This window comes from Neorhizobium sp. 2083, assembly GCF_031455615.1.
Classification (GTDB): Bacteria; Pseudomonadota; Alphaproteobacteria; order Rhizobiales; family Rhizobiaceae; genus Neorhizobium.
This window is the reverse complement of record NZ_JAVDTC010000010.1, coordinates 115,344-202,144: the sequence shown is the minus strand read 5'-3', so window position 1 is coordinate 202,144 and position 86,801 is coordinate 115,344. Positions and strand designations below refer to the sequence as shown.

80 protein-coding genes, 1 tRNA gene, 1 pseudogene and 3 riboswitches (1 of these 85 only partly in view) are annotated in these 86,801 nt (G+C 63.7%); of the genes and pseudogenes, 60 read left to right on the top strand and 22 right to left on the bottom strand.

What is annotated here, in order from left to right; translation table 11 throughout:
- The first annotated feature begins 316 nt into the window (after positions 1-316).
- The 5 genes from J2X76_RS28780 (at position 317) to J2X76_RS28760 (ending at position 7,976) form a co-directional block, all read left to right on the top strand.
- Positions 317-1,267, top strand: a complete 951-nt coding sequence (locus J2X76_RS28780; RefSeq protein ID WP_310220945.1) for a phosphoribosylaminoimidazolesuccinocarboxamide synthase — start codon at positions 317-319, stop codon at positions 1,265-1,267.
- Between the two features lie 43 nt (positions 1,268-1,310).
- Positions 1,311-1,913 (top strand): TetR family transcriptional regulator, encoded by a 603-nt coding sequence (locus J2X76_RS28775; RefSeq protein ID WP_310220943.1) that lies wholly within the window; start codon positions 1,311-1,313, stop codon positions 1,911-1,913.
- 161 nt (positions 1,914-2,074) lie between these two features.
- On the top strand, positions 2,075-3,271 hold the full coding sequence (locus J2X76_RS28770; RefSeq protein ID WP_310220940.1) for an efflux RND transporter periplasmic adaptor subunit: 1,197 nt from the start codon (positions 2,075-2,077) through the stop codon (positions 3,269-3,271).
- A 49-nt stretch (positions 3,272-3,320) separates the two neighbouring features.
- Positions 3,321-6,419, top strand: coding sequence for an efflux RND transporter permease subunit (locus tag J2X76_RS28765; protein WP_113125240.1), 3,099 nt, complete (start codon positions 3,321-3,323; stop codon positions 6,417-6,419).
- Between the two features lie 132 nt (positions 6,420-6,551).
- Positions 6,552-7,976 carry an efflux transporter outer membrane subunit gene (locus J2X76_RS28760; protein ID WP_113125241.1) on the top strand — a complete coding sequence of 475 codons (1,425 nt, stop codon included), beginning with the start codon at positions 6,552-6,554 and terminating at the stop codon, positions 7,974-7,976.
- 103 nt (positions 7,977-8,079) lie between these two features.
- Here J2X76_RS28760 and efp read toward each other — a convergent pair whose 3' ends face one another.
- Positions 8,080-8,649 (bottom strand): elongation factor P, encoded by a 570-nt coding sequence (gene efp, locus J2X76_RS28755; protein WP_113125242.1) that lies wholly within the window; start codon positions 8,647-8,649, stop codon positions 8,080-8,082.
- Between the two features lie 165 nt (positions 8,650-8,814).
- Between efp and epmA the strand changes: the two genes are divergently transcribed.
- Positions 8,815-9,885 carry an EF-P lysine aminoacylase EpmA gene (gene epmA, locus J2X76_RS28750; RefSeq protein ID WP_310220937.1) on the top strand — a complete coding sequence of 357 codons (1,071 nt, stop codon included), beginning with the start codon at positions 8,815-8,817 and terminating at the stop codon, positions 9,883-9,885.
- Positions 9,882-10,928 carry a lysine-2,3-aminomutase-like protein gene (locus J2X76_RS28745; protein WP_310220935.1) on the top strand — a complete coding sequence of 349 codons (1,047 nt, stop codon included), beginning with the start codon at positions 9,882-9,884 and terminating at the stop codon, positions 10,926-10,928. Before epmA ends, J2X76_RS28745 begins: the two co-directional genes overlap by 4 nt.
- A gap of 786 nt (positions 10,929-11,714) precedes the next feature.
- Here J2X76_RS28745 and thiC read toward each other — a convergent pair.
- On the bottom strand, positions 11,715-13,523 hold the full coding sequence (gene thiC / locus J2X76_RS28740) for a phosphomethylpyrimidine synthase ThiC (protein ID WP_310220933.1): 1,809 nt from the start codon (positions 13,521-13,523) through the stop codon (positions 11,715-11,717).
- 99 nt (positions 13,524-13,622) lie between these two features.
- A riboswitch (TPP riboswitch) is annotated at positions 13,623-13,755 on the bottom strand.
- Positions 13,756-13,933: 178 nt separating this feature from the next.
- Between thiC and J2X76_RS28735 the strand changes: the two genes are divergently transcribed.
- The 5 genes from J2X76_RS28735 to J2X76_RS28715 are packed head-to-tail and all read left to right on the top strand — an operon-like array spanning position 13,934 to position 19,796.
- On the top strand, positions 13,934-14,185 hold the full coding sequence (locus J2X76_RS28735; protein ID WP_310220931.1) for an acyl carrier protein: 252 nt from the start codon (positions 13,934-13,936) through the stop codon (positions 14,183-14,185).
- 1 nt (position 14,186) lies between these two features.
- Positions 14,187-15,368: an acyl-CoA dehydrogenase family protein gene (locus tag J2X76_RS28730; protein WP_113286700.1), complete on the top strand. Its 1,182-nt coding sequence runs from the start codon at positions 14,187-14,189 to the stop codon at positions 15,366-15,368.
- A gap of 48 nt (positions 15,369-15,416) precedes the next feature.
- Entirely contained in the window at positions 15,417-16,328 is a 912-nt protein-coding gene (locus J2X76_RS28725; protein WP_113286701.1) for an amino acid--[acyl-carrier-protein] ligase, read from the top strand.
- A gap of 4 nt (positions 16,329-16,332) precedes the next feature.
- Positions 16,333-17,316: a DUF1839 family protein gene (locus J2X76_RS28720; protein ID WP_310220927.1), complete on the top strand. Its 984-nt coding sequence runs from the start codon at positions 16,333-16,335 to the stop codon at positions 17,314-17,316.
- A gap of 14 nt (positions 17,317-17,330) precedes the next feature.
- Complete coding sequence (locus J2X76_RS28715) at positions 17,331-19,796, top strand: glycosyl hydrolase 2 galactose-binding domain-containing protein (protein ID WP_310220965.1); 2,466 nt, start codon at positions 17,331-17,333, stop codon at positions 19,794-19,796.
- Here the strand turns inward: J2X76_RS28715 and J2X76_RS28710 are convergent.
- Complete coding sequence (locus J2X76_RS28710; protein ID WP_310220925.1) at positions 19,764-21,596, bottom strand: alpha/beta fold hydrolase; 1,833 nt, start codon at positions 21,594-21,596, stop codon at positions 19,764-19,766. The genes J2X76_RS28715 and J2X76_RS28710 overlap by 33 nt on opposite strands.
- A gap of 81 nt (positions 21,597-21,677) precedes the next feature.
- Entirely contained in the window at positions 21,678-22,727 is a 1,050-nt protein-coding gene (locus J2X76_RS28705; protein ID WP_310220923.1) for a glycoside hydrolase family 5 protein, read from the bottom strand.
- Between the two features lie 310 nt (positions 22,728-23,037).
- On the opposite strand from J2X76_RS28705, the gene purU reads away from it, so the two are divergent.
- From purU to J2X76_RS28690, 3 genes are all read left to right on the top strand, one after another.
- Positions 23,038-23,922, top strand: coding sequence for a formyltetrahydrofolate deformylase (gene purU, locus J2X76_RS28700; protein WP_310220921.1), 885 nt, complete (start codon positions 23,038-23,040; stop codon positions 23,920-23,922).
- Positions 23,923-24,007: 85 nt separating this feature from the next.
- A complete protein-coding gene (locus J2X76_RS28695) occupies positions 24,008-26,653 on the top strand; it encodes an aminotransferase class III-fold pyridoxal phosphate-dependent enzyme (protein ID WP_310220919.1) in 2,646 nt (881 codons plus the stop codon).
- Positions 26,654-27,084: 431 nt separating this feature from the next.
- The gene (locus tag J2X76_RS28690; RefSeq protein WP_113125254.1) at positions 27,085-27,282 is read left to right on the top strand and encodes a hypothetical protein; all 198 of its coding nucleotides are present in this window, start codon (positions 27,085-27,087) and stop codon (positions 27,280-27,282) included.
- A 57-nt stretch (positions 27,283-27,339) separates the two neighbouring features.
- Here the strand turns inward: J2X76_RS28690 and J2X76_RS28685 are convergent, their stop codons facing one another.
- Together J2X76_RS28685 and J2X76_RS28680 are read right to left on the bottom strand one after the other, a co-directional pair.
- The gene (locus J2X76_RS28685) at positions 27,340-27,576 is read right to left on the bottom strand and encodes an Lrp/AsnC ligand binding domain-containing protein (RefSeq protein WP_007765628.1); all 237 of its coding nucleotides are present in this window, start codon (positions 27,574-27,576) and stop codon (positions 27,340-27,342) included.
- A gap of 53 nt (positions 27,577-27,629) precedes the next feature.
- Positions 27,630-28,568, bottom strand: coding sequence for a LysR family transcriptional regulator (locus J2X76_RS28680; protein WP_310220913.1), 939 nt, complete (start codon positions 28,566-28,568; stop codon positions 27,630-27,632).
- A gap of 98 nt (positions 28,569-28,666) precedes the next feature.
- On the opposite strand from J2X76_RS28680, the gene J2X76_RS28675 reads away from it, so the two are divergent.
- Genes J2X76_RS28675 through J2X76_RS28665 form a run of 3 tightly spaced genes read left to right on the top strand, consistent with a single transcriptional unit; the run spans position 28,667 to position 32,550 of the window.
- A complete protein-coding gene (locus J2X76_RS28675) occupies positions 28,667-29,950 on the top strand; it encodes an FAD-binding oxidoreductase (protein WP_310220912.1) in 1,284 nt (427 codons plus the stop codon).
- Between the two features lie 56 nt (positions 29,951-30,006).
- Positions 30,007-31,548 (top strand): aldehyde dehydrogenase family protein, encoded by a 1,542-nt coding sequence (locus J2X76_RS28670; RefSeq protein ID WP_310220911.1) that lies wholly within the window; start codon positions 30,007-30,009, stop codon positions 31,546-31,548.
- 3 nt (positions 31,549-31,551) lie between these two features.
- Positions 31,552-32,550, top strand: a complete 999-nt coding sequence (locus tag J2X76_RS28665; protein WP_113125258.1) for a P1 family peptidase — start codon at positions 31,552-31,554, stop codon at positions 32,548-32,550.
- Here the strand turns inward: J2X76_RS28665 and cobD are convergent.
- Positions 32,531-33,571, bottom strand: coding sequence for a threonine-phosphate decarboxylase CobD (gene cobD, locus J2X76_RS28660; RefSeq protein WP_310220910.1), 1,041 nt, complete (start codon positions 33,569-33,571; stop codon positions 32,531-32,533). The two genes, J2X76_RS28665 and cobD, sit on opposite strands and share 20 nt — an antisense overlap.
- Between cobD and cbiB the strand changes: the two genes are divergently transcribed.
- Entirely contained in the window at positions 33,570-34,535 is a 966-nt protein-coding gene (cbiB, locus tag J2X76_RS28655; protein ID WP_310220908.1) for an adenosylcobinamide-phosphate synthase CbiB, read from the top strand. The genes cobD and cbiB overlap by 2 nt on opposite strands.
- On the opposite strand, the gene J2X76_RS28650 is transcribed toward cbiB, so the two are convergent.
- Genes J2X76_RS28650 through J2X76_RS28635 form a run of 4 tightly spaced genes read right to left on the bottom strand, consistent with a single transcriptional unit; the run spans position 34,519 to position 37,557 of the window.
- The gene (locus tag J2X76_RS28650) at positions 34,519-35,988 is read right to left on the bottom strand and encodes a cobyric acid synthase (RefSeq protein ID WP_310220906.1); all 1,470 of its coding nucleotides are present in this window, start codon (positions 35,986-35,988) and stop codon (positions 34,519-34,521) included. The two genes, cbiB and J2X76_RS28650, sit on opposite strands and share 17 nt — an antisense overlap.
- Positions 35,989-35,991: 3 nt before the next feature.
- Positions 35,992-36,606 (bottom strand): cob(I)yrinic acid a,c-diamide adenosyltransferase, encoded by a 615-nt coding sequence (cobO, locus tag J2X76_RS28645; protein ID WP_310220904.1) that lies wholly within the window; start codon positions 36,604-36,606, stop codon positions 35,992-35,994.
- The gene (locus J2X76_RS28640; RefSeq protein ID WP_310220902.1) at positions 36,603-37,367 is read right to left on the bottom strand and encodes a CbtA family protein; all 765 of its coding nucleotides are present in this window, start codon (positions 37,365-37,367) and stop codon (positions 36,603-36,605) included. Before J2X76_RS28640 ends, cobO begins: the two co-directional genes overlap by 4 nt.
- 13 nt (positions 37,368-37,380) lie before the next feature.
- Complete coding sequence (locus tag J2X76_RS28635) at positions 37,381-37,557, bottom strand: CbtB-domain containing protein (RefSeq protein WP_046668186.1); 177 nt, start codon at positions 37,555-37,557, stop codon at positions 37,381-37,383.
- A 36-nt stretch (positions 37,558-37,593) separates the two neighbouring features.
- A riboswitch (cobalamin riboswitch) is annotated at positions 37,594-37,806 on the bottom strand.
- A 59-nt stretch (positions 37,807-37,865) separates the two neighbouring features.
- A riboswitch (cobalamin riboswitch) is annotated at positions 37,866-38,087 on the top strand.
- Positions 38,088-38,190: 103 nt separating this feature from the next.
- On the opposite strand from J2X76_RS28635, the gene J2X76_RS28630 reads away from it, so the two are divergent.
- Genes J2X76_RS28630 through J2X76_RS28600 form a run of 7 tightly spaced genes read left to right on the top strand, consistent with a single transcriptional unit; the run spans position 38,191 to position 46,438 of the window.
- Positions 38,191-38,601, top strand: coding sequence for a DUF1636 domain-containing protein (locus J2X76_RS28630; RefSeq protein ID WP_310220900.1), 411 nt, complete (start codon positions 38,191-38,193; stop codon positions 38,599-38,601).
- Positions 38,598-39,635 carry a cobalamin biosynthesis protein CobW gene (cobW, locus tag J2X76_RS28625; protein WP_113125265.1) on the top strand — a complete coding sequence of 346 codons (1,038 nt, stop codon included), beginning with the start codon at positions 38,598-38,600 and terminating at the stop codon, positions 39,633-39,635. Before J2X76_RS28630 ends, cobW begins: the two co-directional genes overlap by 4 nt.
- A 30-nt stretch (positions 39,636-39,665) precedes the next feature.
- Positions 39,666-43,001: a cobaltochelatase subunit CobN gene (gene cobN, locus J2X76_RS28620; protein WP_310220899.1), complete on the top strand. Its 3,336-nt coding sequence runs from the start codon at positions 39,666-39,668 to the stop codon at positions 42,999-43,001.
- Entirely contained in the window at positions 42,998-44,311 is a 1,314-nt protein-coding gene (gene cobG, locus J2X76_RS28615; protein ID WP_310220898.1) for a precorrin-3B synthase, read from the top strand. The genes cobN and cobG overlap by 4 nt, the downstream gene beginning before the upstream one ends.
- The gene (locus J2X76_RS28610; RefSeq protein WP_310220897.1) at positions 44,308-44,937 is read left to right on the top strand and encodes a precorrin-8X methylmutase; all 630 of its coding nucleotides are present in this window, start codon (positions 44,308-44,310) and stop codon (positions 44,935-44,937) included. The genes cobG and J2X76_RS28610 overlap by 4 nt, the downstream gene beginning before the upstream one ends.
- A complete protein-coding gene (locus tag J2X76_RS28605) occupies positions 44,934-45,674 on the top strand; it encodes a precorrin-2 C(20)-methyltransferase (protein ID WP_310220896.1) in 741 nt (246 codons plus the stop codon). Before J2X76_RS28610 ends, J2X76_RS28605 begins: the two co-directional genes overlap by 4 nt.
- Complete coding sequence (locus J2X76_RS28600) at positions 45,671-46,438, top strand: precorrin-3B C(17)-methyltransferase (protein WP_310220895.1); 768 nt, start codon at positions 45,671-45,673, stop codon at positions 46,436-46,438. Before J2X76_RS28605 ends, J2X76_RS28600 begins: the two co-directional genes overlap by 4 nt.
- On the opposite strand, the gene J2X76_RS28595 is transcribed toward J2X76_RS28600, so the two are convergent.
- Entirely contained in the window at positions 46,414-47,169 is a 756-nt protein-coding gene (locus tag J2X76_RS28595) for a cobalt-precorrin-6A reductase (protein WP_310220894.1), read from the bottom strand. The genes J2X76_RS28600 and J2X76_RS28595 overlap by 25 nt on opposite strands.
- Before the next feature lies 1 nt (position 47,170).
- Here J2X76_RS28595 and cbiE point away from each other — a divergent pair, with 1 nt between their 5' ends.
- The 3 genes from cbiE to cobM are packed head-to-tail and all read left to right on the top strand — an operon-like array spanning position 47,171 to position 49,604.
- Positions 47,171-48,439 carry a precorrin-6y C5,15-methyltransferase (decarboxylating) subunit CbiE gene (gene cbiE, locus J2X76_RS28590; protein WP_310220893.1) on the top strand — a complete coding sequence of 423 codons (1,269 nt, stop codon included), beginning with the start codon at positions 47,171-47,173 and terminating at the stop codon, positions 48,437-48,439.
- Positions 48,436-48,822, top strand: coding sequence for a cobalamin biosynthesis protein (locus J2X76_RS28585; protein WP_310220892.1), 387 nt, complete (start codon positions 48,436-48,438; stop codon positions 48,820-48,822). Before cbiE ends, J2X76_RS28585 begins: the two co-directional genes overlap by 4 nt.
- Positions 48,819-49,604: a precorrin-4 C(11)-methyltransferase gene (cobM, locus tag J2X76_RS28580; protein ID WP_310220891.1), complete on the top strand. Its 786-nt coding sequence runs from the start codon at positions 48,819-48,821 to the stop codon at positions 49,602-49,604. The genes J2X76_RS28585 and cobM overlap by 4 nt, the downstream gene beginning before the upstream one ends.
- On the opposite strand, the gene J2X76_RS28575 is transcribed toward cobM, so the two are convergent.
- On the bottom strand, positions 49,577-50,689 hold the full coding sequence (locus J2X76_RS28575) for a cobalt-precorrin-5B (C(1))-methyltransferase (RefSeq protein WP_310220890.1): 1,113 nt from the start codon (positions 50,687-50,689) through the stop codon (positions 49,577-49,579). The two genes, cobM and J2X76_RS28575, sit on opposite strands and share 28 nt — an antisense overlap.
- Before the next feature lie 53 nt (positions 50,690-50,742).
- Here J2X76_RS28575 and cobA point away from each other — a divergent pair, with 53 nt between their 5' ends.
- Together cobA and J2X76_RS28565 are read left to right on the top strand one after the other, a co-directional pair.
- Complete coding sequence (cobA, locus tag J2X76_RS28570) at positions 50,743-51,522, top strand: uroporphyrinogen-III C-methyltransferase (RefSeq protein ID WP_310220889.1); 780 nt, start codon at positions 50,743-50,745, stop codon at positions 51,520-51,522.
- A complete protein-coding gene (locus J2X76_RS28565; protein ID WP_310220888.1) occupies positions 51,519-52,832 on the top strand; it encodes a cobyrinate a,c-diamide synthase in 1,314 nt (437 codons plus the stop codon). Before cobA ends, J2X76_RS28565 begins: the two co-directional genes overlap by 4 nt.
- On the opposite strand, the gene J2X76_RS28560 is transcribed toward J2X76_RS28565, so the two are convergent.
- Entirely contained in the window at positions 52,829-53,236 is a 408-nt protein-coding gene (locus J2X76_RS28560; RefSeq protein WP_310220887.1) for an ACT domain-containing protein, read from the bottom strand. The two genes, J2X76_RS28565 and J2X76_RS28560, sit on opposite strands and share 4 nt — an antisense overlap.
- Before the next feature lie 198 nt (positions 53,237-53,434).
- Here J2X76_RS28560 and kynU point away from each other — a divergent pair, with 198 nt between their 5' ends.
- The 6 genes from kynU to J2X76_RS28530 all read left to right on the top strand — a co-directional run bounded on the left by kynU (position 53,435) and on the right by J2X76_RS28530 (position 60,032).
- Positions 53,435-54,628 carry a kynureninase gene (kynU, locus tag J2X76_RS28555; protein WP_310220886.1) on the top strand — a complete coding sequence of 398 codons (1,194 nt, stop codon included), beginning with the start codon at positions 53,435-53,437 and terminating at the stop codon, positions 54,626-54,628.
- A gap of 4 nt (positions 54,629-54,632) precedes the next feature.
- A complete protein-coding gene (locus tag J2X76_RS28550) occupies positions 54,633-55,148 on the top strand; it encodes a MarR family winged helix-turn-helix transcriptional regulator (protein WP_310220885.1) in 516 nt (171 codons plus the stop codon).
- A gap of 142 nt (positions 55,149-55,290) precedes the next feature.
- The gene (locus J2X76_RS28545; protein WP_113125281.1) at positions 55,291-56,439 is read left to right on the top strand and encodes an ABC transporter substrate-binding protein; all 1,149 of its coding nucleotides are present in this window, start codon (positions 55,291-55,293) and stop codon (positions 56,437-56,439) included.
- A 75-nt stretch (positions 56,440-56,514) separates the two neighbouring features.
- A complete protein-coding gene (locus J2X76_RS28540; RefSeq protein ID WP_405030111.1) occupies positions 56,515-57,549 on the top strand; it encodes a branched-chain amino acid ABC transporter permease in 1,035 nt (344 codons plus the stop codon).
- Positions 57,550-57,552: 3 nt separating this feature from the next.
- Positions 57,553-59,322 carry a branched-chain amino acid ABC transporter ATP-binding protein/permease gene (locus J2X76_RS28535; RefSeq protein WP_310220884.1) on the top strand — a complete coding sequence of 590 codons (1,770 nt, stop codon included), beginning with the start codon at positions 57,553-57,555 and terminating at the stop codon, positions 59,320-59,322.
- Entirely contained in the window at positions 59,319-60,032 is a 714-nt protein-coding gene (locus J2X76_RS28530; protein ID WP_113125284.1) for an ABC transporter ATP-binding protein, read from the top strand. Before J2X76_RS28535 ends, J2X76_RS28530 begins: the two co-directional genes overlap by 4 nt.
- Positions 60,033-60,059: 27 nt before the next feature.
- Here J2X76_RS28530 and J2X76_RS28525 read toward each other — a convergent pair whose 3' ends face one another.
- Positions 60,060-61,469 (bottom strand): sulfatase-like hydrolase/transferase, encoded by a 1,410-nt coding sequence (locus J2X76_RS28525; RefSeq protein WP_310220883.1) that lies wholly within the window; start codon positions 61,467-61,469, stop codon positions 60,060-60,062.
- 1 nt (position 61,470) lies between these two features.
- Here J2X76_RS28525 and J2X76_RS28520 point away from each other — a divergent pair, with 1 nt between their 5' ends.
- Together J2X76_RS28520 and J2X76_RS28515 are read left to right on the top strand one after the other, a co-directional pair.
- Positions 61,471-61,758 (top strand): hypothetical protein, encoded by a 288-nt coding sequence (locus tag J2X76_RS28520; protein WP_310220882.1) that lies wholly within the window; start codon positions 61,471-61,473, stop codon positions 61,756-61,758.
- A complete protein-coding gene (locus J2X76_RS28515; RefSeq protein ID WP_310220881.1) occupies positions 61,746-62,672 on the top strand; it encodes a lysylphosphatidylglycerol synthase transmembrane domain-containing protein in 927 nt (308 codons plus the stop codon). The genes J2X76_RS28520 and J2X76_RS28515 overlap by 13 nt, the downstream gene beginning before the upstream one ends.
- A 3-nt stretch (positions 62,673-62,675) precedes the next feature.
- Here the strand turns inward: J2X76_RS28515 and J2X76_RS28510 are convergent, their stop codons facing one another.
- Together J2X76_RS28510 and J2X76_RS28505 are read right to left on the bottom strand one after the other, a co-directional pair.
- On the bottom strand, positions 62,676-63,425 hold the full coding sequence (locus J2X76_RS28510; protein WP_113283826.1) for an FkbM family methyltransferase: 750 nt from the start codon (positions 63,423-63,425) through the stop codon (positions 62,676-62,678).
- A complete protein-coding gene (locus tag J2X76_RS28505) occupies positions 63,412-64,203 on the bottom strand; it encodes a CDP-alcohol phosphatidyltransferase family protein (RefSeq protein ID WP_310220880.1) in 792 nt (263 codons plus the stop codon). Before J2X76_RS28505 ends, J2X76_RS28510 begins: the two co-directional genes overlap by 14 nt.
- Positions 64,204-64,423: 220 nt before the next feature.
- Between J2X76_RS28505 and J2X76_RS28500 the strand changes: the two genes are divergently transcribed.
- Genes J2X76_RS28500 through J2X76_RS28485 form a run of 4 tightly spaced genes read left to right on the top strand, consistent with a single transcriptional unit; the run spans position 64,424 to position 67,664 of the window.
- On the top strand, positions 64,424-65,425 hold the full coding sequence (locus J2X76_RS28500) for a zinc-binding alcohol dehydrogenase (RefSeq protein ID WP_310220879.1): 1,002 nt from the start codon (positions 64,424-64,426) through the stop codon (positions 65,423-65,425).
- A 12-nt stretch (positions 65,426-65,437) separates the two neighbouring features.
- Entirely contained in the window at positions 65,438-65,836 is a 399-nt protein-coding gene (locus J2X76_RS28495) for a 6-carboxytetrahydropterin synthase (protein WP_113283829.1), read from the top strand.
- Positions 65,833-66,876, top strand: coding sequence for a glycosyltransferase family 4 protein (locus J2X76_RS28490; RefSeq protein ID WP_310220878.1), 1,044 nt, complete (start codon positions 65,833-65,835; stop codon positions 66,874-66,876). Before J2X76_RS28495 ends, J2X76_RS28490 begins: the two co-directional genes overlap by 4 nt.
- Positions 66,873-67,664, top strand: coding sequence for a class I SAM-dependent methyltransferase (locus tag J2X76_RS28485; protein ID WP_310220877.1), 792 nt, complete (start codon positions 66,873-66,875; stop codon positions 67,662-67,664). The genes J2X76_RS28490 and J2X76_RS28485 overlap by 4 nt, the downstream gene beginning before the upstream one ends.
- Here the strand turns inward: J2X76_RS28485 and J2X76_RS28480 are convergent.
- Entirely contained in the window at positions 67,617-68,444 is an 828-nt protein-coding gene (locus J2X76_RS28480; RefSeq protein WP_310220876.1) for a RibD family protein, read from the bottom strand. The two genes, J2X76_RS28485 and J2X76_RS28480, sit on opposite strands and share 48 nt — an antisense overlap.
- Positions 68,445-68,752: 308 nt before the next feature.
- Between J2X76_RS28480 and J2X76_RS28475 the strand changes: the two genes are divergently transcribed.
- From J2X76_RS28475 to J2X76_RS28465, 3 genes are read left to right on the top strand one after another with little or no spacing between them, the layout of a single operon-like run.
- On the top strand, positions 68,753-69,886 hold the full coding sequence (locus J2X76_RS28475; protein ID WP_310220875.1) for a PspA/IM30 family protein: 1,134 nt from the start codon (positions 68,753-68,755) through the stop codon (positions 69,884-69,886).
- 4 nt (positions 69,887-69,890) lie between these two features.
- Positions 69,891-70,538 (top strand): OB-fold-containig protein, encoded by a 648-nt coding sequence (locus J2X76_RS28470; protein WP_113125294.1) that lies wholly within the window; start codon positions 69,891-69,893, stop codon positions 70,536-70,538.
- Complete coding sequence (locus tag J2X76_RS28465; RefSeq protein WP_113125295.1) at positions 70,535-72,196, top strand: flotillin domain-containing protein; 1,662 nt, start codon at positions 70,535-70,537, stop codon at positions 72,194-72,196. The genes J2X76_RS28470 and J2X76_RS28465 overlap by 4 nt, the downstream gene beginning before the upstream one ends.
- 365 nt (positions 72,197-72,561) lie before the next feature.
- On the opposite strand, the gene J2X76_RS28460 is transcribed toward J2X76_RS28465, so the two are convergent.
- A tRNA-Ser gene (locus tag J2X76_RS28460) sits at positions 72,562-72,651 on the bottom strand.
- 317 nt (positions 72,652-72,968) lie between these two features.
- Here J2X76_RS28460 and rplU point away from each other — a divergent pair.
- The 4 genes from rplU to J2X76_RS28440 all read left to right on the top strand — a co-directional run bounded on the left by rplU (position 72,969) and on the right by J2X76_RS28440 (position 74,932).
- Positions 72,969-73,280, top strand: coding sequence for a 50S ribosomal protein L21 (rplU, locus tag J2X76_RS28455; protein ID WP_113125297.1), 312 nt, complete (start codon positions 72,969-72,971; stop codon positions 73,278-73,280).
- A gap of 32 nt (positions 73,281-73,312) precedes the next feature.
- Complete coding sequence (gene rpmA / locus J2X76_RS28450) at positions 73,313-73,582, top strand: 50S ribosomal protein L27 (protein WP_113125298.1); 270 nt, start codon at positions 73,313-73,315, stop codon at positions 73,580-73,582.
- 130 nt (positions 73,583-73,712) lie between these two features.
- Complete coding sequence (locus J2X76_RS28445; protein WP_310220874.1) at positions 73,713-74,348, top strand: GNAT family protein; 636 nt, start codon at positions 73,713-73,715, stop codon at positions 74,346-74,348.
- The gene (locus J2X76_RS28440; RefSeq protein WP_310220873.1) at positions 74,345-74,932 is read left to right on the top strand and encodes a GNAT family N-acetyltransferase; all 588 of its coding nucleotides are present in this window, start codon (positions 74,345-74,347) and stop codon (positions 74,930-74,932) included. The genes J2X76_RS28445 and J2X76_RS28440 overlap by 4 nt, the downstream gene beginning before the upstream one ends.
- Before the next feature lie 44 nt (positions 74,933-74,976).
- On the opposite strand, the gene J2X76_RS28435 is transcribed toward J2X76_RS28440, so the two are convergent.
- Positions 74,977-75,840, bottom strand: a complete 864-nt coding sequence (locus tag J2X76_RS28435) for an endonuclease/exonuclease/phosphatase family protein (protein WP_310220872.1) — start codon at positions 75,838-75,840, stop codon at positions 74,977-74,979.
- 113 nt (positions 75,841-75,953) lie between these two features.
- Between J2X76_RS28435 and obgE the strand changes: the two genes are divergently transcribed.
- The 10 genes from obgE (at position 75,954) to J2X76_RS28385 (ending at position 85,945) form a co-directional block, all read left to right on the top strand.
- Positions 75,954-77,015 carry a GTPase ObgE gene (gene obgE, locus J2X76_RS28430; RefSeq protein ID WP_310220871.1) on the top strand — a complete coding sequence of 354 codons (1,062 nt, stop codon included), beginning with the start codon at positions 75,954-75,956 and terminating at the stop codon, positions 77,013-77,015.
- A complete protein-coding gene (gene proB, locus J2X76_RS28425; RefSeq protein WP_310220870.1) occupies positions 77,012-78,190 on the top strand; it encodes a glutamate 5-kinase in 1,179 nt (392 codons plus the stop codon). Before obgE ends, proB begins: the two co-directional genes overlap by 4 nt.
- Positions 78,183-79,466, top strand: a complete 1,284-nt coding sequence (locus J2X76_RS28420) for a glutamate-5-semialdehyde dehydrogenase (RefSeq protein ID WP_310220869.1) — start codon at positions 78,183-78,185, stop codon at positions 79,464-79,466. Before proB ends, J2X76_RS28420 begins: the two co-directional genes overlap by 8 nt.
- A gap of 42 nt (positions 79,467-79,508) precedes the next feature.
- Positions 79,509-80,105 carry a nicotinate-nucleotide adenylyltransferase gene (locus tag J2X76_RS28415; RefSeq protein WP_310220961.1) on the top strand — a complete coding sequence of 199 codons (597 nt, stop codon included), beginning with the start codon at positions 79,509-79,511 and terminating at the stop codon, positions 80,103-80,105.
- A gap of 148 nt (positions 80,106-80,253) precedes the next feature.
- Positions 80,254-80,685 (top strand): ribosome silencing factor, encoded by a 432-nt coding sequence (rsfS, locus tag J2X76_RS28410; RefSeq protein WP_310220868.1) that lies wholly within the window; start codon positions 80,254-80,256, stop codon positions 80,683-80,685.
- Between the two features lie 108 nt (positions 80,686-80,793).
- Positions 80,794-81,276 (top strand): 23S rRNA (pseudouridine(1915)-N(3))-methyltransferase RlmH, encoded by a 483-nt coding sequence (gene rlmH, locus J2X76_RS28405; RefSeq protein WP_113125306.1) that lies wholly within the window; start codon positions 80,794-80,796, stop codon positions 81,274-81,276.
- Positions 81,277-81,367: 91 nt separating this feature from the next.
- The gene (locus tag J2X76_RS28400) at positions 81,368-82,774 is read left to right on the top strand and encodes a murein hydrolase activator EnvC (RefSeq protein ID WP_310220867.1); all 1,407 of its coding nucleotides are present in this window, start codon (positions 81,368-81,370) and stop codon (positions 82,772-82,774) included.
- Complete coding sequence (locus tag J2X76_RS28395; protein ID WP_310220866.1) at positions 82,764-84,098, top strand: S41 family peptidase; 1,335 nt, start codon at positions 82,764-82,766, stop codon at positions 84,096-84,098. Before J2X76_RS28400 ends, J2X76_RS28395 begins: the two co-directional genes overlap by 11 nt.
- Positions 84,099-84,186: 88 nt before the next feature.
- Positions 84,187-85,383 (top strand): divergent polysaccharide deacetylase family protein, encoded by a 1,197-nt coding sequence (locus J2X76_RS28390; protein WP_310220865.1) that lies wholly within the window; start codon positions 84,187-84,189, stop codon positions 85,381-85,383.
- A 16-nt stretch (positions 85,384-85,399) separates the two neighbouring features.
- A complete protein-coding gene (locus tag J2X76_RS28385; RefSeq protein ID WP_310220864.1) occupies positions 85,400-85,945 on the top strand; it encodes an RNA pyrophosphohydrolase in 546 nt (181 codons plus the stop codon).
- Positions 85,946-86,069: 124 nt separating this feature from the next.
- Here J2X76_RS28385 and bfr read toward each other — a convergent pair whose 3' ends face one another.
- Positions 86,070-86,555: a bacterioferritin gene (bfr, locus tag J2X76_RS28380; protein WP_113283845.1), complete on the bottom strand. Its 486-nt coding sequence runs from the start codon at positions 86,553-86,555 to the stop codon at positions 86,070-86,072.
- Positions 86,521-86,801, bottom strand: a pseudogene (locus J2X76_RS28375) ((2Fe-2S)-binding protein); it runs 114 nt beyond the window's last position. Before J2X76_RS28375 ends, bfr begins: the two are co-directional and overlap by 35 nt.

The window sequence follows — 86,801 nt, the reverse complement described above, 5'->3', positions numbered from 1 at the left end:
CAGAACGAAGGAGTTCGTCGCCAGCAGCGCCGCCGCCCTCGTCAGTGATCGGGGTTATAGTGCCCTCCCCAGTTTCAAGTCAACTGCCTTTTTCAGAATTCTTGAGAAATCGTACAAGCCATTGTTTATAATTGGTAATCTGCAATTTCTGAGAATCCCGGGCCGTTAATGTTCGTTAACCATTCTCTATATAGGGCTCGCAGCCGACCCAGGGAGTGATACAGGCACGCCGACTACAATTCCTTCCATTCTTGTGCGGCCGCTGCAAAACATGCGATAGCGGAATGCCTCCGAAACTCTCTGGAAAGTGGTCCCCGTGCGCGTTCTCTCCGATGCCTTCATTCCCGAACTGCCGAACCCCTATCGCGGCAAGGTGCGCGAGAATTACGACCTGGCCGATGGCAGCCGCATCATCATCGCCACCGATCGGCTGAGCGCCTTCGACCGCATCCTGACGGCCATCCCCGACAAGGGCCATGTTCTGACGCAGACCGCCCGCTATTGGTTCGAGGCGACGAAGGACATCTGCCCCAATCACGTGATCGCCTATCCCGACCCGAATGTGGTGATCGGCAAGCGGCTCGACATCCTTCCCGTCGAGATCGTCGTACGCGGTTATCTCGCCGGCACGACGGGGACGTCGCTGCTCACTCTCTATAAGAAGGGAGAGCGGACCATGTACGGGCTCGATCTCCCCGACGGCCTCAGGGACAACGAAATCCTGCCCCAGCCGGTGATCACTCCGACCAGCAAGGCCTTCGACGGCGGCCACGACGAACCGCTGACGCCGGGAGAGATTATCGAAAAGGGCCTTCTGACGGCCGAACAGTGGGAGACCCTTTCCCGCTATGCACTGGCGCTTTTCGCGCGGGGCCAGGAACTGGCCGCGCGGCGCGGCCTGATCCTCGTCGACACGAAATACGAATTCGGCACCGATGCCGCCGGCAACATCATCCTTGCCGACGAGATCCACACACCCGACAGCAGCCGCTATTGGATCGCCGACAGTTATGGCGAGGCTTTCCGAAACGGTACCCGGCCGAAAAGCTTCGACAAGGATTTCATCCGCGCCTGGGTGGTCGAGCGTTGCGACCCCTATAAGGATGAGATCCCGGAAATCCCCGCCGAGCTCGTCGAGGAGACCGCCAGGGTCTACCGCACGGCCTATGAAACGATCACCGGCGAGACTTTCGTGCAGGATACAAGCGGCGCGACGGTGCTCGACCGTATCCGCAGCAACCTGGCGCCCTATTTCACTCCGCGTTGAACAAACGGCCGGAAAATCGATCCGGCATTATCAAGAGGCCAGAGTGCGCAGACCGAGACGCAAGGCGCAGGAAACACGGGAAGACATCCTCAACACGGCGGAAGTCCTCTTCCGTGAACGGGGGATCGCCAAATCTTCAATCGCCGACGTCGCTCATGCGCTGCATATGTCGCCGGCCAACATCTTCAAGCATTTCCATTCCAAGGCATCGCTGGCGGACGCCATCTGCGACCGGCATATCAGCCGGATGATCGGCCGGTTCGAGACGCTCGACGAGCCGGCCCCGGCGCCCGAGCGGCTGGCAATCGTCGTTCGCAAGCTGATGGAGGCGCATCTCCAGGACCTGCGTGACAATCCCTTTCTGTTCGAGATGATCTTCCTGATGTCGGAAGCCGATCTGCCGAGCGGCCAGCATTACAAACGGCTGATCGAGAACCTGTTCACCGATCTCATCCGGCAGGGCATTGAAAGCGGCGCCTACAAATGCACCGATCCTCAGGCGATCAGCCAGCATGTGGCCGCGGCCTTCGCCAGCGTTCTCCATCCGGTTCTTCTGGCCAAGACAGACGAGGCGGAATTGCATGACCGTTGCGAGGGGCTTTCCAAACTTGTGAATGCTGCATTGCAAAATCCGCTTGCAAAGTGACGATTTTATACTTACGTCACTTTCCCGGCTGCCGAACAGTGGTTGAATCTCTCTTTTTGCCCGCCCTGTTCCGACTGCCCGAGACGAGTTAATCTCTCAAAATTGCGCCTCGGCACATCCCGTCTGCCGTGGCGATTACCCACGCTTGCTTGGATGACGCCATGACCGGACGCAAACTGATACTTTCCCTGCTTCTTACCGTAGCGCTCGCGGCCTGCAGCGACTCGAGCCAGAAGCCGGCCGGCAACGGCGCGGCAGGCGGTGGCCCGCAGCGTCCGCCGCAGCCTGTCAGCGTGGTGATCATGAAGAAATCCGAGCAGCCGATCACGGCAATCCTGCCGGGCCGGGCCGCGCCCTTCCAGATCGCCGACATCCGTCCGCGCGTCACCGGCGAGATCAAGCAGATCGCCTTCAAGCAGGGCAGCGAGGTCAAGGCCGGAGACCTTCTCTACAAGATCGAGGACAGCACCTACGCGGCCGAAGTCGCCCAGGCGAAGGCAACCGTCTCGAAGGCGGAAGCCAGCATTCCGAGCGCCCAGGCGAACCTCTCCCGCTACGAGCGGCTGGTCAACAGCGGTGCGACGCAGATCGAATACGAAAACGCCCGCGTGACCCTGCTGCAGGCGCAGGCGGATGTCGCCCAGGCCAATGCGGCACTCAATGCCGCCCAGATCAATCTGGATCTTACCGAGATCCGCGCGCCCTTCGACGGCGTCACGTCGATCTCCAATGTCAGCATCGGCAATATCGTCACCGCCAACCAGACGACGGCGCTGACGACGCTGCGCCGCCTCGACCCGATTTACATCGATCTCATCGATTCCAGCACCAACCTGCTCGAACTGCGCTCGGCCATGGCCTCCGGCCGCCTCAGCGGCGATCCGCGCAAGGCGGATATCCGGCTCGCCCTGGAAGACGGGACGGATTATCCGATGACCGGCAAGCTCGACATGGCCGACATGGCCGTCAGCGAAACCACCGGCACCTACCAGATCCGCGCGCTCTTCGACAATCCGAGGGATATGATCCTGCCCGGCACCTATGTGCGCGCCACCGTCACGCTCGGCAACGAGAGTGGCTACCTGATCCCGCAGCGCGCCGCGACGCGCAATGCCCGCGGCGAACTCTCCGCCAAGTTCGTCACGACGGACGGCAAGGTAGAGACCCGCATCTTCCCGACCAGCGGCGTCTCCGGCAACAGCTGGCTCGTCACGCAAGGTGTTGCCGATGGCGATCGCCTGATCGTCGACGGCTTCCAGTGGATCGCCGACGGCGCCGCCGTGCAACCGGTCGAGGCGACGATCGACGACAAGGGTTTCGTTGTCGAGGCCCCGAAGCCGGCGGCGGCAAAGCCGTGACGGCCCGAACGGAAACGATCATGACGAAACGCGGCAAGGAATAATCTGAATGGCCAAGTTCTTTATCCGGCGACCGGTCTTCGCCTGGGTCATCGCGATCGTCATCATGCTCGGCGGCGCGCTCGCCATCGCGACGCTGTCGATTTCGCAATATCCCGACATCGCGCCGACCACGGTCAGGATCACCGCAAGCTACAACGGCGCAAGCGCCGAGACCGTCGAGAAATCGGTGACGACGATCATCGAGGACGGCATGACCGGCCTCGACGACCTCACCTATATGACGTCGTCCTCCTCGACCGGCCGCGCCACCGTCACGCTGACCTTCGGCAGCAGCGTCCTCCCGGACATTGCCCAGGTGCAGGTGCAGAACAAGCTGCAGCTGGTGCAGTCTCAGTTGCCCGACGTCGTGCAGCAGGCCGGTATCGAGGTGGCCCGTTCGACCTCGAGCATCCTGATGGTCGGCGCCCTGGTTTCCACCGACAAGAAGCGCAGTTCCGTCGATCTCGGCGATCTGTTTTCCACGCAGATCGAGGACCAGGTCAAGCGCCTGGAAGGCGTTGGCAGCATCGACATCTTCGGGTCCGGCTACGCGATGCGCGTCTGGCTCGATCCCTACAAGCTGCAGAAATACCAGCTGACGCCGGCCGACGTGACGTCCGCGATCCAGTCGCAGAACACGCAGGTGTCCGTCGGCGCCCTCGGCGGCCTTCCGGCCAGGGCGGAACAGCAGCTGACGGTCACCATGACCGCGCAAAGCCAGCTGACCACGGTCGACGATTTCGAACGGATCATCCTGAAGGTCGAACAGGACGGCGCGACGGTGCGTCTGAGCGATGTCGCCCGCGTCGAGATCGGCGAGGAGAGTTATGGCGGCGGCTCACGACAGAACGGCCTTCCATCGACTGGTTTCGCCGTGAACCTCGCGACCGGCGCCAATGCCCTCGATACCGCCGCGCGCGTCAGGGAGGCGCTGACCGCTATCGGACCCAATCTTCCCGATGGCGTGGAGATCACCTATCCCTACGACACGACGCCCTTCGTGAAGCTGTCGATCGAAAAGGTCGTCCACACGCTGATCGAAGCGATCATCCTGGTCTTCGTTGTCCTGCTCATCTTCCTGCAAAATCTGCGCGCAACCCTGATCCCGATGATCGCGGTGCCCGTCGTCCTGCTCGGCACGTTCGGGGTATTGGCGATAACCGGTTATTCCATCAATACACTGACGATGTTCGCCATGGTTCTTGCCATCGGCCTTCTCGTCGACGACGCCATCGTCGTTGTCGAGAACGTCGAACGTATCATGGACGAGGAGGGCCTGAGCCCGCTCGAAGCGACCGAAAAATCCATGGGCGAGATCACCGGCGCCATCATCGGCATCGCGCTCGTCCTGACGGCCGTGTTCATTCCGATGGCCTTCTTCGGCGGCTCGACCGGCATCATCTACCGGCAGTTCTCGATCACCATCGTGTCGGCCATGCTGCTTTCGGCGCTGGTCGCCATCGTGCTGACGCCGGCGCTCTGCGCCACGATGCTGAAGCCGATCGACCACCACAAGAAGCGGCGCGGCATCGGCGCCATGTTCAATCGCGGTTTCGATCGCTCGACCCGGGGTTATGTCGGCACCATCGGATATCTTCTGAAGCGTCCGTTTCGGGTCATGCTCGCGTTCCTGCTGGTGATCGGCGGCTGCGCCTGGCTTTTCACCAAGCTGCCGAACTCCTTCCTTCCGCAGGAAGACCAGGGCGTTCTGCTGACCATCATCCAGACGCCGGTCGGCGCCACCACGCCGCGCACCGACGAAGCGGTGAAGAAGGTCGAGGCCTATTTCCTCGAGAAGGAAAAGGACAATGTGGACGCGGTGTTCGGCGTCCTCGGCTTCAGCTTCAGCGGAAGCGGCCAGAACAATGCGATCGTCTTCACCAAGCTCAAGGATTTCGCCGACCGCGCCAGGCCCGAGCAATCGGCGGCAGCCATCGTCCAGCGGGCGAGCGGATATTTCTTCAGCATCCGCGATGCGCAGGTCTTTGCTCTTCTGCCGCCGGCCATCCAGGGGCTGGGCACGTCGAGTGGCTTCTCCATGTATCTGGTCGACAGCGGCAACAACGGCAATGCGGCGTTGACCGCGGCATCGCAGCAGCTCATGCAGGCCGGTACGGGCAATCCGAACATCAGCTCGCTGCGCAGCAGCACCCAGCGGTCCGAAACCCAGCTCAAGATCCTGCTCGACCAGGAGAAGCTGGGCGCGATGGGCGTTGATCTCGCTTCGGTCAACTCGATGCTGGCGACCATCTTCGCCGGGCGCGACGTCAACGACTTCACGCTCAACAACGAGCTGAAGCCGGTCTACGTGCAGGGCGACGCGCCCTACCGCATGCAGCCGGACGACCTGAAGCACTGGTTCGCCCGCAACAACAAGGGCGAGATGGTGCCCTTCTCCGCCTTCAGCACGGTGCAGTGGATCAGCGGTACGCCGCAGCTCGCCCGCTTCAACGGCACCAGCGCCATTCCGCTCGACGGCGCCGCCGGACCGGGCGTCAGCACCGGCCAGGCGATGGACGAGATGCAGAGGCTGACGTCCGCGCTACCGGGCGGCTACTCGGTGGCCTGGCAGGGCATTTCCTACCAGGAGCGGCTGTCCGGCTCGCAGGCGCCGATGCTTTACGGGCTCTCGGTCCTGATCGTCTTCCTCTGCCTTGCGGCGCTCTATGAAAGCTGGTCGATCCCGTTCTCGGTCATTCTCGCCGTGCCGATCGGCGTGCTCGGCGCGCTGACCGCGGCGCATTTCTTCGGCCAGGCGAACGACGTCTACTTCAAGGTCGGGCTTCTGACGACGATCGGGCTTGCCGCCAAGAACGCCATCCTGATCGTCGAATTCGCCAAGGACCGTCAGGTGGGCGGGATGAGCCTGATCGACGCGACCCTCGAGGCCGCGCGGTTGCGCCTGAGGCCCATCATCATGACATCGCTTGCGTTTATCCTTGGCGTCGTGCCGCTGGCGATCGCCACCGGCGCGGGTTCGGCAGCCCAGAACGCCATCGGCATCGGGGTCCTGGGTGGTATGCTTTCTGCAACACTTCTCGGAATTTTCTTCGTTCCGTCCTTCTTTGTTGTCGTTAGACGGTTATCAAAGCGTGAAAAAGAGTAGGATGAACATTACGTTCGTTAACGTATTCGTCTTTTAATGCCGTCAGAAGCTGCTCGAATCGCTGCTGGCGGGACAATCGGAAGCGGCCTGAATGCCGATCTTTCAAGCGTTGTAGGGCACTGGGACAGAAAAATGTTATCCATTCGAGTTGTTGCTCCTCTCACCATGCTGCTGCTTTCGGGCTGCGTCGTCGGTCCAGATCACAAGGCGCCGGAAATTGCTCTTCCGGGAAAATTTGCCGAAGCCGGCAAGACCAGCAATGGCGACGTTTCGCAGGTCGCCTGGTGGACCGCGTTTAACGACAGCCGGCTGAACGGCTATGTCAATCAAGGCATCGGCCAGAACCTCGACATCCTCCAGGCGATGGAACGGATCAACTCCGCGCAGGCCAGCGTCACCGTCGCCGGCGCGGGCGCTCTTCCGTCGCTCGATATTTCGGCCGCCAATACGACCACCGGCACGCGTAGCGATCCGGGCTCGTTCTCGCGGTCGACCGTGACGGCCGGCACCGCCGACGCCTCCTGGTTCCTCGATCTTTTCGGCCTCTACAGGCGCTCCAAGGAAGGCGCGCTCGCAAGCCTCGACGCCGCTTATGCCAGCGAAGACGTCGCGCGTCTGTCGTTCCTGTCGCAGGTCGTGGCGGCCTATATCGACGTCCGCTACTATCAGGAACGTATCGCGATCGCTCGCCGGAACCTCGATTCGCGGCGTGAAACGCTGAACCTCACCAAGCTCCAGCTGGATGCCGGCGCGGCTTCGCGTCTCGATGTCGTCCAGTCGGAAGGTCTGGTGAATTCGACGATTGCAGAAATTCCGGGCCTGGAAACGAGCTTCCGGGGTGCAGCGCACCGCGTGGCCACGCTTCTCGCCATGCCCGCGTCGAGCCTCGTTCCCGAACTGCTGAAGGGAGCCCGCCAGCCGGTCGCCCGCTTCAACACCAAGGCCGGCATCCCGGCGGACCTGATCCGCAACCGTCCGGACATCCGTGCCGCGGAACGCCAGCTCGCATCGGCAGTCGCCGAAATCGGCGTTGCCGAGGCCCAGCTCTATCCGGCGATTACCCTCGGGGGTTCCATCTCTCCGAGATACTCCGCCGTCACCGGCCTCGATGTCCGGTCGCTGACCTGGTCCTTCGGTCCGCAGCTGAGCCTGCCGATCTTCGACGGCGGCCGCCTGCGCGGCAACGTCAAGATTGCCGAATCCAGCGCACGAGGCCGTTATCTCGCCTGGAAGCAGACGGTTCTGAACGCGGTCGAGGAAGTGGAAAATGCGCTGGCTGCGGTTTCTCGCGACAGCCGCACCGTCTCCTCGCTGCAGGCAACCGTGAAATCCTATGAGGAAGCCCTGCAGCTCGGCACCGCCAGCTATCGCGACGGCGCGTCCTCGCTGCTCGACGTTCTCGACGCCCAGCGTCAGGTCTCGACCGCTCAGTCGAACCTCGCTGCCGCCGTCCGTCAGATGGCGCAGGACTATGTCTCGCTCAACGTGGCGGTCGGCGGTGGTTACGCCTTCGGCAAGACCGATGCCAAGGTCGCATCGGTGGTCGTCAAGAAGTAAGCACCACCCACATATAACCGACAATAAAAAACCTCCGGAGCCAGCGCTTCGGAGGTTATTTTATATGCCCCGGAAAGACCGGGGACATCCGCCCTTGAACCGATCAGTTCTTGGCGCGTTCGACGTAGGAATTGTCTTCCGTCGCGATGACGACGCGGGTGCCGGCATCGATATGCGGCGGAACCGCGGTGCGGATACCGTTCGACAGCATGGCGGGCTTGTAGGAGGACGAAGCCGTCTGGCCCTTCACGACCGGTTCGGTCTCGACGATCTCGAGCGTCACGTGGCGTGGCAGCTGCAGGGCCAGCGCGACACCGTCATGCATCGACAGGATGCAGGTCATGCCTTCCTGGAGATAGGCCTTCTGGTCGCCCATCGTGTCCACGTCGACCACGACCTGGTCGTAGGTTTCCGGGTTCATGAAGTGGAAGCCTTCGCCGTCCTCGTAGAGGAACTGGTGGTTCACGTCTTCCACGAAGGCGCGCTCGACCTGTTCGGTCGTCCGCCAGCGTTCCGAAACCTTCACGCCATCGACGATACGGCGCATGTTGACCTGCGTGACGGGCGTTCCCTTGCCAGGATGGAAGTTTTCGGCGGTAAGAACGACATAGAGCTTGCCCTCGACTTCGAGGACATTGCCCTTGCGGACGGAAGAGGCGATGATCTTGACCATGGTATTCCTTGTGGTGCGAACCGGCTTGTAACTGCCGAAAATGCGTCGTAGAGGACCGGGCGATAACCGGCCCGAAGGACGGATCGTCTGTTTTCCGGCCGGAACTACTCTAAAACCGCGCAAAGTGGAAGCCTTGCCGGGGAGAACCGGCGAAGAAAGCCGCAAATGAGCTCGTCCCGACCTGCCATACCTCGCTCGCCCTGGTGGACGCCGGCAAACCATGCGGACCGCCGGCCCTTCCTCAAGGGCCGCAACGCGGTCCAGGCGGCGCTGCGCGATTTCTTCGGCGCGCGCGATTTCATCGAGGTGGACACGGCGACCCTCCAGGTCTCGCCGGGCAACGAGACGCATCTGCATGCCTTCGCGACCGAGGCGATCGCCATCGACGGCGGCAGGGCGCCGCTCTACCTGCACACCTCTCCGGAATTTGCCGCCAAGAAGCTGCTGGCCGCCGGCGAGGAGCGTATCTTCACCTTCGCGCATGTCTATCGCAACCGCGAGCGCGGGCCGCTGCACCATCCGGAATTCACCATGCTCGAATGGTATCGGGTCGGCGAAAGCTACGAGCAGCTGATGGCCGATTGCGCCGACATGCTGGCACTGGCCGCCGAGACAGCCGGGACCCGGCGCTTTGCCTTCCGCGAGATGGAGGTCGATCCTTTCGCCGAACCGGAGCGCCTGACGCTTGCCGAAGCCTTCGACCGGTTCGCCGGTATCGACCTGCTCGCCTCCGTCGCGACGAATGGCGAAACCGACCGGAACCTGCTGGCGGCCGGCCTGCAAAATGCCGCTATCCGCTTTGCCGAAGACGACACCTGGGCCGACCTCTTCAGCAAGGTGCTGGTCGAGAAGGTCGAGCCGCATCTCGGGCAGGGGCGCGCAACGATCCTGCACGAATACCCGGTTTGCGAGGCGGCGCTTGCGAGGCCCTCCGCTCGTGATCCGCGCGTCGCCGAGCGTTTCGAGCTTTATGCCTGCGGCGTCGAGCTTGCCAATGCCTTCGGGGAACTGACCGATGCCGGCGAACAGCGCCGCCGTTTCGAGCATGAAATGGCGGAAAAGACCCGGATCTATGGCGAACGTTATCCGCTCGACGAAGACTTTCTCGCAGCGCTTTCGATCATGCCGGAGGCAAGCGGGGCAGCGCTCGGCTTCGACCGGCTTGCCATGCTGGCAACCGGTGCCAGCCGCATCGACCAGGTAATGTGGGCGCCGGTCGCGGAGGTGTTTTCGTGACCGCAGTGCGCTCATTGAAGACCCCCGAAGAGCTGGCGGCCGCCGGCCTGATCGAGCCCCGGAAGCTCGACGGCATCCGCGCCGTCGCGGATCGCTACGCGATCGCGCTGACGCCGACGGTGGTGTCGCTGATCGACAAAGCCGATCCGGCCGATCCCATCGCCCGGCAGTTCGTGCCCGATCCCAACGAATTGCTGACGACCCCGGAAGAACGCGCCGACCCGATCGGCGATCAGGCGCACAGTCCGGTCAAGGGCATCGTCCATCGTTATCCGGACCGGGTGCTCTTGAAAGCCGTGCATATCTGCCCGGTCTATTGCCGCTTCTGCTTTCGCCGCGAAATGGTCGGCCCGCAGGGCGACGGCACGCTTTCGCCCGAGAAGCTGGCGGCGGCGCTCGCCTATATCCGCGAGCACGGGGAAATCTGGGAGGTGATCCTGACCGGCGGCGATCCGCTGGTTCTCTCCCCGCGCCGGCTGGCCGCGATCATGCGCGGGCTTGCCGAAATCCCGCATGTGAAGATTGTCCGCTTTCATACCCGCGTGCCGGTGGTCGAACCGGAGCTTGTCGACGAGGCGATGATTGCCGCGCTGAAGGAAAGCCGCAAGACCGTTTATGTGGCGCTGCACGCCAATCATCCGCGGGAGATGACCGATGCCGCCCGCGCCGCCTGCGCCCGGCTGATCGATGCCGGTTTCCCGATGGTGAGCCAGACCGTGCTGCTCGCCGGCGTCAACGACGATCCGACCGTGCTCGGCGAACTGATGAAGGCCTTCGTCGAAACCCGCGTGAAACCCTATTATCTGCACCACCCCGACCTTGCCCCCGGCACCGCCCATTTCCGCCTCGACATCGCCGAGGGGCAGAAGATCACTTCCGCGCTGCGCGGCACGATTTCCGGCCTCTGCCAGCCGACCTACGTGCTCGATATTCCCGGCGGCCACGGCAAGGCGGTGATCGGCGAAAGCGCGGTGCGGAGCGAAGGCGGCTGTTATTCGGTGAGCGATTTTCGCGGTGGGGAGCACGAGTATCCGCCGAAGTGACACGGGTTCTTGTTCACGCGGCGTAAAACGCCCGTGTTTGGAGAGCCCACACGAATGCGGAACCTCGAATAGATTTTAATAGGTGGCTCCGCATTCGCGTGGCCTTCGGCGTCTTGTCGAGGCTTCCGGCCTCTACAGGTGATCACCTCGCCTCGCTGCGTGGTCCTGTTCACGCCCGTCCTTTCGAGCAGGCTCACCACTTGGACGGCTCAACCGAACCCGGCCCGGCGGCCAGGGGGAGGCTTGATAGGAATGTTCGCCTTTCGACGGGCACTCCATGGCTTTCACCTCTTCCACCATCCCCGCACGTTACGGTTAAGGTAGAAGCGCCGGCCTCCGCCTGCCCGCGAACGTCTCGCGAAACACTCCGGCGACGGAAGCGGGAGGATTGTAGGCGGAAAGCCGGAGGGCGTGGATGATGATTGGGTCAAGTCATTGAAGATGCTGAAAGGCAGCGGTGAATCGTCCACGGGACAAGCATGGAAAGACAGCATTGGAAGGCATGCCCCGCCATACCCCCCTCTGTCCTGCCGGACATCTCCCCCTCAAGGGGGGAGATCGGCTGGGGGCAAGGTCCTGCCCTGCCAAAAGCCTTGAGATTGCCGAACTCCACTCCCTGCCGGCTTCCTACCCTTCCATAACTTACAGAGGGACTGCAGAGCATGCCTCCTTCGATCTCCCCCCTTGAGGGGGAGATGTCCGGCAGGACAGAGGGGGGTGAGCTGGGCTCGACCTGAACTGTCCTCAACCTGAACCGGCCTCGATGTCAAAGGGCATGGGATCAGCTCACTCCCCCACCGGCATATAAAGATCGCCGCCATCGCGATATCGGGCGGCCATCGCCTCCAGGCCCTCCTTCTGCGCCTCGGCGCGAATATCGTGCGAGATCCGCATCGAGCAGAATTTCGGGCCGCACATGGAGCAGAAATGCGCCACCTTGTGCGCCTCCTTCGGCAAGGTTTCGTCATGCATCGATCGCGCCGTTTCCGGATCGAGCGACAGGTTGAACTGGTCCTCCCAGCGGAATTCGAAACGGGCGCGCGACAGCGCGTCGTCGCGCACCTGCGCCGCCGGATGGCCCTTGGCGAGATCGGCGGCATGCGCCGCGATCTTGTAGGTGATGACGCCGACTTTCACGTCGTTGCGGTCGGGCAGGCCGAGATGTTCCTTCGGCGTCACGTAACAAAGCATGGCGGTGCCTAACCAGCCGATCATCGCGGCCCCGATGCCGGACGTGATGTGATCGTAACCCGGCGCGATGTCGGTGGTCAGCGGCCCGAGCGTATAAAACGGCGCCTCGCCGCAGACCGCGAGCTGCTTGTCCATGTTTTCCTTGATCTTGTGCATCGGCACATGGCCGGGGCCTTCGATCATCACCTGGCAATCCTTCGCCCAGGCGATCTTCGTCAGTTCGCCGAGCGTTTCCAGTTCCGCAAACTGCGCCGCATCGTTGGCGTCGGCGATCGATCCCGGACGCAGGCCGTCGCCCAGCGAGAACGACACGTCGTAGGCGCGGCAGATGTCACAGATCTCCTCGAAATGCTCGTAGAGGAAACTCTCCCGGTGGTGATGCAGACACCACTTGGCCATGATCGAACCGCCCCGGGACACGATGCCGGTAACACGGTCGACGGTGAGCGGAATATAGGCGAGCCGGACGCCCGCATGGATGGTGAAATAGTCGACGCCCTGCTCGGCCTGTTCGATCAGCGTGTCGCGATAGACCTCCCAGGTCAGGTCCTCGGCAATGCCGTTCACCTTCTCCAGCGCCTGGTAGAGCGGCACGGTGCCGATCGGCACCGGCGAATTGCGGATGATCCATTCGCGGATATTGTGGATGTTGCGGCCGGTCGACAGGTCCATGACCGTATCGGCGCCCCAGCGGATCGCCCAGACCATCTTCTCGACTTCCTCCGCCATCGACGAGGTGACGGCGGAATTGCCGATATTGGCGTTGATCTTCACCAGGAAATTACGGCCGATGATCATCGGTTCGGATTCCGGATGGTTGATATTGGCGGGAATGATCGCCCGGCCTTCGGCGATTTCCCGGCGGACGAATTCCGGCGTCACGAATTCCGGAATATGGGCGCCAAAACTCTCGCCGTCGCGGACGCGAGCTTGTCTCTCCGCCTGCCGGCCGAGATTTTCGCGGATGGACACGAACTCCATCTCCGGCGTGACGATGCCGGCCCGCGCATAGGCGAGCTGGGTAACGGCCCTGCCCGGCTTCGCCTTGAAGGGAAGATTGCGGACGGGGAATTCCGGCGTCAGCCGGTCGCCGGAAACAAAGCCGTTGTCCTCCGGCCTGACGATGCGGCCCTCATAGGCCTCCACGTCGCCGCGCGCGAGAATCCAGCTTTCGCGCAGGCGTGGCAGGCCGGCATCGATGCTGATCGCAGCACCTTCGGCCGTATAGGGACCGGAGGAATCGTAGACGGTGACCGGCGGCTCGCCGGAAGTCGGATGCAATGCGATCTGCCGCATCGGCACGCGGATATCCGGATGGATGACGCCTGCTTTCAGGACTTTCGTCGAGGCGGGAAGCGGGCCGGTGGTGACGACCGGGGTGAGTTTGGCGGTTGCAATATTCATGGTTCGAGGCTCCAAGGTTTGACGTTTGGAGACCCAGTTCCAGTGTTGGAATGATGAAAAAACGCGGTGGAAATCGAAAGACGGTTCCCCGCCCTCGCTGCCGCAGCGCCCGCACCGTCCCTACGCCAGTATGAACTGGATCAGGTTCAACGGGTCACTGCGCCTCGGGCGGCCAAAGCCGATCCGACCAGCAGTATCTCAGCCCCTTGGCGGGACCCCCCTGGTGAATGCCGGCATCAGAAACCTGCAGGCGGCCCATGTCAAGCCGGCCGAAGCGTGGTTGATAGATCGAATTTTACCGAATCCCGCAGCTCCAAATTGATGAAGTTTATTACCGAAATCTTATGCTATCCTGCGTAATAACCGTCCTGGCGATGAACGCAGATTTCCAATTATCGGGAGATGTCGAGATGAACGAGACCATTCGCGAATTGCTGACGCGGGTAGGCGGCCTTCCGGTCGCGGTGACGGAGCTGGCAGACGGCGCCGATCTTTATGCGGCGGGCCTTTCCTCCTTCGCATCGGTGCAGCTGATGCTGGGCCTGGAGGAGGCGTTCGACATCGAATTCCCGGACAACCTTCTGAACCGCAAGTCCTTCGCCAGCATCGCAGCGATCGAGCAGACGGTCTCCCACATCCTGAAAGCCCGCGAGGCCGCTTGAGATGAGCCTCCCCGCCTTTGCCGCAGACATGGCCTTGAGCGCACGCGCTCATCGCGTGGCAACCGTAGCGGCTGAATTCGCCGATCCCGTCGATCGGGACGGCCGCTTCCCGCGCGAGGCGGTCGACGCCATGAAAGCCGAGCGCCTTCTCGGCATCCAGATCCCGACCGGGTTCGGCGGCGAGGGCGCTTCCATCACCGAGATCGCCGAGGTCTGCTCCATCCTGGGACAGGCCTGCGCCTCGAGCGCCATGGTTTTCGCCATGCACCAGATCAAGGTTTCGAGCCTCGTGGTGCACGGCGCCGACAGTCCCTGGCACATGGATTTCATGCGCGAACTCGCCGGCCGCCAGCTTCTCGTCGCCTCCGCGACGACCGAGGCCGGCATCGGCGGCAACATGCGCAACTCGATCTGCGCGATCGAGGTCGATGGCGACACCTGCCGCCTGACGAAGGATGCGACCGTGATTTCCTACGGCGCCCATGCCGATGCGGTCATGGTCACCTCGCGGTCGAACGAAGGCGCCGCCCCGACCGACCAGGTCATGACGGTCTTCCGGCACGGCCAGTACACCCTGCAGAAGACGGTCGACTGGGATACGCTCGGCATGCGCGGCACCTGCTCCGACGGTTTTCTCTTCCAGGGCGAAGCGCCATCGGCGCAGATCTTCCCGAAACCGTTCGCCGAGATCGCGGCCCAGTCGATGCTTGCCACCTCGCATCTTCTCTGGAGCGCCGTCTGGTACGGTATCGCCGCCGATGCGGTCCTGCGGGCGCAGGCTTTCGTGCGCGCTGCAGCCCGCAAGGCCGGCGGCACCCAGCCGCCCGGCGCGCTCAGGCTCGCCGAAGCCTCCAACCAGCTTCAGCTCCTCAAGGGCAATATTCTCTCGGGCCTCAAGCTCTATGAGGATGCCAAGCTTGATTCCGACCGCTTGTCGTCCATGGGCTTTTCGATCGCCATGAACAACGTCAAGCTCGCCTCGTCCGAAATGATCCTGACCATCATCAACCAGGCGATGATCATTTGCGGTATCATGGGCTACAAGAACGGCACGCCCTACAGCCTCGGCCGGCACCTGCGCGATGCCCATTCCGCCCAGCTGATGATCTCCAACGACCGCATTCTCGGCAATACGTCGACCATGCTGCTCGTCCAGAAACCGGACACCAGCCTCGTCGGCTGACGCCCCATCACTTCAAATGTAATGCATTGAAAATAATGAGGTGAAGCCATGGATTTGCAAGTTTCATTTCTCGACCGCCTGTTCGACGCGGGCCTGCTGATCGAGACCGGCGTGGACGGGCTTTATGGCCGCAGCGGCCAGTTCGAAGACGTGATCGCCGCCTTCGAACGGCTGATCGACAGGGTCGGCGGCGCCGACGGCGCGGAAGCCATGCGCTTCCCGCCGGGCATGAACCGCGCCTTCTTCGAGACCAGCGGCTACATGAAGAGCTTTCCGCAGCTTGCCGGCACCATCCACTCGTTCTGCGGCAACGAGCTCGACCACATGAACCTGCTGAAATGCATGGAGGTCGGCGAGGAGGACTGGACCAAGGGCCAGGAAGCCACCGACATCGTCCTGACCCCGGCCGCCTGCTATCCGCTCTATCCGACCGTTGCGCGCCGCGGCAAGCTGCCCGCCGGCGGCAGCCTCTTCGACCTGCAGAGCTACTGCTTCCGCCACGAACCCTCCAAGGATCCGGCCCGCCAGCAGCTATTCCGCATGCGCGAATATGTCTGCATGGGCACCGAACGGCATGTCACCGATTTCCGCCAGAGCTGGATGGACCGCGGCGTCGAGATGATGAAGTCGGTCGGCCTCGAGGTGACGATCGACATTGCCAACGACCCCTTCTTCGGCCGCGCCGGCAAGATGCTGGTCAACAATCAGCGCGACCAGAACCTGAAGTTCGAGCTGCTGATCCCGATCACCTCGGTCGCAAAGCCGACCGCCTGCATGAGCTTCAACTACCATCAGGATTCGTTCGGCCTGAAATGGGGCCTGAACCTGGAAGACGGCAGCGTCGCCCACACCGCCTGCGTCGGTTTCGGCCTGGAACGCATCGCGCTTGCACTGTTCCACACCCATGGTCTGGACGTTAAGGAGTGGCCGGAAAACGTCCGCGCCACGCTCTGGGGCTGATCCGATGACGACGGTTTTTCCCGGTCTCGATCCGGCGAACTACGCGACACATGCGCTCCATTCCGCCGAGCGCATGTGGCCGGAAACCAATTGTTACGTCGATCTGTGGATCGAGGTGCTGTCGGCACAGGGCCTGCCGCCCGAGGCCATGCTCGGCTTCACCCTGACCCAGGATTTCGAGGGCGACCAGTTCACCTTCTTCAAGGTGCCGCTGGAGGATCTCGAAACCCTGTTCGGCATCCGCGTCACCGAGCTTGCGATCTTCGACCGGCCGGAATGGCACGTCATGGAACAGGTCCGCCGCGGCCGGCTGACGCTGCTCGAGCTCGACAGCTTTTACCTGCCCGATACCCGCGGCGTTGCCTATCGCCAGGAACATGGCAAGACGACGGTGGCCGTCAACCGCCTCGACCTCGAAAAGCGGGAGCTCGATTATTTCCACAATGGCGGCTTCTTCTCGCTGTCGGCCGGGGATTTCGACGGACTGTTCCAGCTCGACGCGGCGCCGGACGCGCTGCCCTTCCTGCCCTATACCGAATTCGCAAAATTCCCCGCAGCCTATCCGGACGCCGGCGAAATTCGCGAAACGGCTTGGAAGCTTCTGCGGCATCATTTTGCCCGGCGGCCGCAGGACAATCCCCTCCGTGCCTTCGCAAAGGTCTTCCCGGCGCAGGTGGAACGCATAGCCGACCGGGATTTCGGCTTCTTCCACAAATATGCCTTCAACACGCTCCGGCAGGTCGGCGCCAATTTCGAGCTTCTGGCGAGCCATCTGGCCTGGCTGAACCGCAAGACCTTCGCGCAAGCGGAGCAACAGGCGCTGAAGATTTCGGAGGTTGCGAAATCCACCCAGTTCCAGCTGGCCCGCGCCGTCACCCGCAAGAAATTCGAACCGCTGGCAACGGCACTCGATCCGGCCGCCGATGCCTGGGATCTGCTGATGGGTGATCTGGCGCTGACGCTGACCCAAGCCCGCGAGGCCGCGTGAGCCTTCTTTCCGTCATGGGATCAAAGACCAGCCTTCTCGCCGAAGGCTGGTCTTTGACGATGACCGAACCGGGTGCCTGCGCGCGGCCGGGCGACCTTCCCTCCGGATCGGACACCATCCCGGCCATCGTCCCCGGCACGGTCGCCGCCGCCCTGGAAGCTGCCGGTCGCTTCGACCGCGACAATCCCGAACCGCTGATCGATAGGGATGCCTGGTATCGCCGCCCGCTTGCGGGCGAAACGCCGGGACCGGCAGTCTTGAGGTTCGCCGGGCTTGCGACCGTGGCCGAAGCGTTCCTCGACGAGACGCTGATCCTGTCGTCGGCAAGCATGTTCGAAAGCCACGACGTGCCGGTCGAGCTGAGCGGCACGCAAACCCTGTCGATCTGCTTTCGAGCGCTGAAACCGCATCTGGAAAAGACCGGCCCCCGCGCCCGCTGGCGGCCGCGGCTGATGACCAGCCAGGGCCTGCGCCTGATCCGCACCACCGCGCTCGGTTTCATGCCGGGATGGAGCCCGCAGGTTCATGCGGTGGGGCCTTGGCGGCCGGTTTCGGTGATCAGAGCGGCCGATAATCGCCTGGCCTCGCCTCTCCCATCCGGCCCCGCAGCCGACCTTCTTTCCGTCGGGGAGAAAGGGAAACTTGCCATATCCGCCGAGCTTGATGAAAGCGGGGCAGGCATTCTGAAAGTCAGCTTTGCGTTTGACGGGCCGCACCGCGATCTCCGGCTCCTCTGCAACGGCACCGAGACGCATTTCGCGAATGACGGCGAGCGATATTCGGCCGTGCTTCGCCTGCCGGATATAAAACCCTGGTGGCCGCATACCCATGGCGAACCGGCACTCTATGACGTCGTACTTGAAGCCGATGGCGAGGAATTCCCGCTGGTGCGCACGGGCTTCCGAAGCCTGAGTGTCGAACGCGGCCCGCACGGCAACGATTTCGCCGTCATCGTCAATGGTGAGAAGATATTCTGCCGCGGTGCCGTCTGGACGTCCGCCGACATCGTCAAGCTGCCCGGCGACCGCGCGAGCTACGAACCCTGGCTTCGGCTCGCAAGAGACGCGGGCATGAACATGATCCGCATTCCGGGCATCGCGACCTATGAAAGCCCGCAGTTTTTCGCCCTATGCGACGAACTGGGCCTCCTGGTCTGGCAGGACCTGATGTTCGCCAATTTCGACTATCCCGTCGCCGACCCGGATTTCTTGATTCACGTGAAATCGGAGGTGGAGCAGTTCCTTGCGGCGACTGGAGCCTCGCCGTCGCTTGCCGTCCTTTGCGGCGGCAGCGAGATCTACCAGCAGGGCGCCATGCTGGGCATGCCCGAACGGATCTGGAAAGGTCCCCTCTGCGAAGACGTGCTTCCTGCTTTGGCCGCGGGATACCGGCCGGACCTGCCCTATGTCGCGAATTCCCCCTGTGGCGGCGCGCAGCCTTTTTACCCGAATGCCGGCGTGGCGCATTATTACGGCGTCGGCGCCTACAAGCAGCCGCTGGAGGATGCCCGGCGGGCGGATGTCCGTTTCGCGGCCGAGTGCCTGGCCTTCTCCAACCTTTCGGACGCGGAAACGCTGGCCGGCGGCAAGGCCGGGATCCCACGGGACGTGGGAGCCGACTGGGATTTCGAGGATGTGCGGGACCACTATCTCGGCAGGCTTTACGACCTTGATCCGCAGACGCTGCGCGCGGAGCAGCCGGAACGCTATCTTGACTTTTCGCGCGCCGTGACCGGCGAAGTGATGGAAGCGGCTTTTGCCGAATGGCGGCGGCCGGGCTCCACCTGCAACGGCGCGCTCGCCTTCACCTTCCAGGATGTCATGCCGGGGCCCGGCTGGGGCGTGGTCGACGTCGGCGGAACGCCGAAACCCGCCTGGTTCGCGCTGAAACGGGCCTTCCGCCCGGTCCAGGCCGTGTTTGCCGACGAGGGCACCAATGGGCTGGATGTCCATCTTGTCAACGAAACTCCGGCCGACCTGCCGGTGGTTCTGGAAGTAACCTGCCTGCGGGAAGGCCGAATGTCCGTCGTGTCGGGTCGCCGCGACCTCACGCTTGCCGCCCGAAGCAGCAGAAGCCTCGCCGCGACCGACCTGTTCGGCGCCTTCTTCGACACGAACTACGCCTACCGTTTCGGCCCGCCCTCTCATGACGTGACGGTGGCGCGGTTGAGAGATGCGCAAACCGGGGAAATTCTGGCGCAGGCGCATCATTTCCCGCTCGGGCGCGCGCAGGCCCTGCATGATGCCGAAATCACCGTTTCGGTCGCCGAGGATGGCGGAGAGTTCTGGCTGGAGCTTTCGAGCGATGTCTTCGCCCAGTCGGTCCGTATCGAATGCGCCGGTTACCGCGCCTGCGACAATGGCTTCCATCTGGCGCCGGGCGCAATCAGACGAATCCGCCTTGACCCGCTCCCCGACGCCGCCGGCAGACCGGCCGGCACGATCCGGTCACTCGGCGGCGGCCGAATCGCGCGTTTTTGAATAGGCGTCCTCTTCCAGAGGGAAGCGGAAAGCCATCTTTCTCAATGTCTCCAGATAGACCTTGCGGGCATGCTCCGGCGTCAGGTTGTGATCGGCATTCGGAATGATCTGCGGCGTCACGTTCGGAAAACGGACCAGCCCCGACCCGTCGTGGCCGAAATAGAAATCATACTGTTCGAGACCGAGATCGTTCTCGCTGTAAATCAGCGAAACGGGAATGCCGCGATGGTGGAGGGTGCGGAAAGCACCGTAGATCGCCCGCCCTTCCGGCAGGAAACTGCGGAAGGCGTGCAGGACCTTGCCCTTGGCCTGGTTGCCGATGCCCTTGGCGATATTGCGGGCCGCGGTGACGACCTTGACCTCGCCCCTGAGGATGCGCCTGAAGGTTTCGGCCCGCAGAGCCCGCTTTCGGTAGTCGCGAAGGCTGCGCGCGCCGTTGACGATCATATCCTCGACGGAGCGACCGGGACGCCAGCGGAAGACCGCCGGATTGACGGAAACATTGCCGGCTATCCGCGGTTCCACCAGCGATGCCCGGAAGCCCAGAAAGGCGCCGCTGCAACGACCGGCGGTGACCACCGGCATCAGCCGCCGGGTTTCGAGAAAATCGATCGCTTCCGATACGTCGGCATTCTGGTCCGAATGATAGAGAACCTGGTCCGGCCGGCCGGGCACCGGTGGGCTGTCGCCGACATTGGCGGTATCGAAACGAAGCGACGGAATGCCGGACCGCGCCAGCGCGCGAGCGAGAGCCACTGTGGCGCGGCCCCAGCCGGCATGCCGGTCATAGGCGGATGTCAGGAAAAGCACCGTCGCGCCCGAGCGGCCGTGCAGCGGCTCGCAGAGCACCCCGGAGAGCCGGCCGTTGGTACCGAAGCGTGTCGGCGTTTCGGCAAAGCCGTCCCCGGTAAGCGGCGCGGGCGGCACCGGCAGGCGTGATGTCGGGGAAGCAGGTTCCGACGGCAGCGCGGCGATCCAGTCCGTCAGGTTATCGGCGACCGTCAGCGGCAGTTTCACGATCACCGGATTGGAGACGAGCTTGTCATAACCTTCGAACGCCTGTTCATCCACGTCCGCGCCAAGCGCCCGGAGCCGCGCGACAAATTCCATATCGGCCGGATGGTCTGCACGGCCGATGACCAGGACCCGCCCGGCAGGCGGCCGGTCGACGCCCAGCAGGTTGACGTTGCGGACCTCCTCGGCGATCTCGCCGGGCATGGTCAGCGACGCAATGGAGACGCCGGTCTTGTTGTACTGCCCGTCCGTGAGGCCGAGATTCTCATCGACCACCTTGGACCAGACCGCGAGCTCGCGGAGATGCAGACGCCCGGAAACGACCGGCGCCATATAAACGATGGCGTCGAGCGCTTCGATCGCCTCGGCGGCCTTGGTGGCAACGATCGCCCCGAGCCCCTGTGAGACGACGACGATGCGCTCGCAGCCCGAAAGCGCCTTGAGGTGGGCGGAGGCGGAGACCAGACTGTCGGACCAGACGGAAAGGCCGGCCTGGAAATCGATCTCGTCCAATGCATCGCCCGTGCCGGGATAATCGAATCGCAGGCTGGCAATACCGCGATCGGCCAGCTTTTCCGAAATGATGCGCCAGAACTTGCGCGTGCACATTTCCTCCAGCCCCCACGGGCTGGCGAAGAGGACAGCAAGGTTGGACGCTTGGGTTCCGGCCGACGGCGGCGTGAAAAGTCCGACCGTTCCGTCGAAGGTCAACGGTTCGGCAGCCGCGCGGGGCAGCAGCGGCGATATCTCCCCGGCGGTCGGGGACTTATTTCGGGCGTCCATCATGGCGAATGCCGGCAATTTCCATCACTATACCAGCAATACGCCCAGTTTTGCTCATAAAGACTTAAATTGTCCGGGGCGATTTTACCGGTCGCAGGCCGACTGTTCCGAAAAGATGCGGGAGAGGACCTGCATCTGCGGCCGGTCGCCGCCTTTGGTCGGCTGGATGTTGAGCGGCTCGTCTTCCGGCCACCAGTCGCCGCCGGCCCAATAGGACCAGCCGAGCCAGACGTCGGGGCCCTGCTCCACCGTTCTGACCATCTCCGCAAGTGCCGGCAGGCATTCCGGAGCGGCAGGCGTTGCGAATTCGCCGAGATATCCGCGCTGGCCATGTTTCCGAAGCCAGCCGCCGACATCGCTTATCGCCTTGACCGCCTCGGCCGCCCGCGAACATTCGGTATTCTTGCCGGAAAAATCCGCATCCAGATATTGGTGGACTTCGTAGGCGTAGTTGTCCTTCGGATCGGAAATGTCGAGCATCACCAATGCATTCGGCGTGCCGTAATCGCCCGCGAGCCAGCTATGGGCACCGGTCCAGGCCGTTCCCGGCACCAGCACGAGATTGCCGGATCCCGTCTGGCGGATCGCGCCGATCGCGCTATTGGCGGCTGAAAGCCAGTCCTCGGCCGCAATGTCGTAGGGTTCGTTCATCAAACCGAAGGCGATCCCGTCGATGCCGGCGACGGCTGCGGCAAGCCGCCGCCAGAAATCGGCAAAGGCGCTTTGCGGCACCGTTTCGGAGCCGATCGGCTGGCCCCGGAACCGGCCGTAATTGTGCGGGTCGAGAATGACGGCCATGCCGCTCGCCCGGATCAGCCGGACGGTGCCGCGCAGCCGTTCGAGCTCGGCGGCATCGAGCTCCTTGTAGAGAAGCGGCTGCAGCCTTTCCCAAAGGAACGGCAGGCGCACCGTGTTGAAACCTCTGGCAGCGAAATAGTCGATCGTTTCCTTGGAGGGATAGACATAACCCTTGCCGTAGGCATCGCCGAGATCGCCGAACTCGGCGCCCGCAAGGTTTATGCCGCGCAGGCAGGCGGTCTTTGCTTCGGCCGAACCGTTCACCACCGCCAAGGACACCAGGGCGCCCAGCAGGCGCGAGACGTGGCGACCGAATTTTGGGGACCTCTTCTGCAAGTCTTCCTCCAATGCGAAGCCGCAACCTGCCACCATAACCTTTAGCAAATGCGAATCGTTGCCGAAGCAGCCTCCGCGGCGGTGATGCGCGCGCCGACGGCGCAAAGGGAACGGAATTTTGTACGGCCGGCTTTAAGGTCGGGCCATGGAAGCCAACACAAACGGATCTTGAGATACGCTGTACACATTTCCGGAGTGAGACCGGGCGTCGTTGGGCTATTTTCCTTTTCCGGAAGGGCTGGATATTGTCCAACGCCCTTTTTATGTATACACGAAATGGCCAACCGATGGCGGAGGAGGGAGAATTGAGATGAAGAGTTATGTCCTGACCGTATCCTGCAAGACAACGCGGGGCATTGTCGCAGCGATATCCGGCTTTCTGGCCGAACAAGGCTGCAACATCATCGACTCGTCCCAGTTCGACGACCTCGACACCGGCAAGTTCTTCATGCGCGTCAGCTTCCTTTCCGAGGAAGGCGCCGAGCGCCCCGTCCTCGTCGAAGGCTTCAAGCCGATCGCCGACCGGTTCGGGATGGAATGGGAGATCTTCGACACCGCCGAGCGGATGAAGGTTCTCCTGATGGTCTCCCGTTTCGGCCACTGCCTGAACGACCTGCTCTACCGCTGGAAGATCGGCGCCCTGCCGATCGATATCGTCGGTGTCGTCTCCAACCATTTCGACTACCAGAAGCTGGTCGTCAACAACGACATTCCCTTCCACCACATCAAGGTGACGAAGGAAAACAAGCCGCAGGCCGAAGCCCAGCTCCTCGATCTCGTCGAGCAGAGCGGCACCGAGCTCATCGTGCTGGCCCGCTACATGCAGGTTCTCTCCGATGGCCTCTGCAGGAAGATGTCCGGCAAGATCATCAATATCCACCATTCGTTCCTGCCGAGCTTCAAGGGCGCCAACCCCTACAAGCAGGCCTACACGCGCGGCGTCAAGCTGATCGGCGCGACGGCCCATTACGTCACCGCCGATCTCGACGAAGGCCCGATCCTCGAGCAGGATACGGTGCGCATCACCCACGCCCAGAGCGCCGACGACTATGTTTCGCTCGGCCGCGACGTCGAAAGCCAGGTGCTGGCGCGCGCCATCCACGCCCACATCCACCACCGCACCTTCATCAACGGCAACCGCACCGTGGTCTTCCCGCCGAGCCCCGGTTCCTATGCCTCGGAGCGCATGGGCTGAGCCTTAGCCAAAGTCGGTAAAAAGGCCTATGGACGCGGGTCTTTAACGCTCTATCCTCTTCGGAAGCGCCCTTCCGGAGAGGTTCATGTCCGACGTCCTGCCAGAACTCATAGAGCCTCCTTCGAACGACCTCTCGATCGACGCGATCGAAGACCTTCTGCGCGACCACTACGGGCTATCGGGCCAGGTTTTCCCGATCGAGGGGCGGCAGAACCCCTATTTCCTGATCGACAACGGTCATATGCGGTATCTGCTCAAGGTGGCGCCCGCCGATGGCCCCGTCGAGGAGATCGAGGCCGAACACGCCCTGATGCGCCATATCCTGCGCAGTCCGGACGGGCCGCGGGTTCCCGAACCCGTGATGGCCAAGGACGGCGGCGACATGCTCGTCCTGCCGCTCGGCGGCGAAGACCGGCGCATCCGCCTCCTCACCTTTCTCGAAGGCGAACCGCCGCCGACGGGTGAAAAACTTTCCGACCGATCCATTGCCGCCTTTGGGGCGATCTCGGCGGCGCTTGCAAAAAGCCTCCAGGATTTCGACCATCCGGTCCTGCAGCGCGAGCCGGAGGGCGACCTGCGCAAGGCAGGCCCCCAGACGGTCTCTCTGTTGTCAGCGGTCACCGACCAGGACATCCGCGATGTGATCGCCAAGGCGATGGTGACGGCACTTCGGCGCATCCAGCCGCTGGGCCCGAGCCTGAGGGTCGCGGCCGCGCACCAGAACCTGAATGCCGGAACCGTCATCGGCGAAGAAACGGACGGCACATGGCTGCCGACCGGCGTGACGGATTTTACCGGCATTTCCAACGGCTGGCTGGTCGCCGGCTTCGCCAATACCTGCGCCTACCTTCTCGCCGACCGCGACGGAGATCCGTTCGCGCTGCTGCCGGCGATCCGTGCCTATCATGAGATCCACCCGCTCACTCCAGGCGAAATCGAAGCGCTGTGGCCGCTGGTCGTCGCCCGCACCGGCATTCTCGCGGCGGAAGCCGAGAGCCGGCAGGCCCGCTCGCCCGATGATCCTCAGGCCAGGCAGGAGACCGAGAAACGCCGTGCCGTGCTGACCGGTGCAACCTCGGTTTCACCGGCGCAGGTGTTGGCAGCCATTCTCGATGCAACGGGAACGGCGAAGCCGTTGCCGGAGATCGGCCGGCTGCTGCCCGATATCGACCCCGAGACCTTCCGGATGGTGGACCTGAGCGTCACCAGCCCGCTCCTCTATGGCGGCAACTGGACGGATGCCGACAACGACTGGAAGCTGCTTGCCCATATCGCCTGGGAGACCGGCCGCGCCTGCACCCGCTACGGCGAATACCGCCTGTCGAAAAGCCTCACCGATCCGCAACAGGCGCCGGAGAGTTTCGCGCTTCATATCGATGCCTGCATACCCGCCCGGACGGTGGCGGTGGCCCCCTTCGCGGGCACGCTGAAAAGCGCCGGCCCCCGCCTCGTCCTCGCTGGCCGCGACCTGACCCTGCATGTCGAAGGTCTCGAATGCACGCTTGCCGAAGAGACTGAACTCGCGGCCGGCGATCCGCTTGGCGTGATTGCCGGGGCCGACAATTCCGTCGGCGGCCTGCGGCTCAGGTTCTGCCTCGATCCGGATCTCGTGCCGCCGCTCTTCTGCAAACCTTCGGAGGTCGGCACCTGGTCGAGACTATGCCCCTCGCCCTCGGCGCTGCTCGGCATCGACGCGAATGCTCCGGCGCCCAGACACTCCGACCAGGCGGTTCGCGGCTGGAAGGAATATCTCTTCGATCCAACGGGCCGCACGGCGCTCGACCTCGGCGGCCAGGCCCCGCTGATCGGCCACGGGCATCCGCGTCCTGCTGCCGCGACCTACCGCCAGGCCTTGCTGCTCAACCGCACGACTGGCCAGCCGTCGGAGCCTGAAGAGGTTTTGCGCGCGCAACTGGCCGAGCTTGCGCCTGAAGGGTTGAGCCATGTCGCTTTTGCCGCCGGACGCGATCAAGCCCTCGATCTCGCCTTCCGGCTTGCCCGCGCCTACACGAACAAGGGCCGGATCGTCGGCCTGCCGGGGATCAGGCTGGATCGCCGGGACCCGGACTTCTTCCCCGTTCCGTCGATCGGGACCGCTGCCGACATGATCCACGACCTCGAGGATGTCGCGGCAGCGCTGGCGGAAGGTTATGGCGAGGCCGCCCATCCGGGCGATCCCTTGACTGAACTGAAGGAGAAGGCGGGCCTGCTGATTGTCGACGAAACCGGCACCGGCTACGGCCGAGTCGGCCATCACACCTGGGGTTTCTCGCACCGGGGCCTTGCACCTGACATCCTGGTCGCGGACGGGCCGGACGGAGGCACGCCTGCACTTGTAATGACGCGGCCGGAAATCGCGGCCAGTCTTTCCCCGCACGAACACCGCCCGGCCATCTGTCCGGTCAAGGCCGCAGCGGCCTTGGCGGCGCTGGATGTCGTGAGGGACGAACAATTGCGGGAAAACACCCGCGAGATCGGCAGCCACCTGAAGACACGGCTCGAAGGCCTCGCCGAGCGGTTTCCCGCGATCGTTGACGTAACCGGCAGCGGCCTGCTGCTCGCGGTCGAGCTCGCCGAGGAGGCGGCCGATCTCGGCGAACGGCTGCGGCCCGGCTTTATCGTGGACGACAGCACCCCGAAGCGCATCGTTCTGCGTCCGCCCCTGTGCCTCAGCCGCGAAAGTGCGGACAGGCTCGCGGATCGGATCGAGACCCTGCTCTCGGAAAGTTGAGTTCGCCGACCCGCCCTCGACGGAAATTTTCCGCTCCCGATCCTTGCTTGGCTGAAAAAGCCACCTACTTGAGGGTCGGCAGGCAGCGGTTAAGAATCGCGAATGAAATTTCACAATTCAGCCTTCTTCCTGTCATCAGTCGGAAAAAAATTCTAGGTAGACTGATTTTCGTTGATCAATCTGTGGGATTCGCTTACAGATGATTTTCATTCGGCAGACTCTGAGTCTGGCCGGTTTTCGCGCATCGCTATGAGGGAGAGTGACATGTTTAAATTCATCCGCGTCGCCACCTTTGGTGAGATCGCGTTTGACATGAATGGCACGGATCGCCGCTCCCTTCCGTGCTGTCGAATGTAACGCTTCAGTTCAATCGTTCCTGAAAATTTCATTCGCCAGAGCTGCGTCGCAAGCAGCCATAGCGGGAGTCTGCCATGCAGAAGCAAGTAATCGAATTCGGCGGCGAGCCCGTCGGTATTGTCATTCCTGACGCGGATCGGCTGAAGTTCATCGCCGTCAAATTCCATGTCATCGATCTGGACGAACAGCGTTTCGGCTCGGCGGACGAAGTGCGCCTCGCGATCCGCGACCTGGTTCGCTCGCGCAACGGCGCCTCCGCGGCGCATGCCTGAGATCTTTTGGAAACAACCCCAAAAAGCCGCCCCAGGGGCGGCTTTTTTATTGCGCGCCTAGAACGCGGTAAAAGTCATCGTCGTCAACGAGCGCTCGATGCCCGGGATGGAAGCGATTTTCTCGTTCACGAAGCGGCCGATCTCGTCATTGTCCTTGATATAGACCTTCAACAGCAGATCCCAGTCGCCGCTGGTCGAATAGAGTTCGGACGCGAGCTCGGTCTTGTAGATCGCGTCGGCGACCTCGTAGGTCTTGCCGGGCTTGCAGCGGAGCTGGACGAAAATAGGTTTCATGGACGTCTTCCCGTCGGTCGGATCGCCTTCGCGATCATGATGGACATGCCCGACTATTGGCCGATGCGGCCGCCATTCGCAAGCACATCCCGATGATTCTCTTGGCTCTGAATTTCCTGGGTGATCCAGTCCCGGAAGGCGGCAAGCGGCGGATAGGTGGCTCGGTCGGGCGGATAGGCGAGATAATATTGTCCGGTTTCCATCCTTTCGGCATCTACGGCCGGCACCAGCAGGCCCCGCTCCAGTTCCCGGTCGATCAGGAACCGCGGCAACAGCGCCGCACCGAGCCCGGCGGCCGCCGCCTCCACCATGGTCATGAACTGGTCGAAAAGCATGCCATGCAATGAATCGAATGCGATCCGGTTCTTCGAGAACCACAATTCCCAGGCATCCGGCCGCGTATTGAGATGGAGAAGCGGCGCGTCAAGCACATCGGCCGGCGTTTGAAGATCATGCCTGATCCTGAATTCCGGGCTGCAGGCCGGCACGACTTCCTCATCCATCAGGAAAGTGAGCGCCGCGCCCGGCCAGCGGGCCCCACCGAAATGAATGGCGGCATCCAGTGTGTCGAACCGGAAGTCGAAAGGCTCGAGCCGGGTGATGAAATTCACCACCATGCCGGGATGCGCATCGAGAAACCGCCCGATTCGCGGCGTCAGCCAGCGTGTGCCGAAAAACGGCAGGATGGCGAGGTTCAGCGTGCCACCGGAAGGATTGGCCCTGAGGTTGAGCGATGCATGCGAGATGCGCCTGAGCGCTTCGCGCACCTCTCGGGCATAACCGTCGCCGGCGAGCGTCAGCCGGATCGTCTGGCGTTCGCGCAGGAACAGCGCCACGCCGAGCTGCTTTTCCAGCGCCGAAATCTGGCGGCTGACGGCGCTCTGGGTGAGGCCGAGCTCGTTCGCCGCCGCCGTGACGCTGCCGGTGCGCGCCGCCGCCTCGAAGGCCGACAGCAGCGAGAATGAGGGAAGAAAACGCCGGGGCGGCAGCATGTCATTCCTCCAGCGAATGACCTGTTGAGAACATGTCGATATTCATCGATAAAGGCTGCCTGTAAAGAGTTGGCGATCAACGCTCCCGGACAATCCTCATGCTGAACGATCCCCGCTCTCACGGCCTCTGGGAAAAGACCGCTCCTGCTCCGCCGGCGACACGCCGGCTGGAGGAGACGATATCGGCCGACGTGGTGATTGTCGGCGGCGGTTACACGGGCCTGTCGGCGGCACTGCATCTCGCGGAAGCGGGAACCAATGTCGTACTGCTCGAAGCCGCGGAGATCGGTTTCGGCGGGGCGGGACGCAATGTCGGCCTCATCAATGCCGGCATGTGGGTCATGCCCGACGATTTTCCGAAGGAACTCGGTCCCGTCCACGGCGAGCGCCTGCTCGATCTGCTCGGCAACGGTCCCGCTCTCGTCCGCGAACTGATAGAGAAATACGCCATCGCCTGCGAGCTGGAAAAGAACGGCACGCTGCACTGCGCGGTTGGTCCCGAAGGGCTGAAGGAGCTGGAAGAACGCGCCCGGCAATGGCAGGCGCGCGGCGCCCCGGTGACCCTGCTCGACGCCGCCGAAACCGAGCGGCGGGTCGGTTCCGGCGCCTATGCCGGATCCCTGCTCGACATGCGCGCCGGCACGCTGCAGCCGCTCGCCTATGCCCGCGGCCTCGCCCATGCGGCGGTGAAGGCCGGCGCAAGGCTCCATACCGGCAGCGCTGTGACCCGCACGGATGACGTCAACGGCCGGAAGGTCGTCAGGACTGCCGCCGGAGAAGTGACGGCGGACTGGATCATCGTTGCCACCGACGCCTACAGCACCGGCCCGTGGGAACAGGTGCGCCGCGAGCAGGTCTATCTGCCCTATTTCAACCTCGCAACCACGCCGCTCGGCGACAACCTGCGCCGTTCGATCCTGCCGGGCCGGGAAGGCTGCTGGGACACCAGGGACATCCTCTCCTCGTTCCGCATGGACCAGGCCGGCCGGCTTGTCTTCGGTTCGGTCGGCGCGTTGCGCGGCACCGGAACGGCGATCCACAAGAGCTGGGCACGGCGCTCTCTGAAACGGCTCTTCCCCCAGCTCGGAAACGTGGAATTCGAGGCGGAATGGTATGGCCAGATCGGCATGACCGACAACGCCCTGCCGCGTTTCCACAAATTCGGCCGCAACGTCCTCGGTTTTTCCGGCTACAATGGTCGCGGCATCGCGCCGGGCACGACGTTCGGCAAGCTGCTGGCGCGCCATATCCTCGGCGAGGTTTCGGAAGCCGACCTGCCGCTGCCGCTGACCGAGGTTCAGGAAGCCGGCTTTAGGGCCATGAAGGAAGCCTATTATGAAGCGGGCGCGCAGATCGCCCATTTCACCGGCGAACGGTTCTGATTGCGAAACCGCAGCCGATTTGTACATTGACGCAAATTCGACACCCGGAGACTGATATGACGCTCGCCACTCTCGATCTCGCCGCTGAGGTGAAAACCATTCTGAGCGATCTCGGCGTCAAGGCCGAAAGCTATACGGGCGGCACGCTTGCCGTCCGCTCGCCGATCACCGGCCTGGAAATCGGCAGACTGCCGGAAGAAACCACTGCCAGCGCCGCAAAGGCGATCGACGCCGCCCACGCGGCGTTTCTGGAATGGCGGCTGGTGCCGGCCCCGAAGCGTGGCGAACTGATCCGCCTGCTCGGTGAGGAGCTGCGCGCGGCCAAGGCAGCGCTCGGCCGGCTCGTATCGATCGAAGTCGGCAAGGTCACCTCCGAAGGCCTCGGCGAAGTGCAAGAAATGATCGACATCTGCGATTTCGCGGTCGGCCTTTCCCGCCAGCTCTACGGCCTGACGATCGCCACCGAGCGCTCCGAGCACCGGATGATGGAGACCTGGCATCCGCTCGGTGCGATCGGCATCATTTCCGCCTTCAACTTCCCGGTCGCCGTCTGGTCCTGGAATGCCGCGCTCGCCATCGTCTGCGGCAATTCCACCGTCTGGAAGCCGTCGGAAAAGACGCCGCTCACCGCGCTCGCCACCCAGGCGATCTTCGAAAAGGCGCTCGCCCGTTTCGTCGCCGACGGCGGAAAGGCGCCGAAGAACCTCTCGACCCTGCTGATCGGCGGCCGCGACATCGGCGAAGTGCTGGTCGATCACGACAGGATCCCGCTGGTTTCGGCGACCGGCTCGACGGCGATGGGCCGCGCCGTCGGCCCGCGGCTCGCGTCGCGTTTTGCCCGCTCGCTGCTCGAACTCGGCGGCAACAATGCAGCGATCGTCGCCCCGACCGCCGATCTCGACCTGACGCTGCGCGGCGTCGCCTTCGCCGCCATGGGCACGGCCGGCCAGCGCTGCACCTCGCTTCGCCGCCTCTTCGTGCATGACAGCGTTTACGAAACGCTGGTGCCGCGCCTCGCCAAGGCCTACCAGTCCGTGACGATCGGCAGCCCGCTCGAAAACGGCAACCTCGTCGGCCCGCTGATCGACAAGATGGCCTATGACAAGATGCAAAAGGCGCTGGATGCCGCCAAGGCCGAAGGCGGCAAGGTGACCGGCGGCGAACGCGTCCACCAGAACGAGGCGGCCGACGCCTACTACGTCCGCCCCGCCATCGTCGAAATGCCGGCCCAGACCGGCCCGGTGAAAGATGAGACGTTTGCGCCGATCCTTTACGTGATGAAATATTCGAGCTTCGATGAGGCGCTCGCGCTGCATAACGACGTGCCGCAGGGCCTTTCCTCCTCGATCTTCACCAACGACATGCGCGAAGCCGAGACCTTCGTCTCCGCCCGAGGCTCGGATTGCGGCATCGCCAACGTCAATATCGGCCCCTCCGGCGCCGAGATCGGCGGCGCGTTCGGCGGCGAGAAGGAAACCGGCGGCGGCCGCGAATCCGGCTCAGACGCCTGGCGCACCTATATGCGCCGGGCCACCAACACGCTGAACTACGGCCGCACCCTGCCGCTCGCGCAGGGCGTCAAGTTCGACATCGAATAACCGATGGCCGAGCCCATGAACCTGCTGACCGACATCGAAGGCGTGGCTGTTGGCCATGCCACCGATCTTGCCTTGGGTTCGGGGGTCACGGCCATCGTGTTCGACGAACCGGCGATCGCCTCCGGCTCAGTACTCGGCGGCGCGCCGGGCGGGCGCGATACCGCGCTGCTCGATCCTTCCATGACCGTGCAGACGGTCGATGCTTTCGTCTTGTCCGGCGGCTCGGCCTTCGGGCTGGATGCGGCCGGCGGAGTGCAATCGGGCCTGCGCGAGATCGGCCGCGGTTTCCAGGTCGGCAGCGTCCGCGTGCCGATCGTGCCTCAAGCGATCCTGATGGACCTGCTGAACGGCGGCGATAAGGACTGGGGCCTGCATTCGCCATATCGCGACATGGGTTACGAGGCGTTCGGAGCTGCCGCAAAAGGGCCGTTCGCACTCGGAACTGTCGGAGCCGGGACGGGCGCCACAACGGCGACCTTCAAAGGCGGTATCGGCTCGGCCAGCGCCAGGACTTCATCCGGCCATTGGGTTGCGGCGCTCATGGCCGCCAATGCCCTGGGCTCTGCGACAATAGGCGAAGGTCCGCATTTCTGGGCGTCTCCCTTCGAAGAAAACCAGGAGTTCGGCGGGCTCGGTCTGCCTCCGGCCTTCGACAATCGCATGCGCCTCAAGGGCCGCAACGTGACGTCGACGACAATAGGCGTCGTCGTCACCGATGCCGTGCTGACCAAGGCGCAGGCACACCGGCTTTCCATCCTCGCCCATGACGGCCTCGCCCGCGCGATCCTGCCGGCGCATCTCCCCTTCGATGGCGACACGGTCTTTTCGGCGGCAACAGGCGCAAAGCCTTTGAACGACCCAGCGGATTTCATGGAGATCTGCCATCTGGCGACGCTGGTGACCGCCCGCGCCGTCGCCCGTGGCGTCTACGAAGCGACGGCCCTGCCCGTTGCCAACGCCCAGGCCGCCTGGCGCGACAGATTCACTTCGCCCGCTCGATAGTCTTCAATGCTTCCTCCAGTCGGGGCCAGTCGCTTTCGCCGGGAAGGCCAATCCGGAGATCATCGGGCCGCTCCTCGAACCGGCGTACCAGAATGCCGTGCTCTCCGAGGTGTCGAAAGATCGCCTGCGCGCGCGGATCGCGGATGAACCGGAACAGCGACGTTCCGCCCATGACGGATATGCCGGCAGCGGCGAGCAAAGCATCCAGCCGCGTCGCGTCCTCTTTCAGCCTCATCCGCATCGCCTGCCGCCATTGGCTGTCGCCGAGCGCTTCGTTCGCCACATGCAATGCCGGACCCGACACCGCCCATGGACCGAGCCGGCTCTCGATTCTCGCGACGGTTTCCGGGTGAGAAATCACGAAGCCGAGCCGCAGGCCGGCCATGCCGTAGAACTTGCCGAAGGACCGCAGCACCGCGAGCCCCCCGGCATCCACCGCATCAGCGACGCTCGAGGCCTCCGACACATCCATGAAGGCCTCGTCGACGACCAGCAGCCCGCCCTTGCCACGCATGATTGCGGCGAGCGCCAGAAGTTCGTCGCGCCCGACGATACGGCCGGTCGGGTTGTTGGGATTGACGATGACGGCGAGGTCCGCTTCCGCCAACCGATTCAGATCAGCCGTTTCCAAAACCTCGAAGCCGGCCAGCCGCGCCGCCCGGGCATGCTCCGCATAAGTCGGGGAGAGAACCGCGGCCCGGCCTTTCCCGACAACCAGATCCGCGACCATCGGCAGCAGGATCTGGGTCCCCGGCCCCGCCGCCACATGCGCCGTCGAGGGCGCGCCGTAAGCGCCGGCGGCCAAAGCTTTCAGCTTTTCGGCCGATGCGACCTCAGGCAGTCGCGCGAAAACATTGCCGGGCAGCGGCGAATGCGGATAGGAATGCGGGCTGATACCGGTGGAGAGATCGACCCAGGGTTCCAGCGCTTGGCCAAACAGCGCCCGGGCACGGGAAAGGTTGCCGCCGTGCTGTATCGGATCGCCAATTCCACCGCCAGTTTCAGGGCCTGTCACGTTCATGTTCCTTCTCGCATTTTCTGCCCTGATCGTGGAACGCATTGTCGGTTACCCGGACTGGCTGTTCCGGCGCATCGGCCATCCGGTCACGTGGATCGGCGCGCTGATATCGCGGCTCGACCGGGACCTGAATCGCGAAAGCGACGATTTCTCCACGCGCAGGCGAAAGGGCATCCTTGCGCTTCTGGCGCTCCTCGGCATCACCATCCTGCTCGGCCTGGTGATCCAATACGACCTGATGCTGATCCCTGTCGGGCCGGTCCTGCTGGTTCTCCTCGCGGCCAGCCTGCCTGCTCAAAAGAGCCTCGAGACCCATGTCGAAGCCGTCGCGACGGCGCTGCAACAGGCAGGACTCGAAGCCGGCCGGAAGGCCGTGTCGAAGATTGTCGGACGCGACCCGGAAAAGCTCGACGAAGCCGCCGTCTGCCGCGCGGCGATCGAGAGCCTGGCGGAGAATTTTTCCGACGGCGTCGTGGCGCCGGCCTTCTGGATGGGAATATTCGGCCTTGCCGGCGGCGTCGGTTACAAGGCGGCCAATACCGCCGACAGCATGATCGGCCACAGATCGCCGCGCTACGAGGCGTTCGGCTGGGCGGCGGCGCGTTTCGACGACCTCATAAACCTGCCCGCCTCGCGCCTGAGCGCCCTTCTTTTCGTGGTCGCGGCGGGTTTTATCGATGGCGCTTCGCCGGGCAACGCGATCCGCGCCATCAGGCGGGATGCCCGCCATCACCGTTCGCCCAATGCCGGCTGGCCGGAAGCGGCGATGGCCGGCGCGCTCGGCATAGCGCTCGCCGGCCCGCGCAGTTACGGTGGCCGGATGATCGAGGCCCGTTTCATGGGCGAAGGCGGCCGCTCCGAGCTCAATGCCAACGACATAAGTCGCGCGCTGAAGCTCGCCCGCATCGCCGACGCGCTGCTGATCGGCCTTTTCGGCCTTCTGGCGCTGATCATCTGGCAAGTCTGAGCAGCCCGTCGAGATCGAGGTGCTTTTCCATATGCGCGGCCAGCCGGTCGAGCACCGCATCGACCCCGGCCTCATAGTCAAGGCCGGATGCCGCCCCGCCCAGCCGCGTCAGCCAGGCAGATCGCTGCCTATCGTCCGAAAACAGCCCATGGAGATAGGTCCCCCATACCCGGCCATCCGCCGATATCGCACCTTCCGGACTTCTGCCGATTGTCGCAAAAGACCGGGCGCAATCGGCACCGGTGGTTCGCCCGATATGCATTTCATAACCGGAGAGGGAAATTCCGTCGAAACTCTTTCCCGCGACGGCCTCCAGCCGTTTGTCGCCTCCGAGAACCGTCTCGACATCCAGCAGGTCCAGCCCCTCGATCGACCCCGCCGGCCCTTCCGTTCCTTCCGGATCGGAAATCGTTTTGCCGAGCATCTGATAGCCGCCGCAGAGACCAAGCACCCGCCCGCCGCGGCGGACATGCGCTGCGATATCCACGTCGAAGCCCGCGGCCTTCAGCGCCTGCAGGTCGGATATCGTCGCTTTCGAGCCGGTGAGCAGCACGAGGTCGCAATCGCCGGGAATGACCTGCCCCGATCGGACACGGATGAGATCGACATCCGGCTCCGCCTCCAGCGGATCGAGATCGTCGAAATTGGAGATATGCGGCAGGATCGGCACCGCGATCCTGATCTTCGCACCCGCCTTGCGCAGCGAAGGCGCAGCGAGGCTGAGCGCATCTTCCGCCGGCAGCCGGGACGCGTCGGCAAAATGCGGCAACAGCCCGATCGACTGCCAGCCGGTAAGGTCCCCGATCATGCGCATGCCCTCGGCAAACAGTTCTGGATCGCCCCGGAACCGGTTGACGATGAAACCCCGGATCATCGCGGCGTCCTCGGGATCGAGCACCAGCTTCGTGCCGGCAAGGCTGGCGATCACCCCGCCGCGATCGATATCGCCGATCAGCACCACCGGCACCTGGGCTGCCCGCGCAAATCCCATATTGGCGATGTCGTTCCGGCGCAGGTTGATTTCCGAGGCGCTCCCGGCGCCCTCGACGAGAACGAGATCAGCCTGATTGCGGAGGATTTCAAAACTTTCCAGAACCCGTGGCATCAGCGCCGGTTTGAGGCTCTGGTATTCGGCAGCCCTGGCATTGCCTTCGACCCTGCCCTGCACCACGACCTGCGCGCCGACCTCGCTCTGCGGCTTCAGGAGCACCGGGTTCATATGGACGCTGAGCGGCACGCCCGCCGCCCGCGCCTGCAGCGCCTGTGCCCGGCCGATCTCGCCGCCATCGGCGGTGACCGCCGCATTGTTCGACATGTTCTGCGGCTTGAACGGCATGATCTTCAGGCCGCGAGCCACAAAGGCGCGGGCAAGCCCGGCGACGACCAGCGACTTGCCCACATCCGAACCCGTTCCCTGGAACATCAGCGCCCGAGCTGGAGTGACCGGAACCATGACCTAGAACTCGATGCCGGCCTGGGCCTTCACGCCCGCCTTGAAGTGGTGCTTGACCAGCGTCATCTCGGTGACCATGTCGGCCGCCTCGATGAGCGGCGGTTTGGCATTGCGGCCGGTAACGACCACATGCAGGTCCGGCCGCCGTGCCTGCAATGCGGCGACGATCTTTTCGAGATCGAGGTAATCGTAGCGAAGGGCGATATTCAGTTCGTCGAGGATGACGAGCCCGATCGTCTCGTCCGACATCAGTTCGAGCGCCTTTTCCCAGGCCTTTTCCGCCGCCGCGACGTCGCGCTTCAGGTCCTGGGTCTCCCAGGTGAAACCTTCGCCCATCGTGTGCCAGACGACACGATCGCCGAAGACGGCAAGCGCCGGCTGCTCCCCGGTCGACCATGCACCCTTGATGAACTGTACGACGCCGACCCGCCGGTTATTGCCGAGCATGCGCAGTGCAAGGCCGAAGGCGGCGGTGGATTTGCCCTTGCCGGATCCGGTATGGACGATGAGAAGACCCTTTTCCCGGGTCTTCTCCGCCACTTCAGCATCCTGCACCGCCTTGCGGTTCGCCATCTTGCCGCGATGACGCTCGGCCGCGGCCTCGTCGATCTCCTTCACCGGGAAGCAAGCTTCGCCGGGGTCCCGGCAGAAACTTCCTCGCCGGCCCGGAATCGTTCGCGGACCACGCCGGCAAGCGCGCCGAGCACGGCCCAGAACACCAGATTGGTGGCATAGACCGCGTTGACGAAGCGGGCATAGAGATCCATCGGCACCGCCGTTTCATGGCTGGGCGGCAGCGGCGCGCCGACGAGATGCGGAGCGATAAGAAGTACGATCGCCAGGGCCGCGAACACGGCGGAGCGCGTATAGACGAGCAGGCCGAGGCCGATCGCGGTGCAGAGAGCCGTCGAGACCCACCAGACCTGGCGCGGCCCGAGTTCGGCTGCCGGCATGCCGGGCAGTTCCGGCGGCAGGCCGAGGCCGGGCGCAAGGATGACGGTGAGGAAGCCGGCAATGCCGAACATCAGGCCGCCGCGCCAGCCCCTGAAACCGCCGAATGCTTCCGAAACCGCGACCAGGACGAGGGCGAAGCCGATGCCGGACAGCATGTCTGCGGCGAGCGTATAGATGAAGCGCTCGAAACCGTCGGCCGGAGCCCAGGCCTCTTCTTCATGATGGTGATCGGCAGCAGGTGCCGCTGTACCGGCTGCCGCGGGTGCAGCGTCATGGCTGTGGCCCGCCTCGGGTGCGGCATTTTCGAATACTTCCGCCTTGAGGATCAGCGGCACGGTGGAGAAGCTCTGCATCACGGTGAGCAGCAATCCGGACAACAGTCCGGCGATCACCGCCGTGAAGACGATGTTACGAAACAGCGACATTTGGGAGATCTCCTCAGTGGCAGGGGAAGGCGAGCGAGTGGCGCGTGTCATGGGCGGCATTGTGGACGACTTCCAGATGCGAGAAGCCGACAAAGCCGACGATGAACAGGCCGAGCAGGGCCGTCATGCTGAGGGGAATGATCTTCGAAGCGGAGAGGCTGACTGCAGTTGCAGCAGAATTCGTAACCATGGTCTCGTCCTTTCGCCCTCCACCCGAGGGCCGTTCAAGTTCTTTGCCGCCTTTGGCAGGTCTCCTGGCTCGCGGATCGGACGCCTTGTCCCGCCTTCCCGGTTTCCCAGTGGCTTGACGGCCGAACGGCCGTTTTGGGTCAAGACTTTCCGCTTACAGTTGCGGGGGCAGCCGCGGGTTGGACGTCGAAATTCCGTCGCACCGCATTCCCTCTAAACCCTTTCGGGCACCATAGGCCCGGCCACTATAGACGAATTCGGCGTCACGGCAATCGCCTTTGCGACGCATTGACATGGGCGTGCGACCGGGCGTACTTGGAAGGAGATGGTCCCTTTCCGGCAACGGGGAGGGCTAAGAGAGAATGCGGTGCGACCCTTTCAGGGTCAATGCCGCGGCTGCCCCCGCAACTGTAGGCGGCGAGCCATTGCCTAAAACGGCCGTTCGGCCGTCAAGCCACTGGGAAACCGGGAAGGCAGGCAAATGGCGTCGACCCGCGAGCCAGGAGACCTGCCGTCCGACAATTCTGCTTCACCGGGCGGGGTGCTCCGGAGGAAGTTTCTCGATCACCGCAGGGGGTTTTGGCCTCCTGCTCCGCGCCCCGATTTTCGACCCCGGCGGGAACGCGGCTGACCGATGAGTGACCTCCGACCAGATGATCCGGCAAGCGGCGACCCGGCCGATGTTACGATCTTCGTCTGCACCAACTGCCGCGACGAGTCTGATAGCGAAATCCGGCCCGGCATCGCGCTGATCGCGGCGCTGCGTGATGCGGCCGCCGGCAAGCCGATCGCGGTGAAGCCCGTCACCTGCCTTGCCAATTGCGAAAAGAGCCCGAGCGCGGCTTTCAACCACCGCAGCGGCTGGTCCTATGTCTTCGGCCATCTGTCGCTCGACAATGTCGATGACATCGTTACCGGGGCGATGATGCTGGCCGAGGACGAGCGCGGTTTCCTTCCCCTTCGCGGCCGCCCGGCCTGCCTGCGCGGCAAGGGCATGACGGCCCGCATTCCACCCTTTCATCATCACGAGGACATGCCATCATGAGCGTTTCGTTCGACCGCGTTCCCTGCACCGTCGTCACCGGGTTTCTGGGAGCCGGCAAGACCACGCTGATCCGCAACCTGATCGAGAACCTCAAGGGCAAGCGGCTGGCGATCATCGTCAACGAGTTCGGCGATGTCGGCATCGATGGCGACGTACTGAAGGGCTGCGGCATCGAAAGCTGCCCCGAGGACAACATCATCGAACTCGCCAACGGCTGCATCTGCTGCACCGTGGCGGATGATTTCGTGCCGGCGATCGACCAGATCCTGGCCATCGAACCGCGTGTCGACCACATCCTCATCGAGACCTCCGGCCTCGCGCTGCCAAAACCGCTCGTCCAGGCCTTCCAGTGGCCGGATGTGAAGGCGCGCGTGACGGTGGATGGCGTCATTGCCGTGGTCGATGGGCTGGCGCTTGCCGAAGGCCGCGTTGCCGACGACCACGAGGCGCTCGAAGCCCAGCGGCAGGCGGACGGCTCGATCGATCACGACGATCCGGTCGAGGAAGTGTTCGAGGACCAGGTCGCCTGCGCCGACATGATCGTGCTCACCAAGAGCGACCTTCTCGACGTCGCCGGCCTTGCCACCGCCAAAGACCGCGTCTCCGCCCATCTGCCGCGCGCCGTCAAGATCGTCTCGGCCGCCAACGGCGCCATCGACCCGGCCGTGCTGATCGGGCTCGGCCTTGCCGTCGAGGACGATATCGAAAACCGCAAGACCCATCACGACGACGAACTGGATCACGATCACGACGATTTCGATAGTTTTGTCGTCGATCTGGCCGCGGTAGCCGATGCCGAGAGCCTCGCAGCCCGCATCTCCGCCACGGCGGAAGCAGAGAATGTGTTGCGCATAAAAGGCTTCGTGGAAGTCGCGAACAAGCCGATGCGCCTGCAGGTCCAGGCGGTAGGATCGCGGGTGAACCACTATTTCGACCGCGCCTGGGCGCCGGGCGAAACGCGGGCGAGCCGCCTCGTCGTCATCGGCGAAAAAGGCATCGACCGCGCCGCGATCGAAAGGATGCTGGCCGCCTGATCGGCCGTAGGAAAGCAGTCTGAGAAAAGGATGCATATACTCGCCACCACATCGTCGTCGCTCGACGACCTGATCGAACCGGTCGACCTCAACCAGTCGCCGGCCGATGTGGTGGTGCTGTCCTTTTCCGGCAGCGATTTGAACGGTGTTTCGGCCGCTTGGGACAGCGCGCATCCGGCAAGCGATGAGGCCGGCCTCGCCGCAACGCTGCGCCTGACCAACCTCTCCGATCTCCGCCACCCGATGTCCGTGGACCTGTGGATCGAGAAGACGGCCGCCCGGGCCAAGGTCATCCTCGTGCGCATCCTTGGCGGCTACGATCGATGGTCCTATGGCGTCGAGGAGCTTTCGCGGCTCGCACGTGCCAGAAAGATCGCACTTGCCTTGCTGCCCGGCGAATGCAGCATCCGCGACGAGCGGCTGGCCGAAGCATCGACGGTTTCGCCAGATCAGCTTTCCGCGATCCTCGCCTGCTTTCGCGAGGGCGGCCCGGACAATATGCGGCTTCTCGCCAGACGGCTTGCCGCCCTCGCGGCGGGAAAGGCAACCGCCGGCAAGGTCGATATCCTTCCCGCGGCAATGCCGATGCCGAAAGCCGGTTTCTACAGGCCGGCAGAAGGCATCGTCGCAGCCGCCGATCTCCTTTCGGGCTTTGCGCCGGATGCGCCACGCCTGCCGATCCTCTTCTACCGCTCGATGCTGCTCGCCAATGATGCCGCACCGATCGACGCGCTATTCGAACTATTGGCACAACGCGGCTTCGCACCCATGCCGATCTTCGTGAGCGGGCTCAAGGATGCGGAAGCCCTGGCATTCGTCGAACAGGCAATCCTGGATCTCGATCCCGCGGCGATCCTTTCGACCACCGCCTTTGCGAGCGGCACGGACGGGAACGGCGACACGATTTTCGACCGCACCGGCGTGCCCGTTTTCCAGATCGTCGTCGCCACCACGCGGCGCGAAGGCTGGGCGGAAAACCGGCGCGGCCTCAACCCCGCCGACCTCGCCATGCATGTCGTCCTGCCGGAACTCGACGGGCGCATCTTGGCCGGCGCGATTTCCTTCAAGGCGGGCGAAAATTCCGCAAACCTCGTCAACCAGCCGGAACCGGATCGGGTAAAACAGGTCGCCGACCGCATCGGCGCTTTCCTTCGCCTGAAGGCGACGCCCCGCGCTGAACGCAGGGTCGTCATCCTGATGCCGGATTACCCGAGTGCGCCGGGGCGCACCGGTTACGCCGTCGGCCTGGACGTGCCGGAAAGCGTGCTGGCGATGCTGCATGCATTGTCGGTAGCCGGCTATGGTGTTTCGGATATTCCCGAGGACGCGCGGGCCCTTCTGGATCGCCTGAGCGCCAGATCCGCCAGCCACGCATCCGCCGCCTACCGCTCCACAGCGGCAGCGGAGGCGGCGTGGGGGGCGCCTGACGCGGATCAGGACCTGGAGGATGGCGCTTTCCGTTTTCGCGCCGCGAGCTTCGGCAACATCACCGTCGCACTCGCCCCCGATCGCGGCCGCAATGCCGATCGCCGTGCCGATTACCACAGCCCGGACCTCCCCCCGCGCCACGCCCTGATCGCCTTCGGCCAATGGATGCGCGAGACGCTGGGCGCCCATGCGATCGTCCACGTGGGCGCGCACGGCACGCTCGAATGGCTGCCCGGCAAGACCGTGGCGCTGTCGCAGGAATGCTTCCCCGAGATCGTCACCGGCGGCCTGCCGGTCATATATCCATTCATCGTTTCCAACCCGGGCGAGGCGGCGGTCGCCAAGCGGCGGATCGCTGCCGTGACCATCGGCCATCTGCCGCCGGTTCTGGCCGGCGCCGGCCTTTCCGACGAACAGAAGAAGCTCGAACTGCTGGTCGATGAATATGCCCAGGCCGATGGGCTCGATCGCCGCCGCCGCGACCGCCTGGCAAAGCTGATCGTCGAGACCGCGCGCGATACAGGCCTGGCCGGCGAAGCCGGCGTTTCGAACAACGACGATCCGGATACGGCGCTCACCCGCATCGACGCCTTTCTCTGCGACCTCAAGGACTTTTCGATCAAGGACGGCCAGCACGTTTTCGGGCAGGCCGCGCCCGGCGATGACGATCCGCTGCGGCTCCAAAGCGCCGAGGGGGAACGCCAGGCCCTGCTCGACGCATTGGACGGCAAGCACATCCGTCCCGGTCCCTCCGGCGCCCCCGCCCGCGGCCGCCGCGACGTGATGCCGACCGGCCGCAACCTCTTCGCCAGCGATCCTCGCACCCTGCCGACGCCCACCGCCTTCGAACTCGGCAAACGGGCGGCCGACGAAATCCTGCGGCGGTATCTCCAGGATCACGGCGACTGGCCGAAAAGCCTGGTGTTCGATCTCTGGGGCAGTGCATCCCTGCGCAGCGGCGGCGAGGAAGTCGCCCAGGTGCTGGCGCTGATGGGCGCCAAACCGGTGCAGGACATGGCGACCGGCCGTGTCACCGGCATCGAGGTGCTGCCGCCGGCAGCGCTCGGCCGCCCTCGCGTCGACGTAAGCTTGAGAATTTCCGGCCTGTTCCGCGACATGTTTCCCGCCCTGATCGCCCTGCTCGACGCCGCCATGCGTGCCATCGCCAACCGCGAGGAAGCGCCGGGCGACAATCCTCTTGCGGAAGAGACAGCCAGGCTTGGACACCTGCCGCCCCGCATCTTCGGCTCGGCGCCCGGCACCTACGGCTCCGGCATCGAGGAAAAGCTCGCGCAGGGTAGCTGGGGCGAACGCGAGGAGCTCGGCCGCCTCTATCTCGACGCCACCAGCCATGCCTTCGGCGGGGCGGAGGGCGACGCCAGCCCTGTGCCCGGCCAGTTCGCAAACCGCATCGAGATGGCCGATCTTCTCGTCCATACCGGCGACGATCCCAGCCGCGACCTGCTGGACGGTTCGGCCGATGTCGCCTTCATCGGCGGATTTTCGGCGGCCGTAGCAGCGCTCGGCGGCAAGGCGGATGTGATCGCCCTCGACACGACCGACCCGCAAAAACCCCGCGCCCGCTCGATTTCCGAGGCCGTGACCCGGGTGGTGCGCGCCCGCGCCATCAACCCGCGCTTCATCGCCGGCCAGATGCGCCACGGCCCGCGTGGCGCCGCCGAACTGGTGGAGACCGTCGACCGGCTGATCGGCTTTGCCGAGACCACCCATGCCATCCCGCAATCGCTGATCGAGGCGACTTACGATGCATATCTCGGCGACGAATCCGTCCGCGACTTCCTGCTGAGCCAGAACCCGGAAGGCGCACGCTTCATGGGCGAACGGTTCCGCTCCGCGCTTCGCCGCGGCCTCTGGCACCCGCGCCGCAACGCGGTGGATGCCGAACTCGAAATGCTCACCCGGGAGAAGGTCGCATGACATCGCTCTCCCTCGATCGGAATACGCTGGATATGCGCCGCGGTGCCTGCCCCGCTCTGTCGGCTCCGATGATGACTGGCGACGGGCTTCTCGCCCGCGTCGCCCTGACCGAGGCGATCACGCCGGCACAGCTGGCTGAACTCTGCCGGCTGGCACGACGCCATGGAAACGGCATTCTCGATATTTCCGCCCGCGGCAACCTGCAGGTCCGGGGATTGAGCGAGGCCTCGGCCCCGATTCTCGATGCCGATGTCAGGGCCGTGAACCTGCCGTTGCGCGATGGCCTCGCGGTCGAAACCCCACCTTTGGCCGGGATCGACGAAACCGAGATCGCCGATCCGAACCCGATAGCCGAAGCGATCCGCCAAGGCGCGCGCGAGATCGCAGGCCTGGCCCCAAAAATGTCGGTGGTGGTGGACGGTGGTAGCCGGCTCGGGCTTTCCGATCTTCTCGCCGATATCCGGCTCGTCGCCGTTGCCACCGCGCAAGGCACAGGCTGGGTACTGCTTCTGGGCGGCACGGAAACAACAGGCCGCATTTTCAATGTTTTACGTGAAACAGATGCGATCGCGGCGACGCTGGAACTGCTGCGCAAGCTTTCAGCGATGGGAACCACGGCGCGCGGCCGTGACCTCGCGGCCGGGCTGCCGAAGAATGGCGCCGCCCGTCCCGCCGCCTCGCCTTTCGGAAACTTCCACGTTTCCGAAAATCTTTTCGCAGCAGGCGTCGGCCCGGCCTTCGGGCAGGCGAGCGCAGAGGATCTGATCGCTATTTGCGACGAAGCCGAACGGCTGGGAATACGATCCCTGAAACCGGCCTTCGACCACTCGCTGCTGTTTTTCGCCACGCAGACCGCCTGTGAAGCGCTCATCGCCTTTGCCGGTAACAATGGCTTCGTCACCTCACCGAGCGATCCGCGTTCGGCCATCGCCGCCTGCCCTGGAAGCCCCGCCTGCAATTCCGCAGCCATCGCCACCCACGACCTTGCCGCGAAGGCGGCAGAGGATTGCGGCGACCTGCTGGACGGCTCGTTCAGGCTGCACGTGACCGGATGCCCCAAGGGCTGCGCCCATCCCGAACCCTCGGCGCTCGCTCTTTGCGGGACGAACGACGGCCTTTCGCTGGTCACGCAGGGAAAAGCATCCGCCGAGCCCTTTGCCTCGGTCGCGTTTGCCGATACCAACAACTCCCTTCGCCGCCTCGCCGATCTCGTCCGCAACGAGCGGCAGGCCGGCGAAAATTCCGCCGCCTGCCTTGCCCGGTTGGGACCGCGCCGGCTTGCTGCGGCCGTTATGTCAGGACGACCATGAACAGTTACGATTACATCCGCGAAGGCGACGCGATCTACGAAAAGTCCTTCGCCATCATCCGTGAGGAAGCGGACCTTTCGCCCTTCTCCTCGGAACAGGCCGAGATCGCGGTGCGCATGATCCATGCCTGCGGGCTGGTCGAGGCGGCTCAGCATTTCCGCTTCTCCAGGGATTTCGTGGCCCATGCGCGCGGCGCGCTGCATGCCGGCAAACCGATCTATTGCGACGCCGAAATGGTGGCCCATGGCATAACCCGCACCCGCCTGCCGGCTCATAACCCCGTGATCTGCACGCTGCGTGACAGCCGCACCATCGAACTTGCAAAAACGCTCGGCAACACCCGCTCGGCGGCAGCCCTCGACCTCTGGGACGACCTGGAGGGCTCGGTCGTCGCGATCGGCAACGCGCCGACCGCGCTGTTCCGCCTGCTCGAAATGCTCGACGCCGGCGCGCCGCGGCCTGCCGCGATCATCGGCATGCCGGTCGGTTTCGTCGGCGCGGCGGAATCCAAGGAAGCGCTGATGGAAGCGACGCTCGGCATTCCCTATGCGATCGTGCGCGGCCGCATGGGCGGCTCGGCGATGACGGCGGCCTGCGTCAACGCGCTGGCGAGGGCCGGACTGTGAACGCCGCACTCGTCAAGGGCAAGCTCACCGGCGTCGGCACCGGCCCCGGCGATCCCGAATTGCTGACGCTGAAGGCGGTGCGCGCCATCGGCGAAGCGGATGTGATCGCCTTCTTCTGCAAGAAGGGCTCGAGCGGCAACGGGCGCGCCATCGTCGAGGCGCATATCCGGCCGGGCACGCTCGAACTGCCGCTGGTCTATCCGGTCACGGTCGAGACCCACAAGGACGAGGCCGATTATCGCGGCCCGATCGCCGATTTCTTCGATCGCTCGGCAAACGACATCGCCACCCTTCTCGATGCCGGCAAGAATGTCGCCGTGCTGAGCGAAGGCGATCCGCTGTTCTACGGATCCTACATGCACCTGCATGTGCGGCTGGCCGACCGCTATCACGCGGAAGTCGTCGCAGGCGTCACCGCCATGTCCGGCTGCTGGTCGATGACCGGAATGCCGCTGGTTCAGGGCGACGATATCTTGAGCGTGCTGCCCGGCACCCTGACCGAAGAAAAGCTTGCGGAACGGCTGGCAAACACCGATGGCGCGGTGATCATGAAGGTCGGCCGCAACCTGCCGAAGATCCGCCGGGCGCTCGCCTCGGTCGGCAAGCTTTCCGGAGCGCTCTACGTGGAGCGCGGCACGATGGCGAACGGCATGGCGCAGCGGCTGGAAGAGCGCGACGAGAGCCCCGCTCCTTATTTCTCGATCGTCCTCGTGCCCGGCTGGAAGGCCCGGCCATGACAGGTGGCTCGCTGACCGTCGTCGGCCTCGGCCCCGGCAATCCGAACCAGATGACGCCGGAAGCTCTCGCCGCAGTGGCCGCCGCGGAGGACTTTTTCGGCTATTTCCCCTATATCGACAGGCTGAACCTCCGGCCCGACCAACGCCGCCATGCATCCGACAACCGGGAGGAGCTGGCGCGCGCGCGCGCCGCGCTCGAAATGGCGGCAGGTGGTGGCAAGGTCTGTGTCGTCTCCGGTGGCGATCCCGGCGTATTCGCCATGGCGGCGGCGGTCTGCGAGGCGATTGATGAAGGCCCGGCCGTTTGGCGCGCAATCGATTTTTCCGTCGTGCCGGGCATCACCGCAATGCTGGCCGTGGCGGCCAGGGCCGGCGCACCGCTCGGCCATGATTTCTGCGCCATCTCGCTTTCGAACAATCTGAAACCCTGGGACGTGATCGAGAAGCGCCTGATCGCCGCAGCGTCCGCCGGTTTCGTGATGGCCTTTTACAATCCGGTCAGCAAGGCACGCCCGCATCAGCTGGCCGAAGCCTTCGATATTCTGCGCGCCCACCTGCCCGGCACCGTGCCGGTGATTTTCGGCCGCGCGGCCGGCCGGCCCGATGAGGTTATCCGTATCGTACCGCTCGCCGAAGCGGCGAGCGATATGGCCGATATGGCGACCTGCGTCATCGTCGGTACGGCGGAGACCCGGCTGATCGAGCGGGAAAACCGGCGCCCGATCGTTTATTCGCCGCGTTATTTCAGGAGCGGCGGCGCATGATCGAGCCAGGCGAGCATCTCCTCGACGGTTTCGACGGACGGCACATCCGGCAGCTCCGGACGGCGGATCAGGATGACCTCGACACCGAGTTCACGCGCGGCGGCGATCTTGCCGTAGCTCGCCGGCCCACCACTATTCTTGGCGACAATAACCTCGATGCGATGGTCCTGCAGAAGCCGAGCCTCGTCCGCCTGCCTGAAAGGGCCGCGCTCGGTCAGATAAACCGCGTTCGGGACGGTAAGCGGCGGCTCGACCGGATCGACGCTGCGGACCAGGTAATCGTGCTGCGGAGCTGCCTCGAAGGGCAGAAGCTCCTGCCGGCCAAGCGTCAGGAAGGCTTTTCGCGGGTCAGGCCCCAATGCGTTGACCGCATCGGCGACACTCTCGACTTCGGTCCATCGATCGCCGGACTGCGGCAGCCAGGGCGAACGCCGCAGAGCGACAATCGGAACGCCGGAAATTTCGGCAGCCTGGGCGGCATTGCGGGAAATCCGCGCCGCATAGGGATGCGTCGCGTCGATCAGGATGGAGACGCCTTTTTGCCGGAGGTAAGCGGCAAGCCCCTCGGCACCGCCGAAGCCGCCGACACGCACCGGCACCGGTTGTTCGGCCGGCGCGCTGGTACGACCGGCAAGCGACAGCTCGACAGCAAACCGTGGATCGCCGGCGAGCTTTCCGGCCAGAGCGCGCGCTTCCGCCGTGCCGCCGAGAATGAGGATGGAGTGTTGCAAGATGCCTCCTGAATCAGCACAGAAACCTTTAAACCAAAGCCGCTGGCTGTCCATCGTCGGCATCGGCGAGGATGGCGTGGCGGGCCTCGGCGACAATGCGCGCGCGGCCATTGCCTCGGCTTCCGTCGTCTTTGGCGGCAAGCGGCATCTGGAACTGGCGGCCTCCGTGATCACCGGCGAAGGCCGGCCGTGGCCGACGCCTTTTGATGCCGCCATGCGCGACGTCATCGCGTTGCGCGGTCAAAAGGTCTGCGTGCTGGCCTCCGGCGACCCCTTCTTTTTCGGCGTCGGCGCCACGCTGTCCCGTCATGTCGCGACCGGAGAATTTGCCGCCTACCCTTCACCCTCGGCCTTTTCGCTCGCTGCCTCAAGGCTCGGCTGGCCATTGCAGGACATCGAAACCGTCTCGCTGCACGGCCGGCCGCTGGACCTGATCCGGCCGCTGCTGCATCCCGGCCGGCGGATCATCGCGCTGACATCCGATGAGAAAGGGCCGAGGGAGCTGGCGGAGCTTTTGTCTCGGACCGGTTTCGGTCCTTCGCAAATCACCGTGTTGGAGGCGCTGGGCGGTGCGGCGGAACACATTCGCTCACAGCAGGCAAGCGAATTTGCATTGCCGGATATCGATGTCCTGAATGTCGTCGCAGTCGAGGTGAAGGCTGAAGCCGGAGCTCGTGTCCTGCCTCGCACCTTTGGCCTGGACGATGCGCTGTTCGAACATGACGGCCAGATCACCAAGCGTGAAATCCGCGCGCTGACGCTTTCCGCGCTCGCGCCCCGTCGAGGCGAGTTGCTGTGGGATATCGGGGCCGGCTCCGGCTCGATCGGCATCGAATGGATGCTGGCCGATCCTTCCCTGAAAGCCATTGCGATCGAAGCCAATCCGGATCGGGCGGCACGGATCGGGCGCAATGCCTGTGCATTCGGCGTGCCCGGCCTGCGCATCGTCGAAGGCGAGGCACCAGCGGCTCTGGCCGATCTGCCGCAGCCGGACACGATCTTCATCGGCGGCGGCGGCAGCGAGCCCGGCGTTTTCGAAACGGCCATGGAAATGCTGAAGCCCGGCGGGCGGCTGGTAGCCAATGCCGTGACGCTGGAAATGGAGGCGATCCTTCTGGCGGCGCATGCCAAACTCGGCGGCGAGCTGATCCGCATGGAGGTTTCGCGCGCAGCGCCGATCGGCGGCATGTCCGGCTGGAAACCGGCCATGCCGGTCACCCAGTGGAGCTGGACGAAGCCAAAAGGTGACGCCGTGGGAGCGAAGCCATGATCGCAGCGGGTCTCGGCTGCCGCAAAGGCACCTCGGCAGAAGCGCTTCTCTCGGCTTTGGCCGCCGCTTGCTCGCAAGCCGGTATTTCACGTGAATCGGTGTCCGTCCTTGCGACCGGGGAGATCAAGCGGCATGAACCCGGCCTGATCCAGCTCGCGGAACGATTGCGGCTGCCGCTCCGCATTATCGACGAGGCCTCGCTGAAAGGCGCCGAAGGGCGCACGAAAACCGTTTCGAAACACAGCCTCGCGCAGACCGCCACGCCAAGCCTCTCCGAAGCCGCGGCGCTGGCTGCTGCAGGCGAGGCTTCCGAACTGATCGTCGCGCGGCTGGTGGCCGATGGTGCCACCTGCGCGCTGGCACGCTCGAAGGACCATTCATGACCGTGCATTTCATCGGCGCCGGACCGGGTGCCGCCGACCTCATCACCGTGCGTGGCCGCGATATTCTCGCCCGCTCGCCGGTCTGCCTCTATGCCGGCTCGATCATGTCGAGGGAACTGCTCGACTATTGCCCAAGGGATGCGCGGATCGTCGATACCGGCTCGCTGTCGCTGGACGATATCGAAGCGGAATATGTCGCGGCGCATAGAGCCGGCCAGGATGTCGCACGCCTGCATTCCGGCGACCTTTCCGTCTGGAGCGCGGTCGCCGAACAGATCCGCCGGCTGGAGAAACACGGCATCGACTATACGCTGACCCCCGGCGTGCCCTCCTTTGCGGCCGCGGCGGCAGCACTGAGGCGGGAGCTCACCATCCCGGAAGTGGCACAGAGCCTGGTGCTCACTCGCGTTTCCGGCCGCGCTTCGAAGATGCCGGAAGGCGAGACGCTTGCCGCTTTTGGTGCAACCGGCGCGACGATGGCGATCCACCTCGCCATCCATGCGCTCGACCGTGTCGTCGCGGAACTGACTCCGCTTTATGGCGCGGATTGCCCGGTCGCGATCGTGGTGCGCGCCTCCTGGCCGGAGGAGCAGATCATCCGCGGCACGCTTGCCGATATCGAGGCGAAACTGGCGGCCGAGCCGGCCGAACGTACGGCACTGATCTTCGTCGGCAAGAGCCTGGGCGCCGCCGAGTTCGTCGAAAGCCAGCTCTACAATGCCGACTACGTGCGCCGTTTCCGGCCCGGCTGGCCTCAGACCGATGGCAAGGAATCCGAATGATTGGACGGCGTAAACGCGGTCTGGCCGACCAGCCGGCCCTCGCGATCGTAAACCAGGATCTCCAGGGCGATCCCGGGGTCCTTGAGCGCTTTCGCGGCGGTCTTCCAGGCAAGCGCGGCAATCCGGTCGCCCAATGCCAGGCCGTTTTCGCCCGCAAGCGTAAAAGCCTGCAATACGGTGTTGGCACCGGCAATCCGTGCCGCGAGCTCCTCGCTTGCTCCCGCTTCACCTGCCAGTTTCGCCAGAGCCTCGAGATCGGCCAACCCACGCTTCGAATGGACGTCGAGCATGCCCTGCGCGAGCTTGGTCATCTTGGCGACACCGCCGGCGATCGTGACCTTCGGCACGGGGTGGTCCCGGAGGTATTTCAGCATGCCGCCGACGAAATCGCCCATGTCGATCAGCGCGATCTCGTGCAATCCGTGATGCGCCTGCACCGCCTTTTCGGACGTATTGCCGGTAGCGCCCGCCACATGCGTGAGCCCCGCGGCCCGCGCCACGTCGATGCCGCGCCAGATGGAATGAATCCAGGCCGAGCACGAAAAGGGAATGACGATCCCGGTCGTACCGAGGATGGAGATCCCGCCCAGGATACCCAGCCGGCCGTTCAGCGTCTTTTCGGCGATCTTTGCTCCGTCGCCGACGGAAATCTCGACCTCGAAATCGGTTTCGTCGCCCGCAACCTCGCCGATCGCCTGGGCGATCATCTTGCGCGGCACCGGATTGATGGCCGGTTCGCCGACGGGCAGAGGCAGGCCGGCGCGCGTGACCGTACCGACGCCCTCGCCGGCCCTGAACGTGATGCCGCTGCCGGGCAAGCCACGCCGGACGGTGCTCTTGATCAGCGCGCCGTGGGTCACGTCCGGGTCATCACCGGCATCCTTGACGATCCCGGCTCTTGCAAAGCCGTCGCCGGTTTCCTCGAGCGCGAGCGCAAAGGACGGCACCTGCCCGCCGGGCAATGTCACCTCGACCAGATCGGGGAATTTTCCGGACATCAGGGCAAGACAGGCCGCCTTGCTGGCCGCCGCCGCGCAGGTTCCCGTGGTCCAGCCACGGCGCAGGTTCTTGCCATCCGCTTCCATGGCCGTTTCTATAGCCCGACCGGGGCCGAGCGTCACCGGTCAAAGGTCCGCATATGAATGAAAGTATCTCGACCATCGTCGCAGCACCCGTCTTCGAGCCCGGCCATGTCTGGCTTGCCGGCGCAGGCCCCGGCCACCCGCGTTACCTGACGCTGGAAGTCGCCGATGCGCTTCGCAAGGCCGACGTCATCGTCCATGACGCATTGGTCTCCGAGGGTGTCCTTTCCCTCGCGGCAGACGCCGAGCTGATCTTCGTTGGAAAGCGCGGCGGAAAACCCTCCGCCGCTCAGGACGACATTACCGGCCTCTTGATCGAACTCGCCCGCAAGGGCAGGCGCGTCCTGCGGCTGAAGGGCGGCGATCCCTTCGTGTTCGGACGCGGCGGCGAGGAAGCGGAGGCGCTTGCCAGGGAAAACATCCCCTTCCGCATCCTGCCGGGCATGACCTCGGCGCTGGCGGCTCTCGCCTCCGCCAACATTCCCGCGACCATGCGGGGCATGAGCCGGGCGATCACGCTTGCGACCGGCCATGCAGCCGGCAGCCCCGGCGACCTGGACTGGAAGGCGCTCGCAAAAACCGGCGAACCGATCGTCGTCTATATGGGCGTCAGCACGATCGGCACGATCGCCAAGCTGCTGATCGAAGGCGGCCTGTCGCCGGAAACACCGGTCGCGGTGCTGATGGCGGCCACTACGCCGGATGAGCGCTCGCTGACCGCGACGCTGGCAACCGTCGAGGCGGAGGTCGTGCGCCAGAAATTTGCCGCTCCCGCGCTGATCGTCATCGGCCGGATCGTCTCCATGCAGGCCGTCCTGTCGGGTGACAAGCCGTGACGGCCCGCGCGCTTATCATCGGAGCACCACGCTCCGGCTCCGGCAAGACCAGCGTCACGATCGGCCTGTTGCGCGCCTTTGCCCGCCGCGGCGTCAAGGTGCGCGGCATCAAGACCGGGCCGGACTATATCGATCCCGGTTTCCATGAGGCGGCGACGCATCTGCCGGGCCTCAACCTCGACAGCTGGGCGATGGCGCCGGACCTGCTCCGGCATCTCGCACGCGGACAGGCGGAAGATGCGGAACTGCTTCTGATCGAAAGCGCCATGGGCCTGTTCGACGGCATCGTCAGCGAAAAAAACCGTTCCGGCGCCGCCTCGGATCTCGCCCGGCTGTTCCATCTTCCCGTACTTCTGGTGCTGGATGTCTCCGGCCAGTCCCAGACGGCGGGCGCGATCGCTTACGGCTTTGCCCATTACGATCCGGGCGTGAAGATCGCCGCATGCATTCTCAACCGGGCCGGCAGCGAACGGCACAGCAAGCTCAGCGGCGATGCCATCCAGGCGGCAGGGATTCCTGTCGTCGGCACTGTCCTGCGCGATCCCTCGCTGATCCTGCCCGAACGGCATCTCGGCCTCGTTCAGGCAAGCGAACATCCGGAAATGGATGCGCATATCGAACGGCTGGCCGACGCCATGGAAGCCTCGCTCGACCTCGATGCGATCTATGCCGCTGCAAAGCCCTTCAATATTCCCGTCGGCTCGACGGAAAGATCACTGCGGCCGCCGGGGCAGCGCATCGCTCTGGCGCAGGACGCGGCATTCACCTTCCTCTATCCGCATCTGATGCGCGAATGGCGATCGATCGGCGCTGAGATCGTTCCCTTCTCACCACTGGCCGACCAGGCACCGCCGGCCCATTGCGACGTCTGCTGGCTGCCGGGCGGATATCCTGAACTGCACGCGGGAAAGCTTGCGGGCGCCGAGAATTTCAAGACCGGCCTCGCGCGATTTGCCGAAACGAAACCCGTCCACGGCGAGTGCGGCGGTTACATGGTGCTGGGCGAAACTCTGGAGGATGCCGATGGCGTGACGCACGCCATGACCGGGCTGCTATCCCACCGCACCAGTTTCGCCAAACGCAGGATGAACCTCGGCTACCGCCAGGCGGAACTTGCCAAGGATAGCCCGCTCGGCCGAAAGGGCGATACGATCCGTGGTCACGAATTCCACTATGCCAGCGTGGTTTCACCGGGTACCGACGCCGCCTTCGCGACGATCGCCGATGGCGGCGGCAAGCTGATCGGTCCGACGGGCGGCCGGCGAGGCCTGGTCAGCGGCGCCTTTTTCCATGCGATTGCCCGCGGCTAACCGGCTGCGGCCGAAAGCGCCCTCAGCGCAGCAACCGCGCGTTCCGCGTCTGCCGCCGGCACGAAGATGTGGTCGTGGTAATAGGCCGCCACCACATTGGCGCTGATGCCCTCCTTGGTCAGCGTTGCCGCCATCGCCGCGGTCATGCCGACGGCTTCCAGCGAGGAATGCACCATCATGGTGATGCAGCGAAGCGGTGCGCTCGAAGCGAGCCCCGCGGTGTCGGCAGCTTCTTTCGGCAGGATGAGTGTCAGACCTTCCGCCTCGAAAAACAGCCCGATGGGCTTCAGCGCCAGATAGTCGTGCAGGTTCTCGGACGGCATCGTCGCATAGACGAACTCCCCGTCAACGAGAACCGGTTCAAGGCTCGCAAGCAAGGTCGATAGGTCGGTGATACCGCTCATGAGCCCTCCAAAGCCGCCCGTGAATGGAGCTGTAAGCGAGGTTACGGCGGCGTGACGCCACCGGCAAGCCGGATATGGCCTCCAAAAAATCGCATGGGCCGCAAATCCGCCTTGCGCGTCTCTCCCGAGCTTCTAGTCTGCGTTGCCTAGGGGACAGGTTCTCCTCAAACTCCTGGTTTCAAACAGCAAGGTGTTCCGGTGACGGATTTCGAAAAGACCCGCTCGCTCTTCTATCTGCCGGAAGGCGTGATTTATCTCGACGGCAATTCGCTCGGACCGCTGCCGCTCGCCGCGAAAGAGCGTGTTGGAAAATTGATGACCGACGAATGGGGAGAGCTGCTGATCAAGGGCTGGAACAAGGCCGGCTGGATGATGATGCCGCGCCAGATCGGCGACCGGGTGGCCAAGCTGATCGGCGCGGCGGAAGGCACGGTCGTCATGGGCGACACGCTGTCGATCAAGGTTTACCAGGCGCTCGCCTCCGCGCTCGAACTGGTGCCGGAGCGCAAGGTCATTCTCTCCGACAGCGGCAACTTCCCCTCCGATCTTTATATGGCGCAGGGCCTGATCGGCTCGCTCGGCAAGGGCCATGAGCTGAAAGTCGTCGAGCCGGAAGAGGTCGAGGCCGCGATCGACGAAACCGTCGCCGTGGTCATGCTGACCGAGGTCGACTATCGCACCGGCCGGCTGCACGACATGAAGGCGCTGACCGAAAAGGCGCATGCCGTTGGCGCGATCACCGTCTGGGACCTTGCCCATACGGCCGGCGCCCTGCCAGTCGATCTCACCGGCGCCGATGCGGATTTCGCGGTCGGCTGCACCTACAAATACCTGAACGGCGGACCCGGGGCGCCAGCCTTCATCTATGTCGCCCCGCGCCATGCCGATAAGGTCCGGCCGGCACTTTCCGGCTGGCTCGGCCACGAACAACCCTTCGCCTTCGATCTCGGCTACCGCCCGGGCGGCGGCATCGACCGCATGCGGGTAGGCACGCCGCCGATCATCGGGCTTGCCGCCCTCGACGCGGCGCTGGACGCCTGGGAGGGCGTCGACATGGCGGACCTGCGCCGTCAGTCGATAAAACTGTGCGATCTGTTCGTCGCGGAGGTCGAAAAGCGCTGCCCGATGCTGAAGCTCGGCTCACCCCGCGACGGGACGAAGCGCGGTAGCCAGATCTCCTTCCTGCACGAAGAAGGATACGCGATCATGCAGGCCCTGATCGCTCGCGGCGTGATCGGCGACTTCCGCGCCCCGAACGCCATCCGCTTCGGTTTCACGCCGCTTTATATCGGCGAGCGCGAGGTATTGGGGGCGGTGGATATTCTCGAGGACATCATGAGCAATCGCCTGTGGGATACCGCCGAATACAAACAGCGGGCACTGGTGACCTGACCGGATGTCGGAAGAACGGCCCGCCCCGCCCCGCAAGCTGTCAAAAGTCGTGCCTTACCGGCTGGCACGCAGCAATTCGGAAATGGTCAAACTGGTCAGCCTGCTGTGCGAGGCCAATGGTTTCAAGCTGAATATCTGGCGGGTCATGTCCGCGATCGGCACTTACCGTTCGATTTCGCCGATGGAAATCGGCAAGCTCACCACCATCGACAAGGCGATGGTATCGCGCGCGATCCGCGAGCTCGTCGATCGCGGCCTGATCGACCGCCGCGCCGACGCACGGGATGCGCGATGGGCCCAGATCGAGCTGACGGCCGAAGGAACGGCGGTCTTCGAAAAGATGGCGGCCGGCATCGATGCGCTGGAAAAACATATGTTCGGCGATCTGGCGCCTGAAAAGACCGAAGCCTTCATGGAAATGCTCGAACTGATCGAACGACGGGCGCGATCGGCGCGCGATATCGTGGAATTGAACGGCAAAGCCGGGTTCACGCGGCTGCTGGGACGCGACTTCGAATAGAGACTTGGCGGCCGGCCGCGTTCGGGCCGGCCATCACAAGCTTTCCATAACCATTATCTGAATTGTTTACAAAGAAACAATCTCCATGTAAACAAATGGCAGGGCGGGAGGAGATCGCCCGCTTTTGTCCTGGGAGGATTCAATGAAGAACCGGTTTTTTGCGGGGATGGCGCCTGTTGCCGCCCTGTCCTTGTCTCTGTTTGCAAGTTCTGCACTGGCCGACGTGACGATCGGCGTGACCATATCGTCGACCGGTCCGGGTGCGGCGCTCGGCATTCCGCTGAAGAATTCCGTCGAACTGTGGCCGACCGAAGTAGGCGGCGAAAAGCTGAAGGTCATCGTTCTCGACGACGCCGGCGACCCGTCCATCGCCACCACCAATGCCCGCCGTTTCGTCAACGACGACAAGGTCGACGTGATGGTCGGCTCGGCACTGACCCCCGCTTCGATCGCCGTCGCCGGCGTCGCGGCTGAAAGCAACACGCCGCATCTTGGATGCTCGCCGGTTCCGCCGAACATTTCCAAGGGCAAATGGACCTTCATCATGCCGCAGGATGCCGGCCTGATCGCCAAGAACCTGTTTGCCAAGATGAAGGCCGATGGCGTCAAGACGGTTGGTTACATCGGCTTTTCGGACAGCTATGGCGACCTGTGGATGGGCCAGTTCAAGGCAATCGGCGAACAATATGGCCTGAAGGTCATTGCCGATGAGCGTTATGCCCGCCCGGACACCTCCGTTTCCGGCCAGGTGCTGAAACTCGTCGCCGCACGCCCGGATGCCGTCTTTGTCGGCGCCTCCGGCACCGGCGCCGCACTGCCGCAGATCGGCCTTCGCGAACGCGGCTTCACCGGCAAGATCTACCAGACCCATGGCGCCGTGACCTTCGACTTCCTGCGTATCGCCGGCAAGGCCGCCGACAACACCATCTTCGCCTCCGGCCCCGCCATGGCGCCGGAAGCCTTGCCAGATACGGCCGAAACCAAGCCGGAAGGCATGGCCTATGTCACCGCCTATGAAAAGAAGTTCGGCCCCGGCACCCGCACCCAGTTCGGTCCGCATATCAACGACGCCATGGCCATCCTCAAGAAGGCGATCCCGATCGCGCTGAAGAAGGCCAAGCCCGGCACGCCGGAATTCCGCGCCGCTCTGCGCGACGCGATCGAAACCGGCGGCCCGTTCGCGGCAAGCCAGGGCGTCTTCAACTTCAAGGCCGACGATCATCTCGGCCTCGACGACCGCGCCGTCGTGCTGTTCACCGCCAAGAACGGCAAGTTCGAAATCACCAAGTAAGCAGCCGGTAAACCAGGCCCGGCGTTCGCGCCGGGCCTTTTTGCAGCGCCTTTTCGGTTATCGGGGGAAATTTCCTTGGACGCGATGATTGCGACCTTCCTGATCCAGGATGGCGTCACCAACGGTGCGATCTATGCGCTCCTTGGCCTGGCGCTGGTCCTGCTCTTCTCGGTCACCCGGGTGATCTTCATTCCCCAGGGCGAGTTCGTCGCCTATGGTGCGCTCACATTGGCGCTTCTCGACGGCGGCAAAGTCCCCGCCACCATATCGCTGCTCGTCTGTTTCGGCGCGATTGCCTTCCTGTTCGATCTCTGGAGCATGCGCCGCAGCGCCGATGCCCGCACGTTTCTGCGCAGCGTCGCGCTTAACCTCGTGCTTCCCGGCGCCATCTACGGCATCACCGTCATGCTTGCGCCGCTCGGCCTGCCATCCGTCGCCAAGGCGCTGCTCACCATCCTGATCATCACGCCCATGGGCGCCTACGTCTATCGTATCGCCTACCGGCCGCTCGCCGATGCCTCCGTGCTCGTCCTCTTGATCGCCTCGGTCGGGGTGCATCTCGCCATGATGGGCCTCGGCCTCGTTTTCTTCGGCGCCGAAGGCCTGCGCGCCAATCCGCTTGCGGACGACAACTTCAACATCGGCTCGCTGATGGTGAGCGCGCAGAGCCTCTGCATCTACGGCGCGACGATCGCCATCATCATCGGCCTCTACCTGTTCTTCGAGCGGACGCTGCTCGGCAAGGCGCTGCGCGCCACCGCCGTCAACCGGCTCGGCGCCCGGCTGGTCGGCGTGCGCACCCACCTGACCGGCGTCACCGCCTTCACCCTGGCGGCCGCGATCGGCGCCGTTTCCGGCGTCCTGATCGGCCCGATCACCACGATCTATTACGACACCGGCTTCCTGATCGGCCTGAAAGGCTTCGTGGCAGCGATCATCGGCGGGCTCGCTAGCTTTCCGATCACCGCGATTGCCGCGATCGGCGTCGGCCTGGTCGAATCCTTCTCCTCCTTTTTCGCGAGCAGCTACAAGGAGGTCATCGTTTTCGGGCTCATCATTCCCGTCCTGATCTGGCTGTCGCTCAGCCATGGTTTCCATGAGGAGGAATGAGCGATGAAGATCGAGCGTTTGCTTCCCGGCCTCGCCGGCATCGTTTTCCTGGCGGTCATCCCTCTCCTACCGGTGCCGCCCTTCTGGCTGACGATCCTCAACAATATCGGCCTCGCCTCGCTGGTGACGATCGGCCTCGTGCTCCTGACCGGCGTCGGTGGCCTCACCTCCTTCGGCCAGGCGGCCTTCTGCGGCTTCGGCGCCTATACGACAGCCGTCCTGTCCACCCATTACGGCGTGTCGCCATGGCTGACCCTGCCGCTGTCGCTGATCGTCGGCGCGGTGATCGCCCTGCCGCTCGGCCTGATCACCGTGCGCCTTTCCGGCCATTTCCTGCCGCTCGGCACCATCGCCTGGGGCCTGGCCCTCTATTATCTGTTCGGCAAGATCGATCTCCTCGGCCGTTATGACGGCATTTCCGGCATCCCGCCGGTCGAAGTCGCCGGTTATCGTTTCCTGAGCGACGGGTCGATCTATTACCTTATCTGGTTCTTCGTGATCGCGGTCGCGATCGGCGCGAAAAACCTGCTCGACTCGCGGATCGGCCGCGCCATCCGGGCGCTGCGCGGCGGCGGGCAAGCGGCGGAGGCCTTTGGCGTCAACATCGTCCGTGCCAAGCTCACCGTCTTCGTCTTTGCCGGCGTGGTCGCAGCCCTTTCCGGCTGGCTCTATGCCCATATGCAGCGCTCGGTGAACCCGACGCCGTTTGGCCTCAGCATGGGCATCGAATATCTGCTGATGGCCGTGGTCGGCGGTTCCGGCCATGTCTGGGGGGCGATCTTCGGCGCCAGCATCGTGCTTGTCCTGAAAGACCTGCTGCAGCGTTTCCTTCCGGATCTGGTCGGCACGACCGCCAATTTCGAAATGGTGGTTTTCGGCATCCTGCTGGTAGTGACCCTGCAGCTCGCCCGGGACGGCCTCTGGCCCTTCGTGTTGAAGCTCCTGCCGAAGCGGCGCGCGCGGCCTCTGCCGACCTCCGACGACAAGCTTGCCAAACGAACCCTCGCGCCGGCCGGCTCGTCGCTCATCAAGGTGGAAAAGGCGCGAAAAGCCTTCGGCGGGCTGGTGGCGGTCAACGACGTCAGCTTCGAGGTCCGCGCCGGCCAGGTCGTCGGGCTGATCGGTCCAAACGGCGCCGGCAAGAGCACGACCTTCAACCTCATCACCGGCATCGCCTCGCTGACCAGCGGCTCGGTCTTCTACGAGGGCCGGCCGATGACCGGCGACAGTCCGCGCGAAGTCGCCAAACACGGCATCGCCCGCACCTTCCAGCACGCCAAGATCCTGCCGGACATGTCGGTGCTTGAAAACGTCGCGCTCGGCGCGCATCTGCGCGGCTCGGCCGGCGTCTTCAGGAGCTTTCTGCGGCTCGAACGGAAACAGGAGGCGACGCTGCTGGCCGAGGCCGCCTATCAGCTCGAACGCGTCGGGCTCGGCGCCTATCGCGACCGCCCGGCCGGCGATCTGGCACTCGGCCAGATCCGCATCCTCGAAATCGCTCGCGCCTTGTCGGCGGATCCGGCCGTGGTATTGCTGGACGAACCGGCGGCGGGCCTGCGTCACGGCGAAAAACAGGAGCTTGCGACCCTCTTGAAGAAATTGCGCGAGGAGGGCGTCAGCGTGCTGCTCGTCGAACACGACATGGGCTTCGTCATGGGCCTCGTCGATCATCTCGTGGTGCTCGATTTCGGCACCTTGATCGCCGAGGGCAAGCCGGCCGACGTTCGCAAACATCCGGCCGTCGTCGCCGCTTATCTCGGAGGTGTCGCATGAGCGGAAACCTGCTCGAACTCTCCGGCATCCACGTCTCCTACGGCCGCGCCGAGGTGCTGCACGGCATATCGCTGAGCATGAAGCCTGGCAGTATCGTCACCGTGATCGGCGCCAACGGTGCGGGCAAATCGACGCTGCTCAACGCCATCATGGGCATCGTCCCTTCCTCCGGCTCGATCGTGTACGATGGTGGGCCGGTGCCGCGCTCGGTCGAGGGCCGTGTCGCCGCCGGCCTCTGCCTCGTGCCGGAAAAGCGCGAACTGTTCGCCACCATGTCGGTCGAGGACAATGTGGAGCTTGGCGGTTTTCTGCGCAGCGCCTCGGAGCGAACAGAGACACGCGAACAGGTCTATGCGCGCTTCCCGCGCCTCGCCGAACGCCGCAAGCAGCTTGCCGGCACGCTTTCGGGCGGTGAGCGGCAGATGCTGGCGCTTGCCCGCGCCCTGATGAGCCGGCCGCGCCTGCTGCTGCTCGACGAGCCGAGCCTCGGCCTCGCGCCGAGGATCGTCATGGACATCCTCAACATCGTTTCGGAACTGCGCACGACCGGAGTGTCCATTCTACTCGTCGAGCAGAATGCCCGCGCAGCCCTCGAAATTGCCGACGAGGGTTATCTGGTCGAGCTTGGCGAGGTCCGTCTTTCCGGGCCTGCAAGCGAACTGGCGGTCAATCCGGCGCTGATGGAAAGCTATCTCGGGACGCATTCCTGACCGGAACGCTCGGCCGGACCCGCTCCATCAGTCGAAGCTCTCGACGAGCTTCTGCCGAAATTCGTCCATGCGATAGACCGGCGTGGATGGCTGCGGGATCATGCCCTTCTCCCAGTTCCAGCCGTCGAGCCGCTTGAGGAGATCGGGATTGCCGGTGACGATATGCATCGGCACGTCCCGCGAAGCCCCTTCGCCGGTGACGATCGATGCCGGCTGGTGGTCGCCGAGCAGGATGAACAGCGTGTTCCTTCCATAGCGCGCCATGTAGGAGCCGAGCGTTTCGAGCGTGTAATCGATCGAGGTAAGGTATTGCGACCGGACGCGGTTCGGATCGGCCCAGACGACGGATGGCGGATCGCCGCCTTCCGTCTGCACGTTGAAGATCGTCCCATCGCCGATCCGGTCCCAGTCGACCAGCGTCGGGAGCGGCGTCCAGGGCGCGTGGCTGGAGATCAGCGCCATTTCCGCCATGACCGGCTTGTGCCCCCCCGGCCGCTCCAGCCTCTCGAAGGCTTCGAGCGTGAACTGGTCCGGCATCGTCACCCAGTTGAAGGGTTTTCCGCGATAACCGAGCCCTGCGGCGGCATGGATGCTGTCATAACCGAAATAGCCGGCTTCCGGCCAGTCGAGCGTGATCGCCGGCATGACCGCCGTGGTGCGCCAGCCGGAAGAGCGGAAGAGGTTGTTGAGGCTTGTCCGCTCGCTGGTGATCATCCGGTCGTAGCGCCCCTGGTTGTCGACCCAGAGGCCGGAAAGCAGCGTGCCATGCGCCAGCCAGCTGATGCCGCCAACCGTCGGCGACGTGAGCCAGCCGCTGCGTGCCTCCAGCCCCGCCGCCTTGATCTCCTCCTCCACCGAGTTCAGCCGGTGGCTGATGCGCGCCGCATAACGCGAGTCCTCGATCGCGCTGCGGCCATAGGATTCGATGAAGACCAGGACGATATCCGTGCCGGCAAGCGCCGAGAAACGTTGGCCGGCGGCGACGGGATCCTGTTTCAATTCGTCTTCGAACCGGGTCAGGTCGGCAACCGCTTCCCTCACCATGGCAACGCGATTGACGAAATAGGAGGCGGCCTCCGCTTCGACCCCGAGACCGCGACGGTCGGGATCCTGGACTGCCAGCGCCACAAGGCCTATCGACAGAACGACACCGCTGACCAGGGTGGCTTTGCGCCGGGCCTTACCCGAAAGGCGCCGGAAGCCGCCGAGCGACCAATAGAGAACGGCGGTAACGACCAGCCAGGCCAGAAAGCCCGCGCAGATAATCCCGACCGCTTCCGTGACGCCGACGGCTCCGCTTAGGAGATTCCAGCCGTCGGTCAGGATCTTGAGGTCGAGATAGGGATTGAACGGCCGTTGAAAGGCGGTGCCCGTGCCGATGTCGGCAAGCTTCAGGAACAGCATTGCTGCCAGCAACAGCGTGACTGCGGAGCGCAAGATGGAAAAACCCAATCCGGCGAGTATCGACGCGAGCAGCGCGACCCCGGCCGCCTCGAGCGGAAACCTGAGCTCCGAAAAATCACTGAAGTCGGACGGAAGGGCCAGAATTGCGGCAACGATTGCCAGCGCGATCATGATCCTCAGCACTGGCGATCCATTTGCCTTGCGCGGCAAGGTATGCCCTATTCTGACGGCGTCACTCTGGCGAAAAGGCCGAAACTCGTTCATGCGCTGCTATTCCTGCCAAACCTTCGGCGCCAAGACCTTCGCCCCATGCGTCTTCTGAAACTTATAGGCTTATCTGCAGCCCTCGCACTTCTCATTGCCGTGATCCTGCGCTTCGATCCCGAACGGATCGCCGCGGGCCTCATATCGGCCGAACCGGGTTATGTGGTCGCCGGGCTTCTTCTGGTGCAAGTTCAGATCGTTCTCTCCGCGCTCCGCTGGCGCTATACCGCCGCGCGGCTTGGCCAGCATCTGGGCATCGGCCAGGCAGTCTGCGACTACTATCTCGGAACCCTGCTCAACCAGCTTCTGCCGGGCGGCGTGGCTGGGGATGCGATACGCGCCGTCCGTAACCGGGCCGAAGGCGAAGGGGGCTGGAAGGTACCGGCGCAAGCGGTGTTCTTCGAGCGGATCGCCGGGCAGGGTGTCTTTTTCCTCATCGCCACCTTCGGCGTCATGCTGTGGCCGCTTCTGGGCGGAGCGACGATACCTGAAGATCTGCGCCATCTTTTCACCGGTTTTGCGCTCGCCGTCGCAAGCCTCGCCCTTGTGTTTCTGCTGGCACTCTCTTTCCCGCCGCGCCGCGCGCAACCTCGGCTCTCCCGGATGAAGGCCGCGATGGCGCAGGTCTTCCTCCGGGATCGGGCCTGGATCGCCCAGACGCTGCTCAGCATCGCCATCGTCGCAAGCTATATCGCGATGTTCATGCTCGCATCGGCGGCCGTCGGCGCGCCCTTGCCGGCGCTCGCAGCCGTCACCGCGATCCCGCTCTGTCTGCTGATGATGCTGATCCCCGCAACCATTGCCGGCTGGGGCGCCAGAGAAGCCGCGGCGGCGGCGCTCTGGCCGCTCATCGGTCATGCCGCGTCCGACGGCGTCGCCGCCAGCATCCTCTACGGCATCCTCGCGCTTGTCGGCGCCGCACCCGGACTGGCGTTCATTCCGGCGGTATTTTCCCGCAGGCGGAAACGCTAAGCTTCAGGCCGCCAGCCGCGCATAGATATCGCCGGACGAGGTCTGCCCGGAAAGGCCGGAAAGCTCGCCGAGCATGACATCGGCTCCAACCCATTCATCGTGGACGAACCGATGCCGCTCGCCCTCGACCCGGTTGAATCGATAGGGACCGAGTTGCCGTAAATGGCCGATCGCCTCTTCGGCGATTTCCATCGTCGCAGGAATGTATTCGAATGCGATCAGCGGGATGGGATGGTGCAGCCCGGCGATGATATCCGCCTCCGCGCCCTCCACGTCGATCTTGCAGAAGGCGGGGAGCCCGTATTGCCCGATCAGGGCATCGAGCGTCGTCATCTCCACCCGCTCGATCCGGTCCCAGGTGACGTTGCGGAAACCGGAAGTCTTGCCGACTTTGGATATCCAGGACGAGGAAATGCTGGTCACGGTCGGGTGGCGGCTGGAAATGTGCAGGTCGACACTGCCTGGCTCCCTGCCGACCGCCTTGCGTATCAGCGTCAAGTCCTCGCCCGCAAACGATCTGGCGATGAAATCCGCAAATACCGGCTGCGGCTCCAATGCCACGAGCCTGGCGCCAAGCGACAGGAGCGTGCGGCTGCGGCTGCCGGCATGCGCGCCGACGTCGAAAACGAGCGCCCCCGGGCCGACAAGACCCGCATAAAAGCGCTTCAGCGACGAACGTCGCCACGGCTGCCCGTAATAGATCAGCAACGAACGCGTGAGCCCGAGCGAAGCGGAAAAATCAGGCCGCGGCATGATGTCTGCTCGCGTTCACGAGGAAGATCACATCCACGGCGAAGGAATAGGTGAGCAGGGCGAGCGCGGCAGCCGCAAGCAGGGTGGAAACCGGCGAGGTAACGATCGGGAACAGCATCAGACAGAGCGCCACGCCTTGCACGACACAGATCGCCTTGCGGCGCATCGAATGCGGAAGATCGCCCTTCAGCGCCGGAAAGACCGCCTGCGCCGCCAGATAGGCATAACGCATCAGACCGATCAGCAGGACCCAAAACCCCGCCTTGCCGAGCAGCACGGCCGCGATCGACAGGAAAAGGATCAGCAACGCATCCACTTCCATGTCGAAACGCGCGCCGAACTGCGAGGCGGTACCGCTCTGCCGGGCGAGAAATCCATCGACTCCGTCCAGCGCCAGGGCGAAAGCGATCATGAAACCGAGCAGCCACAAGGCGCCCTCATCGAACCCGGTCCCGAACTGCGGCGAAGCCAGGACCAGCCCGCCCATGATGGCGGTCAGCGCCGCCCGGATCGTCGTCACGATGTTGGCAGCGCCGAAACGGGCATGTCCGTGGGTTCGCAGATTGCCGAGCGCGATGGCGGAAATCGCCGCATAGATGATGAAGGCGCAGCCAGCGGCCACCGTATCGATGCCGATCCAGTCGCCGAAGAAATGCATCGCGGCGACCAGGGAGGCGGCAACCGTCATGGTCACCGCATAGGCATCCAGGGAGAGCAGGCGGTGGGCCTTGCGCGCCGCACGGCCGTCCACCGGCCCGACATTCATCCAGTCAGCCATCGGATATGTTTTCCCCATCCCAAAGATGATGTGAAACATTCATGACGCTCTCCTCTCCAGGCATTACATGGAGAAGAGTACGAAAGGCAGCAAAGGTCGGATCCGCAAAAACCGCGTCAAATAAACGTGATAGCGATATCGCCCCCTCGCCGAACGACTCCCTTGTCGTCATCGTCGAAGCCTCTAGGTCTGGATTGTTATGGTGTGAAAGGTGTGACGCGTGACAAGGCGTGAGACGGCTCCGGATGCGGTGACGCAAAGGCACGGAAGAGCCCTCTGGATCGAGGAGACGGGGCGCTGTGCGCTTCGGCAGGAAAAGCTGCCGGCGGAATGTGCAGACGAGGTAGTCGTCCGCACGCTTTACAGCGGCATCAGCCGCGGCACCGAATCGCTGGTTTTCGCCGGACAGGTACCGGAAAGCGAATATGAGCGCATGCGCGCGCCGCATCAAGCCGGGCGGTTCCCCTTCCCGGTGAAATATGGCTATGCCGCCGTCGGCATTGTCGAAGAAGGGCCTGAACGCTTTGTCGGGAAAACGGTCTTCTGCCTCCATCCGCATCAGGACCGTTTTCGCGTGCCGGTCTCGGCCGTCCATCCGCTTCCGGACGGCTTGGCCCCGCACCGCGCCGTGCTGGCCGCCAATATGGAAACCGCCCTCAACATTACCTGGGATTCGGGCATCCAGCCGGGCGATCGGCTGACGGTGTTCGGCGCCGGCGTTGTCGGGCTTCTGGTCGCCTATCTCGCCTCACGGATCATCGGCACCGAAGTGGTGATTTCCGACATCGAACCGGAGCGCGCCGAAACGGCAGAGGCTCTCGGCCTCCGTTTTTCCCTGACCGATGATGTGCCGCATGATTGCGACGTGCTGATCAACGCGTCCGCTTCGGCGGATGCACTGGCGACGGCGCTCGACCACGCCGGTTTCGAAGCGCGGATCATCGAAGCGAGCTGGTATGGCGAAAGGCATGTGGAGATCCCGCTTGGGCATGCTTTCCATGCCAAGCGCCTCTCCATCGTGAGCTCGCAAGTGGCCTCTCTGCCACCGGGAAGGCGCGCCCGATGGGACACCCGGCGGCGCATGGCCAAGGCGCTCCAGCTTCTTGCCGACGATCGGCTCGACCGCCTGATTTCGGGCGAGACGCCATTCGAAACCCTCGCCGCCGATTATCCCGAAATCATCGGCTCGGCCGCCACGCTCTGTCATCGCATCAGGTACTGAAGGAAATCCCGCATGTTCGCCGTCGAAGTCCGCGATCACATCATGATCGCGCATAGTCTGCCCCGCCCGGTTTTCGGCCCCGCCCAGGGCATGCACGGGGCAACCTTCGTGGTCGATGCCGCCTTCTTCACCAGCGATCTGGACGAAAACGGCCTTGCGGTGGATATCGGGCTTGCGAGCGACGTGCTGAAGGACGTGCTCGCGCCGCTCAACTACCAGAATCTCGACACGCTGGATATTTTCGCCGGCAAGGTGACGACCACGGAATTCCTCGCAAAGCATATCTTCGACCAAATCGCCGACGCGATCAGGAACGGCCGGCTCGGCGATGGCGGTGCGCGTATCCGCAAGCTTCGGGTGATGCTGCACGAATCCCACACCGCGCGCGGCTGGTTCGAGGCCGACCTGTGAACCGCGATCTTTATTTTGCCTATCCGGGCGATCTGGAAACCCGCACCGGCGGTTACGGCTACGACCGGCGCGTCATCGGAGCGCTTCGCGATCTCGGCTGGAATGTCGAACTGGTTTCTCTCGGCGAAGGTTTTCCCAACCCGAGCACAGGGCAGCTCCACGAGGCTGGCCGTACGCTTTCCGAACTTGCGGACAACAGCCTCGTGCTGATCGACGGGCTGGCTTTCGGCGTGCTGGACGAATGGGCATGCCGGGAGGCCGATCGCCTGAAGATCATGGCCCTTGTGCATCATCCTCTGGCGCTGGAGACGGGGCTCGACGATAGGCGCCGGGAGGCCGTGGCCCTCCGGGAAAGGGCAGCATTGGTGCAAACCCGCGGCGTTGTCGTCACCTCGCATGCCACCGCCGCCGAACTCGCCGCAAACTATGCCGTCCCCGCCGAAAGGATCGCGGTCGCCATTCCCGGCATGGACCCCGCGCCGCTCGCCGTCGGCAGCGGCGAACCGCCCCTGATCCTCAGCATCGGCACGCTGACCCGCCGCAAGGGCCACGACGTCCTGATCGCCTCGCTAGAAAGGCTGCGAGATCTGCCATGGACCTGCCGCATCGTCGGCAGCAAGACGCTCGATCCCGGCGTGGCATCCGAAATCGAACAACAAGTCGCGCGGTCCGGGCTCGGCGACCGCATCGAACTTGCCGGCCAGATCGACGACACGCGCTCGGAATTCGCCAAGGCCGATATCTTCGCGCTGGCGAGCCGTTATGAAGGCTATGGCATGGTGTTTGCCGAAGCGCTCGCCCAGGGCCTGCCGATCGTCGGCTGCGCGACGGGGGCCGTGCCGGACGTCGTGCCGGAAAGCGCCGGTTTCCTGGTGCCGCCAGACGATCCGGAAGCGTTTGCCGCCGCTCTGCGACGGCTGCTGGAGGAACACGATACCCGTATTTCCATGGCCGATGCCGCGGCGATCGCCGGTGCCAGGCTTCCCTCCTGGCGGGACACCGCGGTCATCATCTCCGACTTTCTGGAAAAAGTTCCATGAGCGGCTTCGACAAGGATTGGCTGGCGCTGCGCGAACCCGCGGATGTCCGGGCTCGCAACCAAGCCTTGCTGAAGGCCGCGATCGAAGCAGCCGAAAGCGCATCGGCCACAGCCATCCTCGATATCGGCTGCGGCACCGGCTCGACCTTCCGCGCACTCTCGCCGAGACTTCGGAAGCCGGCTCACTTTCGCCTTTTCGATTATGACCCACGGCTGCTGGACGAGGCGCAGCGCCAGCACGGCAATGCGGTCGAGATTGTTCAGGGCGATCTTAACCAGATCGGAGCACTGCCGCTCGCCGATATCAGCCTCGTAACCGCCTCCGCGCTCTTTGACCTCTGTTCGGAAGAGTTCATTCGCCGCTTCGTCGCCCGTCTCTCGCAAACGGCCGCCAGCCTCTATGCGGCCCTGAACTACGATGGCCGCATGCGCTGGTCGAAGCCGCATCCGCTGGACGAGGCCGTCGTGGCGAACTTCAATGCCCACCAGCTGGGCGACAAGGGTTTCGGGTTTTCGCTGGGCCCCAGGGCATGGGAAACGTTGACTGCCTGCCTGAAAGGGGGCGGATATGCGACGACAACAGCCGAAAGCCCGTGGGTAATGACCGCAGACGACCGCGGCCTGCAGCTGTCATTCCTCGATGGCGTGGTGCGCGCAGTGTACGAATACGCTCAGCTCGACGAGAACGAGATCCGCGACTGGGCCGATTTCCGGCGCAGGATGGTCGATCGGGACGGGAGCCTATGCGAGGTCGGCCATCAGGATATCCTGGCGATCCGCCGCGGGTGAGGCGGCTTCCTGCCGGATCTCGGAACGGAAATTGCAATCGAACACGATATCGGTGCCGATATTATAGACTTCGACATCCGGACGACGGGCTTCGGAAAGCCGGTCGATTGGTGAAAGCCGGATGCCGGCGGGACCCGAGCCGATGATGATGGGCGCTACCGACACATGCAGCCGATCAATCAGATGCGCGTCCACGAAACGGGAAATCGTGTTCGCGCCGCCTTCGACAAGCACGGTCGTCAGACCGCGCTCCGCGAGGGCTTCGAGAATAGCGCGCGGAGCAAGCCCCCCATCCGTGTGACGCGGCAGCCGAATGACTTCATGCCGGATACTGCCAGAGGGCACGTCATCCGCCTGCAGAACGAGCACGGGCATGCCGCCGTCATGCAGCATCTTCGCCCGCTCCGGCATGCGGCCATTGCAATCCACCACGACCCGCACGGGACTTTTGCCGCTGACGGCGCGAACCGAAAGGCTTGGATTGTCGGCGACAACCGTCCCTACGCCGACGATCACCGCATCCACGAGCGCCCGGCACCGGTGCAGATGCGCGATCCCGTCGCATCCCGACACATCCTGGGCGTCGCCGGTCGGCGTTGCGACGCGGCCGTCGAGAGACTGGCCGACCTGCGCCAGAACCAGCGGCCTGTCCCGGATTGCGATCGGCCTGTAGAGCGCCAGGAAGGACGCATCGGCATCGGCGGGAAACGGGCTCAGGGACCCTTCACGAAGCGAAAGCAGATGCTGCCACAGCTCTTCGGTCATCCTCACTGATCGCATATCCGCCTCGTCCTTCGGCCGAAAAGGAAAAATGCCGGCCCCAGCGAAAAGTTCCTCGCGGCCATGTTCTCCCATAGCTGTCATACGGGCGGAAAATTCCACCAGATCGACAGTCCGTCAATGGTCTCGCAAAAGACGGCGCCCATATCGCCGGGGCAGGTTGCCTATCCCTGGCAAGCAATGACCGGTGAGCAAATATCTCACTCTAAAGCCGGAGAATCGCGAAAAGGGAAATTTCCCGGTTAAAATTGCCACCCAAAATTGAATTTCTCTTGAAAGTACAAAAGCGGTGCTTTATGTTATAATACATGGCACAGACAACGCATACCTCGATTTTGCGCTACGAGCTCGCGCCGGACGCGCAGGCCAGGCAGGCCCTCGACGAGACCTTCGTCGCCTATGCCTCCATGCTTTCCATGCTGGAGGAATTGGCGGCGGAAAAGGGCGGCGCCAATCTCGTCACCCTGCATGAATTGGCCTATGAGACCGTGCGGGAACGCACCGGCCTGCCGGCACGCCTCGTCACGCTCGGCCTGCGGGATTTCGCCGCTCGCCGCGGCCGAAGGTTGGGTCCCGAGCGGTTGCCGCTGGACGACAAGCTGTTCTCGATCAAAGGACCGGCGGACCTGACGGTCGCCACAGTACGAGGACGGGTCGCCATTCCTTTCGATGTCGCCGGTTACTCGCGCGGCACCCTGAATATTTTCTCAGCTCAACTGGTTGCCCACAACGGTGGTTATCAAATCCATATAGGCGTCAATACGCATGCGGACCGAACGGAGGAAAACATGACGATGAATGAAGGCATTCTGTCCCGGATGGGACGTCTGATCGCCGGCCTCGCCAATGCCGCCGTGGACAAGGCCGAAGGGGTCAACAAGATCGCGGTCGTCGAGCAGGCCCTGCGGGAAATCGATGCCGCTGCGGACGAGGCGCGCACCGATATCGGCAAGGCTCGCGCCGAGGAATTTCGCATCCTCAGCCGCCGGGATGAAATTGCCGCCGACATGGGCATTCTCGACGAAAAGATCCGCGTCGCCGTCTCGGCCGATCGCGACGATCTCGCCAAAGCCGGCGTCGCGCGCCAGATCGACCTCGAATCGCAGCTCGCAGCGCTCGACAAGGCGCTGACCGATGCACGGGCGCACTTGAGCGAAGGCCAGCAGGCCCTGCAGGCTGTGCTCGCGACACGTCGGGAGGCCGAGGAAAGACTGGCCGACCTGAAACGCAGTCTTGAACGTTTTCCCGATGCAACGGCGGCGCCGGGGCAGAAGCGCAGCCCGGTGGATGGCGCTGCCCGTGCCGCCTCGGCCGTGTCCCGGCTGACCGGCGTGCCTGCAGGAGACCGGAAAGCCAGCGCCGAACTGGACGAACTCGATCGCCTGCACCGCGAACAGGCGATCGAAGCGAGACTGGCGCAGTTCAAGACACGTCAGAACTGACGCCATGCAGCTGTTTCTGGCACCTGAATCTCTGCCCTTCGCCATCGCAGCCGTGATGCTGGCCGTCCTGACAGGACTGGAAATTGTCTGCCTTCTGGTTGGATTTTCGCTCGGCGAAATTATCGACAAGGCCTGGCCGGGCGATCACGGCGGTGTTTCGGGACTGATGTCCTGGCTGAATATCGGCGGCGTTCCCGTTCTCATCCTGCTGATGCTGTTTCTCGGACTGTTCGCGATCAACGGCTTCGTCCTGCAATCGATCGCGCAGTTTGTCTGGTCGCCCCTGCCGGCACCCCTCGCCGCCGTCCCCGCTTTCGTCCTGGCGCTTCCCGAAGTGCGTTTTTTCAGCCGCCTCGTTGCGCGCATCGTTCCGCGCGACGAAACCTACGCGGTCGACCTGTCCGATTTCATCGGAAGAAGTGGTGAAGTCACGGTCGGGCCGCTCGACCAGGGCCTGCCGGGGCGCGTGCGCCTGAAGGACAGCCACGGAAACTGGCACGTGCTGCGGGCGCGTGCCGCCCGGAACGAGGCAGCGATCGCCATCGGCGCCCAGGTTCTCATCGTCGACCGCGCATCGAACATCTTCATTGCCATTCCCGCGCCGTCGGACACGCTGACGCCGCCAAACCCAAATTCCACGGAGCATCCATGATATACGATCTGCTGTTGCCGGCCGGCATTGGCATCATCCTCATTCTCGGCATCGGTTTCGTCCTCGCCTCGCTCTACACGCGATCCAGCCGCGACGAGGCCTATGTGCGCACCGGCCTGGGCGGCCAGAAGGTGGTGCTCGACGGCGGTTCGGTCGTGCTGCCGATCTTCCACTCCATCGCCCGCGTCAATCTGAAGACGCTGAGGCTGGAGGTCCGGCGCGGCGAGGGGGACGCCCTGATCACCAAGGACCGCATGCGCGTCGATATCGGCGCGGAGTTCTATGTGCGCGTGAAGCCCGATGCATCCTCGATCGCACTGGCCGCCCAGACGCTCGGCGACCGCACCAACGACGCCGAACAGCTTCGCGTGCTGATCGAGGCCAAATTCGTCGACGGTCTGCGCTCGGTCGCCGCCACCATGACGCTGGATGCCCTGCAGGAACAGCGCATGGACTTCGTCAAGGCGGTGCAGGAAGCCGTCGGCGCCGATCTGCAATCCAACGGCCTGGAACTGGAATCGGTGTCGCTGACCCGCCTCGACCAGACCGACATCAAGCATTTCAACGCCAACAACTTCTTCGACGCCCACGGTCTGGCGGCACTGACCCGCATCACCGAAGGCCGCAAGAAGGAGCGCAACGAGATTGTCCGCGATACGGAAGTCGCGATCGCTCAGAAAGACCTTGAGGCACGCCAGCAGTCGCTGACCATCGAGCGTACCAAGCGCGAGGCGGAACTGAACCAGGAACGCGACGTCGCCAACAAGTCTGCCGCCACGCGCGCGGAAACCGCCCAGCAGGAACAGGCGGCCAAGCGCGCCGAGGAGGAAGCACGCATCGCCGCCGAGCAGGCGATCGCCGAGCGCGAAGCGCTCGCCAAGCAGGCCCGCGAAACCGCCAATATCGACGCCACCCGGGCCGTCCAGCAGCGCGACACGGAGGCGCGCCGCGATCTGCAGATCGTCGCCCAGGAAAGCGCCATCGCGGTTTCCAACAAGAGCCGCGAAGAGTCGGAAGCCAAGGCAAGCGCGGAAAATGCGCGGGCGCTGGCAATCGCCGCCGAGGAAAAGGTGGCAACCGCCAAGGCCGTCGAGATCGCCGAACGCGAACGCCAGATCGCCGTCATCGATGCCCGCAAGCGGGCCGAGACGGAAGCCACGGCCGTGACCGTCGGCGCGGAAGCCGAAAAACAGGCAGCCGTCGATCAGGCGGATGCGATCAAGACGCTGGCCATCGCCGAGGCGGACGCCGCCATCATCAAGGCCAAGGGCGTTCTGGAAACCGGCAAGGCGGCCGCTGAAAGCGAAACCCTGCTCAACGAGGCCCGCAACCGGCTGAGCCCGGCGATCATCGAATTCGAGATCCTGCGCGAACGCATTCGCATCATTCCCCAGGCACTTGCCGAAGCGGTCAAGCCGATCGAGAAGATTTCCGATATCCGGATCTTCGATACGGGCGGCATGCTCGGCCACGGCGCCGGCGGCGCAAGCGGTATCGGCATGGGCGAAGGCCTCGCCGGCCAGCTTCTCGCCTATCAGGCGAACAAGCCCATCCTTGACAAACTGCTCAAGGAGGCAGGCTTCGAAGGCGACAACGCCATATCATCGCTGCTTGCCAATCTGCAGGCCGAGGGCCCGGTTGAGAAGCCGAAGGAGTAGTTGGTGGGAAACCGATCGCCACAATGCAGTGGTGATCGGTTCAATCCAGGTAGGAGTAATCTGGCTGCCACTCCCCCCGCAATGAGACAATTGCCTCGGCAAGAGATCCGCGAGTCCTGCAAAGCGCTAAAAATCACTTCCAGGCGCCAGACTTCAATCTGCTTAATACGCAACGGCCAATCGGACTGATCGTAATCCTGAATTCTGCTTCTGATTCGCTCCCCGCTGCCGAACAAGGCGGGTATGTTCAGGCGACATTCGGACTGGATGTCCAGAGTGCCGCTATGGCCCCGACCAATCTATCACCTGATCGACAGGAACATCTGCCAATACCAATAGCGGAAGATATCGGAAAACTGGAGATATGGCGGAGAGGGTGGGATTCGAACCCACGATACGGTTGCCCGTATGCCGCATTTCGAGTGCGGTGCTTTCGACCACTCAGCCACCTCTCCGCTTAAAGATGTGTCGCGTTGGTCAGCGCGGGCGTTCTCATAGCGGGCAAAGATGAGGCTGGCAAGGGGCGAATAGCAAGTCTTTATATCCTTTCGCCTTGACAGTTTTTTGTCGCTCGCGTATGTCCGCACGCGATTAGGCGTGGAAAAGTGTCCATGCCTCTTTGTTTGTGCGGAAGTTGTTGGAACGACCGCATGAATTCACCGGCAGACAAGTTCAAAAGATCGTCTCTTTCGAAAATCCTGCTAGAGCCCGACTGATAAAAAGACGGCCGCCTTTCGAGGCAGAGCCGGAAACGGACATGAAAGGATAAAAAATGTTCGCAGTCATCAAGACCGGCGGTAAGCAGTACCGCGTGGCAGCCAACGACGTGCTCACCATCGAAAAGCTGGAAGCCGAAGCTGGTTCAGTCGTAGAATTCAACGAAATCCTGGTCGTCGGCGTTGGTGCCGATGCCAAGTTCGGCGCGCCCTTCGTTCAGGGTGCGACGGTCAAGGCCGAAGTGGTCGAGCATAACCGCGGCAAGAAGGTCATCTCCTTCAAGAAGCGTCGCCGTCAGAATTCCAAGCGGATTCGCGGCCATCGCCAGCATCACACGGTTGTCCGCATCACGGACATCTTGGCTTAACAACGGGTTTCGAAGGGTAAAGGAGAACTCCAATGGCACATAAAAAAGCTGGCGGTTCCTCGCGCAACGGTCGCGATTCTCAGTCCAAGCGCCTTGGCGTGAAGAAGTTCGGCGGCGAAGCCGTCGTTGCGGGCAACATTATCGTGCGCCAGCGCGGCACGCAGTGGCATCCGGGCGCCAATGTCGGCCTCGGCAAGGACCACACCATTTTTGCGCTGACCGAAGGCAATGTGAATTACCGAACCAAGGCCAATGGTCGAGTGTTCGTGTCCGTAATGCCGAAAGCCGAAGCAGCAGAATAAAGCCGGCAAGCGTTTTAAGCAGCCGGTGTCACATCGACCCGGCTGAACGCCCAAAGGTTCAGTCAGAAAAAAGGGAAGATGGGACACCACCATCTTCCCTTTTTCTTTACCCCCAACAGGAGGACTGAACATGCAAGGCGAACTACTGAGGGCGAGCCAATCCCGGCCGCCAGAGGAACGGTTGAGACCCGACCGGTCGAGAAGCGATTGCCCCGTCTTACTGTCGCAGAGACTTGTCCTGCGCATGCCCCACGAAGAAGACATCGACGCACTTGCCCATCTCGCCAACAATGCGAATATCGCGACCATGGTGTCGCGTATGCCGCATCCCTATACGGCTAAGGACGCAGCCGACTTTGTGCGACGCACGAAGGCCGGCGAGATTGGCAAATGCGTCTACGCCATCACGCGAGGTGACAACGGCGCCTTTCTCGGTTGCTGCGCGCTCGAACCGCAACAGGACGGAAGAACGCTCGAACTCGGCTATTGGCTGGGCGAACCCTATTGGAACAGGGGTTACGCCACGGAAGCCGCCCATGCCCTGATCGACATGGCCTTCCGCACCCGCAACAACATCGACCATATCGATGCCCGTTGCCGGGTCACCAACATCGCTTCGCGGCGGGTGATCCAGAAGTGCGGCTTCCAATTCCAGGGCACCGGCATGATCGATTGCCTGGCGCTTGGCGGCATGGTGGCGGTCGAATGGTTCCGGCTCGACCGCAAGACTTGGATGTCCTTGAGAAGCTGGGGAGAACTGCGATGAACGCCGCCGTTCTCCAGAAGACCGACACGACCGCGACGATGCCCGGCCACTGCCCGGTCATCACCACGGAAAGGCTGGTGCTTCGCCCGCACAGGATCACCGACGCGACGGCGATTGCCGAATCGCTCGGCGATTTCAAGGTCAGCCGCATGTTGTCGCGGGTGCCGCAGCCCTATGATCGCCAGGACGCGCTGGACTGGCTGGTTCCACATGCGTCCGGCATCCTGCCGGACTGGACGCTGGCGATCACCACCGGCGACGACACCCATATCGGCGCCGTCTGCCTGGAGCCGAGACGCGGCCAATGGCGCCTTGGCTACTGGCTGAACCGGCTCTACTGGGACCGGGGTTATATGACGGAAGCGGTGGGCGGCACGCTGGAACGGTTCTTCCGGCGGATGCCGGAAGCGCAGGTGTTTTCCGGCGCTTTTGCGGACAATCTGGCCTCGCTGAACGTTCAGAAGAAGCTGGGCTTCACCATCGTCGATGCGAACCAGCTGTTCAGCATCTCCCGCAACCGCATGGTGCCGCATATCGAGACCATGCTCTTGCCGGAGGACTTCCGACGGCCCGCGCGACCGTGACGCCCAGATAACAAATATCCGGCGGAGGAAACTCCGCCGGCTCCTTACTCGACCTCGACCCAGAGCGGAAAATGGTCGGAACCAGGCGCCTCGTAGTCGATCCAGGCGTTTTTCAATCGCGGCACCAGTCCGGCATTCACGAAGCAATGATCGAGATGCATCTTCATCGGCCCGTCGCCCGGCGGCTTCGCCCAGGTATAACTCTCCGGCGTCAGCGATCCCAAGCGATCCAGCACGTCGACAGGTTCGTTGGCGCGCAACGTACGGCCGTAATAGCGGTCCCGCTGGCCTGCCATGGCGATATACTCGGTCGATTCCGGCTCCATGTTGAAATCGCCCATCAGCAAAAAGTCTTCCGGCAGCGGCAGCTCGGGAAATCCCTCTTCGGCGGCACCGGTCAGCGAACCGCCCTCGGAGGCGAAATTCACCACCCGTTCCTTCAGGAAGCGGATCTGGCGGAGCCGTTCGTCGGGAGAGACATGATCGAGGTGGACGGAATAGACCCTCAGCGACCCGCCGGGCGCAACGATGACCGCTTCCAGCGCTCCGCGCTGCAGGTTGAGCATCTCGACGGTGCGGCTGCGCGGCAGGAGGAGATGTCGGGTGGCAAGGATCGGCCAGCGCGACAGGATCATGTTGCCGAACTGGAACCGGCGTTCGACAGAGCGGCCGTTCTCGACGGAGACGTCGAGCAGCAGGTCGCAGGGCGCCCCATAGACATGGAAATGTTCCGGAAAGATATCCGAGAAACGGGCAACGAGATCCACATGGCCGTTCCTGGGAAAACCGCGCGTCACCTCCTGAAGCGCGATCACATCCGCACCCTCGATGCTGGCGGCGATGCGTTCGGGATCGAAGACGCCGTCCATGCCGATCCCGTATTGAATGTTATAGCTGACGAACTTCATGATATTCTTTGACCTCCGCCCCAACCGACGATATCGAAACCTCCATCGATATGCATTGAGTGCCCAACCTAAATGACAGGCCTCCCGACTAACACAAGACTGACGGTTGCAAGATGAAATTTCTCGACGAGGCAAAGGTCTATATCCGCTCCGGCGACGGCGGCGCGGGCGCGGTCTCGTTCCGGCGGGAAAAGTTCGTCGAGTTCGGCGGACCGGACGGCGGTGACGGCGGGCGCGGTGGCGATGTCTGGGTGGAGGCCGTCAACGGTCTCAACACGCTGATCGACTTCCGCTTCCAGCAGCATTTCAAGGGCCAGACCGGCACCCATGGCATGGGCCGCAACCGCACCGGCGCCAATGGCGGCGACGTGACGCTGAAAGTGCCTGTCGGCACCCAGATCTTCGAAGAAGACAACGAAACCCTGATCATTGACCTGACCAGGGAAGGCCAGACCTTCCGGCTCGCCAAGGGCGGCAATGGCGGTTTCGGCAACACCCATTTCAAGAGTGCCACCAACCAGGCGCCGAACTGGGCCAATCCGGGCCTCGAAGGCGAGGAAAAGACCATCTGGCTGCGGCTGAAGCTGATTGCCGATGCCGGCCTCGTCGGCATGCCGAACGCGGGCAAGTCGACTTTCCTGGCGAGCGTCACCCGCGCCCGGCCGAAGATCGCCAATTATCCGTTCACGACACTGCATCCCAATCTCGGCGTCGCGACGATCGACGGCCGGGAATTCGTGCTTGCCGATATTCCGGGCCTGATCGAAGGCGCCCATGAGGGCGTTGGCATCGGCGACCGCTTCCTTGGCCATGTCGAGCGCACCCGCGTGCTGCTCCATCTGGTCTCTGCCGTCGAGGAAAAGGTCGGCAAGTCCTACAAGACGGTGAAACACGAGCTCGAAGCCTATGGCGGCGGGCTGATCGACAAACCGGTCATCGTGGCCCTGTCCCAGATCGACGTGCTCGACGACAAGGAACTGAAGAAAAAGGCCAAGGAGCTGGAAAAGGCCTGCGGCCAGACGCCGTTCCTGATCTCGGCGATCACCGGCAAGGGCATGACCGAGGTGCTGCGCGCGCTGCGCGACGTGATCGTCGAGTCGAGCGGAGTCAACGAAACCGCGCTGCCCGATCGCTCCACTCCCATCCGGGATTTCGATGAGGACGAGGACGCATGACGGCAGTCCGCAAACCGCTCGCCAGCCATCGCCGCATCGTCATCAAGATCGGCTCGGCTTTGCTCGTCGACCGCAAGACGGGCCTGAAGTCGCAATGGCTCGATGCCATCTGCGCCGATATCGCGGCTTTGAAGGCGGGGGGCATCGACGTGCTCGTCGTGTCTTCCGGTGCGATCGCCATGGGTCGCACCGTGCTCGACCTGCCCTCCGGTGCGCTGAAGCTCGAGGAAAGCCAGGCGGCTGCGGCCGTCGGCCAGATCGCGCTTGCCCGCGCCTGGTCCGAAAGCCTTTCGCGCGACGGCATCGTGGCAGGCCAGATCCTGCTGACGCTGGGCGACACCGAAGAGCGCCGCCGTTACCTCAACGCCCGCGCCACCATCAACCAGCTTCTGAAGATCGGCGCCGTGCCGATCATCAACGAGAACGATACGGTCGCCACGACAGAAATCCGCTATGGCGACAACGACCGGCTGGCCGCCCGCGTCGCTACCATGACCAGCGCCGATCTTCTCGTCCTGCTGTCCGATATCGACGGCCTCTATACCGCCCCACCGCATCTCGATCCGGAGGCGAAATTCCTGGAAACCGTCCCGGCGATCACGCCGGAGATCGAAGCCATGGCCGGCGGTGCGGCATCCGAACTGTCGCGCGGCGGCATGCGCACCAAGATCGATGCCGGCAAGATCGCCACCGGCGCCGGTTGCGCGATGATCATCGCGTCGGGCAAGACGGACCATCCTTTGCGGGCCATCGAGCAAGGCACCCGCTCATCGTGGTTCGCGCCCTCCGGCACGCCCGTGACCGCGCGAAAAACCTGGATTGCCGGGCAGCTCCAACCGGCCGGCGAACTTTTCGTCGATGAGGGCGCCGAAAACGCGCTCGGCACCGGCAAGAGCCTGCTGCCTGCCGGCGTGCGCCGCATCGAAGGCAATTTCCATCGCGGCGACACGGTCGCGATCGTCGGTCCCGACGGGCGTGAAATCGCCCGCGGCCTGGTGAGCTACGACGCGGAAGAGGCCCGCCAGATCACCGGGCGCAAGTCCGGCGAGATCGAGGCGATCCTCGGTTATGCCGGACGCGCCGCCATGGTCCATCGCGACGACCTGGTGATGACCGGGACGGCGAAGCGGAAAGTCAAAAAGGAAGATCGCAAGGAGGATGCGGCCCATGCTTGATATGGTTGCGAAAACGGGCGACGTCGCAGCCCTGATGGGTGAGATCGGCCGGAACGCCAAATCGGCGGGCCGCCGGCTTGCGACGGCCTCGACCGAAGCGAAGAACAAGGCGTTGAACGCCATGGCGGATGCGATCCTTGCCGCAAAGGACAAAATCCTTGCGGCCAATGCGGCGGACCTGAAAGCCGTCGAGGGCAAGGGCCTGCTGCCGTCGTTCATCGATCGGCTGACGCTCACCGAGAAGTCGATTGCCGGCATGGCGCAGGCGCTGCGTGAGATCGCCGAATTCAAGGATCCGGTCGGCGAGGTCATCGCTGCCTGGGACCGTCCCAACGGACTGAAGATCGAACGCGTCCGCACGCCGCTCGGCGTCATCGGCGTCATCTATGAAAGCCGGCCGAACGTCACCGCGGATGCCGGTGCGCTCTGCCTCAAGGCCGGCAATGCCGTGATCTTGCGCGGCGGCTCGGACTCGGCCCAATCGTCGGAGGCGATCCACGATTGCCTCGTCGCCGGCCTGAAGGCTGCCGGGCTTCCCGAACATGCGATCCAGATCGTGCCGACCACCGACCGCGCCGCCGTCGGAGCCATGCTGTCGGGCCTCGACGGCGCTATCGACGTCATCGTGCCGCGCGGCGGCAAGAGCCTTGTCGCGCGGGTCCAGAACGAGGCGCGCGTGCCGGTTTTCGCCCATCTCGAAGGCCTCTGCCATATCTATGTGGATGCCTCGGCGGATCTGGAGATGGCGAAAAGGATCATCGTCAACGCAAAAATGCGCCGTACCGGCGTCTGTGGCGCGGCCGAGACCCTGCTGATCGATAGCGCCGGGATCGGTACGCATCTGATGCCTATCCTCGAGGCGCTGACCGAAGCCGGTTGCGAAATCCGCGCATCGGCAGCCGTTCTCAAGGTGTTCCCGGGCTTCAAGCCTGCGACGGAAGAGGACTGGCGCACCGAATATCTCGACGCGGTGATCTCGGTCGCCATCGTCGACGGCATTTCCGGCGCCATCCGCCATATCAACACCTATTCCTCCAACCACACGGAAGCCGTCATCGCCAAAGATCCGGAGGTCGTGGCGCGTTTCTTCAACGAGCTCGATTCGGCGATCCTGCTGCACAATGCCTCCACCCAGTTCGCCGATGGCGGCGAGTTCGGCATGGGCGGCGAGATCGGCATTTCCACCGGCAAGATGCATGCGCGCGGCCCGGTCGGCGTCGAGCAGCTGACCTCGTTCAAATACCGGGTGCACGGCACCGGCCAGATCCGGCCCTGACCGCGCGTGACGGAAGAGACGATCGACCGCCAATATTTAGGTATGCCGCATGCCGAGCGGGGCATGGCCGTCGGCCTGTTCGGCGGTTCGTTCAATCCGCCTCATGAGGGCCATCTTCTGGTCGCCGAGATCGCGCTCAGGCGCCTCGGCCTGGACCAGCTCTGGTGGATGGTGACCCCCGGCAATCCGCTGAAAAGCCGATCCGAACTCGCTTCGCTCGACGACCGGCTGGCGATGAGCGAGAAGCTGATCGACGACCCGCGCATCAAGATCACCGCTTTCGAAAAGACGCTCGGCGGATCCTATACCGCCGATACGCTGGCCTTCGTGAAGGCCAAGAACCCGCTCGTGCATTTCGTCTGGGTCATGGGCGCCGACAGCCTGAAGACCTTTCACCACTGGCAGAAATGGCAGACGATCGCCTCCACGTTCCCGATCGCGGTCATCGACAGGCCGGGCGCGACATTGTCGTTCCTGTCGTCAAAAATGGCCCGGACCTTCGATTACGCCCGTGTTGACGAGGATGATGCCGGCACGCTCTGGAAGCGGCGCGCGCCGGCCTGGACCTTCATCCATGGCCCGCGCTCGGCGCTCAGTTCCACCGCGATCCGTGCCGCGAACGGGCAAAAAACCGATTAGCCGCCGGCTATGATACGGCCGCCCGTGGTCTACATCTTTCTATCACCTTTTCGGGCGCTTACTTGAAAGATTAATAATTCGGTGCCACCTATATGTTAGCGGCCGAGTCAGAATCGGATTCGCACTAGTGCTTGTTGCTGTTACCTGGATGAAAGGACAAACCCTGACAACAGTACACGCCAAGGGAAGGACGACCTCCGTTCTCCCGCAGAGCCTGGAACGTGGCGCCGATGCCGCCGCCCGTGCTCTCGAACTGGTCCTCGCAAGCCTCGAGGACTCCAAAGCTGAAGATATCGTTACCATCAACATTGCTGGAAAATCAGCGCTCGGGGACTACATGGTCGTTGTCTCCGGACGATCGAACCGGCATGTCATGGCCATCAGCGATCACCTGATTTCCGACCTGAAGGACGAGGGGCTGGGAACCGCCCGCGTCGAAGGGCAGGAGACCGGTGACTGGGTGCTCATTGACACCGGCGACATCATCGTCCACGTGTTCCGGCCGGAAATCCGCGCGTTCTACAATATCGAAAAGATGTGGGCGACGCCGGATATCGAGGAAGGCACGCTGCTGCACTGACGGGTTCGGGCACGCCCTGAACCGGTCGGACTGAGGTCGAAATCACGCGGCTGGGTGTGAACTCGCCGCAGGGTGAGGTTTTCGGCCCCAAAATCAACGGATCAGGACATGCGAATAAGCCTTTTCGCCGTGGGACGGCTGAAGACCGGACCGGAGAAGGATCTTGCGTCCCGATATCTCGACCGCTTTGCCAAGGCTGGCCCGGCGGTGGGTCTGGAATTGTCGAAACTGATCGAAATCCAGGAAAGCCGGGCGGCGAATGCCGATACCCGCAAGCGCGAAGAAGCCGGCGCGCTGGAAAAGGCGCTTCCCGAGGGCGCTGTTCTCATCCTTCTCGACGAACGGGGAAAAGCGCTCGACAGCGAGGCTTTCGCCGCAATGATCGGCCGATATCGTGACAACGGCAAACGCGACCTGATGCTGGCGATCGGCGGTGCCGACGGGCTGGATCCGGAGCTCCGCGACCGGGCCGACGCGGTGCTCAACCTCGGCTCGATGACCTGGCCGCATCAGCTTGTGCGCATCCTGATCGCCGAACAGCTCTACCGCGCCGTTACCATTCTCTCGGGTCACCCCTATCACAGAGCTTAAACGATCGTTTACCTTCAGACACGATGTTGTTTGTGGCCTCGTCGGGCAAATCAGCTTAGGCTTTCTCGATCCGGCGAATTGCGGAGCGGGAATGCGGACAATCAGGATCACATCGTACCGGCGGGCGCTGCTTCTGGCGGCGGGCCTCGGTTTCGCGCTGATCCCGCCCTTCCCTATATCCGACAACGCGCATGCCCAGAACGCTGCCCCACCGGCGGCGCCCCAAACAACGCCGGTCGATCCGACGGCCGACCTGCAGCGCCGGCGCAACGAAACCCGTGGCGAACTCGAAGTTCTGACCAAGAACATGAAGATTTCCAGCGACAGGGCCGCTGCGATCGAAAAGAACATCGCCGATATCAGAAAGAACAATGCGGATGTCCGCCAGGCGCTGATCGATTCCGCGACGCGCCGCAAAAGCCTGGAAACCAGGATTTCCGATAGCGAGAAGAAGATCACCGAGCTGAAGCTCAAGGAAGACGGTATCCGCAGCTCGCTGCGCGGCCGCCGGGCGGTGCTGGCGGAAGTGCTCGCGGCCCTGCAGCGCATGGGCCGCAATCCGCCGCCGGCGCTGCTGGTGACGCCCGACGATGCGCTCGCCTCGGTTCGAAGCGCGATCCTGCTCGGCGCCGTCGTTCCGGGCATGCGCCACGAGGCGGACAAGCTCGTCGCCGACCTTCAGTCGCTCGCCTCGTTGCAGGCGTCTGCGATGACCGAGAAGACGAACGTCTCCAGCACCATCGCCGCAAGCATCGAGGAAGACCGGCGCATGGACCTGCTGCTTGCCGAAAACGAAAAATTGAACAAGCGCAATGCGGCCGATCTTGACGCCGAACGCCGCCGCTCCGAGGAGCTTGCCGGCCGCGCGACCACGCTTGAGAACCTCATCCAGTCGTTCGAAGGCGAAATCGCCTCCGTGCGCGAAGCGATCGACCGGGCGCGGGCAGAAGAAGAGCGCCAGCGCATGATGTCCGACGCCGAGCGCGAGAAGGCAAAGCAGCTCGCCCAAAGCGGCGTGCCCGACAAAAACCGCATTGCCCCCGCATACGCGTTTTCGAGTCTGAGGCAGAAACTGGAGCTTCCGGTTGCCGGTGACGTATTGCGTTGGTTCGGCGATGCCGATGGGACGGGGCATTCGGCGAGAGGCATAACTGTGGCTTCGAATGCGGGTGCCGTGGTGACGGCGCCGGCGGACGGCCTGGTGGTTTTCGCCGGATCCTTCCGGAGTTACGGACAGATGATCATCCTCAATGCCGGAGACGGATACCATCTGGTTCTGACCGGCATGGATGAGGTGAATGCGCGGCAAGGCAAGTTCGTCTTCGCAGGCGAACCCATTGCCGTGATGGGTGAGAAAAGAGTGGCAAGCGCAACCGCATTGGCGCTGGAAACAGATCGTCCAACGCTTTACATTGAATTCCGAAAAGATGGTACGCCGGTCGATTCCAAGCCGTGGTGGACCTCGAAAGAAACTGGAAGGGCACGAAATGATTCGTAGGGCTTCTCTTGTCATCGTCGGTGCACTCTTGGGTGCGACCGCGATGAGCGTGATTTATTCGGCGGGTGTGCCGGCGCAGGCCGCCGGCCCTTCGACCTACAGGGAGTTGTCGATCTTCGGCGACGTGTTCGAACGGGTCCGCGCCCAGTATGTGACGCCGCCGGATGAAGAAAAGCTGGTCGAGAACGCCATCAACGGCATGCTGACCTCGCTCGACCCCCATTCGAGCTTCATGAATGCCAAGGATGCCGAAGACATGCGCACGCAGACGCGTGGCGAGTTCGGCGGCCTCGGCATCGAGGTGACGATGGAGAACGAGCTCGTCAAGGTCATCGCGCCGATCGACGATACGCCCGCCTCCAAGGCCGGCATTCTGGCAGGCGACTTCATTTCCGAGATCGACGGCGCCCCGGTGCGCGGTCTGAAGCTCGAAGAAGCCGTCGAGAAGATGCGCGGTGGCGTCAACACCCCGATCAAGCTGACGATCATTCGCCAGGGCGCCGATAAGCCGCTCGATATCACCGTGGTCCGCGACATCATCGCTGTTCGCGCCGTGAAGTCCCGCGTCGAGGGCGGCGATGTCGGTTATGTCCGTGTCATCTCCTTCACCGAAAAGACCTATGACGACCTCGAAAAGGCGATCAAGAAGATCAAGGCGGATGTCCCGGCCGACAAGCTGAAGGGCTACGTGCTCGATCTGCGCCTCAACCCGGGCGGTCTGCTCGACCAGGCGATCAACGTGTCCGACGCCTTCCTGGAACGCGGCGAAGTGGTGTCCACCCGCGGCCGCAATGCCGAAGAGACTCGCCGCTTCAACGCCGGCCCGGGCGACCTGACCGACGGCAAGCCGGTCATCGTGCTCGTCAACGGCGGCTCGGCTTCGGCTTCGGAAATCGTCGCCGGCGCGCTGCAGGATCTGCGCCGCGCCACGGTTCTCGGCACTCGGTCCTTCGGCAAGGGTTCGGTTCAGACGATCATCCCGCTCGGCGATGCCGGCGCGCTGCGTCTCACCACCGCGCTCTATTACACGCCGTCGGGCAAGTCGATCCAGGGTACCGGCATCCAGCCGGACATCAAGGTCGATCAGCCGCTGCCGCCGGAACTGCAGGGCAAGGTCAGGGCTGAGGGCGAATCGAGCCTGCGTGGCCACATCCAGGGTGCTGCCGAGACCGACGAAGGTTCCGGTTCTGCAGCCTACGTGCCGCCGGAAGCCAAGGACGACATCCAGCTCAATTACGCACTCGATCTCTTCCGCGGCGTGAAGAAGGATTCTTCCTTCCCGCCGAGCCCGGATAAGGCCGCCGCCGCCACGATCAAGAAGTAAGCTATCATCGGGCCGGCCAGCGTGACGCGTCGAGAAGACGCCGCGCTGGCCGGTTCTTCATATCTGCAGACAACGCACGGACTGGACCTTGGGCACCGATCTCCACGCACCGCTCGGACAGAACCGGCCGGCCGCTCGGCGACGAAACCGAAGGTTTTCCCTCGCAATCGTTTTTGCCTCTCTGGCGGTTGTCGGCATCCTCGGTCTGTCGCTGTACGCAATGCGTGGCGATGAAGCCTTGAGGCAGGTTGCTACCAACGTTCCGCCCGCCTCCAAACCCGAACAAGTCCAGCCTCCTTCAAAACCCGGCCAGAATCCCGCACAGCAGCAGGCGGGCATGCCCCGTTCCGATCCGAATTCCGGCGCCAATGTCGAGCGCACGCTGACCGACGATGGATCGGTCGTGACCAAGTACACGCCGCGCTCGCGCGACGGCAGCGGCCCCGTGATGATCGGCACCCAGCGGATCGGCCAGGACCCGCGTGTGGCCGCCCAGCCCAATGACGCGCTGCTGGAGGATTCGCCGCATGGCAGGCTCCCGATCGTGGGGCCTGGCGGGCAGCGCCCCATGGACCAATATGCGCGGCCCTGGTCCGGCGCCCGCGGAACCCGCATCGCGATCGTCGTCGGCGGTCTCGGCCTCAGCCAGACAGGCACCCAGCGCGCGATCCGCGACCTGCCGCCGTCGGTGACGCTGGCTTTCGCCGTCAGCGGCAACAGCCTGCAACGCTGGATGCAGGAAGCCCGCCGCGCCGGCCACGAAATCCTGATCCAGGTACCGTTCGAACCCTTCGATTACCCGGCCAACGATCCCGGGCCCGGCACCTTGCTGACCAGAATGTCGGCCAAGGACAATCTCGGCCGCCTCCATCAGGCCATGGGCGAGATCACCAACTATACCGGCGTCATGAACTATCTCGGTGGCCGCTACCTTTCCGATGCCGCGGCGCTGGAACCGGTTCTGCGCGACATTTCCAAACGCGGGCTGCTCTTCCTCGACGACGGAACATCCGCGCAGTCCAAGACCGCGGTCGTCGCCAAGGCGATCGAGGCACCGCATGCCTTCGGCGATCTGACGCTTGACGGACAGCTGCAGAAGGATGCAATCCTCAGGAAGCTCGACGAACTGGAGCGCGTTGCCGGGCGCAAGGGCACGGCGATCGGCATTGCCTCGGCTTTCGACGAGAGCATCGATGCGATAAGGCAATGGAGCGAGGAAGTCTCGCAACGCGGTATCGAGATAGTCGGCGTCTCCTCGCTCGCGAGCGAAAGCGTCGGACCTTAATCAATCGGAGTTATCCATGAGCAAAAAAGGCGAACGTTCGGTCGTCGCGGAGGAACTTCCTTATCGCCCCTGCGTCGGCGTGATGGTCTTGAACCGGCAGGGCCTCGTCTGGGCCGGCCGGCGCATCACCGAGGGCAACAGCGAATATGACGGGTCGCCGCAGCTCTGGCAGATGCCGCAGGGCGGCATCGACAAAGGCGAGGAACCGCTTCCGGCGGCCTATCGCGAACTCTACGAGGAAACCGGGATGCGCTCCGTCACCTTGCTTGCCGAGGCGCCGGATTGGATCAACTACGACCTGCCCGCGCACCTGATCGGCATCGGGCTGAAGGGAAAATATCGGGGCCAGACGCAGCGCTGGTTCGCCTTCCGCTTTGACGGGGACGAAAGCGAGATCGCCATCAATCCGCCGCCCGGCGGACACGCCCCGGAATTCGATGCCTGGGAATGGAAGCCAATGGCCGACCTTCCCAGCCTGATCGTGCCCTTCAAGCGTGCTGTCTACGACCGGGTCGTGGCGGAGTTCAGGCACCTGGCCGAGACGGCGGCCGAACGGCTCTGAGCGGCCGCATGCCGTCGCCCAGCACCAAATTCGCTCACCTTGGCCATCAATGTTTATGAGCTGAAATGAAAAGCCCCGGCGGAGTGGATGCTCCGCCGGGGCTTTCGCTTATCAGTTACCGACGTCACTCGGCGGAATCGGCAGATTCCGCGTTGAGGAGGCCGTAACGCTCCTCGCCGATTTTCGCCAGCAGATCGAGTTGGGTTTCGAGGAAGTCGATATGGCCTTCCTCGTCCATGAGAAGCTCTTCGAAGAGCTTCATCGAGACGTAGTCGCCGGCCGCATGACAGATATCGCGGGAGGCCTTGTAGGCCGTGCGGGCGTCATATTCGCCGGCAAGGTCGGCCTCCAGGACTTCCTTGACATTCTGGCCGATGCGCAAGGGGGCAACCGTCTGCAGGTTGGGATGGCCTTCGAGGAAGATGATGCGATCGATGAGACGATCGGCATGCTGCATTTCCTCGATCGACTCCGCCCGTTCCTTTTTCGCAAGCTTCTTGAAGCCCCAGTCATCCAGCAGGCGATAATGCAGCCAGTACTGGTTGACGGCCCCTAGCTCGAGAAACAATGCCTCGTTAAGCCGCTCGATGACCTTTGAGTCGCCTTTCAATGTCCGCTCTCCTGTTTTCCTCATGGAATTGTCTCAAGCGGGACATATATACGACCACCTCGTCTTCCGTCGAGTGGTGCTGGGCGTGATATTCCTCGGTCGTGCGGATGATCAGGTCGACAACGTTGGGAAAGCAGCCGCAGCAACGGCCGCGTTTCGACATGGCATGATAAACCTTTGACGGAACGATGAGCTGCCAACAGTCTTCGTCAAGGAGCTGCGTGATGACGTCCCTGATTTCCCTGT

What these genes read in the sequence shown, in the direction of transcription:
- cobG (WP_310220898.1), top strand. Translation starts at nt 42,998, where the DNA reads ATGACATCGCTCTCCCTCGATCGGAATACGCTGGATATGCGCCGCGGT.
- J2X76_RS28395 (WP_310220866.1), top strand. Translation starts at nt 82,764, where the DNA reads ATGATTCGTAGGGCTTCTCTTGTCATCGTCGGTGCACTCTTGGGTGCG.
- J2X76_RS28545 (WP_113125281.1), top strand. Translation starts at nt 55,291, where the DNA reads ATGAAGAACCGGTTTTTTGCGGGGATGGCGCCTGTTGCCGCCCTGTCC.
- J2X76_RS28575 (WP_310220890.1), bottom strand. Translation starts at nt 50,689, where the DNA reads ATGGAAGCGGATGGCAAGAACCTGCGCCGTGGCTGGACCACGGGAACC.
- rplU (WP_113125297.1), top strand. Translation starts at nt 72,969, where the DNA reads ATGTTCGCAGTCATCAAGACCGGCGGTAAGCAGTACCGCGTGGCAGCC.
- J2X76_RS28475 (WP_310220875.1), top strand. Translation starts at nt 68,753, where the DNA reads ATGGCACAGACAACGCATACCTCGATTTTGCGCTACGAGCTCGCGCCG.
- J2X76_RS28510 (WP_113283826.1), bottom strand. Translation starts at nt 63,425, where the DNA reads ATGCCGCGGCCTGATTTTTCCGCTTCGCTCGGGCTCACGCGTTCGTTG.
- J2X76_RS28720 (WP_310220927.1), top strand. Translation starts at nt 16,333, where the DNA reads ATGACGACGGTTTTTCCCGGTCTCGATCCGGCGAACTACGCGACACAT.
- cbiE (WP_310220893.1), top strand. Translation starts at nt 47,171, where the DNA reads ATGCCTCCTGAATCAGCACAGAAACCTTTAAACCAAAGCCGCTGGCTG.
- J2X76_RS28640 (WP_310220902.1), bottom strand. Translation starts at nt 37,367, where the DNA reads ATGTCGCTGTTTCGTAACATCGTCTTCACGGCGGTGATCGCCGGACTG.
- J2X76_RS28440 (WP_310220873.1), top strand. Translation starts at nt 74,345, where the DNA reads ATGAACGCCGCCGTTCTCCAGAAGACCGACACGACCGCGACGATGCCC.
- J2X76_RS28680 (WP_310220913.1), bottom strand. Translation starts at nt 28,568, where the DNA reads ATGCTGCCGCCCCGGCGTTTTCTTCCCTCATTCTCGCTGCTGTCGGCC.
- rpmA (WP_113125298.1), top strand. Translation starts at nt 73,313, where the DNA reads ATGGCACATAAAAAAGCTGGCGGTTCCTCGCGCAACGGTCGCGATTCT.
- cobD (WP_310220910.1), bottom strand. Translation starts at nt 33,571, where the DNA reads ATGAACGTGACAGGCCCTGAAACTGGCGGTGGAATTGGCGATCCGATA.
- epmA (WP_310220937.1), top strand. Translation starts at nt 8,815, where the DNA reads ATGAGCTCGTCCCGACCTGCCATACCTCGCTCGCCCTGGTGGACGCCG.
- J2X76_RS28515 (WP_310220881.1), top strand. Translation starts at nt 61,746, where the DNA reads ATGCGTCTTCTGAAACTTATAGGCTTATCTGCAGCCCTCGCACTTCTC.
- cbiB (WP_310220908.1), top strand. Translation starts at nt 33,570, where the DNA reads ATGTTCCTTCTCGCATTTTCTGCCCTGATCGTGGAACGCATTGTCGGT.
- J2X76_RS28535 (WP_310220884.1), top strand. Translation starts at nt 57,553, where the DNA reads ATGAAGATCGAGCGTTTGCTTCCCGGCCTCGCCGGCATCGTTTTCCTG.
- J2X76_RS28635 (WP_046668186.1), bottom strand. Translation starts at nt 37,557, where the DNA reads ATGGTTACGAATTCTGCTGCAACTGCAGTCAGCCTCTCCGCTTCGAAG.
- J2X76_RS28665 (WP_113125258.1), top strand. Translation starts at nt 31,552, where the DNA reads ATGGCCGAGCCCATGAACCTGCTGACCGACATCGAAGGCGTGGCTGTT.
- J2X76_RS28730 (WP_113286700.1), top strand. Translation starts at nt 14,187, where the DNA reads ATGAGCCTCCCCGCCTTTGCCGCAGACATGGCCTTGAGCGCACGCGCT.
- J2X76_RS28520 (WP_310220882.1), top strand. Translation starts at nt 61,471, where the DNA reads ATGGAAAAACCCAATCCGGCGAGTATCGACGCGAGCAGCGCGACCCCG.
- cobA (WP_310220889.1), top strand. Translation starts at nt 50,743, where the DNA reads ATGAATGAAAGTATCTCGACCATCGTCGCAGCACCCGTCTTCGAGCCC.
- J2X76_RS28560 (WP_310220887.1), bottom strand. Translation starts at nt 53,236, where the DNA reads ATGAGCGGTATCACCGACCTATCGACCTTGCTTGCGAGCCTTGAACCG.
- J2X76_RS28695 (WP_310220919.1), top strand. Translation starts at nt 24,008, where the DNA reads ATGTCCGACGTCCTGCCAGAACTCATAGAGCCTCCTTCGAACGACCTC.
- J2X76_RS28420 (WP_310220869.1), top strand. Translation starts at nt 78,183, where the DNA reads ATGCTTGATATGGTTGCGAAAACGGGCGACGTCGCAGCCCTGATGGGT.
- J2X76_RS28630 (WP_310220900.1), top strand. Translation starts at nt 38,191, where the DNA reads ATGAGTGACCTCCGACCAGATGATCCGGCAAGCGGCGACCCGGCCGAT.
- J2X76_RS28735 (WP_310220931.1), top strand. Translation starts at nt 13,934, where the DNA reads ATGAACGAGACCATTCGCGAATTGCTGACGCGGGTAGGCGGCCTTCCG.
- efp (WP_113125242.1), bottom strand. Translation starts at nt 8,649, where the DNA reads ATGGTCAAGATCATCGCCTCTTCCGTCCGCAAGGGCAATGTCCTCGAA.
- J2X76_RS28465 (WP_113125295.1), top strand. Translation starts at nt 70,535, where the DNA reads ATGATATACGATCTGCTGTTGCCGGCCGGCATTGGCATCATCCTCATT.
- J2X76_RS28685 (WP_007765628.1), bottom strand. Translation starts at nt 27,576, where the DNA reads ATGAAACCTATTTTCGTCCAGCTCCGCTGCAAGCCCGGCAAGACCTAC.
- J2X76_RS28670 (WP_310220911.1), top strand. Translation starts at nt 30,007, where the DNA reads ATGACGCTCGCCACTCTCGATCTCGCCGCTGAGGTGAAAACCATTCTG.
- J2X76_RS28690 (WP_113125254.1), top strand. Translation starts at nt 27,085, where the DNA reads ATGCAGAAGCAAGTAATCGAATTCGGCGGCGAGCCCGTCGGTATTGTC.
- J2X76_RS28485 (WP_310220877.1), top strand. Translation starts at nt 66,873, where the DNA reads ATGAGCGGCTTCGACAAGGATTGGCTGGCGCTGCGCGAACCCGCGGAT.
- J2X76_RS28770 (WP_310220940.1), top strand. Translation starts at nt 2,075, where the DNA reads ATGACCGGACGCAAACTGATACTTTCCCTGCTTCTTACCGTAGCGCTC.
- rsfS (WP_310220868.1), top strand. Translation starts at nt 80,254, where the DNA reads ATGAAAGGACAAACCCTGACAACAGTACACGCCAAGGGAAGGACGACC.
- J2X76_RS28445 (WP_310220874.1), top strand. Translation starts at nt 73,713, where the DNA reads ATGCAAGGCGAACTACTGAGGGCGAGCCAATCCCGGCCGCCAGAGGAA.
- J2X76_RS28760 (WP_113125241.1), top strand. Translation starts at nt 6,552, where the DNA reads ATGTTATCCATTCGAGTTGTTGCTCCTCTCACCATGCTGCTGCTTTCG.
- J2X76_RS28710 (WP_310220925.1), bottom strand. Translation starts at nt 21,596, where the DNA reads ATGATGGACGCCCGAAATAAGTCCCCGACCGCCGGGGAGATATCGCCG.
- J2X76_RS28495 (WP_113283829.1), top strand. Translation starts at nt 65,438, where the DNA reads ATGTTCGCCGTCGAAGTCCGCGATCACATCATGATCGCGCATAGTCTG.
- J2X76_RS28385 (WP_310220864.1), top strand. Translation starts at nt 85,400, where the DNA reads ATGAGCAAAAAAGGCGAACGTTCGGTCGTCGCGGAGGAACTTCCTTAT.
- proB (WP_310220870.1), top strand. Translation starts at nt 77,012, where the DNA reads ATGACGGCAGTCCGCAAACCGCTCGCCAGCCATCGCCGCATCGTCATC.
- cobN (WP_310220899.1), top strand. Translation starts at nt 39,666, where the DNA reads ATGCATATACTCGCCACCACATCGTCGTCGCTCGACGACCTGATCGAA.
- J2X76_RS28610 (WP_310220897.1), top strand. Translation starts at nt 44,308, where the DNA reads ATGAACAGTTACGATTACATCCGCGAAGGCGACGCGATCTACGAAAAG.
- J2X76_RS28650 (WP_310220906.1), bottom strand. Translation starts at nt 35,988, where the DNA reads ATGGTTCCGGTCACTCCAGCTCGGGCGCTGATGTTCCAGGGAACGGGT.
- rlmH (WP_113125306.1), top strand. Translation starts at nt 80,794, where the DNA reads ATGCGAATAAGCCTTTTCGCCGTGGGACGGCTGAAGACCGGACCGGAG.
- cobW (WP_113125265.1), top strand. Translation starts at nt 38,598, where the DNA reads ATGAGCGTTTCGTTCGACCGCGTTCCCTGCACCGTCGTCACCGGGTTT.
- J2X76_RS28480 (WP_310220876.1), bottom strand. Translation starts at nt 68,444, where the DNA reads ATGCGATCAGTGAGGATGACCGAAGAGCTGTGGCAGCATCTGCTTTCG.
- J2X76_RS28725 (WP_113286701.1), top strand. Translation starts at nt 15,417, where the DNA reads ATGGATTTGCAAGTTTCATTTCTCGACCGCCTGTTCGACGCGGGCCTG.
- J2X76_RS28550 (WP_310220885.1), top strand. Translation starts at nt 54,633, where the DNA reads ATGTCGGAAGAACGGCCCGCCCCGCCCCGCAAGCTGTCAAAAGTCGTG.
- cobM (WP_310220891.1), top strand. Translation starts at nt 48,819, where the DNA reads ATGACCGTGCATTTCATCGGCGCCGGACCGGGTGCCGCCGACCTCATC.
- J2X76_RS28600 (WP_310220895.1), top strand. Translation starts at nt 45,671, where the DNA reads ATGACAGGTGGCTCGCTGACCGTCGTCGGCCTCGGCCCCGGCAATCCG.
- J2X76_RS28715 (WP_310220965.1), top strand. Translation starts at nt 17,331, where the DNA reads ATGGGATCAAAGACCAGCCTTCTCGCCGAAGGCTGGTCTTTGACGATG.
- purU (WP_310220921.1), top strand. Translation starts at nt 23,038, where the DNA reads ATGAAGAGTTATGTCCTGACCGTATCCTGCAAGACAACGCGGGGCATT.
- thiC (WP_310220933.1), bottom strand. Translation starts at nt 13,523, where the DNA reads ATGAATATTGCAACCGCCAAACTCACCCCGGTCGTCACCACCGGCCCG.
- J2X76_RS28675 (WP_310220912.1), top strand. Translation starts at nt 28,667, where the DNA reads ATGCTGAACGATCCCCGCTCTCACGGCCTCTGGGAAAAGACCGCTCCT.
- J2X76_RS28765 (WP_113125240.1), top strand. Translation starts at nt 3,321, where the DNA reads ATGGCCAAGTTCTTTATCCGGCGACCGGTCTTCGCCTGGGTCATCGCG.
- J2X76_RS28530 (WP_113125284.1), top strand. Translation starts at nt 59,319, where the DNA reads ATGAGCGGAAACCTGCTCGAACTCTCCGGCATCCACGTCTCCTACGGC.
- J2X76_RS28435 (WP_310220872.1), bottom strand. Translation starts at nt 75,840, where the DNA reads ATGAAGTTCGTCAGCTATAACATTCAATACGGGATCGGCATGGACGGC.
- J2X76_RS28470 (WP_113125294.1), top strand. Translation starts at nt 69,891, where the DNA reads ATGCAGCTGTTTCTGGCACCTGAATCTCTGCCCTTCGCCATCGCAGCC.
- J2X76_RS28415 (WP_310220961.1), top strand. Translation starts at nt 79,509, where the DNA reads ATGCCGCATGCCGAGCGGGGCATGGCCGTCGGCCTGTTCGGCGGTTCG.
- obgE (WP_310220871.1), top strand. Translation starts at nt 75,954, where the DNA reads ATGAAATTTCTCGACGAGGCAAAGGTCTATATCCGCTCCGGCGACGGC.
- J2X76_RS28400 (WP_310220867.1), top strand. Translation starts at nt 81,368, where the DNA reads ATGCGGACAATCAGGATCACATCGTACCGGCGGGCGCTGCTTCTGGCG.
- J2X76_RS28505 (WP_310220880.1), bottom strand. Translation starts at nt 64,203, where the DNA reads ATGGCTGACTGGATGAATGTCGGGCCGGTGGACGGCCGTGCGGCGCGC.
- J2X76_RS28585 (WP_310220892.1), top strand. Translation starts at nt 48,436, where the DNA reads ATGATCGCAGCGGGTCTCGGCTGCCGCAAAGGCACCTCGGCAGAAGCG.